This is a genomic window from Dactylosporangium sp. CA-139066 (genome assembly GCF_050936175.1).
Lineage (GTDB): Bacteria > Actinomycetota > Actinomycetes > Mycobacteriales > Micromonosporaceae > Dactylosporangium.
This window is the reverse complement of the sequence record NZ_JBNJNH010000001.1, coordinates 4,605,321-4,720,663: the sequence shown is the minus strand read 5'-3', so window position 1 is coordinate 4,720,663 and position 115,343 is coordinate 4,605,321. Positions and strand designations below refer to the sequence as shown.

91 protein-coding genes and 2 pseudogenes (1 of these 93 only partly in view) are annotated in these 115,343 nt (G+C 72.3%); 52 read left to right on the top strand and 41 right to left on the bottom strand.

Features of this window, described 5'->3' with window-relative positions:
• Positions 1–145, bottom strand: the beginning of a protein-coding gene (metX, locus tag ACQEVU_RS21475) for a homoserine O-acetyltransferase MetX (RefSeq protein ID WP_433326173.1). 1,037 nt of this gene lie to the left of the window's left edge; the window shows 145 of its 1,182 coding nt (coding positions 1–145); its start codon is at positions 143–145; the stop codon falls past the left edge of the window.
• Between the two features lie 89 nt (positions 146–234).
• Here metX and ACQEVU_RS21470 point away from each other — a divergent pair, with 89 nt between their 5' ends.
• Both ACQEVU_RS21470 and ACQEVU_RS21465 read left to right on the top strand, forming a co-directional pair.
• Entirely contained in the window at positions 235–795 is a 561-nt protein-coding gene (locus tag ACQEVU_RS21470; protein ID WP_433326171.1) for an OsmC family protein, read from the top strand.
• Entirely contained in the window at positions 783–2,009 is a 1,227-nt protein-coding gene (locus ACQEVU_RS21465; RefSeq protein ID WP_433335022.1) for an NAD(P)-binding domain-containing protein, read from the top strand. The genes ACQEVU_RS21470 and ACQEVU_RS21465 overlap by 13 nt, the downstream gene beginning before the upstream one ends.
• Before the next feature lie 103 nt (positions 2,010–2,112).
• Here ACQEVU_RS21465 and ACQEVU_RS21460 read toward each other — a convergent pair whose 3' ends face one another.
• The gene (locus ACQEVU_RS21460) at positions 2,113–3,030 is read right to left on the bottom strand and encodes an NADP-dependent oxidoreductase (protein WP_433326169.1); all 918 of its coding nucleotides are present in this window, start codon (positions 3,028–3,030) and stop codon (positions 2,113–2,115) included.
• A gap of 126 nt (positions 3,031–3,156) precedes the next feature.
• On the opposite strand from ACQEVU_RS21460, the gene ACQEVU_RS21455 reads away from it, so the two are divergent.
• The 3 genes from ACQEVU_RS21455 to ACQEVU_RS21445 are packed head-to-tail and all read left to right on the top strand — an operon-like array spanning position 3,157 to position 6,168.
• Positions 3,157–3,957: a helix-turn-helix transcriptional regulator gene (locus ACQEVU_RS21455; protein ID WP_433326167.1), complete on the top strand. Its 801-nt coding sequence runs from the start codon at positions 3,157–3,159 to the stop codon at positions 3,955–3,957.
• 34 nt (positions 3,958–3,991) lie between these two features.
• A complete protein-coding gene (locus ACQEVU_RS21450) occupies positions 3,992–4,864 on the top strand; it encodes an LLM class flavin-dependent oxidoreductase (RefSeq protein WP_433326165.1) in 873 nt (290 codons plus the stop codon).
• Positions 4,865–4,878: 14 nt separating this feature from the next.
• Positions 4,879–6,168, top strand: a complete 1,290-nt coding sequence (locus tag ACQEVU_RS21445) for an LLM class flavin-dependent oxidoreductase (protein ID WP_433326163.1) — start codon at positions 4,879–4,881, stop codon at positions 6,166–6,168.
• An 83-nt stretch (positions 6,169–6,251) separates the two neighbouring features.
• Here ACQEVU_RS21445 and ACQEVU_RS21440 read toward each other — a convergent pair whose 3' ends face one another.
• From ACQEVU_RS21440 to ACQEVU_RS21420, 5 genes are all read right to left on the bottom strand, one after another.
• Positions 6,252–7,055, bottom strand: coding sequence for an SGNH/GDSL hydrolase family protein (locus tag ACQEVU_RS21440; RefSeq protein ID WP_433326161.1), 804 nt, complete (start codon positions 7,053–7,055; stop codon positions 6,252–6,254).
• Positions 7,056–7,151: 96 nt separating this feature from the next.
• The gene (locus ACQEVU_RS21435; protein ID WP_433326159.1) at positions 7,152–8,873 is read right to left on the bottom strand and encodes an Hsp70 family protein; all 1,722 of its coding nucleotides are present in this window, start codon (positions 8,871–8,873) and stop codon (positions 7,152–7,154) included.
• A gap of 118 nt (positions 8,874–8,991) precedes the next feature.
• Positions 8,992–9,990: an ABC transporter substrate-binding protein gene (locus ACQEVU_RS21430; RefSeq protein WP_433326157.1), complete on the bottom strand. Its 999-nt coding sequence runs from the start codon at positions 9,988–9,990 to the stop codon at positions 8,992–8,994.
• A 15-nt stretch (positions 9,991–10,005) separates the two neighbouring features.
• A complete protein-coding gene (locus tag ACQEVU_RS21425) occupies positions 10,006–10,797 on the bottom strand; it encodes an amino acid ABC transporter ATP-binding protein (RefSeq protein WP_433326155.1) in 792 nt (263 codons plus the stop codon).
• Positions 10,794–11,807, bottom strand: a complete 1,014-nt coding sequence (locus ACQEVU_RS21420; RefSeq protein WP_433326153.1) for an amino acid ABC transporter permease — start codon at positions 11,805–11,807, stop codon at positions 10,794–10,796. Before ACQEVU_RS21420 ends, ACQEVU_RS21425 begins: the two co-directional genes overlap by 4 nt.
• 118 nt (positions 11,808–11,925) lie before the next feature.
• Between ACQEVU_RS21420 and ACQEVU_RS21415 the strand changes: the two genes are divergently transcribed.
• The 5 genes from ACQEVU_RS21415 to ACQEVU_RS21395 all read left to right on the top strand — a co-directional run bounded on the left by ACQEVU_RS21415 (position 11,926) and on the right by ACQEVU_RS21395 (position 19,434).
• Positions 11,926–12,615, top strand: a complete 690-nt coding sequence (locus ACQEVU_RS21415; RefSeq protein WP_433326151.1) for a GNAT family N-acetyltransferase — start codon at positions 11,926–11,928, stop codon at positions 12,613–12,615.
• Complete coding sequence (locus ACQEVU_RS21410) at positions 12,612–14,852, top strand: tetratricopeptide repeat protein (RefSeq protein ID WP_433326149.1); 2,241 nt, start codon at positions 12,612–12,614, stop codon at positions 14,850–14,852. The genes ACQEVU_RS21415 and ACQEVU_RS21410 overlap by 4 nt, the downstream gene beginning before the upstream one ends.
• Positions 14,853–14,924: 72 nt before the next feature.
• Positions 14,925–15,680 carry a class I SAM-dependent methyltransferase gene (locus tag ACQEVU_RS21405; RefSeq protein ID WP_433326147.1) on the top strand — a complete coding sequence of 252 codons (756 nt, stop codon included), beginning with the start codon at positions 14,925–14,927 and terminating at the stop codon, positions 15,678–15,680.
• Positions 15,681–15,690: 10 nt separating this feature from the next.
• Complete coding sequence (locus ACQEVU_RS21400) at positions 15,691–17,841, top strand: hypothetical protein (RefSeq protein ID WP_433326145.1); 2,151 nt, start codon at positions 15,691–15,693, stop codon at positions 17,839–17,841.
• 114 nt (positions 17,842–17,955) lie between these two features.
• Positions 17,956–19,434 carry an NF041680 family putative transposase gene (locus ACQEVU_RS21395; RefSeq protein WP_433335020.1) on the top strand — a complete coding sequence of 493 codons (1,479 nt, stop codon included), beginning with the start codon at positions 17,956–17,958 and terminating at the stop codon, positions 19,432–19,434.
• 122 nt (positions 19,435–19,556) lie between these two features.
• Here the strand turns inward: ACQEVU_RS21395 and ACQEVU_RS21390 are convergent, their stop codons facing one another.
• Together ACQEVU_RS21390 and ACQEVU_RS21385 are read right to left on the bottom strand one after the other, a co-directional pair.
• Positions 19,557–20,036: an SRPBCC family protein gene (locus ACQEVU_RS21390; RefSeq protein WP_433326143.1), complete on the bottom strand. Its 480-nt coding sequence runs from the start codon at positions 20,034–20,036 to the stop codon at positions 19,557–19,559.
• Positions 20,033–20,392, bottom strand: coding sequence for a metalloregulator ArsR/SmtB family transcription factor (locus tag ACQEVU_RS21385; protein WP_433326141.1), 360 nt, complete (start codon positions 20,390–20,392; stop codon positions 20,033–20,035). Before ACQEVU_RS21385 ends, ACQEVU_RS21390 begins: the two co-directional genes overlap by 4 nt.
• A 56-nt stretch (positions 20,393–20,448) precedes the next feature.
• Here ACQEVU_RS21385 and ACQEVU_RS21380 point away from each other — a divergent pair, with 56 nt between their 5' ends.
• On the top strand, positions 20,449–20,766 hold the full coding sequence (locus tag ACQEVU_RS21380) for an NIPSNAP family protein (protein ID WP_433326139.1): 318 nt from the start codon (positions 20,449–20,451) through the stop codon (positions 20,764–20,766).
• A 231-nt stretch (positions 20,767–20,997) separates the two neighbouring features.
• Here the strand turns inward: ACQEVU_RS21380 and ACQEVU_RS21375 are convergent, their stop codons facing one another.
• From ACQEVU_RS21375 to ACQEVU_RS21345, 7 genes are read right to left on the bottom strand one after another with little or no spacing between them, the layout of a single operon-like run.
• Positions 20,998–23,409, bottom strand: coding sequence for a beta-L-arabinofuranosidase domain-containing protein (locus ACQEVU_RS21375; RefSeq protein WP_433326137.1), 2,412 nt, complete (start codon positions 23,407–23,409; stop codon positions 20,998–21,000).
• Positions 23,410–23,424: 15 nt separating this feature from the next.
• Complete coding sequence (locus ACQEVU_RS21370; RefSeq protein WP_433326135.1) at positions 23,425–24,204, bottom strand: carbohydrate ABC transporter permease; 780 nt, start codon at positions 24,202–24,204, stop codon at positions 23,425–23,427.
• Between the two features lies 1 nt (position 24,205).
• On the bottom strand, positions 24,206–25,132 hold the full coding sequence (locus ACQEVU_RS21365) for a carbohydrate ABC transporter permease (RefSeq protein WP_433326133.1): 927 nt from the start codon (positions 25,130–25,132) through the stop codon (positions 24,206–24,208).
• 6 nt (positions 25,133–25,138) lie between these two features.
• On the bottom strand, positions 25,139–26,425 hold the full coding sequence (locus ACQEVU_RS21360) for an ABC transporter substrate-binding protein (protein WP_433326131.1): 1,287 nt from the start codon (positions 26,423–26,425) through the stop codon (positions 25,139–25,141).
• 23 nt (positions 26,426–26,448) lie between these two features.
• Positions 26,449–27,468 carry a LacI family DNA-binding transcriptional regulator gene (locus ACQEVU_RS21355; RefSeq protein WP_433326129.1) on the bottom strand — a complete coding sequence of 340 codons (1,020 nt, stop codon included), beginning with the start codon at positions 27,466–27,468 and terminating at the stop codon, positions 26,449–26,451.
• 19 nt (positions 27,469–27,487) lie between these two features.
• The gene (locus ACQEVU_RS21350; RefSeq protein ID WP_433326127.1) at positions 27,488–30,787 is read right to left on the bottom strand and encodes a discoidin domain-containing protein; all 3,300 of its coding nucleotides are present in this window, start codon (positions 30,785–30,787) and stop codon (positions 27,488–27,490) included.
• Between the two features lie 15 nt (positions 30,788–30,802).
• Positions 30,803–32,632 (bottom strand): glycoside hydrolase family 127 protein, encoded by a 1,830-nt coding sequence (locus tag ACQEVU_RS21345; protein WP_433326125.1) that lies wholly within the window; start codon positions 32,630–32,632, stop codon positions 30,803–30,805.
• A gap of 244 nt (positions 32,633–32,876) precedes the next feature.
• Here ACQEVU_RS21345 and ACQEVU_RS21340 point away from each other — a divergent pair, with 244 nt between their 5' ends.
• The 3 genes from ACQEVU_RS21340 (at position 32,877) to ACQEVU_RS21330 (ending at position 36,169) form a co-directional block, all read left to right on the top strand.
• Positions 32,877–33,899, top strand: coding sequence for a LacI family DNA-binding transcriptional regulator (locus tag ACQEVU_RS21340; protein WP_433326123.1), 1,023 nt, complete (start codon positions 32,877–32,879; stop codon positions 33,897–33,899).
• Between the two features lie 155 nt (positions 33,900–34,054).
• Positions 34,055–34,840, top strand: a complete 786-nt coding sequence (locus ACQEVU_RS21335; RefSeq protein WP_433326121.1) for a hypothetical protein — start codon at positions 34,055–34,057, stop codon at positions 34,838–34,840.
• Between the two features lie 87 nt (positions 34,841–34,927).
• A complete protein-coding gene (locus ACQEVU_RS21330; RefSeq protein WP_433326119.1) occupies positions 34,928–36,169 on the top strand; it encodes a delta-60 repeat domain-containing protein in 1,242 nt (413 codons plus the stop codon).
• A gap of 16 nt (positions 36,170–36,185) precedes the next feature.
• Here the strand turns inward: ACQEVU_RS21330 and ACQEVU_RS21325 are convergent, their stop codons facing one another.
• Positions 36,186–37,022: a chitosanase gene (locus tag ACQEVU_RS21325; protein ID WP_433326117.1), complete on the bottom strand. Its 837-nt coding sequence runs from the start codon at positions 37,020–37,022 to the stop codon at positions 36,186–36,188.
• 68 nt (positions 37,023–37,090) lie between these two features.
• Here ACQEVU_RS21325 and ACQEVU_RS21320 point away from each other — a divergent pair, with 68 nt between their 5' ends.
• The 3 genes from ACQEVU_RS21320 to ACQEVU_RS21310 are packed head-to-tail and all read left to right on the top strand — an operon-like array spanning position 37,091 to position 40,907.
• Positions 37,091–37,360 (top strand): hypothetical protein, encoded by a 270-nt coding sequence (locus ACQEVU_RS21320; RefSeq protein WP_433326115.1) that lies wholly within the window; start codon positions 37,091–37,093, stop codon positions 37,358–37,360.
• Positions 37,357–39,531 (top strand): bifunctional polysaccharide deacetylase/glycosyltransferase family 2 protein, encoded by a 2,175-nt coding sequence (locus tag ACQEVU_RS21315; RefSeq protein ID WP_433326113.1) that lies wholly within the window; start codon positions 37,357–37,359, stop codon positions 39,529–39,531. The genes ACQEVU_RS21320 and ACQEVU_RS21315 overlap by 4 nt, the downstream gene beginning before the upstream one ends.
• A gap of 29 nt (positions 39,532–39,560) precedes the next feature.
• The gene (locus tag ACQEVU_RS21310; protein WP_433326111.1) at positions 39,561–40,907 is read left to right on the top strand and encodes a protein kinase domain-containing protein; all 1,347 of its coding nucleotides are present in this window, start codon (positions 39,561–39,563) and stop codon (positions 40,905–40,907) included.
• Positions 40,908–40,915: 8 nt separating this feature from the next.
• On the opposite strand, the gene ACQEVU_RS21305 is transcribed toward ACQEVU_RS21310, so the two are convergent.
• Both ACQEVU_RS21305 and ACQEVU_RS21300 read right to left on the bottom strand, forming a co-directional pair.
• On the bottom strand, positions 40,916–42,379 hold the full coding sequence (locus tag ACQEVU_RS21305) for a class II fumarate hydratase (protein WP_433326109.1): 1,464 nt from the start codon (positions 42,377–42,379) through the stop codon (positions 40,916–40,918).
• A 4-nt stretch (positions 42,380–42,383) separates the two neighbouring features.
• Positions 42,384–44,039, bottom strand: coding sequence for an NAD-dependent malic enzyme (locus ACQEVU_RS21300; protein ID WP_433326107.1), 1,656 nt, complete (start codon positions 44,037–44,039; stop codon positions 42,384–42,386).
• A gap of 156 nt (positions 44,040–44,195) precedes the next feature.
• On the opposite strand from ACQEVU_RS21300, the gene ACQEVU_RS21295 reads away from it, so the two are divergent.
• On the top strand, positions 44,196–46,469 hold the full coding sequence (locus tag ACQEVU_RS21295) for an Hsp70 family protein (RefSeq protein WP_433326105.1): 2,274 nt from the start codon (positions 44,196–44,198) through the stop codon (positions 46,467–46,469).
• Positions 46,470–46,474: 5 nt separating this feature from the next.
• Here the strand turns inward: ACQEVU_RS21295 and ACQEVU_RS21290 are convergent, their stop codons facing one another.
• The 3 genes and pseudogenes from ACQEVU_RS21290 to ACQEVU_RS21280 form a co-directional block, all read right to left on the bottom strand.
• The gene (locus ACQEVU_RS21290) at positions 46,475–46,894 is read right to left on the bottom strand and encodes a hypothetical protein (protein WP_433335392.1); all 420 of its coding nucleotides are present in this window, start codon (positions 46,892–46,894) and stop codon (positions 46,475–46,477) included.
• Positions 46,895–46,941: 47 nt separating this feature from the next.
• Positions 46,942–47,496 carry a hypothetical protein gene (locus ACQEVU_RS21285; protein WP_433335390.1) on the bottom strand — a complete coding sequence of 185 codons (555 nt, stop codon included), beginning with the start codon at positions 47,494–47,496 and terminating at the stop codon, positions 46,942–46,944.
• Between the two features lie 34 nt (positions 47,497–47,530).
• A pseudogene (locus ACQEVU_RS21280) lies at positions 47,531–47,863 on the bottom strand (glycosyltransferase family 39 protein); the annotation flags it as partial.
• Between the two features lie 360 nt (positions 47,864–48,223).
• On the opposite strand from ACQEVU_RS21280, the gene ACQEVU_RS21275 reads away from it, so the two are divergent.
• The gene (locus ACQEVU_RS21275) at positions 48,224–50,449 is read left to right on the top strand and encodes a putative bifunctional diguanylate cyclase/phosphodiesterase (RefSeq protein ID WP_433326103.1); all 2,226 of its coding nucleotides are present in this window, start codon (positions 48,224–48,226) and stop codon (positions 50,447–50,449) included.
• A gap of 13 nt (positions 50,450–50,462) precedes the next feature.
• Here the strand turns inward: ACQEVU_RS21275 and ACQEVU_RS21270 are convergent, their stop codons facing one another.
• Positions 50,463–51,797, bottom strand: a complete 1,335-nt coding sequence (locus tag ACQEVU_RS21270) for a chitosanase (RefSeq protein WP_433326101.1) — start codon at positions 51,795–51,797, stop codon at positions 50,463–50,465.
• An 89-nt stretch (positions 51,798–51,886) separates the two neighbouring features.
• Positions 51,887–52,576, bottom strand: coding sequence for a CHASE domain-containing protein (locus tag ACQEVU_RS21265; protein ID WP_433326099.1), 690 nt, complete (start codon positions 52,574–52,576; stop codon positions 51,887–51,889).
• Between the two features lie 64 nt (positions 52,577–52,640).
• Between ACQEVU_RS21265 and ACQEVU_RS21260 the strand changes: the two genes are divergently transcribed.
• From ACQEVU_RS21260 to ACQEVU_RS21245, 4 genes are all read left to right on the top strand, one after another.
• The gene (locus tag ACQEVU_RS21260; protein WP_433326097.1) at positions 52,641–53,036 is read left to right on the top strand and encodes a response regulator transcription factor; all 396 of its coding nucleotides are present in this window, start codon (positions 52,641–52,643) and stop codon (positions 53,034–53,036) included.
• 5 nt (positions 53,037–53,041) lie between these two features.
• Positions 53,042–53,908: a hypothetical protein gene (locus tag ACQEVU_RS21255; protein WP_433326095.1), complete on the top strand. Its 867-nt coding sequence runs from the start codon at positions 53,042–53,044 to the stop codon at positions 53,906–53,908.
• Between the two features lie 20 nt (positions 53,909–53,928).
• Positions 53,929–55,584 (top strand): lysine--tRNA ligase, encoded by a 1,656-nt coding sequence (gene lysS, locus ACQEVU_RS21250; RefSeq protein WP_433326093.1) that lies wholly within the window; start codon positions 53,929–53,931, stop codon positions 55,582–55,584.
• Between the two features lie 86 nt (positions 55,585–55,670).
• Complete coding sequence (locus ACQEVU_RS21245) at positions 55,671–56,696, top strand: hypothetical protein (RefSeq protein WP_433326091.1); 1,026 nt, start codon at positions 55,671–55,673, stop codon at positions 56,694–56,696.
• Between the two features lie 9 nt (positions 56,697–56,705).
• Here the strand turns inward: ACQEVU_RS21245 and ACQEVU_RS21240 are convergent.
• Positions 56,706–57,155, bottom strand: a pseudogene (locus ACQEVU_RS21240) (HAD family hydrolase); the annotation flags it as partial.
• A 100-nt stretch (positions 57,156–57,255) separates the two neighbouring features.
• Between ACQEVU_RS21240 and ACQEVU_RS21235 the strand changes: the two are divergent.
• Positions 57,256–58,416 carry an ROK family protein gene (locus ACQEVU_RS21235; protein WP_433335018.1) on the top strand — a complete coding sequence of 387 codons (1,161 nt, stop codon included), beginning with the start codon at positions 57,256–57,258 and terminating at the stop codon, positions 58,414–58,416.
• On the opposite strand, the gene ACQEVU_RS21230 is transcribed toward ACQEVU_RS21235, so the two are convergent.
• Positions 58,403–59,005 carry an NlpC/P60 family protein gene (locus tag ACQEVU_RS21230; RefSeq protein WP_433326089.1) on the bottom strand — a complete coding sequence of 201 codons (603 nt, stop codon included), beginning with the start codon at positions 59,003–59,005 and terminating at the stop codon, positions 58,403–58,405. The two genes, ACQEVU_RS21235 and ACQEVU_RS21230, sit on opposite strands and share 14 nt — an antisense overlap.
• Positions 59,006–59,067: 62 nt before the next feature.
• Here ACQEVU_RS21230 and ACQEVU_RS21225 point away from each other — a divergent pair, with 62 nt between their 5' ends.
• The gene (locus tag ACQEVU_RS21225; RefSeq protein WP_433326087.1) at positions 59,068–60,201 is read left to right on the top strand and encodes a trans-sulfuration enzyme family protein; all 1,134 of its coding nucleotides are present in this window, start codon (positions 59,068–59,070) and stop codon (positions 60,199–60,201) included.
• Positions 60,202–60,281: 80 nt separating this feature from the next.
• On the opposite strand, the gene ACQEVU_RS21220 is transcribed toward ACQEVU_RS21225, so the two are convergent.
• Entirely contained in the window at positions 60,282–61,547 is a 1,266-nt protein-coding gene (locus tag ACQEVU_RS21220) for an MFS transporter (protein ID WP_433326085.1), read from the bottom strand.
• 22 nt (positions 61,548–61,569) lie between these two features.
• Between ACQEVU_RS21220 and ACQEVU_RS21215 the strand changes: the two genes are divergently transcribed.
• Positions 61,570–62,400 (top strand): winged helix-turn-helix transcriptional regulator, encoded by an 831-nt coding sequence (locus ACQEVU_RS21215; protein ID WP_433326083.1) that lies wholly within the window; start codon positions 61,570–61,572, stop codon positions 62,398–62,400.
• Between the two features lie 33 nt (positions 62,401–62,433).
• Here the strand turns inward: ACQEVU_RS21215 and ACQEVU_RS21210 are convergent, their stop codons facing one another.
• On the bottom strand, positions 62,434–63,345 hold the full coding sequence (locus tag ACQEVU_RS21210; RefSeq protein WP_433326081.1) for an LLM class flavin-dependent oxidoreductase: 912 nt from the start codon (positions 63,343–63,345) through the stop codon (positions 62,434–62,436).
• A gap of 39 nt (positions 63,346–63,384) precedes the next feature.
• Between ACQEVU_RS21210 and ACQEVU_RS21205 the strand changes: the two genes are divergently transcribed.
• Entirely contained in the window at positions 63,385–63,804 is a 420-nt protein-coding gene (locus tag ACQEVU_RS21205) for a MarR family winged helix-turn-helix transcriptional regulator (protein WP_433326079.1), read from the top strand.
• 122 nt (positions 63,805–63,926) lie between these two features.
• On the opposite strand, the gene ACQEVU_RS21200 is transcribed toward ACQEVU_RS21205, so the two are convergent.
• A complete protein-coding gene (locus ACQEVU_RS21200) occupies positions 63,927–64,844 on the bottom strand; it encodes an NADP-dependent oxidoreductase (RefSeq protein ID WP_433326077.1) in 918 nt (305 codons plus the stop codon).
• A gap of 299 nt (positions 64,845–65,143) precedes the next feature.
• Between ACQEVU_RS21200 and ACQEVU_RS21195 the strand changes: the two genes are divergently transcribed.
• Complete coding sequence (locus ACQEVU_RS21195) at positions 65,144–66,457, top strand: condensation domain-containing protein (protein ID WP_433326075.1); 1,314 nt, start codon at positions 65,144–65,146, stop codon at positions 66,455–66,457.
• Positions 66,458–66,724: 267 nt separating this feature from the next.
• Positions 66,725–69,661: a BTAD domain-containing putative transcriptional regulator gene (locus ACQEVU_RS21190; protein ID WP_433326073.1), complete on the top strand. Its 2,937-nt coding sequence runs from the start codon at positions 66,725–66,727 to the stop codon at positions 69,659–69,661.
• Here the strand turns inward: ACQEVU_RS21190 and ACQEVU_RS21185 are convergent.
• From ACQEVU_RS21185 to ACQEVU_RS21175, 3 genes are all read right to left on the bottom strand, one after another.
• Positions 69,615–70,409 carry an SDR family NAD(P)-dependent oxidoreductase gene (locus tag ACQEVU_RS21185; protein WP_433326071.1) on the bottom strand — a complete coding sequence of 265 codons (795 nt, stop codon included), beginning with the start codon at positions 70,407–70,409 and terminating at the stop codon, positions 69,615–69,617. The genes ACQEVU_RS21190 and ACQEVU_RS21185 overlap by 47 nt on opposite strands.
• Before the next feature lie 92 nt (positions 70,410–70,501).
• Positions 70,502–75,364 carry an NAD-glutamate dehydrogenase gene (locus tag ACQEVU_RS21180; protein WP_433326069.1) on the bottom strand — a complete coding sequence of 1,621 codons (4,863 nt, stop codon included), beginning with the start codon at positions 75,362–75,364 and terminating at the stop codon, positions 70,502–70,504.
• Between the two features lie 159 nt (positions 75,365–75,523).
• The gene (locus ACQEVU_RS21175; protein WP_433326067.1) at positions 75,524–76,270 is read right to left on the bottom strand and encodes a class I SAM-dependent DNA methyltransferase; all 747 of its coding nucleotides are present in this window, start codon (positions 76,268–76,270) and stop codon (positions 75,524–75,526) included.
• 221 nt (positions 76,271–76,491) lie between these two features.
• On the opposite strand from ACQEVU_RS21175, the gene ACQEVU_RS21170 reads away from it, so the two are divergent.
• The 17 genes from ACQEVU_RS21170 (at position 76,492) to ACQEVU_RS21090 (ending at position 95,536) form a co-directional block, all read left to right on the top strand.
• Positions 76,492–77,271: a hypothetical protein gene (locus ACQEVU_RS21170; RefSeq protein ID WP_433326065.1), complete on the top strand. Its 780-nt coding sequence runs from the start codon at positions 76,492–76,494 to the stop codon at positions 77,269–77,271.
• Positions 77,268–78,068, top strand: coding sequence for a GNAT family N-acetyltransferase (locus ACQEVU_RS21165; RefSeq protein WP_433326063.1), 801 nt, complete (start codon positions 77,268–77,270; stop codon positions 78,066–78,068). The genes ACQEVU_RS21170 and ACQEVU_RS21165 overlap by 4 nt, the downstream gene beginning before the upstream one ends.
• 162 nt (positions 78,069–78,230) lie before the next feature.
• Entirely contained in the window at positions 78,231–78,539 is a 309-nt protein-coding gene (locus tag ACQEVU_RS21160; RefSeq protein WP_433326061.1) for a DUF1330 domain-containing protein, read from the top strand.
• A gap of 157 nt (positions 78,540–78,696) precedes the next feature.
• Entirely contained in the window at positions 78,697–78,858 is a 162-nt protein-coding gene (locus tag ACQEVU_RS21155) for a hypothetical protein (RefSeq protein ID WP_433326059.1), read from the top strand.
• Between the two features lie 192 nt (positions 78,859–79,050).
• Positions 79,051–80,796, top strand: coding sequence for a ricin-type beta-trefoil lectin domain protein (locus tag ACQEVU_RS21150; protein WP_433326057.1), 1,746 nt, complete (start codon positions 79,051–79,053; stop codon positions 80,794–80,796).
• A gap of 209 nt (positions 80,797–81,005) precedes the next feature.
• Complete coding sequence (locus ACQEVU_RS21145) at positions 81,006–84,188, top strand: AfsR/SARP family transcriptional regulator (protein ID WP_433326055.1); 3,183 nt, start codon at positions 81,006–81,008, stop codon at positions 84,186–84,188.
• A 192-nt stretch (positions 84,189–84,380) separates the two neighbouring features.
• Positions 84,381–84,938, top strand: coding sequence for a hypothetical protein (locus ACQEVU_RS21140; protein WP_433326053.1), 558 nt, complete (start codon positions 84,381–84,383; stop codon positions 84,936–84,938).
• A gap of 161 nt (positions 84,939–85,099) precedes the next feature.
• Entirely contained in the window at positions 85,100–86,419 is a 1,320-nt protein-coding gene (locus tag ACQEVU_RS21135; protein ID WP_433335015.1) for an aspartate aminotransferase family protein, read from the top strand.
• Complete coding sequence (locus tag ACQEVU_RS21130; RefSeq protein WP_433326051.1) at positions 86,416–87,447, top strand: NAD-dependent epimerase/dehydratase family protein; 1,032 nt, start codon at positions 86,416–86,418, stop codon at positions 87,445–87,447. Before ACQEVU_RS21135 ends, ACQEVU_RS21130 begins: the two co-directional genes overlap by 4 nt.
• 13 nt (positions 87,448–87,460) lie before the next feature.
• Complete coding sequence (locus ACQEVU_RS21125) at positions 87,461–88,411, top strand: UbiA prenyltransferase family protein (RefSeq protein WP_433326049.1); 951 nt, start codon at positions 87,461–87,463, stop codon at positions 88,409–88,411.
• A 30-nt stretch (positions 88,412–88,441) separates the two neighbouring features.
• Positions 88,442–89,470, top strand: coding sequence for a glycosyltransferase family 2 protein (locus ACQEVU_RS21120; RefSeq protein ID WP_433326047.1), 1,029 nt, complete (start codon positions 88,442–88,444; stop codon positions 89,468–89,470).
• The gene (locus ACQEVU_RS21115; RefSeq protein ID WP_433326045.1) at positions 89,467–90,531 is read left to right on the top strand and encodes an endonuclease/exonuclease/phosphatase family protein; all 1,065 of its coding nucleotides are present in this window, start codon (positions 89,467–89,469) and stop codon (positions 90,529–90,531) included. The genes ACQEVU_RS21120 and ACQEVU_RS21115 overlap by 4 nt, the downstream gene beginning before the upstream one ends.
• Positions 90,531–91,526: a glycosyltransferase family 2 protein gene (locus tag ACQEVU_RS21110; RefSeq protein ID WP_433326043.1), complete on the top strand. Its 996-nt coding sequence runs from the start codon at positions 90,531–90,533 to the stop codon at positions 91,524–91,526. Before ACQEVU_RS21115 ends, ACQEVU_RS21110 begins: the two co-directional genes overlap by 1 nt.
• The gene (locus ACQEVU_RS21105; protein WP_433326041.1) at positions 91,523–92,527 is read left to right on the top strand and encodes a glycosyltransferase family 2 protein; all 1,005 of its coding nucleotides are present in this window, start codon (positions 91,523–91,525) and stop codon (positions 92,525–92,527) included. The genes ACQEVU_RS21110 and ACQEVU_RS21105 overlap by 4 nt, the downstream gene beginning before the upstream one ends.
• Complete coding sequence (locus ACQEVU_RS21100; RefSeq protein ID WP_433326039.1) at positions 92,524–93,591, top strand: endonuclease/exonuclease/phosphatase family protein; 1,068 nt, start codon at positions 92,524–92,526, stop codon at positions 93,589–93,591. The genes ACQEVU_RS21105 and ACQEVU_RS21100 overlap by 4 nt, the downstream gene beginning before the upstream one ends.
• Entirely contained in the window at positions 93,588–94,538 is a 951-nt protein-coding gene (locus ACQEVU_RS21095; protein ID WP_433326037.1) for a hypothetical protein, read from the top strand. The genes ACQEVU_RS21100 and ACQEVU_RS21095 overlap by 4 nt, the downstream gene beginning before the upstream one ends.
• A complete protein-coding gene (locus ACQEVU_RS21090) occupies positions 94,535–95,536 on the top strand; it encodes a class I SAM-dependent methyltransferase (RefSeq protein ID WP_433326035.1) in 1,002 nt (333 codons plus the stop codon). Before ACQEVU_RS21095 ends, ACQEVU_RS21090 begins: the two co-directional genes overlap by 4 nt.
• A 77-nt stretch (positions 95,537–95,613) precedes the next feature.
• Here the strand turns inward: ACQEVU_RS21090 and ACQEVU_RS21085 are convergent, their stop codons facing one another.
• From ACQEVU_RS21085 to eda, 5 genes are all read right to left on the bottom strand, one after another.
• Entirely contained in the window at positions 95,614–96,183 is a 570-nt protein-coding gene (locus ACQEVU_RS21085; RefSeq protein ID WP_433326033.1) for an OsmC family protein, read from the bottom strand.
• A 33-nt stretch (positions 96,184–96,216) separates the two neighbouring features.
• A complete protein-coding gene (locus ACQEVU_RS21080) occupies positions 96,217–97,365 on the bottom strand; it encodes an NAD(P)/FAD-dependent oxidoreductase (protein WP_433326031.1) in 1,149 nt (382 codons plus the stop codon).
• Between the two features lie 69 nt (positions 97,366–97,434).
• Entirely contained in the window at positions 97,435–99,060 is a 1,626-nt protein-coding gene (locus tag ACQEVU_RS21075; protein WP_433326029.1) for an alpha/beta fold hydrolase, read from the bottom strand.
• Between the two features lie 59 nt (positions 99,061–99,119).
• Positions 99,120–100,223: a sugar kinase gene (locus ACQEVU_RS21070; protein WP_433326027.1), complete on the bottom strand. Its 1,104-nt coding sequence runs from the start codon at positions 100,221–100,223 to the stop codon at positions 99,120–99,122.
• Positions 100,220–100,843: a bifunctional 4-hydroxy-2-oxoglutarate aldolase/2-dehydro-3-deoxy-phosphogluconate aldolase gene (gene eda / locus ACQEVU_RS21065; protein ID WP_433326025.1), complete on the bottom strand. Its 624-nt coding sequence runs from the start codon at positions 100,841–100,843 to the stop codon at positions 100,220–100,222. The genes ACQEVU_RS21070 and eda overlap by 4 nt, the downstream gene beginning before the upstream one ends.
• A gap of 61 nt (positions 100,844–100,904) precedes the next feature.
• Between eda and ACQEVU_RS21060 the strand changes: the two genes are divergently transcribed.
• The 3 genes from ACQEVU_RS21060 to ACQEVU_RS21050 all read left to right on the top strand — a co-directional run bounded on the left by ACQEVU_RS21060 (position 100,905) and on the right by ACQEVU_RS21050 (position 107,495).
• Positions 100,905–101,681: an IclR family transcriptional regulator gene (locus tag ACQEVU_RS21060; RefSeq protein ID WP_433326023.1), complete on the top strand. Its 777-nt coding sequence runs from the start codon at positions 100,905–100,907 to the stop codon at positions 101,679–101,681.
• A gap of 179 nt (positions 101,682–101,860) precedes the next feature.
• Positions 101,861–103,117, top strand: a complete 1,257-nt coding sequence (locus tag ACQEVU_RS21055; RefSeq protein WP_433326021.1) for a D-alanyl-D-alanine carboxypeptidase family protein — start codon at positions 101,861–101,863, stop codon at positions 103,115–103,117.
• A gap of 490 nt (positions 103,118–103,607) precedes the next feature.
• Positions 103,608–107,495, top strand: a complete 3,888-nt coding sequence (locus tag ACQEVU_RS21050; protein WP_433326019.1) for a ThuA domain-containing protein — start codon at positions 103,608–103,610, stop codon at positions 107,493–107,495.
• Between the two features lie 100 nt (positions 107,496–107,595).
• Here ACQEVU_RS21050 and ACQEVU_RS21045 read toward each other — a convergent pair whose 3' ends face one another.
• On the bottom strand, positions 107,596–107,904 hold the full coding sequence (locus tag ACQEVU_RS21045) for a hypothetical protein (protein ID WP_433326017.1): 309 nt from the start codon (positions 107,902–107,904) through the stop codon (positions 107,596–107,598).
• 20 nt (positions 107,905–107,924) lie between these two features.
• Between ACQEVU_RS21045 and ACQEVU_RS21040 the strand changes: the two genes are divergently transcribed.
• Positions 107,925–108,371 (top strand): carbohydrate-binding protein, encoded by a 447-nt coding sequence (locus ACQEVU_RS21040; protein ID WP_433326015.1) that lies wholly within the window; start codon positions 107,925–107,927, stop codon positions 108,369–108,371.
• A gap of 361 nt (positions 108,372–108,732) precedes the next feature.
• A complete protein-coding gene (locus tag ACQEVU_RS21035; protein WP_433326013.1) occupies positions 108,733–109,179 on the top strand; it encodes a hypothetical protein in 447 nt (148 codons plus the stop codon).
• Between the two features lie 248 nt (positions 109,180–109,427).
• On the opposite strand, the gene ACQEVU_RS21030 is transcribed toward ACQEVU_RS21035, so the two are convergent.
• Positions 109,428–110,042 carry a hypothetical protein gene (locus ACQEVU_RS21030; RefSeq protein WP_433326011.1) on the bottom strand — a complete coding sequence of 205 codons (615 nt, stop codon included), beginning with the start codon at positions 110,040–110,042 and terminating at the stop codon, positions 109,428–109,430.
• A gap of 395 nt (positions 110,043–110,437) precedes the next feature.
• On the opposite strand from ACQEVU_RS21030, the gene ACQEVU_RS21025 reads away from it, so the two are divergent.
• Positions 110,438–112,117, top strand: a complete 1,680-nt coding sequence (locus ACQEVU_RS21025; RefSeq protein WP_433326009.1) for a transposase — start codon at positions 110,438–110,440, stop codon at positions 112,115–112,117.
• A gap of 110 nt (positions 112,118–112,227) precedes the next feature.
• Here the strand turns inward: ACQEVU_RS21025 and ACQEVU_RS21020 are convergent, their stop codons facing one another.
• Complete coding sequence (locus ACQEVU_RS21020) at positions 112,228–112,707, bottom strand: RDD family protein (RefSeq protein WP_433326007.1); 480 nt, start codon at positions 112,705–112,707, stop codon at positions 112,228–112,230.
• 832 nt (positions 112,708–113,539) lie between these two features.
• Positions 113,540–115,321: a reverse transcriptase domain-containing protein gene (locus ACQEVU_RS21015; RefSeq protein WP_433322733.1), complete on the bottom strand. Its 1,782-nt coding sequence runs from the start codon at positions 115,319–115,321 to the stop codon at positions 113,540–113,542.
• Positions 115,322–115,343: the final 22 nt, after the last annotated feature.

Sequence of the window (115,343 nt, the reverse complement as noted above, 5' to 3'; positions counted from 1 at the left end):
CGAGGATGACGTTGTCACCGCCGGGCGCGAGGGTGCCGTACGTCTCGTAGGCCACCCGGACGGGGGAAAGCTTGCGGCCGCAGTCGAGCGCGACCGGCGCGTTAAGGTCCAGGTACTGCGTCTCGACCCGACCGACCGACTTCATGATCATCTCTGGCGCGGCGCTCCCGGTCGGTGTATTGTCTGGCAACTTACTAGGCATTATATGGTACTCGGAAAGGTGACCCGATCATCATGACGACCATCGACAACGGGGTGAACGTACAGGCCCTGCTGGAGGCGCGCCAGGCACTGGCCAACGCGCCGGAGGCGGCCAACTTCGTCTGGCAGGCGACCTCGAAGTGGGACCGCGGCGTGCACAGCACCACGCGCATCCAGGGCTTCCACGGGCTCGGCCAGGAGCAGAGCCACAAGGCCGAGTCGGTCTTCGAGGCCGACCACCCCGCCGTCTTCGCCGCCGAGGACAACGGCATCACCCCGATCGAGTACCTGCTCGTCGGCCTGGCCGGCTGCCTGACCGCCGGCGTCGCCTCGGTCGCGCAGAACCGCGGCATCCAGCTGCGCTCGGTCGAGGCCACGGTCTCCGGCAACCACGACATCCGCGGCATCCTGGGCGCCGACCCCGACGTGCGCAACGGCTTCAACGACATCAAGGTGACCTTCACCATCGACGCCGACGCCTCCCAGCAGGAGATCGAGGCGCTGGTCGCCCAGTCGCAGAAGCGCTCCGCGGTGTTCGACGCGCTCACCAACCCGACCGACGTCACGGTTGAGGTCGCGCCATCGAACGGCTGACCGCGGCCGTCATCGGCGCCGGGCCGGCCGGCCTCGCCGCGAGCCACTTCCTCGCCGCCCGCTCGATCGACCACGTCGTGCTGGAGCGGGGCGCGGTCGCCAACTCGTGGCGGCGGGAGCGGTGGGACTCGCTGCGGCTGCTCACCCCGAACTGGCTGACCCGGCTGCCGGGCGGGCACTACGACGGCGCTGACCCCGACGGCTACATGACGGCGGCCGAGGTCACCGCGTTCGTCGAGCGCTACGCCGCGGCGAGCCGGGCGCCGGTGCGCGACCACACCGCCGTCACGCGGGTCGCCGGCGGCGACGGGGAGTACCACATCGAAACGGACGGCGGCGAGCTGCGCTGCCGGGCGGTGGTCATCGCCAGCGGCGCCGCCAACCGCCCGGTGGTGCCGCCGCTGAGCGCCGCCGTGCCGGCCGGGGTCGAGCAGCGCACGCCGCTGCAGTACCGGGGGCCCGGCGACCTGCCCGACGGGGGCGTGCTCGTCGTCGGGGCCTCCGCCACCGGCGTGCAGCTGGCCGCGGAGCTGCGCCGGTCGGGCCGGCCGGTGACCCTCGCCGTCGGCGAGCACGTCCGGCTGCCGCGCACGTACCGCGGCCGCGACGTGCTGTGGTGGATGCACGCCGCCGGGGTGTGGGACCAGCGCTACGACGAGATCGACGACCTTGACCGGGCCCGGCGGCTGGCCTCGCCGCAGCTGGCCGGCACCCCGGGCCGCGCGACCCTCGACCTCAACGCCCTCACCGCCGAGGGCGTCGAGCTGGTCGGGCGGCTCGCCGCCGTCCGCGACGGCCGGGCTCTGTTCTCCGGCGGGCTGCGCGCGCTGTTCTCGCTGGCCGACCTCAAGCTGGCCCGCCTGCTCGACACGTTCGACGCCTGGGCCGCCGACAACGGCGTCGAGGACGTCGGGCCGCCGCAGCGGTTCGAGCCGACGCGCGCCCCCGCCGCCCCCCGTCTGCAGATCGACCTGCGCGGCGGCGAGATTCGCACGATCGTGTGGGCGACCGGGTTCCGGCCCGAGTACCACTGGCTCGACGTGCCCGTGCTCGACGCGAAGGGCCGCCTGCGCCACGACGGCGGCGTCCTGGAGGCGCCGGGGCTGTACGCGCTCGGGCTGCCGGTGCTGCGGCGGCGCAAGTCGACGTACATCCACGGCCTCGAGGACGACGCCCGCGACGTGGCGACCCATCTCGCCGGGTATCTGGGCTAGGCCCCGTCCTGCCGATCATGCCGTGGTTGTAACCGACTTTCGCGGGGTGCGCGCAGGCGAGATCTGCGCCCGGCGCAGGCCGGCATGATCGGCAGGACAGGGCCTACGGGACGATGACGAGCTTGCCGAGGGTGTGGCGGCGCTCCAGCTCCGCGAAGGCCTCGGCGACGCGGTCGAGGGGGTAGGGCCGCACCGGCACCTCGAGGCGGCCCTCGGCGACGAGCCCGGCGAGCTCGGCCAGCACCTCGGGGCGCGACGCGTCCTTACTGCCGGCCGTCTTCACCCCGTGCCGGGCCGCGGCCGCGAAGTCGATGACGGTGCTGATCCGGTCCGGCTGGACGCCGAGGTCCAGGGCCAGCTCGACGTAGCCGGAGCCGAAGGCGTCGACGAACGCGTCGGCCTTCTCGCCGGCGGCGGCGCGGACGCGGTCGAGGACTGCATCGCCGTACGGCACCGGGAGCACGCCGCGGTCGCGCAGCCAGTCGTGGTGGGCCTCGCCGGCCAGGCCGATGACGCTCGCGCCGGCATGGCGGGCGAGCTGGACGGCGATGGAGCCGACCCCGCCGGCCGCGTTCGCCACGACCAGGGTGTCGCCGGCGCCGGCCGCGACCGCCCGCAGCGCCGCCCACGCCGTGGCGCCGGCGGTGTAGAGGGCGCCGGCCACCTCCCACGGCACGCCGGCCGGGCGGTACGCCAGATTGCCGGCCGGGACGACCGCGTAGTCGGCGTGGGTGCCGCGCTCGTCGGTCCAGCCGAGCACCTCGTCGCCGGGGGCGAAGCCGGCCGCGCCCGGGCCCGCCGCCTCGACGACGCCGGCGACGTCGCGGCCCTGCTTCGAGGGGAACGTGGTCGGGTACGGGCCCTCCAGGAACCCGCCGCGGATACCGGACTCGACCGGGTTGAGACCGGCGGCGCGGACCCGGACGAGCACCGCGCCCTCCCCCGGCTCCGGCCGGTCCTCCTCGACGACCCGCAGGACCTCCGGGCCGCCGAACCGCTCGAAACGTACGACGCGTGGCATGTGCACTCCCTGTTCGTGGACGACCAGGCGACCGTCGCACCGCGCACGGCCGGTGAGAATCGGACGGGACTGCCTAGGACCGGCGATCCTTGGCTACCGCGCGGCGGGGCGGGTCATCATGGCCGCATGAACCGACGCGAGCTCGCCGACTTCCTGCGCCGCCGCCGCGAAGGGCTCCGGCCGGCCGACGCCGGGCTGCCGGCCGGGCCGCGGCGGCGCACGCCGGGGCTGCGCCGGGAGGAGGTCGCCCAGCTCGCCGGCATGTCGGCCGACTACTACATGCGGCTGGAGCAGGCGCGCAGCCCGCAGCCGTCGACGCAGCTGCTGGCGCCGCTGGCCCGGGCCCTGCGGCTCAGCGACGACGAGCGCGACCACCTGTACCTGCTGGCCGGGCACCGGCCGCCGGCCGGGCGCCCGGCCGGCGAGGAGATCCGGCCGGGGCTGCTGGTGCTGCTGGAGCGGCTGAGCGACGTACCGGCGCAGATCCTCAACGACCTCGGCGACGTGCTGGCCCAGAACGCGCTCGCCGAGGAGCTGTTCGGTGGGGTGTGCCCGACGCGGCCAGTGGAGGAGCGCAACATCGTGTGGCGGTGGTTCACCGATCCGGGCGTGCGGGCGCCCTACGACGACGAGGAGCGCGAGCGGTACAGCCGCCGGCACGTGGCGGACCTGCGCGCCGCCGTGGCCCGCCGCGGCGACGAGCCGCGCGCGCTGGCCCTGGTGCGCCGGCTGCGCGCGGCGAGCCCGGAGTTCGCCGCGCTGTGGGAGCGCCACGAGGTCGGCGTGCGGCACATCGGCAACATCCGGGTCGTCCACCCGGTCCTCGGGCTCCTCGACCTCACCTGCGAGCGGCTGCTGTCCCCGGCCGAGGACCAGCACCTCGTGCTGTTCACATCCCCGGTTAACCAAGCTATCCTATCTGATTAATAGGGATAGCCGCCGGGCGAAGGGGACCTCACGCGTGAGCACGCCGCTGCACCTCGCGCTGGCCGTCGACACACCGTCGACCGCCGCCGACATCGACGCGCTGGAGCGCACCGTCACCGCCGCCGAGCGGGCCGGCGTCGCGTTCGTCACCATCGCCGACTCCCCCGGCGCCCCGCGCGTCGAGGCCGGCGTGCTGGCGTCGTTCCTGGCCCGGCGGACCACCCGCATCGGGCTCGCGCCGACGCTGCACGTCAGCACCACCGAGCCGTTCCACCTGGCGACCCAGCTCGCCAGCCTCGACCACGCCACCCTCGGCCGCGCCGCCTGGGTGGTCGGCGCCACCCGCGACGCCGCCGCCCTCGCCACGGTCGGGCGCGGCCCGCTCGGGCCGGAGGAGCTGCGCCGCGAGACCGCCGACGTCATCGACGTCGCGCGCCGGCTGTGGGACTCGTGGGAGGACGACGCCGTCATCCGCGACGTCGCCACCGGCCGCTTCCTGGACCGCGACCGCGTGCACCACGTCGACTTCGAGGGTGCCGGCTTCTCCGTCGCCGGCCCGCTCATCACGCCCCGCCCGCCGCAGGGCCAGGTGGTCGTCGTCGGCTCCGACACGCTCGGCGTCACCGGCCGCCTCGACATCGCCCTCGTCGGCGGCGAGGACGTCGAGGAGATCCGCCGCCGGGCCGCGCGGGCCCGCCAGCACGGCGCCCGCCTCGCCTTCGCCGATCTCGCCGGCCCCGCGGACCTGGCGCGACTGGCCGGCGTGGTCGACGGTGTCCGCCTGCGCATCGACGACCTCGACGCGGGCCTGCCGCCCGTCGAGCTCGCGCCGATCGGCCCGACCCTGCGCGAGACGCTCGGCCTGCCGCGGCCGGCGAACCGTTACGCCATCGCCCGTACCGCCTGAACCGGGAGCCCATCGTGCCGCGACTGCACCTCGGCCTGTTCTTCACCGGCGTCGGCCCCAACCTGTTGTGGACCCGGCCGGACTTCGCCCCGCACACCCACATCGACACGTTCGTGCACGTCGCCCGGACCCTCGAGCGCGGGCTGTTCGACGCGTTCTTCCTCGGCGACGGCCTGCGCGTGCGGGAGAACCGCGGCGCCGTCCACGACCTCGACGTGGCCGGCCGGCCCGACGGCATCACCCAGCTGGCCGCGCTCGCCGGGGCGACCGGGCGCATCGGGCTCGTCGCCACCCAGAACACCACCTACAACTACCCGGCCGACCTGGCCCGCCGCCTCGCCGGCCTCGACCGGATCTCCGGCGGCCGCGCCGGGTGGAACATCGTGACCACCGACAACGCGTGGACGGGCGCGAACTTCCGCCACGGCGGCTGGCTGCCCCACGAGCGCCGCTACGAACGGGCCGGGCAGTTCGTCGAGGCGGCGAAGGCGCTGTGGTCGGGCGCGCCCGGCGCGACCGTCGAGTGGGACACCGATCTGGTACGCCTGCGCGCCCCCGCCTTCGGCCCCTCCAGCCCGCAGGGCCGCCCGGTGCTGTTCCAGGCCGGCGACTCCCCCGGCGGCCGCGAGCTCGCCGCCCGCCACGCCGACGTCGTCTTCTCGGCCAACACCGACTTCGACAAGGCCGTCGCCTACGCCGCCGACCTCCGCTCGCGCCTGGCCGCCCACGGCCGCCCGGCCGGCGCGGTGCGCATCCTGCCCGGCGCCTCCGTCGTGCTCGGCGACACGCCGGCCGAGGCCCAGGAGCGGGCCCGCTGGATCCGCGACGAGCAGACCACCGGCCCGCGGGCGATCGCCTACCTCGAGCAGTTCTGGGGCAAGGACCTGTCCGGCTACGACCCGGACGGCCCGCTGCCCGACATCGAGCCCACCGACGCCGAGCTCGACCCGTCCCGCGGAACGATCCCGATCGAGCTGCGCACCGGCAAGCTCGAGCGGGTCCGGCAGTGGCGAGCCCTGGCCGCCGAGCGCAACCTGTCCATCCGGCAGCTCGTCATCGAGATCACCCCGCTGCACCCGAGCTTCGTCGGCACGCCGGGCCAGGTCGCCGACGAGTGGGCCCGCTACGCCGAGGCCGGCGCGGTCGACGGCTTCAACATCCTGCCGCAGCTGCTGCCCGGCACCGTCGAGGACATCGTGGACCGGCTGGTGCCGCAGCTGCAGGAGCGCGGCCTGTACCGCACCGAGTACGAGGGCACCACCCTGCGCGAGCACCTCGGCCTGCCCGCGCCCGCCGCGTCGTAGGCGCCCGCCCGCGCGGGCGGGCGCCTACGGCCTCAGAGGCCGCCGGACCGTCTCGGGTCATGACGCCTCGCGGTCGCCGGACGTCAGCCGGCGACGGCGCGGAAGACCGGGTAGAAGCCGCCGGCCTGACCGGCCGCGGTCGGGTGGTAGGAGACGCCGAGGCTGGCGTAGTTCAGGGCGTGCAGCCACTTCTCGCCGTAGCTGCACAGCTGGTGGCCGACGAAGATGTCGCGCACGTCGGCGAACCCGTTGCCGGCCCGGGTCGCGGCGGCCTTCGTGACGTCGTCGAGGAGGTTGATGCCCTCGTCGATCTTCGCGCGGGAGTTGGCGCTCAGCCCGATGCAGACCGTGCCGAGCTGGTAGAACACCGGGTAGCCGACGACCACGACCCGGGCCGACGGCGCGCGCGAGCGGATGCCGCTGTAGACGGACGCGAGCTTGGCCGGCAGCTCGTTGCGGACCTTGGTCTCGGCGGCGTTGACCGCGGCGATGCAGTCGGCCTCGCCGCTGAGCACGCAGGTGGTCATGATGCTGGTGAACCCGACGTCGTTGCCGCCGACGGTGACGCTCACCAGCGTGACGGAGCTCGACAGGGCGGACAGCTGGTTGTTGATGACGTCGGCGGTCGTCGCGCCGGAGCAGGCGACCGAGCGGTAGGAGGCCGGCTTGTCGCGGGCGTTGTACAGGGCGGGGTAGGCGTTGACGCTGCGCTGGCACGAGCCGCTCTCGGAGGTGTAGCCGTCGGCGCCGACGCCGGAGGCGTACGAGTCACCGAGGGCCACGTAGCGGTCGGCCGCGGCGGCGCTGGCCGGTGCGGCCGCGGCGAGCACGGCGGTGAGGGCGGCCGCCATGCTCAGGGTCAGGGTCACGAGTCGGGATCTCCGCACGTCGCACTCCTTGTTGTGCAGGGGTGTGTCGCGGAGATTGATATCAAGCTATACGTTGGCCCGGAAGATCCACTTGCGCCAACCGATCATTCGGACTTATCGGTACAGCCACGCCCGCGCCGAGCGCCGGGTGACCGCGACCGAGGCGACGATCATGAAGATCATGGTGATCCCGGTCAGCGGCACCACGACGGAGGCGGCGATGGTGAGCGCGGTCAGGACGTACACCACCACCCCGGCGTCGCGCCTGCCGCGCCGCAGCCGCACGGCGCACAGCGCGTCGAGGCCGCCCAGGGCGACGAGGGCGAGAAGCGAGATCACCACGCTCGCGACGATGCTCCCACCCGCGACGAGCACGATCACGGCGATCAGGGCCAGCAGCCAGAGCAGGCCGGCGACGACCCACAGCAGCACGGACGCGGTCCTGATCGAGCCGGGCGGCCCGAGCGCGGGCGCGGGCACCGGCTCCGGCCACAGCGGGGTCAGCGGCACCGGCGGCGAGACCGCGGCGAGCGGCACGGGCGGCGAGACCGGCGCGTCCGGAACCGCCGACACCGGCATCGCCGTGGTGAGCGGTGCCGCGGAGACCGCGGCGGTCGAGGGCGCGGGGAATGCCGGGCCGGTCGGAAACGGAGCCGGAGCCGGCTGCACCGGTGGTGGCGGCGGAAGCATCGGGGCGGTGGAGGGCGCGGGGAATGCCGGGCCGGCCGGGGCCGGAGCCGGCGGTGATGGCGGCGGGAGCGTCGGGCCGGCGGCGGTGGGCGAGGAGAGGCTGCCCCACGCGACCACGAGCTCGGGTGTGTCGATCGCGGTCGGGGCGATCCGCAGCGTGCGGTGCAGCAGGCTCGCCGCGAGCGGGATCCGGCTCGAGCCGCCGACCAGGAACACGCCCGCGATCCGCTCCGCGGGGACCGCCGCGGCACGCAGCGTCGCCACCGTCAGGGCCACGGTGGGCTCCAGGTGCGGGCGGGCGGCCGCCTCGAACTCCTCCCGGGTGACGTGCAGGAGGGTGTCGATGAGCGGCACGTGCAGGTCGGCGGTGCTGTGCCGGGACAGCTGCTCCTTCGCCGCCCGGGCGCCGAGCCACAGCGTGCGGCGGTCGCGCTGGTCGGACGGGGTCTGCGGCCAGTCGAGGCGGCCCCACTCGTCGGCGGCGGCCGCGGTCAGGGTGCGGGCGTGGGCGACGACGGCGGCGTCCAGGTCGAGGCCGCCGATGTCGGGCAGGCCGTCGCCGGCGACGACGTCGAAGCCGGCCTCGGTACGCCGCACCACGCTCACGTCGAACGTCCCCGCGCCGAGGTCGTAGACGACGACGTGCTCGCCGATGGGCAGGCGGTGGTTGAGGACGCCGGCGAAGTACGCCGCGGCGGCCACCGGCTCGGGCACGAACCGCACGGCGCCGAGCCCGGCCGCGTCCGCCGCGTCGGCCAGCATCGCGAGGCGGGTCCGGCTCCACGCCACCGGGTGGGTCAGCACGACCGAGGCCGGATCGGTGCCGGTCGTCCGCCGCGCCTCCCCGGCCACCCGGTCCAGCACGGCGGCGACCACGTCGCGGACCGGCAGCTCCCGTTCGCCGAGCCAGACGGTGCCGTCGTCGATGCGACGCTTCGGGTTGCCCTCGAAGCCGCCGGGGTGCGCCGCGGCCGCCCGCTCGGCGTCGGCGCCGGTGAGCAGACCGCCCTCGGCGCCGGCGAAGACACCGGAGGCGAGCAGCGGCGAGGAATCGAACAGCAGCGGCGCCACGACGCCGTCCGCCCGCCGCAGCACCGCGACGGTGTTGGAGGTGCCGAAGTCGATCCCCAGCTCGTGCTCGGCCATGCCGGCCACGCTAGAGGGGCGGCGCAGTCGGGGCCATCCGCCGGACCGGCGGAACACGGTGCGACGCCCGCGGGCGCGGGACGATCCGCCGGCGTCGCGGATCGCCCCGGTCGCCGGGTCAGACGTTGGACTTGGGCAGGCCGGGCGGGTTCACCTGGGAGGTGTCCACGGCCTCGGTGCCGAGGTTGTAGGCGGCCAGCCACTGCTGGTAGACCCCCTGCTGGATCAGGTAGTTGATCGCGTCGGCGACGGCCTTGACGAGGCCGTTGTCCTTCTTGGTGGTGGCGGCGATCAGGCCCTGCAGGGACTCGCCGGCGCCGGAGTACACGCCGGCGTTGCGCACCGCGTCCGGGGTGCCCTGGGTCTTGCTGATCTGGAACGCGATGCCGGGGTTGGGGCCGAAGTACGCGTCGATCTGGCCCGAGACGATGGCCTTGAAGGTGCTGGGCGTGTCGGCGAAGTACTTGATCTCCAGGGTCTTGCCCTCCGCCTTGAGCTTGTCCTGCCAGGCGACCAGTATCTTCTCCTGGTTGGTGCCGGCGCCGACGGCGACCTTGAGACCGGCGAGGTTCTCGTACTGCTTGGCGAAGTTCCAGGCGTTGCCCTCCTTGACCGCGAAGCCGAGGTTGTCCTGGCGGTAGGAGGCGAAGTCGTACTTCTCCTTGCGCTGCTCGGTGTCGGTGATGTTGGAGAACCCGACCTCGTTCTTGCCGGAGTCGATGCCGACGAACAGGTTGTCCCACGTGTCGTTGTTGAACTCGGGCTTGAGGCCGAGCACCGCGGCGACGAGGCGGCCGAGGTCGGGCTCGGCGCCGGTGACGGTCTTGTCGTCGTCGCCGACGAAGGCCAGCGGCGGGAAGCCGGTGGGCAGGGCGCCGATGCCGACGGTGAGCTTGCCGTCGGCCTTGACCGCCGCCGGTACCTCGTCGGCGATGCTCTGCTGCTTGTCGACCTTGAGCTGGGTCTGCTTGCCGATGCCCTTGGCCTGCGCGCCGATGGTGACCGTGCCGCCGGAGCCGGCGGCGGTGTCGGCCTGGGCCTCGTCGTCGCTGCCGCAGGCGGCGAGGCCGCCGAGCAGCGCGAGGGCCAGGGCCGCGGCCGCAACGGGTCGTCTCATGATTCTCCTTGGGATCTACAGCACCCGGGCGAGGAACTCGCGGGTGCGGGGCTGTTGCGGGTTGTCGAGCACCCGGGACGGCGGGCCCTGTTCGACGATCACGCCGCCGTCGATGAACACGACGACATCGGCGACCTCGCGGGCGAAGCCGATCTCGTGCGTGACGATCACGAGCGTCGTGCCGCCTTCGGCGAGCCGCCGGATGACCGACAGCACCTCGCCGACCAGTTCGGGGTCGAGCGCGGAGGTCGGCTCGTCGAAGAGCACGAGGTCGGGCTCCAGGGCGAGGGCGCGGGCGATGGCGACGCGCTGCTGCTGGCCGCCGGAGAGGTGGCGCGGGTACGCGTCGCCGCGCTCGCCCAGGCCGACCTTCGCCAGCAGTTCGACCGCCCGCTCGCGGGCGGCGGGCCGGGCGAGGCGCCGGTGCGCGACCAGCGGCTCGGCGACGTTGTCCCGAGCGGTGAGGTTGGGGAAGAGGTTGAAGCTCTGCGCCACGAAGCCGATGCGGGTGCGCTGGCGGCGCACCGCCCGCTGGGGCAGCTCGTGCAGCCGGTCGCCGCGCACCTCGACGCCGATGAGCTCGCCGTGCAGGGCGACGTAGCCGAGGTCGGGCCGCTCGAGGTGGTTGACGGCGCGCAGCAGCGTCGACTTGCCGGAGCCGGACGGGCCGAGGACGGCCACGACGTCGCCGGGCCGCACGGTCAGGTCGACGCCCTTGAGGACCTCGCGCGGGCCGAACGACTTGTGCACGTTGCGGATCTCCAGCGCCGCGGTGCCGGCCGGCGCGGCGTCGAGCGTCGCGGTCATCGCAATCCCCTCCGGGTCAGGCGCACGCCGGCGAGGCGGCCCCACGAGTCGACGGTGAGGCGCCGCAGCCGCTGCACCGGCGTGGGCGGCAGCGCGCGGGCGCTGCCGCGGGCGAAGTACCGCTCGACGTAGAACTGCACGATCGACAGCGCCGCGGTGAGCAGCAGGTACCAGGCGGCGCCGACGATGAGGATCGGCACCAGCGACTCGGGGTGGCGCGACTCGAGCACGAACACGGCGCCGAACAGGTCGAGCAGCGAGACGTAGTACACCAGCGAGCTGGCCTTGATCAGGCCGATGAGCTGGTTGCCGTACGCCGGGACGATCGAGCGCAGCGCCTGCGGCAGGATCACCCGGCGCAGCTGCCGGGCCCGCGACAGCCCGAGCGCGTTGGCCGCCTCGATCTGCCCGGCCTCGACCGACAGGATGCCGCCGCGGATCACCTCGGCCGCGTACGCCGCCTCGTTGAGGCTCAGCGCGATGACGCCGATGGCCAGCGGCGTGAGGCTGGCCGTCTGTACCTCGGCGAAGACCGGTCCCCACGGGACGCCGACGCCGAGGCGGGGGTAGAAGTACGAGAAGTTGAAGGTGATGATCAGCAGCAGCGGCAGCGGCAGCGCGCGGAAGAACCACACGTAGGCCCACGCCAGGCCGCCGATCAGCGGGTTGGACGACAGCCGGCCGAGCGCGACGAGCACGCCCAGGAGCAGCCCGAAGACGGCGCTGAGGCCGACCACCTTCAGCGTCACGACGACGCCGTCGAGGATCGACTCGCGCGTGAAGTACGGCCAGAACTTCGGCCACTCGTAGTGGCTGTTGGTGAAGATCCCCCAGATGAACTGGGCGAGCACCACCAGCACCACCGCGCTGACGAGCCAGCGCAGCGGCCGGGGCCGCGGCGTGACCCGCCGCCGCGCGATCTGCGGGTCGAGCGCCGGCCCGCGGCCGGCGACCGGCGGCACGGCGGGCGGGGATTCCGGTTTTGCCTGCAGGGCTACGGGCTCGCTCATGCGAGTGGCTCCATCGTGGACGGCGCGGCCGCTCCGCTCGGCAACCGCTATTGGCAAGATAGGAACCCTCGCGATAAGTTGTCAATCCCGATCGGTTAGATAGTAATTAGAGGCCGTCATGATCCTGGACAACCCCGCCTGGCACTCCCTCAACGGTCCGCACGCGCACTTCGCTCAGGCGCACGGCTCGGCCCGCCGGTACCACCCCGACGTGTCGGTGTTCGTCGGCCTCCCCGACCGCCGCGACGACGGCGTCTGGCGCGACCTCGCCTCCCTCGTCGGCGCGGGCGTCGAGGTGCCGATCACCGGCGCCACCGTCGCCCCGCCCGCCGGCTGGGAGCCGGTCACGCGGGGCAAGGGCGTGCAGATGGTCGACGACGGCGTCGACGCCCACCCGGACGAGGAGGCCGTCGTCCTCGCCGCCGACGACGCGCAGGAGATGAGCGCCCTCGTGGCCCGCACCAACCCCGGCCCGTGGCGCGCGCGGACCTTCGAGCTCGGCACGTACCTGGGCATCCGCCGCGACGGCCGGCTGATCGCGATGGCCGGCGAGCGCCTGCACCCGCCGGGCTGGACCGAGATCAGCGCCGTGTGCACCGACGCGGCGCACCGGGGCCAGGGCCTGGCGGGGCGGCTCGTGCGCGCGGTGGCGTACAACATCCGCTCCCGCGGCGACCAGGTCCTGCTGCACGCGGCGGCGAGCAACACCAACGCCATCCGCCTGTACCACGCGCTGGGCTTCCGGCTGCGCCGCGAGACGACGTTCGCCGTGTACCGCACGCCGCCGGTCCGTCAGAAAGGGGCATGAAACGCCGCTCTGCACGCAAGCGGTCGGCGCCGGCCGGGCCGGCGCCGACGGGGAGCGATCGGGGCGAGCCGGTCGGCGAGGACCACGCGGCCGATACGATGCGGCCGGAGGCGGTCGGCTCGATCGCGGTCAGCAGAGACCTGCACGGGATCGCGTCGACCGGTGACCGGGCCACCATCGTGCAGATCCGAGCCAGGCATGCCACGGCGCTGCCGCCCGAGGCATTCTCGGCGCCCGCCGCGCCACCGGCTGGTCTGGTGCGCCTGCCGGTCCGACCGGCGATGTTCGTCGGCCGGGAGCCGGAACTGTCCCGGCTGGACGCGGCGGTCGCGGCGCGTCCGGTCGTGGTGCAGGCGGTCCATGGACTGGGCGGCATCGGCAAGAGCACCCTGGCCGCGCGCTGGGCCCAGCAGCACATCGACGACTTCGCCCTGATCTGGTGGATCACCGCAGACAGCATGGCCGCGCTCGACGCCGGCCTGGTCGAGCTGGCCGCCGCGTTGGAGCCGGGATTGCAGCAGGTGCTGTCCTCCGAGGTGCTGCGGGAGCGGGTGGTGCAGTGGCTGGCTTCGCACGACCGGTGGCTGCTGATCCTGGACAACGTCACCGATCCCGCCGACATCGCCGGTCTTCTGGCCCGGCTGCCGCAGGGACGGATCGTGGTGACCAGCCGGCGGACCACCGGATGGCCCGATCTGGTCGACCTGGTCCGCCTCGACGTGCTCACCGACGTCCAGGCCGTCGATCTGCTGGCGGCCATCCTCGCCCGGACGGGCGCCACCGCCGACCGCGACGAACTCGGCGCCGTCTGCGCCGAACTGGGCTGTCTGCCCCTGGCGGTGGAGCAGGCGGGCGCCTATCTCACCCAGACGGGTGTCACGCCTCGCGACTACCTTCGGCTGCTGGCCGAATATCCCGCCGCCATGTACGCCGACGGCGAGGAGGGCCGCGACGCGCAGCGAACCATCGCCCGGGTGTGGAACGTGACCCTTGACCGCTTCGCGCCCGACCCGTTGCCCGGGCAGATGCTGAGGGTCCTGGCCTGGTACGCCTCCGAAGCCGTCCCCCGGACGCTGCTGTCCGCGCTGGCCGACCCGGCCACGACGGCCCGCGCCGTCGGCCGGCTCGCCGCCTACAGCATGATCACGCTCAATCCGGCCACCGACACCATCAGCGTTCACCGGCTGGTCCAGGCCGTCACCCGCACGTCCGTCGCCGACCTGAGGACGGCCGGCGACCTCATCGATTCCTGGCGGACTGCCGTCCAGGGCCTGACGGACGCGGTCCCGGCAGGTTGGCAGGATCCCGGCTCGTGGCCGGCCTGGCGTACGTTGCTGCCGCACATCGACGTCCTGGCGGCCGCCCCGGCGCCGGGAGAGTCCGACCTCGATGCGCGCGGCCTGGCCCTCTTGCTGCACCGCACCGGGCTCTTCCTGCGCAGCCAGGGAAACGTCAACCATTCCGCGAGCTACCTCGAGCTGGCCTACCGCACATACCGCCGGGCTCTCGGCGACGATCATCCGGACACGTTGACGTCGGCCAACGACCTCGCCAGCGGTCTGCGGCTGGCCGGAGCGTTGCGTCAGGCGATCCCGCTGCACCGGCGGGCCCTCGCCGACCTCCGACGGGTCGCCGGCGACGATCATCCGAGAACACTGTTCGCGGTCAACAACCTTGCCACCAGTCTCCGGCTGGCCGGACAGCACCGTCAGGCGATCCCCCTGCATCAGCAGGCTCTCGCCGATCGCCGGCGAGTCCTCGGCGACGACCATCCCGACACGCTGAGCTCCGTCCACAACCTTGCCGCCGCCTACTGCTCGGCCGGCGATCTGGATCGGGCCATCCCGCTGTTCGAACAGGCACTGGCCGACCGCCGGCGAGTGCTGGGCGACACGTTCCCGGACACGCTGACCTCCGCCAACGACCTCGCCACCGCCTACCGGTCCGCCGGTGACCTGGCTCGAGCCGTCCCGCTGCTCGAGGCAGCGCTCGCCGACCGCCGGCGAGTCCTGGGCGACGACCATCCCGACACGCTGACGTCGGTCCACGGCCTGGCTGCCGCCCTGCAGTCCACGGGCGACCTCGGCCGCGCGATCGCGCTCTACGAGGAGGCCCTCGCCGGGCGCCGGCGAGTCCTCGGCGACGACCATCCCGACACGCTGGAATCGGCCGGCCGCCTCGAGCGATCGGTTCAAGACCGGGCGGGCGCCCAGCGGCCAGAGTGCGGGTATGAGTGAGCATGCGTTCACGCCCGCGCTCGGGCGGCTGGCGTTCTCCTCGCGCAGGTCGCGCGGGGGGAGAATGCCGGGATGACATCGCTCGACGCCGCATATTTCGACCAGTGGTACGCCGACATGGACACCTCGCCCGCCCGTGACGCCGTCATCGCCCGCGCCATGGGGCTGCCGCCGCAGCTTCGCGACGCCGGCACGCTCACGTGGGGCGGCGTCGGCGAGGTGGCCGAGGCGCTGCGGCTGGGGCCCGGCGCCGCCCTGCTCGACATCGCCTGCGGGCGCGGCGGCTACGGCATCGAGGTCGCCCTGCGCACCGGCGCCCGGCTGACCGGCGTGGACTTCTCCGCCGTGGCGCTCGAGCGGGCCCGGCTCACCGCCGCCGAGCGGCTGCCCGCCGGGCAGGCCGAGTTCCGCGTCGGCACCCTGACCGGCACCGGCCTGCCCGGCGGCGCCGCCGACGGGCTGATGTGCATCGACGCGGTGCAGTTCGCCGAGCCGCCGCTGGCGGCGCTGCACGAGTTCCGGCGCCTGCTCGCGCCCGGCGGCCGGCTCGCCCTGACCTGCTGGGAGCCCGCCGACCGGGCCGACAAGAGCGTGCTGCCCCGCATCCGCGGCGTGGACCTGCGCCGCGACCTGCCGGCGGCCGGGTTCCTCGACGTCGAGGTGCACGACCGGCCCGACTGGCGCGCGGCCGAGCGGGGCCTGTGGGAGGCGGCCCTGGCCGCGCCGGACGACGACCCGGCGGTACGGTCCATGCAGGCCGAGGGGCGGCGCACCCTCGAGACGTTCGACACCCTGCGCCGCGTCTACGCCACGGCGACCGCACCGTAGATTGTGGACGGTGAAGCCCGAGAAGGTGTTCGCCGGCCTGGACGCGCGCATCGACACATACCTCACACGCGGCGATCCCCGGCCGGTGCTGGCGCCCGGCGCCGTGGCGGAGGCCGAGTGGCTGTGGGACGCGACGACCCGCGACGAGGCGGTGCCGATCGAGGTCGTACATCTGGTGGCGTGGCTGCACTGGTGCCGGCACCTGGCCGGCTCCGCCGACGACGACCGGTCCGCCGCGCTGGAGCTGTTCGCCATGATGGTGCCGCAGCACTCGGAGCTGCTGCCCGAGCCGCTGGCCCGCGCCGTCTACGGCGAGCCCACCGACGCATCCCCGGACGACCTGGCCGACCTGGGCAGCCTCGTCCTCGACCAGCCGTACGGGCGGGGCGTCTACGAGGCCGTGGCCCTGCTGCGCCGCGCGATCGAGGGGTCGGGCCCCGGCGACCCGCGCTGGGCCGCGTTCCACGCCGAGCTCTGCCGCGGGCTCGGCACGTACTTCGACGAGTTCGGCGACCCGGACGACATCGACGCCGCGGTCGAGGCGGCCCGTGTGGCGGTCGCGGCCGACCCCTGCCCGGCGTACCTGTTCAACCTGGGCCGGGCGCTCGCGGCCCGGTTCGCCGATCGCGACGGGCTCGACGACCTCGACGAGTCGGTCGCCGCGTTCCGCGCCGGGGCCGGCGCGGCGGACCACGGCGACCCGGACCGCGCCGAACTGCTCGGCAGCCTGGCCATCGAGCTGGCCAGGCGGTTCGAGCGGCTGGACCGGCCCGCCGACCTCGACGAGGCGATCGGGATCGCCCGCGCGATGGGCGGCGCCGACTGGCTGTCCCAGCTCGGCGCGTGGCTGCAGCTGCGGTTCGAACGGTTCAACCGCATGGCCGACCTCGACGAGGCGGTGGAGGTAGGGCGGGCGGCCGCCGGCGCTACCCCCGCCGGCGACCCCGAACTCCCCGGCCGGCTGGCCAACGTCGCCATCGCGCTGCGGCTGCGCTTCGAGCGGCTCGGCGACCGCGCCGACCTCGACGAGGCGGTGCGCGTGTCCCGCGCCGCCGTGACGGCGTCGCCGGGCTGGCGCGACGTCGCGCGGGGCGTGATGACGGTCATCGGCACCGCGCCCGAGGCCGCCATGACCTCGCTGAGCGGCCTGTGCAACGCGCTGCGCCGGCGCTACGAGCGCTTCGGCGAGCCGGCCGACCTCGACGAGGCGATCGACACCGGCCGCGGCCTGCTCGACGCCACCCCGCACACCGATCCCGGCCGGGCGACGCACAGCGCGAACCTCGCACTGAGCCTCGGCCTGCGGTTCTCCGCGTCGCGGGACCCGGCCGACGCCGACGCCGCGGCCACGGCGCTGCGCGACGCGCTCGCCGCGACGCCGCCCGACCACACGGCCCGGCTGACGATCGAGATGAACCTGGTCGAGGTACTGCGCCTGCGCTTCGAGACGGTCGCCGACCCCGCCGACCTCGACGAGGCGATCGCCACCGGCCGCGCCCGCGCCGCGACCATCGACGGCGACCACCCCGTGCGGCCGCGGCTGCTGGTGAACCTGGGCGGGGCGCTGCTGCGCCGGCACGAGCACAGCGGCGACGACGCCGACCTCGACGCCGCGGTCGCCGCCCTGCGCACCGCGGCCGCGCTGCTGCCGCACGACGACCCGTCCCGGGCCGCCGCCCTCGGCAACCTCGGCGACGCGCTGCGGACGGTTTACGACACGCACGGCGACCCTGCGGCGCTGCGCGAGGCCAGGGCGCTGTGGCAGGCCGCCGGGCACACCGCGACGGCGCCGAGCGCGGCCCGGCTGAGCGCGATGCGTGCCTGCGCGACCGCCGCCGCCGAGACCGGCGACTGGCCCGGCGCGGTCGAGGCCAGTGCCAGCGCGGTCGTGCTGCTGTGCCTGGGCGCGTGGCGCGGCCTGAGCCGGGCCAGCCGCGAGCACCACCTCACCGCGGGCGCCGGCACGGGCGCCGACGCCGCCGCGAGCGCCGTGGCCACCGGCGACCCGCGGCGCGGCGTCGCGCTGCTGGAGCAGGGCCGGGGTGTGCTGTGGACGGCCACGCTGGACGCGCGCGCGGACCTGGCCGCGCTCGCCGCGCGGGCGCCCGAGCTGGCCGCACGGCTCACGGCGGTGCGCGGCGCCCTGGACGACGCCGCCTAGCTTGATCTTTAACCTCGGGTCGGGTGATATCGACCCCGGCTGATCATGGGTGCAGCCCTTGATCGATCATTCCTCTTGTCTAGGGAAGAAAGATCCGATCAAAGGCTGCGGAGGATCAGTGTGCCTGATCGTGGGCGTGGTGGTGTGGGTGGGGATCTGGGCTGGTTTCGCGGAGAGTTGTACCGCTGTCTGACGGCTCGTGCTGATGCGTTGTTCGAGCTGGCGGACGCGGTGTTGTGCGCGGACGGGCCGGTGCGGTCGCTGCCGGGGTTGTCGCTGATCGCGGAGCACCGTCGTGGTCATGGCGCACTGTATGACGCCCTCGGTGCTGGTCGGGTGGACGTGGATCGGCTGCGCACGGCGGTTGTGTCGGTGCCGTTGCCGCGGGCCGGCGACGGCCGGATCGTGCTCGCGGTGGATGTCACCTGCTGGCTGCGGCCGGAGGCGAACACCGTGCCGGAGCGGATCCTGTGCCACACATACGGCCGGGCCAAGGATCAGCACATCGGGGTGCCGGGCTGGTCGTACTCGTTCGTGGTCGCGCTGGAGACCGGCCGCAGTTCCTGGACCGCGCCGTTAGACGTGGTGCGCCTGACGCCGGGCGCTGATCTCGCCGCGGTCACCGCGGGGCAGGTCCGTGACGTGCTCGCCCGGCTGATCGCCGCGGGGCACTGGCGACCTGGGGACCCGCACATGTGGGTTGTGATGGACGCCGGGTATGACGCCGCCCGCCTGGCCTGGTTGTTGCGGGATCTGCCAGTGCGGGTCGTGGCCCGGCTGCGCTCGGACCGGGTGCTGCGCCGGCCGACCCCGCCCCGGCAGCCGGGCGTGCTGGGCCGGCCCCGCCGCCACGGCGGCGAGTTCATCTTCGGTGACCCGGCCAGCTGGGGCGACCCCGACGTGACCACCGTGACCGAGACCCGCCTCTACGGCACGGCGAGGGCCCGGGCCTGGCACCGGCTGCACCCGCGGCTGACCCGCCGCGCCGCCTGGGCCGACTGCCCGGACCTGCCGATCCTGGAAGGCACCCTGATCCGCCTCGACGTGACCCGGCTGCCGTCCGGCGCCACCGCGAAACCGGTCTGGCTGTGGTGCTCCACCAGTATCGGCCCCGACCCTGCAGCCGCCCCGGACGCGGCGATGGTCGATCTGTTGTGGCAGGTGTTCCTGCGCCGGTTCGACATCGAGCACACGTTCCGGTTGTTCAAGCAGACCCTCGGCTGGACCGTGCCGAAACTGCGCGACCCTGCCGCCGCCGACCGGTGGACCTGGCTGCTGATCGCCGCTCACACCCAGCTGCGCCTGGCCCGTCCGATCGCTGCGGACCTGCGCCGCCCATGGGAACGACCAGCGGCGCCGGAGCGACTCACCCCGGCCCGCGTCCGACGCGACTTTCGGCACCTGCGCGCAACAAGCACCTGCCCCGCCCGAGCACCGAAACCCACCCGGGCAGGACCCGGACGGCCGCCAGGCCAACCAAACCGCCACCCCACCCGCCGCCACGACGTCCACACCGTCACCAGCAACGAGCCCGGAAAACCGAAACCCAGAAAGAAGAAATCGACCGATCCCCGACCGCGCCGCACAGGTTAAAGATCAAGCTAGTGGTCCTGGCGACCGTTCTGGGTGAAGACCTTGAGGACCGAGCGCAGATCAAGGCCCGGTGGACGTTGACCGACCGACGCACACCGGACCGGCCGGCGCGCGCGGCACTCCTACTGCTGCGCCTCGAAGTACTCCTTCAGCGCCGGGTAGTAGTCGTTGAAGTCCGGCATCGGCGCGCCGTCGCGCGAGGCGACGAGGGCGTCCAGGTAGAACTCCCAGCCCGGGCCGACCTCGCCGACGCCGTACGGCCCGGTCAGGCGGTTGGCGAACCGCAGCTCGGTCACGCCGTCGCGCTCGCTCAGCGTCAGGTCCATGTGCCAGCCGCCGGGCTCCTGCGCCGAGGACAGCGTCAGCCGGTGCGGCGCCTCGCACGCCTCGATGGTCAGGTCCATCCAGGGCTTGCCCTCCTCCTGGATCATCTGGACCTTGATCGTGTTGCCCGGCGCCCCGTCGCCCTCCCACGGCCCGAACCAGCGCGCCGTGCGCTGCGGATCGGTGATGCTCGCCCAGACGTCCTCGATGGACGCCCGGAACGTGCGGGTCACCACGAGCTCGTCGCCGAACAGCCGGCCGGTCGGTGTCGGACTCATGCGGTCTCCTTCTTGAATGTCTGCGGTTGCTGCGACTGCCGCTCGCGGCGGGCGCGGTAGACCTCGGTTTCGAGCGCGTCGAAGTGGTGCTGCCAGCCGGACGGCCGTGTCAGCTGCCCGAGCCACCCGGCGAGCTCGTCGAGCGGCCCCGCGACGAGCGAGTAGACGCGCCGCCGCCCGTCCGACGCGTCGCGCACGAGCCCGGCCTCGCGCAGCACGCGCAGGTGCCGGCTGACCGCCGGGCGGCTGATCTCGAACCGCTCGGCGATCTCCCCCGCCGACCGCGACGCGTCGCGCAGCATCAGCAGGATCTCCCGCCGAACCGGATCGGCGATCGCGCCGGCCACCTCGTCCACGCCGGGAAGCGTAACCAACAGGTTACACGTCTGGCAATGCCGCGTAGGGTGAACGGATGATCACCTGCGTGGTGCACTACACGATCGATCCGGCGCAGATCGAGGCGTTCGAGCGCTTCGCGCGGGAGTGGATGCGGCTGGTGGGCGAGCACGGCGGGGTCCACCACGGCTACTTCCTTCCCGCCGAGGGGGCCAGCGACCGGGCCGAGGCGCTGTTCAGCTTCGACAGCCTCGCGGCCTACGAGCGCTACCGGGCGCGCTTCGGCGTCGACCCCGAGTTCGTCGCGGCCGACAAGATCCGGGACGACTCCCGGTGCGTGGTGCGCTACGAGCGCACGTTCATGCGGCCCCTGCTGCCCGGCGCGCAGGCATAAGCGCCACAACGGCGGCCGCGCGCGGCGGATTCGGCCGCGATCCGCGGCGTTGATGGCAACGCGACTGGAACCGCCCCAGGCTCGGCGCGACCGCGGGCGTCACGGGGCTGGGCGGGCTGTACCTCCGCGCGCCGCACGACGCCGTGCCGCGCTCGCTGTGGGTCGCCGTCGCGCTGCTGGGCGCGACCGTGGCGGCGGTTCGGCCGATGGACCGCCGCCGCGGGGCGCCGGTCAGTTGCCGGCGGAGAAGAAGCCGGAGACCTCCGAGGCGGTCAGCGCCCGGCTGTAAAGGCGGACGCTGTCGATGGCGCCGGTGAGGTACGGGTCGGCGTACTGCGAACGGCCGAGCCAGTTCTGCGTGGTGTTGCCGAGGCTCGCCGGGCTCAGGGTCATGGCGCTGTTGCGGGCGACCTCGGCGCCGTTGACGTACAGGATGCCGACGTTGCCCGTCTTCGTGACCGCCACGTGGGTCCAGGCGCCGGCCGGCAGCGCCGCCGGGGCGTCGATGCGCTGCTCGCCGCCCGAGCCGCCGGTGGTGATGGCGAAGCGGGCGGTGCCGGTGCTCGAGCGCGGGGTCAGGAACATGTTGACGCCCGTGCCGGTGCCGAAGTCGAACACCCGCGACCACGAGGCCAGCGTCGTGATGCGCACCCACAGCGCGATCGAGAAGCTGCTCGCGCCGGCCAGGATGCCGGCCGGCAGCGACACGTAGCCGTTGGTGCCGTTGAGGCTGACGGCGCTGCCGGTGCGGCCGGTCGTGTAGGCGGCGTTGACAAGCGTCGCGGTCTTGCCGTTGCCCGTGGCGTCGGCGGCGCTGTTGTCGAACGGGTAGTAGGCGACGAACGCGGGCAGCGTCTGGCCGCCGGTGACGGACCAGTAGACCGAGTACCGCTGGCCGTGGACCTTGTAGAAGGGCTGGAGGGTGACGCCGTTCGCGGTGTACTGCAGCGGCGTGCTCGTCGCCGTGAGCGTGGCCGGGTCGAGCACCGGCAGGGCGGAGAGGTTGCTGGTGCCGAACAGGCCGCCGAGCACGATCGGGCCGACCTTGACCGCCTGCACGGTGCTGTTGTCGTTGGTGGCCTCGCGGGTCAGCGCCATCGGCAGGGTCAGGTCGACGACGTCGCCGGAGGCCCAGGTGCGGCTGATGGTCGCGTAGGTGCCGGGCTGCGGTGCGGCCTGCGCGGCGCCGTTGACCTTCAGGGCCGCGCCGGTCGCCCACGCCGGGATGCGCACCTTCACCGTGAACGTGCCCGATCCGGTCACCGTCAGCTTCGTCGAGCCGGCGTCCGGGAACGTGGTGTCCTGGCGGACCGTCACGCCGCGGGCCGGCCAGGTGAGCACCGACGGGATGAACAGGTTGACGTACAGCGTGCTGCCGCCGTCGTGGAAGTAGATCGAGTCGCCGTACTTCGTGTTGCTCTCCATGCCGGTGCCGTGGCAGCACACGAAGCTGTTGTAGTCGTTGCTGTACGTCTTGATACCCCCGGCCCGCAGCGGCACGTAGTAGCACTGGAACCCGTGCGCCGAGTTCGGGTCCTGCGAGGCCAGGGTCTGGTTGTAGACCGCCTTCTCGTAGTAGTCCATGTAGTCGGCGCGCGCCGGGTTGGTCAGGAACAGCTGCCGCGTCAGCTTGAGCATGTTGTAGACGTTGCAGCACTCGGCGGTGGTGTCCGACAGCTCGCTGGCGATGCGGTCCGGCGCCTTGAAGTACTCGCCGTTGGAGTTGCCGCCGATCGCGTACGTGTGATGGTTGGTGACGATGTCCCAGAAGTTCACGGCGATGTCGCGGTAGCGGGCCGTGCCCGTGGCGTGGTACTCCCGGATCGCCCCGATGATCTTCGGGATCTGCGTGTTGGCGTGGTAGTTGTTCAGGTTGTCCACTCCTGACGCCAGGGGGTCGAAGATCTCGGCGTGGTCGAAGTACTGCGCCGTGGTCAGGTGGTTGGCGTCGCCGGTGACCTGGTAGAGGTTGGTCAGCACCTCGTTCATGCCGCCGAACTCGGTGTCCAGCATGTTCTGGCGCTGGGTCAGCGTGAGCCGGTCGTTGCGGGCCTTGACCCAGGCGGCCTTCCTGGTGAGCACGGTCAGCGCCTGCGCGTTGCCGGCGAGCAGATACATGTCGAGCAGGCCGGCCATGATCTTGTGCAGGGTGTAGTACGGCGCCCACACCGACTGCCGCGCCTCGACCCGGTCGATGAAGCTCTCCGGGAAGGCGCTCAGATAGCCGGATGCAGCCTGGCACTGGGCCAGCACGGCGACGATCTGGTCGCCCTTGGCCTTGAACGCGGTGTTGCCGGAGCTCGCGTAGGCCTGCGCGAGCGCGCTGAGCAGGTGGCCGGTGGAGTGCCCGCGCAGCTCGGTCGTCGGCGACTCCCAGCCGCCGCACGGCGTGGCCGACGACGGCAGCCCCGCGTTGAGCCGGAAGGTGTGCAGGAGCCGGTCGATGTCGAGGAACAGCAGGTACGACTGCGTGCGGCCCGTGTTGGCGGTGAACGGGCTGGTGAGCAGCTGCACGGCGGTGAGGGGGAAGGCGTAGGCGGATACGCCGATGTCGGTCCGGGCGGCCGCGGCTTCTTGAACAGCCACGAACGCAGCGACGGCGCCGGCGGCGGAGGCCGCGAGCACGGTGCGGCGGGTGGGCATGGATCCTCCTGAGAGCTAGCCGCGCAGCGCGCCGGACATGAAGCCGCGGACGTAGCTGCGCTGCAGGACGAGGAACAGCACCAGACAAGGCACCGCCATGAACGTCACGCCGGCCTCCAGCGCGGCGTAGTCGATGGCGCCGAACGTGGCGGTGCGCATGTTCACCACGGCGAGCATCATGGTGAACTTGTCGGTCGAGTTGAGCAGGATCAGCGGGGCGAAGAACTCGCTCCACGAGGTGAGGAACGCGAAGAGGCCGACGGTGATGAGCCCGGGCCGCACGGCGGGCAGCATGACCCGCACGAGCGCGCCGAAGGAGGTGCAGCCGTCGATGAGCGCGGACTCCTCCAGCTCCTTGGGCACCGCCTCGAACGAGTTGCGCATCATGAAGATCGAGAACGGCAGCTGGAACATGATGAGCACCAGGCTCAGGCCGATGAGGGAGTCCTGCAGGCCGATCCAGCCGAGCAGCACGTAGAGGGCGATGAGGATGGTCGCGTACGGCACCATGAGGATCGCCAGCGTCAGCAGGAACAGCGCGTCCTTGCCGGGGAAGGAGAACCGGCCGAACGCGTAGCCGCCCAGCGTGCTCACCAGCAGGGTGCCCCCGACGGTGAGGACGCTGACCGCGACGGAGTTGAACACGTGCTCGAAGCGGATGCCGTTGTCGGCGGTGAACAGCCGGGAGTAGTTCTCCAGGCCGAAGCCCGCCGGGGTGCGCACCGAGGCGAAGGCGCTCCAGGCGAGCGGGAACAGGAACAGGATGGCGAGCGCCGCGCCGGTCAGCCGTCGCATGTCAGCCCCTTCTGCGCAGCATGCCGAGCTGCACGACGTTGAACACGACGAGGACGCCGAGCAGCACCACCGAGATCGCCGCGGCCGAGCCGAGGTCGAGCTCGATGAAGGCCTTGCGGTAGATGACCATCACCAGCGAGGTGGTGCTGTTGTCCGGGCCGCCGCGGGTGAGGATCCAGAACTGGTCGAAGGCCAGCAGCGAGCCGGTGACCATGAGCGTCAGGACGAGGGCGATCGTGGGGCGCATCAGCGGTACCGTGATCCGCCGGAAGACCTGCCAGCGCGTGGCGCCGTCGAGGCGGGCGGCCTCGTACACGTCGACCGGGATCGCCTGCAGGCCGGTGAGCAGGATCAGCATGTTGAAGCCGGCGAAGCGCCAGAGCACCAGCCCGACGGCGGAGCTCAGCGCGCCGGCCGAGCTGCCGCTGGTCCATGAGACGTAGCCGTGCAGCAGGCCCAGCGACTCGAGGATCCGGTTGACCGGGCCGATCTCGTCGCTGAGCATCCCGAGGAACAGCAGCGAGGCGCTGGCGAAGCCGACCGCGGCCGGGATGAAGTACGCGGTGCGCAGCAGCCCGATGCCTCGGCCGGCGTGCTGGACCAGCAGGGCCAGGCCGAACGAGAGCACGAACAGCAGGACGGTGACGATGACGGTGTACTTCAGCGTGAACCACACCGCCGTGCTCAGCAGCTCGTCGTCGGCCATGCCGGCGTAGTTCTCCGGCGCGTTGAGCTCGGGCGGGCCGAGCAGCGGCCAGTGGTGCAGCGACATCCACGCCACGAGCCCGAGCGGTACGAGGAAGAACAGCCCGACCATGAACGCGGTGGGTGCGGCGTAGAGGGCGCCGACCCATCGGCGTCCGGGGCGGCGCCGGGGCCGGGCGGCCGGCGGGGACTCCGCCGGCCGCGCAGGGACGAGCAGTGTCATGGGTGCCTATTTCTTCAAGGAGGCGGTCAGCGCGGTGGCGCCGTCGTCCAGGGACTTCTGGGCGTCGCCGAACAGGGCGCCGCGGAAGGCGGTCACCCACGGGCTCTGCGGGTCGTTGTAGGTGGCGTTGAAGTTCTTCGCGTAGGGCGTCCTGCCCTTGCCCATCAGGTTGTTGATGGTGACGACGCGGGGGTCGGCCGAGGAGTACTTGTTGCTGGCCAGGTCCGTGCGCACCGGCACGCCCTTGCCCTTGGCCACGACCTCGACCTGGGCCTCGTCGCCGAGCGTCCAGGCCAGGAAGTCCCACGCCTCGGTGGCGTGCTTGGTCGTGGCGCCGATGCCGATCGAGTCGCCGCCGACGAACGTCGACTCGCCCCCGTTGAGCCCGCTGATCGGCGCGACGCCGAGCTTGAACGTGGCCTTCTCCTCGATCAGGCCGAGCCAGGCGGCCGGGCCGGGCGCGATACCGATCTTGCCGCTCTGCAGGGCGCCGAGCCACGTCGGGCCGGCCTCGTCCTTCGACGCGGGCGCGGCGACGCCGTCGGTGTAGAGCTTGCGGTACAGCGCGAAGACGTCGGCCATCTCCTTGCTGTTGATGGTGCTGCCGGTGCCCTCGGCGTTCATCACGTCGCCGCCGGCCGCCCACACCGACGGCCACAGCGTGAAGACGTTGCAGCCGCCGCAGTTGCCGCCGAAGTACGTGCCGTGCACGTCGCCGCCGAGCTTGTTGACGGCGCGGGCGTCGTCGGCGAACTGCTGCAGCGTGGTCGGCGGCTTCTCCGGGTCGAGGCCGGCCTTGGTGAACAGGTCCTTGTTGTACAGCATGACCGACATGTCGATGGTGTGCGGCACCGCGTAGTTCTTCTTGTTCCACATGCCGTTGCGCACGTGGGCCGGCGCGACCTTGTCCTTGATCGCGAGGGAGTTGAACTTGTCGGTGATGTCCAGCCACAGGCCCTGGGAGGCGTACTGCGGCGCGAACACGACGTCGGAGGCGAACAGGTCGGGCAGCGCCTTCGCGCCGGCCGCCGAGGCGAGCTTCGCCGGGTACTCCTCGTTCGGGTACGCGGTGACCTGGACCTGGTTCTTGTGGGTGGCGTTGTAGGCGGCCGCGTACGCCTTCGACACGGACTCGGTCGCGGCCCGGGTCCACAGGGTGAGCGTTGCCCCGCTGTCGGCGTTCGCCTGGGCCCCATCATTGGATACACCTGGTGCCTTGCCGTCGCCGCAGGCGGCGGCTCCGAGCAGTAACGCGGCAGCGACGGTGCTGCACAACAGACGTCTCACGGTCATTCCTCTCATGGTTGTGAGCGCTCTCAATCTGAAACGGGGCTGGTGGAACTTCGTACGACGAGACGCGGCGCGGTGCGGTGCTCCCCGCCCCGGCGTGCGCCCGTCGAGATCTGGTCGACGAGCAGGTCCAGGCTGCGCCGGCCCAGCTCGGCGAAGTCCTGCCGGACCGTGGTGAGCGGCGGCAGCAGGTAGGGCGCCTCGGGTACGTCGTCGAAGCCGACGACGCTCACGTCGGCGGGCACGCGGCGGCCGGCCTCGTGCAGGGCCCGCAGCGCGCCCATCGCCATCTGGTCGTTGGCGCAGAACACGGCGGTCACCTCGGGCCGGCCGGCGAAGTCGCGGCCGGCGTCGTAGCCGGACGCGGCGCTCCAGTCGCCCGCCAGCGGTGCGGGCGCGACCCGCCCGGCCTCCTCGAGCGCGGCCCGCCAGCCGGCGAGCCGTTCGCGGGCCTCGGGCCAGTTCGACGGGCCGGTGACGTGGTGCACGGTGCGGTGGCCGAGCTCGAGCAGGTGGCGGGTCGCCAGGGCCGCGCCGGCGGCGTTGTCGACGGAGACCATCGGCACGTCGGTGCCCTCCCCCGCACCGATGCCGAGCACCACGATCGGCACGTCGAGCGGCTCCTGGCGCAGCGCCGTCCAGGCCGCCGCGACCGGGGCGAGCGTGACGATGCCCTCGACGGCCTGCTCGCGCAGGCGCCGGACGGCGTCGCGGACCTGTGGCACATCGGGCTCCCGGGCGCTGGCGATGCTGACGAAGTAGCCGGCCTCCCGGGCCGCCCGCTCGATGGCGTGGACCATGAACGAGGGCCCGAAGAGCGTCGTGTCGAAGGTGACGAGGCCGACCGTTTGCGACCGGTTGGTGGCCAGGGTCCGGGCGGCGACGTTGGGCTGGTAGTCCAGCGCCCGCATCGCCGCCAGCACCCTGGCTCGCGTCTCCGACCGGACGTTCGGATGGTCGTTGACCACCCGCGAGACGGTCTGGTGGGAGACCCCGGCGAGGTGGGCGACGTCCCGCATCGCCGGCGGTCTCCGCACGTGGTGCATGATCAGCACCGCACCTTGATCAACTCAGCGCCTTGACCTCGAGCAGCCCCACCGACGCGGTGCCGGTGCTGGTGAGCTGCACCCGCAGGCGGGTCGTCGAGGTCGCGGTGAAGGTGACGGTGTTGTACGCGTTCTTCGTGAGCGTGTACGGGCCGGCGCCGGGCACGTCGACGTACGCGGAGCCGTTCCAGTACTGCAGCTTCCACGCCGAGGGCATGTCGATGCCCTGCTCGTCGTCGAAGAAGTACACCTGCGCCTGGCTCAGCGTCTGGGCCGATGCCCACTGCAGCTCGGCCCACTGGGTGCCGCTGTTGGGCCAGGTCCCCCAGCGGCTGCCGTCGTTCGACGCGCCGCTGTTGGAGCTGGTCGGCTCGTCGCCGTTGTTGATCGCCGCGCAGCTCTCCCACGCCGACGTGTAGGAGCAGCTCGGCGTCGCCGACAGCGCCAGGTTGGTCACCGGCGGGGGCTGGGTGCCGCCGCGGTTGTACACCTTGATCTCCGTCAGGCCGGTCTTGGCGCCCGAGGCGTTGGTCGCCAGCACCCGCACCCGCTGGGCGCTGATCGCCGGGAAGGTGACCAGGTTGTAGTTGGCCCTCGGCGAGCCGGGGCTCTTGGCCTGGCTCGGCACGCTGACCCAGGCGCTGCCGTTGTAGTACTGGATGTCGTACGCCGACGGCGCCCGGTACGTGCTCGAGGCCGGCCGGCTGTCCTTGAAGTACAACCGGATCTCGTTGAGCGTCCGGGCCTGGCCGAAGTTCACCTCGAACCAGTCCTGGCTGTTCGGGGAGCCGCCGGCGCCCCAGAACGGCTCGTTGGTCGGGAAGCCGTCGATGGCGCCGCCGGTGGAGGTGCCGGCGCCGGTGTAGGAGGCGGACACGGCCGCGCCGGCGGCGAGGTTCGTCGGCGCCGCGGTGCTGTCGTCGATGCCGGCCTTCGCCATCTCGTCGACGACCCGGGCGTCGGTCTGCACGACCTGCGTGGGCGCCTGCAGCCCGGCGTAGGCCTGGCTGTAGGACACGGTGCCGGTCGTGGTGACCGTGCCGGTGGCCGGGTCCCAGGTGAACGGCACGAGCGAGTTCACGGTGGCGACCCGGGTGCCGTTGATGAAGATGGAGTACCCCTGCGGCACGCCCGGGTAGCGGGTCACGCCGTCGGCCGGGTCGTCCCACACGATCGTGAGGTCGGCGTTGCGATAGCGCAGGTTGTTGACGGTGAAGTGGTCCCACCCGATGTTGATGGGCGAGAGCTCCACCTTGGCGTCGTTGCGCGGCCGCAGCCCGGCGACGTCCTCGATCAGGGTCCAGTTGCTGCTGCCGAGGATGTTGTGGTGGATCCACGACCGGTAGGTGATCGAGGAGCCGTTCCAGTCGGCCCAGAACTCGTTCGCGTCGGGCCAGGCGGTGTTGCCGCCCACGTACTGCGCCCAGGCGTTCCAGTACAGCAGCTTCTTGTACCAGTCCGCGGTGAGGTACGACGTCGGGTAGTTGCGCAGCACCGAGCTCAGCAGCCGGAACTGCACCGTGGAGTTGATGGTGGAGAAGTTGTTGCTGCCGGTGCCCGACGCCGCCTTGTCCGCCTGGTCGGCGGTGTAGAACGGGAAGATCGGGTACTGCGCCGGGTCGTCGAACAGCCGCAGCGCCTGCTTGTACTGCGTGGTGTTCGGGACGGCACCCACCGCGAACGGGTAGTAGATGTTGATCTCTTTCCAGGGGTTGAACGCCCCGTCGGAGACCATCCGGTTCTCGAACAGGTTGTGCGACGGGTTCCACAGCACGCTGACGATCGCCGCGCCGATCTGGTCGGCCAGCGCGTTCATCTCATTGGCCTTGGCGGTGTTGCCGATCGCCGCGTAGGCCTGGGCCGCCGCGCGGGCGCCGCTGTACTGGTAGGCGGCCTCGCCGCGGTCCATGTTGCCGGAGCGCCAGTGGAACGACACCGCGTCGGCGTCGTTGCCGGTCATGGCGCCCCAGTTGTACTCGATGAGCTTGTTGTTGTTCGTGTCGTACGTGGCGAGCTGGCCCTTGACGTCGCCCTCGGCGTACTTGGCGAGGTTCGCCGCGAGCGCCGGCTGGCCGCCGTGGATCTGGTAGCTGCGCCAGGCCGCCTCGGCGATGTACTGCGTGTAGCTGTTCGACCAGTTCTCCGGGTCGCCGGGGTTGTCGACGAACCGGCCTCCCTTGGAGACCTGCCCGACGGAGAGCCAGTCGCCGTACGCGTACAGCGGCGTGCGCAGGTACTTCAGGTCGTCGATATGCATGGGCTGGGTGAGCGCGATGGCGTTGTTGTAGCCCAGCGCGCCCTCGACGGACGTCGGGAACTGGTAGGTCTGCCCGGGGATGTTCGCGTCGAGGTTGTTGAACCGCATCAGCCACCAGCGGTAGTAGTAGTTCTTCGTCAGCGCCGGCTCGGGCGAGTCGAAGAACGGGATGTTGTCCGCCCACCACCTGTTGTAGGCACGCACGTGGGTGGCGAACGCGGTGGCGTTGGAGTAGCCGGCGTAGGCGGAGTACTCGGTCGCCGACTCCGGGATCTCGTTGGCGATGAAGCCCATCACGACCTTCGCCGTGGCGGTGGCGCCGGCCCCGATGGTGATGGAGCGGTTCAGCCCGCCGGAGGAGACCGCGAAGCCGTCGCCGGTGAGCTTCGTCGTGAGCGTGGTGAGGCTGTTCTTCGTGCCGGTCGAGCCGGTCAGCTCGGCGCCGCTGCCGCCGGTCGCGTACGGCGAGGTGGCCCGCAGTGTCAGCGTGGTCGAGGACGAGCCGTTGTTGGTGATCGACAGGTTCGTCACCGCGACGTTGTTGTTGGTGATGAACTTCTGCTGGGTGATGGAGACGGAGCCGCTGGTGAAGACGCTCTTGGCGTAGCTGGGCGCCTGCCAGCGCTGGGCGGTCTGCTCGGTGAAGGTGCCCGGGCTGACCGCGATCGAGTAGGCGTTGGCGTCGCTGATGCTCTCCCAGTAGGCGACGTGGCCGGCGAAGCCGAGCACCGACGGGTTGTACGTCTTCATGAACAGGGCGCGGCCGCGGGTCATGAGGATCGGCCCGTCGGCGTCGGCCGGGTCGCTGCCGCCGGAGCGGGCGAGCATGCGGTCGACCCAGAAGTCGGTGCCGCCGCTCTCCGCGTTGTAGATGGTCTGCATCATGTTGCCGGTGGTGTAGCCGACCGGCGCGGCCGGGATCGCCGGCCCGGTGAACGTTGGGTAGCCGATGGTCTGGGCCGCGGCGGCAGGGCTGGCGGGCACTGCGACGGCGGCGAGGGAGGCGGTCAGGGCGGTCGTCAACGCGATTGCCAGCCTGGATTTCCAGCGGGGGTGCGGCATCGCGTCACCTCCATTTCAGGACGGGACGGTGGGCAGCCAGACGCGCATGGTGGACGGGCCACGGCGGGCCCAGCGGTGGTACGGCACGAGCGGCACCACGATCGGTTCGGGCTCGTCGCCCGTTGTCGAGATGCGGTTGGTCGTGTGGCGGTCACGGTACGGCCAGGGGTCGTCGACCGGTGAGATCGAACGGCCCTTCACCGCGTTGGCCTCCGGGGCGACGGCGGTGTCGACCTGGAGCTCGTCGAGGCGCACGCCGTCCTCCTGATCGATGGACTCGGCGCACATCACGACCGGGCCCACCTCGACGGCGGCGCAGCCGCGCACCGCGTCGACGCGGGGGTCGGGGAAGGTCCAGCGGGGACGCACGGCCAGGTCGAGGCGGACCTCGTCGCCGGCGGCGAAGACGCGCCGCTCGACGCGGGTGCCGCCTCCGGCCCACGCCGGCACGCGCAGCGTCAGCGCCCGCTCCTCGGCGGGCGCCTCGAGCACGGTGACGGTGACCTCGCCGGCCTCGGGGTAGCCGGTGCTGATCTGCAGGCGCAGCCCGGACGCCGCCACGAGCATCGGGGCGTACTGGTGGATCTGCACCCCGGCGTCGTCCTCGGTGACCAGGTAGGTGCCGAGGGAGGCGAGCAGCCGCGAGACGTTGGTCAGGCAGCAGGACACCTCGAACCAGGGCGCGCGCTGGCCGCCGCCGAAGCGCAGCTGCTCGTGCTCGGCCGGCGGCACCTCGGCCGGGGTGCGCTGGTGCAGGGTGTGCGCGTAGAAGAAGGAGCGGCCGTCGTCGGCGACCGCGGCGGCGATGACGTTGTGCAGCACGCGGTCGACGACGTCGCCGTAGCGGGTCTCGCCGGTGGCCAGCAGCAGCCGGTGGGCGAGCATGACCGTGGCCACGCCGGCGCAGGTCTCGGAGTAGGCGCGGTCGGGCGGGAGCGCGAAATCGTCCCCGAAGGCCTCGTCGAGGTGGCGGGAGCCGACGCCGCCGGTGATGTACGTGCGCCGGGCCAGGGTGCGGTCGAACTGGCGGGCGACGGACGCGAGCAGGTCGTCGTCGCCGGTCTCCACGGCCACGTCGACGGCGCCGATGGCGAGGTAGAGGGCGCGCACGGCGTGGCCGCCGAACACCTCGGCGTCGCGCAGCGGGGTGTCGTCCTGGAAGTACCGCCACCCGAACTCGTGCTCGGGGAGGCTGCGGCGCCCGCGCCGCTCGATGAACGCGGCCGCCTGGGCGAGGTATCGCTCCTCCCCCGTGACCCGGTAGAGCTCGACCAGGGCCGGCTCGATCTCCGGGTGGCCGCAGAAGCCCTCGGCGGCGAACCGCCGGCAGGCGTGGTCGGCGGCGCGGCGGGCGACGTCGAGCAGCCCGGGGGCGGCGCCCGTGCGGGCCGCGGCGACCGCCGCCTGCAGCAGGTGGCCGGCGCAGTAGAGCTCGTGGCCGAAGTTGGCGTCGCTGTAGCGCGCGGGCTGCCCCGGCCGGCCGTAGCCGGTGTGCAGGTAGCCGTCGTCGGCCTGGGCCCCGGCCGCGAGGGCGGTGAACTCGGCGAGCAGCTCGCCGTGCGGGTGCCCGCCCGGCCGGGCGGTCTCCCAGCAGGCGGCCTCGGTCAGCTTGTACACCTCGGAGTCGGAGAACTCGCGCCCGCGGCGGCGCAGCGCGGCGTCGGGGTCGCGGAAGTTGCCGGTCCAGCCGAGCCGGTCCAGCCACTCGCGGCAGTGCTCGATGGTGGCGGTGCCGTTGACCGCCTGGCGCTGGCCCCAGAACCCGCCGGTGAGCCGCACCTGGTGCAGTCCGACGGGCCGCAGCACCCCGCGCGAGGGCGCGACAGGTCCCGGGTTGGCGGTCACGGCCACCACCTTTCTCACAAGCGTTGTCGGCGCACGCCTCCGGCGCGGGCGCGCCGGGGGTTCCCACCCCGGACCCCCAATGCCCGCTTCGCGTGCACCTCGCCGAAATCCTTTTCGGGAATGGTGGCAGCAGGTTACAGCGGTGTCAACGGTCTATTTCCGCAACTCCCAGCCGTGTGACAGTTGTGACGATCAGTGCCGGTCGGCTATGCTCGCCGAAAAGTTTTCGAGAGGACCGTCTGACGTGGGAAGAAAGCGCGCACAGGTCACCCTGACCGACGTCGCGAAGCGGGCCGGGGTCTCGATCGCGACGGCGTCGAAGGCGCTGAACTCGCGTGACGAGGTGGCCCCGGCGACCCGCCGGCGCGTGCAGCAGGCCGCGGAGGAGCTGTCGTTCCAGCCCAACGTGCTGGCCCGCGGCCTGATCTCCGGCAATACTCGCACGATCGGCCTGCTCACCGACGAGCTGTCCGCGGCCCGTTTCGCCATCCCGGTGCTGCTGGGCGCCGAGAACGCGCTGGGCAACGAGCAGATGAGCGTGCTGCTGTGCGACGCCCGCGGCGACGCGATCCGCCGCCGCCACTACATCCGCACCCTGCTGGCCCGCCAGGTCGACGGCTTCATCATCCTGGGCGACGCCAACGACCTGCGCCCGTCGCTGACCCGCGACATCCCGGTCCCGGTCGTCTACGCCTACTGCGAGTCCGACGACCCGTCGGACCTGTCGGTGATCGCCGACGACGCCGGCGGCGCCCGCCTGGCCGCCGAGCACCTGGTGTCGCTGGGCCGCCGCCGCATCGCGCACATCACCGGCGACCCCGGCTACCGCGCCGCCCACGACCGCGTCGCCGCGCTGCGCGAGGTCCTCGACGCCGCCGGCCTCCCCCTCGTGGGTGACCCGCTGTTCGGCCAGTGGTCGCAGCGCTGGGGCCGCCACGCCACGGCCCGCCTGCTGGCCGCCCACCCGGACGTGGACGCCATCTTCTGCGGCAACGACCAGATCGCCTCGGGCGCCGCCGAGGCCCTGCGTGAGCTGGGCCGCGCGGTCCCCGACGACGTGGCACTGGTCGGCTACGACAACTGGGAGGTCTTCGCCACGGAGTGCCGCCCGCCGCTGACCACGGTCGACCTCAACCTGGAACAGCTGGGCGCGACCGCGGTGCAGCACCTGTTCGCGGTGCTCGACGGCGAACAGCACTCCGGCGTCGTGCGCCAGCCCGGCCGCCTGGTCGTGCGCGAGTCCACGGGGGTAGCCCCCACGCGTTAGCCCGGGTCGTGGTCTCGGGCCGGGCCCGGCCGACGGTTCAGGCCGGATTCTGATACGTGCGGCTCGCCACAGCGCGGGCGGTGAATCGGCGACAGTTTCTGCGGTGACCCGCCAGTAGCCTCCGAAAAGCTTCGCATTCGGAGGGCATACACATCATGAAACACATAACCGCATTGCTCACGCTCGTCGTCGCGGCCGGTGCGCTCGCCGGGTGTGAGGCCGAGTTCACCACCGACACCGGCGGCCAGGGCCGGGTCATTGCCGCGTCCGCCAGCCCGCTGCCGCCGGCCGAGGCGCTCAAGGCGGCCGTCAAGAACCTGGACGAGACCGCGTACACGTTCGGCATCAAGCAGGGCGACATGACCGGCGGCGGGCGCATCGACAGCCGCGCCAAGGTCGCCACGATGCAGATCGGCGGCGATGTCGGGACGACCCACATCTCGGTGGCGTACACCATCGTCACCCCGGAGCTGTGGATCAAGGCCGACTTCGGGGACGACCTCAACAAGCAGTGGGGGCTGGACCCGGTCCACTGGCTGCTCGTCGACCGATCGAAGGTCAGCTCCACCGCCACCCTGCCCGTCGACAGCTCCGGCGCGCCGGAGCTCGGGGTCACCGAGCTGTTCAAGGACGGGCTCGGCGAGGTCACCCGGACCGACGCCACCCACTTCGCGGGCACCGTCGACATGACCGTCGCCAACAGCGTGCTCGCGCCCTCCGCCGACACGCTCAAGAGCGCCGGGGCCAAGGCCAAGGCGGTGCCGTTCACCGCGACGACCGACGACAAGGGGCGCCTGACCTCGTTCGTCATCGACGGCGCCTCGATCTCATCCGATCTGGCGATGTCGCTGACGTTCGCCGGGTTCGGCGAGATCCAGCCCGTCACCAAGCCGACCGGCGCGATCCCGGCGCCCGACTCGGTGTACCAGCTGTTCGACTGAAGCCTGTGACCCGTCCCGGGGGCTCGTCGTTGAACGCCTTGCGGGCGCACGACGGCGCACCGGGGACGGGAAGGGCGTGGTGCGCGGATGCGTCGCCTGCTGGCCGCTGCGGCGGTGCTGGTCATGATCGCGGTCGCGTGGCCGGCCCGGGCGGGAACGGTGCTCGGGCTGGTCAGCGCCCGGCCGGTGGCGTGGACGCCCAACGTGCTCGACGGGGCCGTGGCGGCGATCGCCGTGGTCGGCGACACGGTGGTGGTCGGCGGGGACTTCACCACGGTCGCCGACGCGGCCACCGGCCAGCGGTACCGCCGGCCGAACCTGTTCGCGTTCCAGCTCGGCACCGGGCGGGTCCTCGACCCGGCGCCGGCCGTCGACGGGCCGGTGACCGCGCTGGCCGCCGGGCCTGGCGGCGGGGTGTTCGTGGCGGGGCGGTTCGCGCACGTCAACGGGCGGGCGCGCACCGGGCTGGCCGAGCTGGACGCCGTCACCGGGCAGACCGTGGACGGGTTCACCGCCACCGCCGGCAAGGGGCAGATCCGGGCGCTGGCGGCGGCCGGGCCGTGGCTGTACGCCGGCGGCAGTTTCACCACCATCGGCGGGCAGCCGCGGGCCGGGCTGGCCCGCCTCGACGCGGCCACCGGCGCCGTCGATCCCGGCTTCGACCTGCGGCTGGCCCGGGCCGACCGGGGCACGGTGAAGGTCGAGGCCATCGCGGTCACCGCCGACGCGACGCGCCTGGCCGCGGTGGGCGCGTTCGACGCGGCCGCCGGGCAGCGCCGCGCGCAGCTCGTCGTCGCCGGCCTGGGCGGCCCGGCGCCGGGGGTGGCCGCCTGGTCGACCGACGCCTACGCCGCCAAGTGCAAGACGCTGTACGACAGCTACCTGCGCGGCGTCGACTTCGCCCCCGACGGGACCTGGCTCGCCGTCGCCGCGACCGGCGGGATGTCGGGCGCCCAGCGGATGTGCGACAGCGTCGCCCGGTTCGACCTGGCCGGCGGGGGCAACCACCGGCCGGCGTGGGTCAACCGCACCGGCGGCAACACCCTGTGGTCGGTCGCGGTCACCCCGGCCGCCGTCTACGTCGGCGGGCACCAGCAGTGGATGGACAACCCGAACGGGCACAAGAGCGCCGGGCCCGGCGCCGTCGCCCGGCCCGGGATCGCCGCGCTCGACCCGGCCACGGGCGCCGCGCTGCCGTGGAACCCCACGCACAGCCGCGGCATCGGCGTCGGCGTCCTGGTGACCTGCCCGGCCGGGCTGCTCGTCGGCTCCGACACCGACCGGCTCGGCCGCGAGTACCACGGCCGGATCGGGCTGCTGCCGGCCTGACGGCCGTCGCCGGACCCTACCGCAGGTCGTAGTCGTCGCCGTCGACGGTGATGCGCACCGGCGGGTCCAGGCGCCACCGGCTGTCGTCGACGAGCTCGCGCAGCGCGTCGACGCGGCCGGTCGACTCCGACCAGGCGGCGCGGGTGTCCTGGTCGTGCGCGTGGCGCAGCGTCTGCTCCCGCTCGTCGAGGAACGCCTGCAGCCAGTCCTGCTCGTCGACGCCGCCGGCCGGTTCGCCGCCGGCCCTGCGCATGGCCCGGGCGATCAGCGCGGGCATCCCGTCCGGGTCGTCGCCGGTGCCGTGCTGGACCGCGGTGTCGTACAGCACCGCGACCCCCAACGGCGTGCGGATCCCCAGCTTCCGGGCGGCCTGCAGCGCCGGGTCCAGCGTGAGCCGGCCGGCCAGGGCGTCCTGCTGGGCCCGGAACCTCGGGTCGGCGGCCGCCGCCTTCCAGTCCGCGGCGAAGCCGTCGAGGCCGCCGGTGTCGGCGCTGCCCCCGTCGGCCAGCTCACGCAGCCGCGGCAGGTAGCGGGCCAGCGGGCTGCCCGGGACGTCCGCGGTGTAGGCCGCCACGACGTCGCGGACCTCGGTGCCGCTGGTCGTGAAGCCGATGGTGCCGCAGGTGTACCCCCGGCCGTCCCCGAGCGTCTCGACCGCCTCGTAGTGCGGCGCCGGGTCGCCGTGCTCGAACACGCCGATGAGCTCGTCGGCGACGCGCCGCTGCGGCTCGCTCAGCGCAACGGCCGACGGCCCGTGCCCCGCCTCCGGCCACGGTTCCCCCGCGGCCCTGCTGCACGCGGCCGGCAGGACCGCGAGCAGCAGGGCCACGATTGCGGTGCCCCCACATCGCATTGAACCCCTCCTACCCACCGCCCTCGTGGATCATGCAGGATCCCGGCGGCTCTTCTATGTTCGAGGACATGACCGAGCACCCGGGGACAAGCCGTCCGATGGGGCGCGCCCGGATCGACCGGGCCGTCGGCAAGGCGCCGCTGCCCGAGCGGGCGGCCACCGCCGTCATCCGCAACGGCCGGCAGGAGCCGCGGCCGGTATTCGTCGACCCTAGCGGCGCCCGGCGCCGGCGGGTGCGGCGGGCCGCGTACGCGGTCGGGGTACTGCTGCTGCTGGTGCTCCTGGCGCTGTGGCTGTCGCAGTTCCTCGGGGCCGCGCACCCGCCGGTCTCCGGATGACGCTGTACCGCGCCGCCCCGGTGGGCGACGCGGCCTCCTCCGGCACGCTGCCCGCGGTGCGCCGCCGCCGCATCGCCCTGCGGCTGCTGCTCGCCCTCCTGGCCCTGGCGCTGCTGGCCAACCTGCTGCTGGTCGAGGCGTACACCAACAGCGGCTTCGCCCCCGACCACCAGGCCGACGCTCAGCAGCCCGCCGGTTCGGTGCCCGCCGCCGTCAGCGGCGGCGGCCCGGTCATCGACGCCACCGGCGGCCAGGTGCGCACGCTGCGGATGCCCGAGCGCACCATCGCGCTGACCTTCGACGACGGGCCCGACCCGACCTGGACCCCGAAGGTGCTCGACGTCCTGCGCCGCCACAACGTCCACGCGACGTTCTTCGTCATCGGCTCGGAGGTGGCGCGGCACCCGGACCTGACCCGCCGGCTGATCACCGAGGGCCACCAGGTCGGCACCCACACCTTCAGCCACCCGCAGCTGCCGGAGCTGCCCGCGTGGCGGCGCACGCTGGAGTACTCGCAGACGCAGATGCTCATCGCGTACGCCACCGGCCGCTCGACGCCGCTGCTGCGCCCGCCGTACTCGTCGTTCCCCGACGCGCTGCGCGACCCCGACTGGGCCACGGTGCAAGAGGCGGCCGGGCAGGGGTACATCACCGTCCTCAACGACCTCGACAGCCGGGACTGGGCCCGGCCCGGCGTCGACACCATCGTGCGCAACGCCACCCCGGAGGGCCGCAACGGCGCGATCGTGCTCTTCCACGACGCCGGCGGCGACCGCGCCCAGAGCGTCGCCGCGCTGGACCGGCTCATCCCGCAACTGCAGCAGCGCGGGTACCGCTTCAGCACCGTCGCCGACGCGCTCGGCGGCGCCCTCGGCCCGGCCAACCCGCCCGCCCGCGCCGCCGACGTGTGGCGCGGCCGCGGGCTGGCCTGGGCGATCCGCACCGCCGACGTCAGCTGGTGGGTGCTGTGGGGCCTGCTGCTGCTCGTCGGCGCGCTGACCCTGGCCCGCGCGCTGCTGCTGTTCCTCTTCGCGGTGCGCCACTCCCGGCGCCGCCGCTCGGTCACCTGGTCGTGGGGCCCGCCGGTCACCGACCCGGTCACGATCGTCGTGCCCGCCTACAACGAGCGCACCACGATCGAGCCGGCGGTGCGGTCACTGGCGCTGTCGGCGCACCCCGGCGTCGAGGTCATCGTCGTCGACGACGCCTCCACCGACGGCACCGCCGAGGCGGTCGAGGCGCTCGCCCTCGACAACGTCCGCGTGGTCCGGGTCCCGCCCGGCGGCAAGGCGACCGCCCTCAACACCGGCGTCGCCCTGGCCCGCCACGACCTCGTCGTCATGGTCGACGCCGACACCGTCATGGAGCCGGATTCGGTACATCAGCTCGTCCAGCCGTTCGCCGACCCGGCCGTCGGCGCCGTGGCCGGCAACGTCAAGGTCGGCAACCGGCGCGGGCTGCTCGGCAAATGGCAGCACATCGAGTACGTCATAGGCTTCAACCTCGACCGCCGCCTCTACGACACCTTCGGCTGCATCCCGACCATCCCCGGCGCGCTGGGCGGCTTCCGGCGGCCGGCCCTCGCCGACGCCGGCGGGCTGACCGTCGACACGATCGCCGAGGACACCGACCTGACGATGGCGATCCACCGCGCCGGCTGGAAGGTCGTCTACCAGGAGACCGCCCGCGCGTTCACGGAGGCGCCGGCGACCCTCGGGCAGCTGTGGATGCAGCGGTACCGCTGGAGCTACGGCACCATGCAGGCCATCTGGAAGCACCGCTCCGCCGTGCGCGACTCCGGGCCGTCCGGCCGCTTCGGCCGCCGCGCCCTGTCCTTCATCGCCGCGTTCAGCGTGCTGCTGCCGCTGCTGGCCCCGCTGCTGGACATTCTCGCCGTGTACGGCACGTTCTTCCTGAACCGCACCGAGACCGCGGTCGGCTGGGCGGCCGTGGTCGTCGTCAACATCGTAACGGCCGTCCTCGCCTTCCGCCTCGACCGCGAGCCCCTGCGTCCCTTGTGGACATTGCCGCTGCAGCAGCTGGTGTACCGCCAGGTGATGTACCTCGTGCTGCTGCACTCGGCGATCACCGCGATCACCGGCCGGCGCCTGCGCTGGCAGAAGCTGCGCCGCACGGGTGACGTCGACGCCGTCGCGACACCCGGCGCATAGCGACGCGCCTTGATGGGTATCGGATCGGAGTGGCCAGCGAAGGTGACCTGATCAACGACCGCTACCGGCTCGACGGCCCCATCGCCGCCGGCGGGATGGGTGCGGTCTGGCGCGCGACCGACACCCTGCTGGGCCGGCCCGTCGCGGTGAAGCTGCTGCACGACGGCCGCTCCGGCGAGCGCGAGTTCCAGGCCCGCTTCCACCACGAGGCCCGCGCGATGGCGGCGCTGCACCACCCCGGCATCGCGGCCGTCTACGACTACGGGGCGACCGGGGACGCCGGGGCGTACATCGTCATGGCGTACATCGACGGCCGGCCGCTCGACCGCCGCATCGCCGAGGAGGGCCGCCTCGACCCGGCCACGGCGATGTCGGTCGTCGCCCAGGCGGCGCGCGCCCTCGAGGCGGCGCACGAGGCCGGCATCGTCCACCGGGACGTGAAGCCCGGCAACCTCATCGTCCAGCCCGACGGCACCGTGGTGCTGGTCGACTTCGGCGTGGCCCGCTCCAGCGCCTCGGCCGCCGTCACCGCCACGAACGACGTCGTCGGCACGGCCCTGTACATCGCCCCGGAGCAGGTGTCGAAGCAGGCGACCGGCCCGGCGACGGACATCTACGCCCTCGGCGCCGTGGCGTACCACTGCGTCGCCGGCCACCCGCCGTTCATGGGCGACAACGCGGTCGCGATCGCCGTGCACCATCTCAACGACGAGCCGCCGCCGCTGCCGGCCGACGTGCCCGCGCCGGTACGCCACCTCATCACCACGGCCATGGACAAGGCGCCGTCGGCGCGCTACCCGTCGGCCGCGGCGCTGGCCGCCGCCGCGGACGCGGCCGCCGCGGCACCGTCCACAAGCGACACCCTCGTCTCGGTACCCCTGGTCATCCCGGATCCCCCGGGCGAGACCCCGCCCCCGCGCCGCCGGGTGCCCTGGTGGGCGCTCGCGCTCGCCGGGGTGGCCGTCCTCGCCGTCGCGCTGACCCTCGCCCTGTCCGGCATGTTCTCGTCCGGCCCGGCGGCCGGCCCGACGCCCACGGCGAGCGCTCCCGGCGGCGACGGCGGCGTCGGCACGGCCCCGGCCGGCGGTGGCGGAGGCGGGGACGGCGGGGGCGGAGGCTCGAAGGCCTCGGGCGCGCCCGGGCAGCCGAGCACCCCGGCGGCTACCGGCCCGCAGCAGACGCCCGCGACGGGCGGCGGGACCACCGGGGGCGGCGGCGCGACGCCGACGGCGGGCGGGGCCGAGACCACCGGGCCGGCCCCGGAAACGACCGCCCCGGCGCCCGAGAAGACCACCGCGCCGCAGGCGACCACCCAGCCGCAGGCCACCACTGCGCCGCAGGCCACCACCCAGCCGAAGGCGACCACCGCCGGCTGACACGATCGTCAGTCGGAGCCCGGTTTCGACGCGGGGGTGCGCTGAGCGGTGCCGGGGCGGGTGAGGGCGGCCGGGACGACGACCCGGTCGAAGAGGTCCTCGGCCACGCCCTGGTCCAGTGCCGCCTGCCGCAGTGTCAGGTCGGCGTCGATCGCGTGGTGGGCGATCTGCGACGCGCGGTCGTAGCCGATGACCGGCGACAGCGCGGTGACCATCATGACGGAGCGGTCCACGTACCGGCGCAGCTGCTCCTCGTTCACCGCCGCGCCCTCGACCAGGAACTCGCGGAAGTGCTCGGCGGCGTCGGCGAGGATGCGCACCGCGTGCAGCACGTTGCTGATGACGACCGGGCGGAACGCGTTGAGCTCGAAGTTGCCCTCGCTGCCGGCGATCGACACCGCCGTGTCGAAGCCCTGGACCTGGACGCAGACCATGAGCATCGCCTCGGCCTGGGTGGGGTTCACCTTGCCCGGCATGATCGACGAGCCGGGCTCGTTGGCCGGCAGGTCGAGCTCGTGCAGGCCGGCGCGCGGGCCCGAGCCCAGCCAGCGCATGTCGTTGGCGAACTTGAACAGCGCCACGGCCACGCCGCGCAGCGCGGCCGAGGTGCGCACCAGCGCGTCGAGCGAGCCCTGGGCCGCGAACTTGTTCGGGGCGGTGACGAACGGGCGGCCGGTCAGCTCGGCGATCGCCGCGGCGGCGTCCTCGGCGAAGCCGGCCGGGGCGTTGAGGCCGGTGCCGACCGCGGTGCCGCCCATCGCCAGCCGGAACAGGCCGCCCATCGTCGTGCGCAGGTGCTCGGCGGCGTCGGTGAGCTGGGCGGCGTACCCCGACCACTCCTGGCCGACCGTGAGCGGCGTCGCGTCCTCCAGGTGCGTCCGGCCGATCTTCACGACGGCGTCCCACTGCCGGCTCTTGGCCTCGGCCGCCGCCTGCAGGCGGCCCAGCGCCGGCAGCAGCCGCTCCTCGATCGCCGTCACGGCGGCGATGTGCATCGCGGTGGGGAAGGTGTCGTTGGAGGACTGGCCCATGTTGACGTCGTCGTTGGGGTGCACCGGGTCCTTGCTGCCCAGCCGGCCGCCGACGAGCTGGATGGCCCGGTTGGAGATGACCTCGTTGACGTTCATGTTGGACTGCGTGCCGGACCCGGTCTGCCAGACGTACAGCGGGAACTCCTCGTCGAGGCGGCCGGTGACGACCTCGTCGGCGACGCGGGCGATGAGGTCGGCCTTCCAGCCCGGCAGCCGCCCGGCCCGCGCGTTGACGACCGCGGCGGCCTTCTTCACCCAGCCGTAGGCGTGGTACACCGGCTTGGGCATCCGGTCGTCGCCGATGTCGAAGTGCACCAGCGAGCGCTGCGTCTGCGCGCCCCAGTAGTGCCCGGCCGGCACCTCGACAGCGCCGAGCGAGTCGGTCTCGATCCGGGTCCCCCCGGCGTGCAGCCCGATCGGCACGTCCCGCACCACGACCACGGGGTCACCCGGCCTTGATCGGGCGGTAGACCGGCTGCCACATCGCGTCCTGCACCTGCTGTACCGCGGAGGAGACCTCGGCGCGGGCCAGCCCCTCGGCCGCCGCCTGCTGGGCGACCGCGACGGCGACCGTCGCCGACACCGTGCGCAGGTCCTCGACCAGCGGCAGCAGCGACGCGCCCCGGGCGCTCACGTCGACGAGCCCGGCCACCGCGTCGGCCGCCGCGGCCAGCATGCCGTCGCTGACCCTGCGCGCGCGGGCGACGATCGCGCCGAGCCCGAGGCCCGGGTAGAGCAGCGCGTTGTTGGCCTGCCCGATGGCGTACGTGACACCCCGGTAGGTGACCGGCGAGACCGGGATGCCGGTGGCGATCAGGGCGCGCCCCTCCGTCCACGCGATGAGCTGGTCGGGCATCGCCTCGATGCGCTCGGTCGGGTTGGACAGCGGCAGGATGATCGGCCGGTCGGCGTGGCGGGCCATTTCCCGGATGATGTCCTCGGTGAACGCCCGGTGCACGGTCGACGTGCCCACCAGCATGGTCGGGCGCGCCTCGGCGACGGTCGCGGCCAGGTCGATCCCGCCCTCGCGGCGCCGCCCGGCGACCTCGGCCGCCGGCCGGGCGTACGGCCGCTGGAAGTCGCGCAGGTCCGCCATGTCGTCGACGAGCAGCCCCGCCCGGTCGACGCACCAGATGCGCCGGGTCGCCGCGTCGCGGTCCAGGCCGTCGCGGACCATGGCGTCGCGCAGCTGGTCGGCGATGCCGACGCCGGCCGTGCCGGCGCCGAAGACGACGATGCGCTGCTCGCGCATGCGGGTGCCGGCGACCCGGGTGCCGCTGAGCGCCGCCGCGAGGGTGATCGCGCCGGTGCCCTGCATGTCATCGTTGAAGGTGCAGACCTGGTCGCGGTACCGCTGCAGGATCCGCCGCCCGTTGCCCGGCCCGAAGTCCTCCCAGTGCAGCAGCGCGTTGGGGAACAGCCGGGTGGCGGCGCGCACGTAGGCGTCGATGAAATCGTCGTAGCGCTGGCCGCGGACCCGGGCGAAGCGGTTGCCGACGTACTGCGGGTCGTTGAGCAGCCGCTCGTTGTCGGTGCCGACGTCGAGCGACACCGGGATGACGCGCGCCGGGTCGATCCCGGCCGCCGCGGTGTACACGGCGAGCTTGCCGACCGCGATGTCGATCCCGCCGACGCCCCAGTCGCCGATGCCGAGGATCTCCTCGGCGTCGGAGGCGACGATGAGGTCCACGTCGTCCTTGCCCAGCCCGGCGTCGGCGAGCGCCGCCTCGACCCCGCCCGGGTCGTCGATCGACAGGTAGACGCCGCGCGGGCGGCGGTACTCGTGGCTGTAGCGCCGGATCGCCTCGCCCACCGTCGGGTCGTACACGACCGGCAGCATCTCGCGCAGGTGCTCGCTCAGCAGCCGGTAGAACAGCACCTCGTCGGTGTCCTGCAGCATCGTCAGGAAGACGTTCTTCTGCAGGTCGCTGGGCTGCTCGTGGTACTGCTCGTAGGCCCGCGCCACCTGTTCCTCGATGCTCTGCACCGCCGGTGGCAGCAGCCCTGAGAGCCCCAGTGTCCGCCGCTCCTCGGAGCTGTACGCGGTCCCCTTGTTCAGCAGCGGGATCTCCAGCAGCTCCGGACCGCGCGCGGACGTCACGTACGCCCCGTCCTCGACCCGGAACCTTCGACCTTTGGCTAGTGTCGCCCCGGCGGTCATGGCATCGCCCTCCCGTTGCGTTGGCCTTCACACCACCGTCCGCGGCCGCCCCGCTCGCGCCATCACCAGCACCGCGTGATCCGGTAAGGTTTGGCGGTGGTCGATGGGTTACGGCTGGGCGTTGACTTCGGCACCTCGAACACCGCGGCGGTGCTGCACACCCCCGGCGGGCGGGTCCAGTCGCTGCTCTTCGACGGCGAGCGGCTGCTGCCCTCGGCCGTGTTCGCGCCCGAGTCCGGCGAGCTGCTCGTCGGGCGCGACGCCGTGCACGCGGCCCGGCTGCAGCCGGAGCGCTTCGAGCCCAACCCGAAGCGGCGCATCGACGAGGGCACCGTGCTGCTCGGCGACCGCGACGTGGCGGTCGAGGACCTGATCGCCGCGGTGCTGCGCCGGGTGCACGCCACCGCCCGGGAAGCGACCGGCGGTGCGCCGTTCGGCGTCGTGCTCACCCACCCGGCGGCCTGGGCCGGCTCCCGGCGGGCCCGGCTGCTCGACGCCGCCGCGCGGGCCGGGATGGCGCCGGTCGAGCTCGTCGCCGAGCCGGTCGCGGCCGGCACGCACCTGAGCCGGCGGCCGTCGGCGCGGTTCGGGCCCGGGATGTCGGCGCTGGTGTACGACTTCGGCGCCGGGACGTTCGACGCGTCGGTGATCCGCCACGGCGACACCATCGAGGTCGTCGCCGAGGCCGGGCGGCCGCACGTCGGCGGCCTCGACATCGACCAGGCCGTCTTCGAGCACCTCGGCGAGGTGTTCGGCGACCGGCCCGGCTGGTCCCGGCTGCGCCATCCGCAGGACACCGACGCGCGCCGGGAGAGCCGCCGGTTCCGCGACGAGATCCGCGTGGCGAAGGAGTTCCTGGCCCGCAACAGCTCGACGCGGGTGCACGTGCCGCTGGTCGACGCGGAGGCGCCGCTCGGCCGGGAGGTCCTCGACCGGCTCGCCCGGCCCTTCGTGCAGGCCACGATCCAGGCCTGCGAGGAGGCGGTCCGCCGGGCCGGGCTCGCCCCCGGCGGCCTGGACGCGATCTACCTCGTCGGCGGGTCGAGCCGGCTGCCGCTGGTGCACACGATGCTGCTCGACGCCTTCCGCCTCAACCCGACCATGCACGACCAGCCCGAGGTCGCCGTCGCCGAGGGCGGCGTCCTGGTCGAGCCGCGGCCCGCCGCACACCGCCCCGGGCCGGCCGGCACGGGCCCGGCGGCCGACGCCGACGAGCTGTCCGGGCGGCACCACACGGCCGCCCATCTGGTCCGGCAGGGGCGGCTCAACGACGCCGAGCGGGAGGCCGCCGCCGTCGTCGAGGAGCGGGCCCGGCTCCTCGGGCCCGGCCATCCGGACACCGCGCAGAGCCGGCTGCTGCTCGGCGGGATCCTGCTGCTGCGCGACGACCCCGACGGCGCCGGCCGCGAGTTCCAGCAGGCGCGCGACGCCCTGCGCGAGTCGCTCGGCGCCCGGCACCGCGAGACGCTGCGGGCGCGATACCGCATCCTGCTGTGCCGGCTGGCGCTGTCCGCCGACGACCTGGCGCCGCTGGTCGGCGACGTCAACGCCCTGCTGGAGGCCCAGCGCGGCGCGTCGGGCGCCGGCGACCCCGACATCCTGGCCACCCGCGGCCTGGCCGCGTTCGTGGAGGCCCGGCAGGGCGAGCCGCGCGGCGCGCGGGAGGCGGCGCTGCGCGAGGTGCTCGCCGCCCAGCTGTCCACCGTGGACCCCGACGACCCGGCCGCGTACCGCACCTGGCTGCTGCTCGTCGCCGCCCTCACACACTGGGGCGACCACGAGGCGGCGCTGCGCGAGGCGGCCCGGCTGCGGGCGTCGATCGGCGACGAGCTCGGCGAGGCCCACCCGTTCACCGGCGACGCCGCCGACGTGCTCTGCGGCGCCTACGTCGACGTCGCGGCCACCCTGGACGCGCAGCCGGGGCGGGCCGCGGACGCGTCCAGGGCCCGGGCGAAGGCGCTCGACCTGTCGAAGCGCAACCTGCGCCGGCAGCGCGAGCTGCTCACCGACGAGCACCACCGGACCGTACGGGCGCGGCTGCGGTACGGCGAATGCCTGTTCCTGGCCGGCCAGCGCGCCGACGGCCTGGCGCAGCTGCGGGCCGCGCTCGAGGGATACCGGCGGCAGCAGGGCCCGGGCCACGTCACGACCCTCGCCGTCCAGGTGCTGCTCGCGACGCGGCTGGCCGAGCACGGCGACACGGACGCCGCGGAGCCGCTCTTCCGCGACGCCGTCGCCGCCTACGAGCGCGAGTTCGGGCCCGGCTGCCCGCAGGCCGAGGCCGCCCGGAGGGGCCTGAGCGCCGCCGCCCGCCGCAACGCCTCGGTCTCGCACCGCTTCCGCCGCTGGATCAACGACCTGGCCGAGTGAGCCCGTCACGCGCCTTCCCGTGAGCGGCCGCGGTCCAGGCGCCAGTACAGCACCAGCAGCGCGAGGGTGAGCGCCGCCTCGATGCCGAGCCCGGTGCCGAGGCCGAGCGCCTCACGCGCCGAGAAGTGCTCGAAGTGGCGCAGATGGAACAGCAGGTGGGTGAGCGCGTACACGGCGAACCCGGTCAGCGCGGCCAGCACCAGCCGGCGCTCCATGGTGGCGGCCGCGAAGACCAGCACCGTGACGAGCGCGAGGCCGAGGCCGCCGACGTCGGACATGAGGTGTTCGTTGAACGGCGGATCGAGCCGCACGGTCGGGACGTCTTCGAAGAACGAGCGAGGAAAGAGGTACTGCCACAGGCTCACGACGGCGTCCACCCCGATGAGCAGGATGAGGCCCGCCCGCAGCCACGCGTTGCGCATCATGCCGTCGGGACGGGGCGGGGGCCGCGTTCGTGACAGTGACCTGCGCCTCACGCGCAGCGGTAGACCGCCTCGGCGCCCCCGCCGACGTCGGCGGTGACGTCGGTGCAGGAGGCGCGCACCCAGGCGGTGACGGCCGTCGTCGTGGTGGCGCCCTCGCGCTCGCGGCGGCCGAAGCCGCGCTCCGGGCCGGCCGCGGGCAGCAGGAAGTAGTGCAGCTCGCCCCGGGCGACCATGGCCTGCACGGCGGCGAGCGTCGGCTGGGGCACGGTACCGCTGAAGCCGCCCATCGGCAGGTAGGGCCGGGCGGTGGCCATGATGTAGGGCGCGGCGGTGTTCCACGACGTCGTCGCGGCCACGAACCGGGCGCCGCCGCGGTGCGACTCGAGGTAGTCGTGGACGCGGCGGCGCTCGGCGGTGAGCGTGGTGGTCGCCTCGGCGAACGGGCCGCCGGGGCTGGCGAAGCGCTGCGCCATCAGCACCGGCGCGCCGTCGCGGCCGCCCGGCGGCGCGAACGGACGGCGCGGGGCGCCCATCCGGAAGCGGTCGGGCACCGGGCCGGCCGAGGCGTCGAAGGCGCTGCCGCCGTAGCGCGGGTCGAGCACCGAGGCGGCCCAGCCCGCCGGACAGCAGCGCCGTCTGGAACGCGTCGGCGGCCAGGACGAGGCACATCGTGAGCAGGCCGTCCTCCATCGGGTGGCCGAACATCGAGGCGACGACCGGGGTGAGGCCGAACAGGGCGGCCGCGAGCAGGCCGGCGGCGGGACCGGCGAGGCGGCGGCCGATGCGGTACATCACGAGCACCGCCACGACGCCCTCGACGACCTGCGGCAGGGTCAGCGACCAGGCGTGGTAGCCGAACACGCGGGCGGCGATCGCCTGCGGCGCGAACGAGCCGGCCAGCTTGTCGATGGTGATCGTCGCGCCCGGGTCCAGGGCGCCGTAGAAGAACGCCTTCCAGCTCGTCGACATGCTGCGGGCCGCGACCGAGTAGAACAGCGCGTAGCCGCTGTCGCGGATGCGCCAGGCGTAGAGCACCCCGGCGACCGCGGTCACCGCCAGCAGCGCGGGGCGTGCCCACGCGGGCTGCCCCTCGGGCGAACGCCAGAACGCGAGCCGGACCGGGACGCGAATAGTACGCACAACCACCACTCCATGCGATTCGCCCGATTTATCCCTCGCGCGTACTCTGCCCGCAAAACCTCCGGCGAGGCTCCCATGGACCTCAAAGACACCTCGTAACTCGGGTGCAGACGGTGGGCCGGGCGCAACTACCGGGACTGCACCGCAACCGCACTCAGAAACCCCGGCGGGGCTCCGATCGGGGTGACCATGTCGGAGAGCGCGCGGGAACAGCACGAGAGCGACTACCGGGCCCGCCAGATCAGGCTGGGGACCTGGATCGCCGTCGGGGTCATCCTGATCGGCGCCGTCCGCGTGCAGCTCGACTGGCACGGCGGGCCCTGGCTGGTCTCGCTCATGGCGCTGGCCGGCGCGGGACAGGCGGGACTGGCGATGCTGCCCTGGCAGCGGTACGCCGGCTCGCCCTGGATGCCGCGCGTCATGTTCGTCTGGTGGCTGGCCAACCTGGCGCTGCTGCTGGCGTTCACCGCCTACGACGTCGCGGCGCTGGCGATCTTCCCGGCCGGCGTGACGCTCGTCCTCGCCTCGACCGCGGCCCTGGCCACCGAGCGGGAAGTGGTGGGGTTCGGGGCGGTGAGCGTGCTCGGGTACCTCGGGCTCGTCGTCACCCGCGACCGGCCGGTCACCGGCACGCTCGCCGCGCTCACCATCGCGCTCATGCTCGGCGTGACCTGGTTCTGCGCGCGGACCGCGAGCAACCGGCGGCGGCTCGACGCGGCCCGGCGCACCGCCGAGCGCAAGGTCGAGGCGCTGCTGGAGAACTCCTCCGACGCCGTCCTGGCGATCCAGCCGGCCGGCGGCGTGACGTACGCGAGCCCGTCCGTGCGCACCGTGCTCGGCTACGAACCGACGTTCATGACCAACGAGCTGCTCATGGACATCACCCACCCCGACTACCTCGCCACCGCCGTGGAGTGGTGGCAGGCCGTGGCCAACGGCGGGCCCGGGCACACCGCGCGGGCCGAGTCGCGCGTCCGGCGGGCCGACGGCGCCTGGATCTGGGTCGAGGTCATCGGCACCAACCGCACCGGCGAGGAGCCGCTCAACGCCGCCGTCATCAGCATCCGCGACATCACCGAGCGCAAGGAGCTCGAGGAGGAGCTCACCCGGCAGGCGTTCGCCGACTCGCTGACCGGGATGCCCAACCGGGCGCTGTTCCGCGACCGGCTCGAGCACGCCATCGCCCGCAACCGGCGCGGCGGCGGGCGCATCACGCTGCTGCTCGTGGACCTCGACGACTTCAAGCTCGTCAACGACAGCCTCGGGCACACCGCCGGCGACCAGCTCATCGCCACCACCGCGCTGCGCCTGCACCAGCAGCTGCGGGCCGCGGACACCCTCGCCCGCCTCGGCGGCGACGAGTTCGCGATCCTCGTCGAGGACATCAACGAGATCGAGGCGATGGACCTCGCCGAGCGGCTCCTGACCGCGATCCGCCGGCCGCTGCGGCTGGGCAACCGCGACGTCGTGTGCTCGGCCTCGATCGGCGTGGCGACCGCCAAGGCCGGCGAGGGCGACGACGGGCCCGACCCGGGCGAGCTGCTGCGCAACGTCGACCTGGCGATGTACTCGGCCAAGGGCGCCGGCCGCGACCGCTACGCGCTGTTCGACCCGGCGATGTACGCCGACATCATGCGCGAGGCCGAGGAGCGCGCGGAGATCGAACGGGCGCTGGCCCGCGACGAGTTCGTCGTGCACTACCAGCCGATCGTGGACCTGCCGACCAGCCGGCTCATCGGCGTCGAGGCGCTCGTGCGCTGGCAGCACCCGGTGCGCGGGCTGCTCGGGCCGAACACCTTCATCCCCCTCGCGGAGTCGACCGGGCTCATCGTCCCGCTCGGCCGCTACGTGCTGCGCCAGGCCTGCGAGCAGCTGGCCCGCTGGCGCGACGAGTTCCCGTCCGCGGCCGCCATCCGCGTCAACGTCAACCTCTCCGCCCGGCAGTTCCAGCACGAGGGGCTGGTCGAGGAGGTCTCGGGCATCCTCGCCGAGACCGGCGCGGACCCGCACCAGATCGTCCTGGAGATCACCGAGTCGCTGCTCATGCAGGACACCGACTCGACGATCGAGACCCTCGGCCGGCTCAAGGCGCTGGGGGTACGCCTGGCGATCGACGACTTCGGGACCGGTTACTCGTCGCTGTCGTACCTCAAGCGCTTCCCCGTCGACATCCTGAAGATCGACCGCTCGTTCGTCGACGGCATCACGACCGAGCAGGGCGACGCCACGCTCGCCGAGGCGGTCGTGCAGCTGGGCCGGGCGCTGCGGCTGCAGACGGTCGCGGAGGGCATCGAGACCGCCGAGCAGTGGTCGACGCTGCAGGACCTCGGCTGCGAGTTCGGGCAGGGGTACCTGTTCGCGAGGCCGGGCGCCGCCTCGGAGATCTCGACGATCCTCGGCGACGCCCGGGTCTAGCTGGTTCGCTCGGTCAGGCCGGAATGTTGTACGGGTCGCCGTACACCTTCCAGCTCAGCGGCGGGTTGAGGTCGAAGTTGCGGTTGTTGAGGAACACCCGCTGCTCGGTGTCGACCCGGCTGGTGTCGCTGTGCGCCTCCTCGGTCTTCATCGCCGCGACGCGCGCGTCGAGGAAGGCGTTGAGGTACGTCGCCTCGTCGCCGCCCTGCGCCGGCGTCTTCGCCTTGGCCATGGCGGCCTTGCGGATGCCGCCGAAGCTGACCGGGTCGGTGCCGGGGCCGTGCATGACGATCGCGTCGTAGTAGATGAACTGGCCCAGGGCGCGCAGGCCGTCGGCCTTGGCCTGGCTGACGGCGGGGTTGAAGTACACCCGGTCCCGCTCGTCGTCCTGCGCCTTCTGGAACTGCGCGTCCGCCGCCGCGGTCTTCCAGTCCCTGGTGAAGTTCGGGTCGAGGCCCGAGTGCGAGGAGGTGCCGTTGACGCTGCGCAGCGCCGGCAGGTACTTCGCCAGCACGTTGCCCGGCACCCGCTGGGTGTAGAGCTCGACCAGGTCGAGCATGTCGCCGGTGCCGGAGCAGAAGCCGATGATGCCGGCCGTGTAGCCGCGGCCGTCGCCGATGTCCTCGATGTACTTGTACTGCGCCTTCCAGTCCAGCGAGGAGTTCTCGGCCGAGGACACCAGCTGCATCGCGATGTCCTTCTTGTGCGGGTCGGTCAGGTCCTTGCCCGAGGGCGAGGAGGTCGGGCTCTTCGTCGGCGAGGCGCTGGCGGACGCGCTGCGCGACGGGGACGCCGAGGCCGAGGGGGTGGCGCTGCGCGACGCCGACGGCGAGGCGCTCGGGGTGGACTCGGTGCCGTTGCCGTACACCTGGAACTCATACAGCGAGTAACCCCACTGCGTGCCGCGGGCCGTGCCGTACAGCCGCACGTAGCGGCCCGAGCCGGACAGGCCGGTCAGGTCGTCCGTGCCGCCGTCGCCGGCGGTGGTGCTGTAGATCGTGCTCCACGCGGAGCCGTCGGCCGAGGTCTCGATCCGGTACGCCTTGCCGTACGCCGCCTCCCACTTGAGGTTGACGTGCGTGATACTGCGGGTCGCGCCGAGGTCGACCCGGATCCACTGCGGGTCCGACCCTTCCGCGCTGGCCCACCGCGTGCCGGTGTTGCCGTCGAACGCCAGGGCGGGGCCCAGCGACGACGACTCCACGGACGACGAGGTGGCCGGCTTGCCCTGCGACAGCAGGGTCTCCGTGGCCGCGTCGGCACCGTGCATTACCAGGACGGTCGTGGCGGTGCCGGCGACGAGCAGGGCCGCGGCGCCCAGGCCGGCCAGCCTGAGGGGGTGGTTCACGAGGCGCCTCCAAACCTTATCTGTTAGGCAACTTGCCTGACAGATATTGGGATCGGATGCGCTCGATGTCAAGGGCCCTAAACCTGACTTCATTTCGCGTTATGGTTGGCGGCCCGCCGCACGGCCGGTGCCGGGGTCGACGGGCGCTGCAGCCGCCACCACGCGTCCGGCCCGTCGACGTCGTGGGCGCGCGCGGGCGGGGCGTGCGGCAGGAGCACGCTGAAGCGGGTACCGCCGCCGGGGTTGTGCAGCACCTCGCCGATGGCGGCGCCGAAGAAGTCGGGCCCGCGCAGGCCGAGCAGCACGAGGCCGCGCAGGCGGCCGCCCGGGCCGAGCACCGGGGTGGCGACGTTGAGCGCGCGGCGGCGCTCGGCCTCGGGCAGCCCGGTCTCGCGCTGCAGCAGCGAGGCGTTGGACATCGCCGCGCCGCCGGCGCTGCGGGCCTGGCGCAGCACGTCGGCGATCGCCGGTACCGCCGCGACGTCCGCGCCGCCGATGGCCGGCGCCCGGCCGTCGAGCTGGCGGCCGTAGACGGCGAAGTAGTGCTCGGCGACGCCGGCGGCCGGGCGCAGGGTGAGCCCGGCGGCGCCGGCCGCGCGCCAGGCGTCCTGCACGGCCGGGACCTCGGCGGTGGCGGCGGGGGCGACGAAGAGCACGGCGGTCGCCGAGCGGCGCTCCTTCGAGGCCAGCGCCAGGCTCACGCCCGCCGTCACCGCCGCGCCGAGCAGCAGCACGAGCACCGCGAGCGCGCTCGAGACGTACCGCCTGCCGGACTGCACCTCCACACCGTATTTGACCCGATTTGTTGGCATACTGGGTTCGGGGTATTGGGGGTGAGAGCGAATGTCGACCGTCCTGATCGCCGAGGACGACCTCGCGATTCGCGACCTGCTCACGTTCCTGCTCGACACGTCCGGCCACCACGTGCTGGCCTGCGGCGACGGCGGCAGCGCGCTGGACACCGCGCACCGGGAGCATCCCGACCTCGCGATCCTGGACGTGAGCATGCCGGGCATCAACGGGTTCGAGGTCTGCCGGCGGCTGCGCGAGACGGCCGACACCGAGCTGATGCCGGTGCTCATGCTGACCTCGCGCGGCCAGTGGCTGGACGTGAGCACCGGCTTCGACGCCGGCGCCGACGACTACCTGGTCAAGCCGTTCGAGCCGAGCGAGCTCATGGCGCGCATCGAGACGCTGCTGGAGCAGTCGGGAACCGGCGGGCCACCGGTCACGTCCTAGCGGGCATGAGACGCCTGCTGCTCGTCGCCGCGGTACTGCCCCTGGCCGCCTGCGCCGCCGCTCCCGCGCCGCTGCCCGCGGCACCCCGCGCGTCCGGCGGCGCCCCCGGCCTGGTGGTGCACGACGGGGACACCGTCGAGGCGACCGGCCAGGTCCAGGTCCTGCCGGGCCGGAAGCCCCGGTTCTGCGCGCCCGCGCCGGTCACCGCCGAGGGCACGGCCGGCGGCGCGCCGAAGCGCTGCGACCAGGGCGTCGACCTCGACGGCTTCGACGCCACGAAGGTCGGCCCCGATGGCCGGACCCTGCTGCGCGGCACCCTGCGCGGCGGCGTACTGCACGTGAGCATTCAGGCCGCGGGCCGGCCCGAACCGGCGGAGACCTTCGACTGGCAGGTGCCCTGCCCGGCCCCGGCCGGCGGGTGGCAGCACGGCGACCGGCCCGACGGCAACGGCCTGCACGAGCTGATCTACGACGAGCACCCGGACTGGTTCCGCGACCTGCGGGTCACCTACCCCGACGGCGAGCCGAGCGGCAGCACCGAAGGCCCCACCCCGCGGACCGTGTTCGTCGTCGAGATCGTCACCGCGGACCGCGGCGCGGCCGAGCGGGCGGTCCGCGCGCGCTACACCGGCAACGTCTGCATCGTCGTCAACCCCGGCGCCAAGAGCCTCGCCGACCAGCAGCGCGACCTCGAGAAGGTGCAGGCCGTCGCCGGCCCGCTGATGCAGGACCCGGCCAGCGGCGTCTACATGCTCATCGGCGGCGACAAGGTGGAGCTGCAGATGGTGATGCTCACCCCGGAGCTCGACGAACGGCTCGCTGCGGTGCGCGACCTCATCACGGCCAACCCCTGGCTGCGGCCTGCGGCGTAGCGTTCGGCAGAATGGATCCGGTGACGCAGAGCATTGACGACGACTGGGTAGCCCGCTTCGCCGACGAGGTCATCGCATCCGCGCAGGACCGCGCGCCGGGCCGGCCGATCGTCTGCGCGTCCGGGCTGAGCCCCTCCGGGCCGATCCACCTGGGCAACCTGCGCGAGATAATGACCCCGCACCTGGTCGCCGACGAGATCCGCCGCCGCGGCGAGGACGTCGTGCACATCCTGTCGTGGGACGACTACGACCGCTTCCGCAAGGTGCCGGCGAGCGTCCCGGGCGTCGACGAGTCGTGGAGCGAGCACATCGGCCGCCCGCTGAGCGCCGTGCCCGCGCCGCCCGGCAGCCCCTACGGCAGCTGGGCCGAGCACTTCAAGGCGGCCATGGCGTCGTCGCTGGCGCAGCTCGGGGTGCAGTACCGCGGGATCAGCCAGACCGAGATGTACACGTCCGGGGCGTACACGTCTCAGATCCTGCACGCCATGCGGGAACGCCGGCACATCGACGCGGTGCTCGGCAAGTACCGCACGAAAATCGCCCCCGAGCAGAACGACGAGGACGGCGAGAGCGTCACCGGCTACTATCCGTACCGCCCGTACTGCTCGGTCTGCGGCCGCGACACCACGACCGTCACCGCCTACGACGACGACACCACCGAGCTGACCTACACCTGCTCGTACGGCCACGGCGCGACGGTGCTGCTGTCCGAGCACCGCCACGGCAAGCTGGTGTGGAAGGTCGACTGGCCGATGCGCTGGGCCTTCGAGGGCGTGCACTTCGAGCCCTCCGGCGTCGACCACTCCTCCCCCGGCTCGTCCTACGTCGTCGGCAGCCAGCTCGTCGCCGAGGTCTTCGGGGCCAAGCCCCCGATCGGCCCGATGTACGCGTTCGTCGGCATCGCCGGCATGGCCAAGATGAGCAGCTCCAAGGGCGGCGTGCCGACCCCGGCCGACGCGCTGCAGATCATGGAGGCGCCGCTGCTGCGCTGGCTGTACAGCCGCCGCCGCCCGAACCAGTCGTTCAACATCGCGTTCGGCGACGAGAACCAGCGCCTCTACGACGAGTGGGACACGCTGGGCCGCAAGGTCGCCGAGGGCACCGCGCCGCCGGCCGACGCCGCCGCCTACCACCGCGCGATCGGCACCGCCGCCGGGCCGCTGCCGGTGACGCCGCGCCCGCTGTCGTACCGCATGCTGGCCTCGGTGGCCGACATCACCGTCGGCGACCCGGCGCAGATGCTGCGCATCCTCGCCGACGTCGACCCCGACGACCCGATCCTCACCCTGGACGACGTCCGCCCGCGGCTGGACTGCGCCGTGCGCTGGGTCACCACGTACGTCCCCGACGAGTCGCGCACCCACGTGCGCACCGAGCCGGACACGGAGCTGCTGGCCTCCCTCGACGACGACCAGCGCGCGTCGCTGTCGCTGCTCGCGGAGGGCCTGGAGCGGCAGTGGTCGCTGGAGGGCCTGACGACGCTGGTGTACGGCGTGCCGAAGATCCGCCTGGGCCTGCCCCTGGACACGCCGCCGACCCCGGAGCTGAAGGTCGCCCAGCGGGAGTTCTTCGCGCTGCTGTACCGCCTGCTGGTCGGCCGCGACCGGGGCCCCCGCCTGCCCACGCTGCTGCTGTCGCTCGGCCCGGAGAAGGTCCGCACCCTGGTCGGAAGCTGATCCGCCGGCCCCCAGCCGCGCACATCGGCAGCGGGTGAAGCCGCGGCGACACTGTGGTGAAAGCGGGGGCGCGCAGATTGCCGGGCATGACGATTCGGACCTGGCACAAGCCGCTGCTCGTCAACGCGGCCCTCATGTTCCTGCTCGCGCTCGTCGCCGCCGGCGGGGTGCTGCTCGACCACCGCACGCTGCTCGGGGCGCCGGTGTGGCTCAAGCCCTTGAAGTTCGGTGTCGCGTTCGGGGCATACGCACTGACCCTCGCGTGGGTGATCTCGCGGCTCACGCGGGGGCGGCGGGTCGGGTGGTGGGTCGGCACCGTGTTTGCGGTCTGTGGCGTGCTCGACGTCGGGGTCATCGCCTACGCGGCCGCGCGCGGCACGTTCAGCCACTTCAATGTCGGGACCGATCCGGTCGCGCGGCTCGTGCAGGCGGTGTTCACCTACGCGGTGCCGCCGATCCTGGTCGCGATCCTCGTCCTCGCCGTGCTGGTGCTCATGCAGCGCACCGGCGACCGGGCGCTCACCGCGGCCCTGCGCGCCGGGCTCGGGCTGGCGGTGCTCGGCATCATCGCGGCCGTCGCGCTCGGCGGGCGCTCCGGGGCCGTTCCGCGCACGGTGCCGGACGCCCAGAACCAGCCCACGACGCTGCTCGGCGCGCACGGCGGGGCCGGCTCGCCCGACGGGCGGGGCATGCCGCTGACCGACTGGAGCACCACCGGCGGCGACCTGCGCGTGCCGCACTTCGCCGGGCTGCACGGCATCCACGCGCTGCTGCTGCTCACGTGGGGCCTCGCGCTGCTCGTGCGCTCCGAGCGGGTCCGGGCGCGGCTGGTGCGGGTGGGCGCGGCCGGGTACGCCGGCATCTTCACCGTGCTGTTCTGGCAGGCGTGGCGCAACCAGCCGCTCACCGCCCCGGACGCGAAGACGCTGACCGGGCTCGCGGTCGTGGCCGGCGCGACCGCGCTCGGCGCCGTGCTGGTGGTGCTAACGGCCCGCGCTGAGGAGCAGGTCGGCGAGGTCGCCCAGGTCGCCGAGGCGCACGTCGCCGTCGAGGCCGCGCAGGGCGGCGACGGCGGCCCCGGCTGCCCGGCCGGCGTCAATGCCGGGCTGTGAGTCCTCGACCACCAGGCAGTCGCCCGGCTTGACCCCGAGCCGGGCGGCCGCCTCCAGGTACGGGTCGGGGAAGGGCTTGCCGCGCGGCGTGTCCTCGACGGTGACGAGCACCGGCGGGGCGATGCCGGCCGCGCCCAGGCGGGCCGCGGCGAGGCGCCGGTCGGCGCTGGTCACCACCGCCCACGGCAGGTCCAGCTCCTTGAGCGCGACGAGCAGGCGGCCGGCGCCGGCGGTGGCCACGACGTCGTCGAGGTCGGCGTACTGCAGCTCGAGCTGGCGGGCCGCGGCCCGGTCCACGCCCGGCGCGTCGAGGTCCGGCAGGACGACGCGGATCGTGGTCGGCGCCGGGTTGCCGTGCATGATCGGGATGATGTGCTCGGCCGGCACCGCGGCCTCGGCCGCCCACGCGAGCCAGGCGCGCTCCACGGCGGCGTCGGAGTCCACGAGGGTGCCGTCCATGTCCAGCAGTACCGCACCGAAGCGCCGCATTGCCCCGTACCTCCCCACGCTAATAAACTCGTCTGACGAGCATAATCGGGGAGGTCGCGCGGTGGCAACGATGCGAGCGGAGGCGCTGCGGGTGCAGGGCGCGCTGGCGCTGCTGCGCCACGCGCACGCCCACCCCGGCGTGACCCGCGCGGAGGCGGCCGCCAGCCTGGGGCTCAGCAGCGGCTCGGCGACCGAGATCATGGGCCGGCTGCGGGCCGCCCGGCTGCTCGCGGAGCGGCCCGTGACCGCGCCGAGCGGCGGCCGGGGGCGGCCGAGCACCGAGCTGGTCGCGCACCCCGAGGGGCCCCTCGTCGCCGTCGTCGAGCTCACCCACGCCACCTGGAGCGTGACCACCGCGGCGATCGGCGGCGAGCTCGCCCCCGCGGCCGTGCACCGCCACCGCGGCGGGCCGCCCGCCGAGGTCCTGGCCGAGGTCCGCGCCGCCCTCGACGCGGTGCGCCGCGACGCCGGCGACCGGCTGGCCGCCGTCGGGGTCGCGGTGCCGGGCACGGTGCGCGGCACCACCGTGGTGCAGGCGGCGACGCTGCGCTGGCGCGACGTCGACCTCGCGCCGCTCGGCGGCGGCCTGCCGCTCACCGTCGGCAACGACGCGTCCCTGGCCGGCGTGGCCGAGGCGCTGCGGGGTGCGGCCCGTGGGGTACCGGTGGCGCTGCACCTGACCGTCGAGGTCGGCGTCGGCGGGGTGCTGCTCGTCGAGGGCCGGCCCGTGCTCGGCGCGACCGGGGCCGGCGGCGAGTTCGGGCACGTGCCGTTCGGAGAGCCGGGCCTGGCCTGCCCGTGCGGGGCGACCGGCTGCTGGGACGTGACCGTCGACGGCCGGGCCATGGCCCGCCGCCTCGGCCGGCCCGCCCCGGACGACCCGCGGGGCTTCGCCGCCGAGGTCCTCGCCGCCGCCCGGCGCGGCGACGGTGACGCCGGGGCCGCCGTGACCGAGGCCGCCGCCGCGCTCGGCCGGGGCGTCGGGGCGCTGCTCAACGCGCTCGACCCGGCGGTGGTGACCCTCGGCGGCCTCGGCGCCGACCTGCTCGATGCGGCCGGCGACGCACTGCTGGCCGCGGCGCGCCCGGCGGCGATGGCCTGGCGCCGCGCCGCGCTCCCGCCGATCGTCCCGGCCGCCCTGGGCTCCCGCGGCCCGTCCATCGGCGCCGCCGAGTCCGCGCTCGGCGCCGTCCTCGCCGGCCTGGCTCAGGACCTGCTCACACGTCGGTGAGGTGCACGTAGGCGACGACCTGCTCGTCGCGCGGCAGGTCCTGCAGGTGGACGGAGACGCCGGTGTGTCCGGCATTGATCACCTGGTCGTCGCCGATGTACAGCACAACGTGGCCGCCGTTGTTCGTGAACACCAGGTCGCCGGCGACGAGCTGGTCGCGGGTGACCCGCTCGCCGACGTTGATCTGGTCGTAGGTGACCCGGGGCAGGTCGACCCCGGCCGCCTCCCAGGCCCGCATGACCAGGCCCGAGCAGTCGTACGTGTCCGGGCCCGCGGTCGCGAACCTGTACGGCTTGCCGAGCTGCTCGCGCGCGTACGCGATCGCCGCCGCCGTCTTCCGCGCCCGGCGCGCCGCGGCCTCGTCGCGGATGATGAGGGTCTGACCGATCCGGATCAGCGTCGAGGTGCCCAGGCCGTTGAGCTGCTGGAGCTGCTCGACCGTGGTCCCGTTGCGGTGCGCCAGCCCCCACAGGGTGTCGCCGCGCTGCACCACCACTGCCAGTGGCGGCGGCGCCTCGGCCCGGGCCTGCGTCTGCGGTACCACCACAAGCGCCACGCCGACGAGGGCGCCCAACCATCTATGTCGCATGCAGGCACCCTAACGAACAAATCTCCTGTTTGTGGCAAATCGGACGCGTTGATACTGGTGCGATGAACATGACCCGCTTGCTGCACCCCGACGTCCCCGAGCGGCCCGCCGGCGTACCGGTGACGACGCCCGTCTACCAGACGAGCACCTACGAGCTGCCCCGCACGCCGGAGGCGGCGCAGATCGCGTCGGCGGTGGCGCCGGTGGGGTACTACACGCGGTACGGCTCCCCGAACGCCGCCGAGGCGGAGGCGATGCTCGCCGGCCTGGACGGCGCCGAGCGCGCCCTGCTGCTGGGCAGCGGCATGGCCGCGGTGAGCGCCGCGCTGCTGTCCAACGTCCGGGCCGGCTCCCGCGTCGTCGCCCAGACCAACCACTACACGGCCGCGCTCACGCTGCTGCGCGACGTGCTGCCCACGTTCGGCGTCTCCGTCCGTCTGGTACCGCAGGAGTCGCTGCCCTCCAGCATCGACGACTCGGTCGACGTGGTGTACACCGAGACCCCCGTCAACCCGGCCATGGTCCTCACCGACCTCGAGGCCGTGCGCGCCGCCGCCCCGAAGGCGCTGCTCGTCGTCGACAACACGTTCGCGACCCCGTACAATACCCGCCCGCTGGAGCTCGGGGCGGACCTGGTGGTGCAGTCGGCGACGAAGTACCTCAACGGCCACAGCGACGTGACCGCGGGCGTCGTCACGGGCCGCGCCGAGCTCATCGACCGCGCCTGGGAGACGGCTCGGGTGCTGGGCCCCGTGTGCCACCCGTTCGAGGCCTGGCTGCTGGCCCGCGGCCTGCGCACGTTCCCGCTGCGCATGGCCCGCCACAACGCCAACGGCCTGGCCGTCGCCGCGGCGTTGCAGGCCCACCCGCGCGTGGCCGCGGTCCACTATCCCGGACTGCCGACCCACCCGCAGTACGCGCTGGCCCAGCGCCAGATGACGGGCTTCGGCGGCATGCTCGCGTTCACCGTGGCGTCGCCGGAGGCCGCGCAGTCGGTCCTGCGGCACACGGGCCTGGCCCGCAACGCGGTCAGCCTCGGCGGCACCGAGACCCTGATCACCCACCCCGCGTCGCTGATCTTCGCCCACGGCGGCACGTCGGACACGGTCGACGCTTCGTTGCTGCGCGTCTCGGTCGGCCTGGAGGAGCCCGAGGACATCATCGCGGACCTGACCGGCGCCCTGGACCGCCTGTGATGCAACGGCCGGTCACGGCCCCCGGCCGTGCAGCAGGCCTGGCCGTGGTGGTGCCGGCGTCGACCTCGCCGCCGGCGCCATCACGGGACCGTGGCGGGGCGGGTATCGGTAACGGCCTGCGGCGCCCGGTAGTCGTCGAGGTCGCGCAGGCGGCGGATCGGCGAGGCCAGCACCGCCAGGGGGGCCAGGACGGTCGCGGCGGCGAAGGCGAACAGCGCCGCGCGGGCGCCGAACGCGCCGGCGGCGAGCCCGGCCAGGACGCCGCCGACCGCGATCGCGCCCCACGACACGAACCGGACGGTGGCCACGACCCGCGGCAGCAGCCCCGGCGGGCTGGCGAGCTGCCGGTAGGTGCGCATGGTCACGCTCAGCACGACCACGCCGGCGGCGAAGACGACGTTGCCCAGCGTGAAGGCGGCGTAGGCGGCCCATGACGTACCGACGGGAATGATCATCGCTCCGAGCACGGCGACGAGGGACGCCACGACCAGGGCGCGGGCGGTGCCGGCCCGGGCGGTGAACCGAGGGGTCAGCGCGGCGCCGGCCAGGGTGCCGAGGCCCTCGGCGGCCAGCAGCGCGCCGACCCAGCCGGCCGGGGTGTGCAGCTCCCGGACGAGGTACAGCGGGTACAGCGCCAGCTGCGCCCCGCACACGAAGTTCACCGCGGTCGCCAGCCACAGGCCCGGCCCCATGATCGGGTGGCGGACGACGAACCGCCAGCCCTCGCCGATCATCGCCCGCATCGGTGCCGCGGCCGCCCCGGTCCCGCCGGCGCGGCGCGGCGGGAGGGTGCGCAGCAGCACCGCGGAGGCGAGGTAGCTCACCGCGTCGACCAGCAGCGTCGCGACCGGGCCGAGCGCCTGCACGAGCAGCCCGGCCGCGGACGGCCCGCCGAGCTGGGTGGTGGCCTCGGTGGCCGAGTTGAGGCTGTTGCGCGACTGCAGCTGCTCCGGCGGCACGACCGCGGGCAGGAACGTCTGGTTGGCCACGCCGAAGACCACGTTGGCCAGGCTCACGCACAGGGCGACGGCGATGAGCTGGGCGACGGTGAGCACGCCGAGGTACCAGCACAGCGGGACGGAGGCGACCGCGGCCGCCCGCACGACGTCGGCGGCGACCTGGGCGCCGCGCAGCGGCAGCCGCTGGACCAGGACCCCGGCCGGCATGCCGATGAGCAGCCATGCCACGTAGCCGGCGGCGGCGATGAAGCCCATCTCGACCGGGCTGGCGTCGAGCGCGGTCAGGGCGGTGAGCGGCAGCGCCACCGCCCCGACCGCGGAACCCGCCGAGCTGACGGCCCCCGCTGTCCACCACCGCCAGAAGACTTGGTTCGGTGAGTTCCACATTGGAACTCACTATAATGCATGGGTGCGGCGCGAAGAACTGGCCGACGCCGACTGCGGGATCGCGCAGGCGTTCGGGGTCATGGGCGACTGGTGGACGTTCCTCATCGTGCGGGACGTCGCCGGCGGCACGACGCGGTTCGACGCGCTGCAGCGGGAGCTGGGCGTGAGCCGCCGCGCCCTGACCGAGCGCCTGGCGAGCCTGGTCGAGCACGGCGTGCTGCAGCGGCGGCAGTACTGCGCCCGCCCGCCCCGCTACGACTACGTCCTCACCGCCAAGGGCGAGGGCCTGCTCCCGGCCCTGATCGCGCTGCAGGACTGGGGATCGCGGCACGTGATGGGCGACGGCGGGCTCGACGCGGTCGGCACGGACGCGGAGGCGCGGCGGGTGCACGCCCTCGTCGGGCACCCGGTGCCGGGGATGGCCGGGCCGGAGTGGACGGTGCTGTACTGCTTCCCCGGCGCCTTCGCGCCCGGCTCCAACGGCCACCCGCCCGGCTGGGGCGACATCCCGGGCGCGGCGGGCTGCACGCTGGAGTCGATGACGTACGCGAGCCGCGAGGCCGCCTTCCGCGAGCTCGGCGCCCGCGTCCGCGGGGTCAGCATGCAGCGCCCCGACCAGCTCAAGGCCTTCGCCGAGCACGCGCGGCTGCCGTTCCCGCTGCTGTCGGACGCCGACGGCCGGCTCGCGGCGGCGCTGCGGCTGCCGACGTTCCGGGTCGCGGGCGCGGACCGGTTCAAGCGGCTGAGCCTGCTCATCGACCCGGGCGGGATCGTGCGGGCCGTGCAGTTCCCGATCACCGACCCGGCCGGCTCGGTCGACGAGATGCTCGCCCTGCTGCGCGAGCAGGCCTGACCCGCGGCGGTTGCCGGCCGGCACGCGACCGCGTCATGCGGCCGGCGCACCGGCTTCGGCTCGCACCGGCTCCACGATCTCGTCGACCAGCCAGGCAAGTGGACGCCCGTCCAGCACCGCGGCCAGGACGATGTGCCGGACACCGGCGTCGATCATGTCCAGCAGGGCGGCTCGGGTGGCCGCCGCCGCGTCGGGCTGGGCGGCCCGCACGACGATCTGCATTGACCGGGTGATCGTCGCCGGGTCGCGGCCGATGGCGTCGCAGTGGGAGGTGAGGATGGCATCGCGGCGGCGGAACTCGGCGTCCGGCGGGCCGGGGTAGTTCCAGATGTCCGCATACTGCGCGACGACGCGCAGCATGCGCGGACCGGACCCGCCGATCATGATCGGCGGGTATGGCTTCTGCACCGGTTTCGGCTCGCAGACCGCGCCGCGCAGGTTCAGCGTGGGCCCCGAGAAGTCGAACGGTTCCGGCTCGGTCCACAAGCGGCGGATCACCGTGAGCGACTCGGTCAGGTCGCGTACGGCCTCGCCCGGCGACACCAGGGGCATGCCGTACGCCTCGAACTCCCGTATGGCGGGGTTCGGGCCGGCAACCCGGCTGCCCCCGGCGCCGATGCCGAAGACGAGCCGGCCGCCCGCAATCGCATCCACCGTCGCGGCCATCTTGGCCAGCAGCGGTGCCGAGCGCAGCCGGTTGCTGGTCACGATCACACCCAGCCGCAGACGGGACGTCTGCGCCGCCAATGCGGCGAGCAGCGTCCACGCCTCCAGCGCCGCGCCCTCGACCGGCCCGCGCAGCGGCACCATGTGGTCCCACAGCCAGGCGTGCGAGAACGCCGGCACGGCGTCTGCGGCCCGCCAGGTGTCGAGGATCTCCGCATACGTGAGTCCCATCTGGCTGGTCTTGATGCCGAACGACAACAAATCAGTCCCCCAAATCATCAGCACAGCTGATGTTCAGCGTAGCGGTACCCTGAACCGATGGCCATCCCGACGGTGCACAACCGGCTCGGCTACCTGCTCAAGCACGCCCAGCTACGCCTCCACGGGCTGACCGGGAGGGCGCTCGAGCCATACGGCATCGACGGCCGCCAGCTCGCCGTGCTGCTCGCGATCGACGACCGGGTACCACAGTCCCAGCAGGAGGTCGCCCGCCGCCTTGACGTCGACCGGACCTCGATGGTCGCCCTGGTCGACGAGCTGGAGCGCAAGGGCCTGGCCGAGCGCCGGCCCGTGCAGGGCGACCGGCGCAAGAACGTCGTCGCGTTGACCGCAGCCGGTAGGGACACGGTTCGGAAAGCCACCGAGGCGAGCGACGCGGCCGAGCGCGACTTCCTCGCCGGGTTGAGCGAGGCCGAAGCCGCGACCTTCCGCCGGCTGCTGCAGACCGTCGTGTCGTAGAGCGCCGGTCACGCGGGCTGTCGCACCGCCGTGCCGAGACGATTGTCGATCAGGTACCGCCGGAGCGCGTCCACATCGGACACTGGAACACCGAACTCCGAGCCGATCGCGTCCCCGAGGCCTCACGGACGAACGCGGATGACCGTCTTTCCCTTGATCCGCCCGGTCGGGTTGAGGGCGGCGACGGCCTCGTCGAGGGATGCGATACTGCCGATGTTCGTCCGCAGCCGGCCGTCTCGCACCCGGTGGACGATCTCACCCAGTTGGGTGCGATCGGACTCGACGACGAAGTCGATCGCCAGGCCGTCCGCGGGCCGCGCCTCGGGCGGCCCGACGACGGTCACCAGCGTTCCTCCGGCGCGGATCAGGCCGGCGGACCGCCTCTGGATGTCGCCGCCGATGACATCGAACACCAGATCGACGCCGCCGACGTCCTCCAGCGCGTCGTTCTCAAGGTCGACGAACTCCATCGCGCCGAAGTCGAGCGCCTTCTGACGGTCGGCCGCGCGCCCGGTGCCGATGACGTGGGCCCCGAACTCACGTGCGAGTTGGGTCACCATCGTCCCGACCGCGCCGGCCGCGCCGTGCGCGAGGACGCTCTGCCCCGCCTGCAGGCGGCCGTGCTCGAACAGCCCCTGCCACGCGGTCAGGCCCGAGATCGGCAGGCTCGCGCCCACCGTGAAATCGACGTCGCCCGGCAGCGGCGCGAGGTTGCGCGCCTCGACGGCCACATACTCCGCCAGGGTGCCGTCGCGATACCAGTCCGTGAGCCCGAACACCCGCTGTCCCACAGACAGACCGGTCGTGCCGGACCCGAGAGCGGTGACCACTCCGGCGAACTCGTGCCCGGGGATCGACGGTGTCCGGTCACGGCCGGGGCGATCGGTCCAGGTCGAGGGCCATTCCATCTCAGTCGGGACGAATCCCGACGCATGAACCCGGACCACGACGTCGTTGATCGCCGCCGGCGGCTCGGGCCGCTCCACCAGCGTCATCCCGGCCTTTCCCGCCGCCTGGTCCGTCACCACGATCGCCCTCATCGGGCACCTCCCCTGGCGTACGTCTGCCGCATCCGCTCCGTGCGTGGCGTTGCGAGAACTGTCCGGACACGTAGATCGTGTCACCGTGCCGCACGGCCCGTGCCGACTGGCCGTAGTTACGCCCGGTGTTCACCCAGCGCCGCCGGACAAGCGTGGGGCTTATTTCGGGATTTGATACAAGCGGCATTTGAAGGCGGCGGTCGCCGCCCGAATGGCGGATCCCAGCGGCACCGGCATGTGCAAGCATCCACCGGAGCTAATGCCGGTCCGGGTTCGTGAGGCGGGAGCAGGGTTTGCAGTTGGGGCAGCGGATCATCGTCCCGTTCGTGGGTCCGGGCGCCGGCACCGGCGAGCTTACCTGGGGGCAGCAGCAGGTCTGGGCGGCCATGGTGGAAACGAACTCGTCGATGAGCATGGGCGGGGTCGTCCCCGTCGACGACGGGCGCACCGTCGAGGACTTCGCTGCCGAGCTGCGCTTCATCATGAGCCGGTACGCGGCGATGCGCACCCGGCTGCGGTTCGCCGCCGACGGCACCGTGACCCAGGAGGTGGCCGGCGCCGGGGAGGCCGCGCTCGAGGTGCACGACGCCGACGACGGCGCGGACCCGGCCGCTGTCGCCGAGGAGCTCGCCGCGCGGTGGCGCGAGCGCACGTTCGACTACGAGCACGAGTGGCCGCTGCGCATGGGCGTGGTGTGCCGCGCCGGCGCCGTCACCCACGTCGTCGTGATCATCTGCCACATCGCAGCCGACCTCGGCGGGATCGCGGTGATGATGCGCGAGCTGACGCAGCGCGACCCCGTCACCGGCGAGCCGGGCGGGCCGTACGAGGCCCCGCAGCCGCTCGACCTGGCCCGGATGCAGCGGGAACCGGCGCTGCGGCGGCAGACGGCGGCGGCGATGCGTCACTGGGAGTCGCACCTGCGCGCCATCCCGGCGAGCATGTTCCGCGGGCCGGTCGATCGCGGCGACCCGGTGTACTGCCGGATCCGCTGGCAGTCGCGGGCGATGCACCTGGCCTCCGCGGCGGTGTCGGCCCGGCTCGGCGCCGACCCGGCGTGGGTGCTGCTCGCCGCCCTCGCGGCCGGTCTGGAGCGGGTGCAGCCCGGCACCGGCCCGTTCGTCGGCATCGGCATCATCGGCAACCGCTTCCGGCCGGGCCTGCGCGATGTGGTGAGCCCCGTGACCCAGGATGGCCTGTGCGTGCTCGACGTGGCCGGGGTCGAGCCGGCGGAGGCGATCGCCCGCGCCCGCGCGGCGTCGATGAGCGCGTCCAAGCACGCCTACTACGACCCGCAGGCGCGGGCCGAGCTCACCGCGCGGGTCGGCCGCGAGCGTGGCGTTCACCTCGACCTCACCTGTATCTACAACGACCGGCGCACGCCCCGCCCGGCGGCGTCCGGCGGCGAGCCCGCGGAGGCGCTCGGCGAGACCCGCGTCCTGGCCGAGGAGCCGCTCAAGTTCCTGGGCCCGAAGCTCATGGTGGTGGTGGAGGACGTGCCGGATGTCGTACGCCTGACCGTCGACGCCGACACGCGGTACCTGTCCCGGCCCGACCTGCGCGCGCTGCTCGCCGAAATGGAGTCGTTCGCCCTGCGGGCCGCGCGGGCCTGAGCCGCGGGAGCCGGACCCCCGTTTTCAGGCTCCCCGGCGGCCCGTTACTGCCCTTCCGGGCCGCGGTGGTCGAGGCACGCAACGCGCACAGGACACGCTCGAGGCCGTCCCGTTCGTCGCCCGGACCGCTCGGCCGGTCGCCGTCCAGGCGCGCCGGCCACGGCATCGCCGACGAGGTCGCGCCCGCAGCTGTCAGACATGCGGCTGACAGTCGAATGGTGCATTGGGGAACCTTTGGTGCCCCAGACCGTCCGCGCGCGAGGTGTCATGAACATTGCCGACGAACCCGATGCCCGGGTGAACCTGACGATCGGAGTGCTCGGCCCGACCGTCGTGCGGCACGACGATCGAGCCGTCACCGTCGGCGGCCCGGCGCCGCGTACGTTGCTGTGCCGCCTGGTCATCGCCAACGGCCGGTTCGTGTCGATCGACGCGCTGGTGGACTGCCTGTGGCCGCACGACCCACCACCGAGTGCACGGATCACCGCGCAGGGCTACCTGTCGGTCCTGCGTCGGGCACTCGAGCCCGACCGTCTGCCACGGCAACCCGGACGGGTACTGACCCGAGACGGCGCCGGGTACGCGTTGCGGATGGGGTTGACCACGCTCGACGCCGACCGGTTCGGCACGGCGGTGGCCCAGGCAGGGGGCCTGCTGGTCGACGGCGACGCCAGGTCCGCGCTGGTCCGGTTCGACGAGGCGCTCGCCCTCTGGCGGGGACCGGCGTACGCGGACTGCGCGGACCACGAGTTCGCGATCGCGGAGTCACAACGGCTCCAGGAGCTGCGGACCAGTGCCGTGGAACACCGCCTGGCCGCACTGATTGAGCTGGGCGCACACGAAACGGCCGCCGCCGAGCTCCAGGCGTTCCTTGCCGAACACCCGCTGCGGGAGCGGGGCTGGGCGCTGTTGGTGCGGGCGCTGTACCGGGCAGGCCGCCAGGGCGACGCACTGGCGGCGCTGCGAAACGCGCGGAACCGCCTGATGGACGAGCTCGGCGTCGAGCCCGGACCAGAGCTGGCCGGGTTGCACCACGACATCCTGGGCCAGGCGCTCACGCCGGCGCCGGCACCGTCCGTGGACCGCGGCGGTCCCGCCGGGAGTTCGAGCAACCTGCCGCATTCGATCTCGACAATGGTGGGGCGGGCCGGCGAACGGCAGGCGGTGTCCGACCTGCTGAGCCGGCACCGCCTGGTGACACTCACCGGCGCGGGCGGCATGGGCAAGACTCGGCTCGCACTGGCGGTCGCCGGAGCGCGCAAGGACGCCGACGGCCCGTGGTTCGTCGAGCTGGCCGGCCTGCACGAGCCCGCCGTCCTGGCCGGGCGGCTCTGCGCGGCGCTGCAGATCACCGGCTCGGGTGGCATCGACACCCTGATCGCGGCGCTGCGCTCTCGCACGATGCTGGTCGTTCTGGACAACTGCGAACACCTGGCCGGCGCCGTCGGTGCGCTCGTCACGGCGCTGCTCACCGCCTGCCCGAACGTCCGCGTCCTGACCACCAGCCGCCAGGCGTTGCGCGTCGACGGGGAGCATCTGTTCGAGGTCCCGCCGTTGTCGAGCGGCGTCGAGGGCGAGGCGGTCACGCTGTTCATCGCGCGGGCCGCCGCCGTACTGAGCGGATGGTCACCGGGCGCGCACGAGCGGCGCCTGATCGCCCGCCTCTGCGCCGCCCTCGACGGCATGCCACTGGCCATCGAATTCGCCGCCGCGCAGTGCCGCGCCCTGTCACCGCGACAGATCCTGGATCGTCTCGACGACCGGTTTGCGCTGCTGGGCGGGGAGCGAACCAGCTCGCGGCACACGACGCTGCTGGGTCTGATGGACTCGTGGTACGAGCTGCTGAGCGATGCGGAACGGGAGTCGTTGCAGGCGTTGGCGGTGTTCGAGGGTGGTTTCGCGCTGTCCGCAGCCACGGCGGTGACCGGGCGCAGCGACACCCTGGTCGACCTGACCAGCCTGGTGGAAAAGTCGTTGGTGACCGTGGCGGCCGTGGTGAACGGCGACGACCGGCGTTTCGTGATGCTGGAGACCATCCGCCAGTACGCGTTGCGGCGCACCCCCGTCAGCCGTCGTGATGCGCTGGGCGGTCGGCACACCGCCTGGGTCCGCGAGCTGGCGGACACCGCCGGCGACGAGCTGCGCGGGCCCGACAGCGCCACGTGGATGCGGTTGCTGCACCTCGAGAGCGACAACGTGCGTGCGGCGATGCGCAGGGCGAGCGCGGCCGGGGACACCGCGGCTGTGCTGCAGATCGCCGGTGGACTGTACTGGTTCTGGTACCGCCAGGGCGGCGTCGATGACGGTCTGCACTATCTGGAGCCCGCGCTGCGGCAGGCTGATACGCGGATTCACGAGCACGCGCTGGTCGCCCGTGCCGCCATCGGGCTCGCGCTGCTGCGATATGTCAGCGGAGCGCGTGGCCAGGTCGCGGAGGCGTTGGCGGTGGCCGGGCGGCACGGCGCCGCCACCGAGGACCTGGGGGTGCGGGCGCAGGTCCTCGCGACGATCGCGTACTTCGAGGCGGCCGACGGCGGCGCGCAGGCGGCGGTGCAGCACGCGGCCGAGGCCCTCGCACTCGCCCGGTCGGTGGGGCAGCATGCCACGGCCGCGGAGGCACTGATGTGTCTCGGCGAGGCACAGCGCCGCTCCGGCCTGGCGGTCCAGGCGCAGGCGACGCTCGCCGCCGCCCTGCACGACGCCGACCGGTGCGGTCACGGCTGGGCCACGGTGTCCGTGCTGTGGTTGATGAGCAAGATCGAGCTGTCGCTGGACCGGCCCGGCCCGGCAACGGTGCTGATCCGGCGGATGCTCGAGGAGGCCCACCGCCACGCGGACACGACCGGGTGGCTGGTGAGCGTAGCGATGTACGCGCATCTCATAGCGCGCGCGGGCCGAGCCGAAGACGCCGCAGAGCTGCTCGGTACGGTGCGGTCGCTGGGTGATCGCGTGGGATTCCAGGCCGAGGCGATGGACGCCGAACTGGCGGGCTACCTCGCGGAGATACCGTCGGGCAGCCCGCCGGACCGGCTCGCGGCGGCCGAGGCGCGCGGACGCGACCGTTCGGTGGAGCAGACGATGGCCTGGCTGCGCTCAGCGCCGCCGTTCGGGGATCAACGGCTCGAAGGTGTGCTGTTCGCCGCGGGCGCGTCCAACGTCACGGTGCCGGAGCGGACGCCTCCTCGGGCAGCTGGACACCGGTGAGGTCGCCGCAGCATGCGAGCAGGCCGTCCAGCCGCGCCGGGTCCAGGCTGTCCTCGGACGGCCGCCAGTCGCGTTCGCTGAAGTAGTGCCCGCTGACCAGGACGTCGGGATCGGTGCCGGCGGCGAGGCGCACCTGGACCCGCGCGGCGTCGTCGGGGCTCGTCGGCGCGGCGTTGCCGCCCATCTTGGTCCGCACCCACCCGGGGTCGACCGCGTTGCTCAGCGTCCCGGGCCAGCGACGGGCGATGGCGACGGCGAGCATCAAGTCCAGCAACTTGGAGGTGCAGTACACCTCGGTCCCGTTCCAAGCCCGGCTGTCGTACTGCAGGTCGGCGAGGTCGACGACACCGTCCGCGGCCATTGCCGACGACACGAACACGAGGCGCTCCGGCTGGGCAAGCAGTGCCGTCAGCAGGTACGGCGCGAGAACGTTGACCTGGAAGGTCGACTCCAGCCCGTCGCCGGTCAGCTCCCGCTGCGAGCTGTCCAGCCGGGCGATCCCGGCGTTGTGCACGATGGTGTCGAAGCGCCCGAAGGCGGCCAGCGACCCGGCGAGCGCGGTGGTTTCGTCGAGCGAGCGCAGGTCGCCCACCGCGACCCCGGCCGCTGCCGGGAGCGCCGCCTTGGCGACCGCCGCCCGTTCCTCGTTGCGGGCGTGCAGGACCACCCGATGCCCCCCGGCGAGGAGTTGGGCCGCGGTTCGCAGGCCGATGCCGTCAACCGAGCCGGTGACCAGAATGTTGCGCATGAAGTCCCTTTCATCGTGTGCCGCTCCACGATGACTGCGACGTTGGGAATCGACTGGAACTTCGTTGGAGATCGTCTCGACCGCCTTGACATTCAGGCGGCGGAGGTGCGGACCAGGGTGCGGATCTGGCGGAGCAGCACCGAGATGGCGGCCAGGTCGCCCGGGGACTCGCCGAACTCGCCGATCGCGTTGCGGGTGCGGGCAATCGACGTGGCGTTGCTCTGCTCCCACTCGTGGACCCGGCTCACGGCGTCGTCGTCCGGCGCCGTCGCGTTGAGCACCTCTCCCGTCAGGGCGGCCAGCGCGGCGTAGAGGTCGTAGCGCAGCGCCATGCGGGCCAGCGTCTGCCAGCGGTCCTCGCGCGGCAGGTTGGAGATCCGCGACAGCAGGTCGGCGACGCGGAAGCGCTCCGACAGCACGTAGTAGACCGTGGCGACCTCGCCGACCTCCCGGCCCGTCCGCGACGAGACCTCGACGATGTCGAGCAGACCGAAGCCGTACATGATCCGGGTCGTGGCGTCCGCGAGTTGCGTCGGCAGGCCCAGCCCGCGCAGCGTTGCGGCGTTGGCGTGCAGCGCCTCGCGCTCCTGCCCGCGGAACAGCGTCTCCAGCTGCGGCAGCAGGCGTGAGATGCCGGGGCGCAGCCGGGCGGTCTCACCCGGGACGTCGATCGGCAGCCGCCGGTTGGAGACCAGCCAGCGGACCGCCCGGTCGAGCAGGCGCCGGGTCTCCAGATAGGCCGCCGTCTGCGCCTGCGCCGGGACCTGGTTGTCGAGGGACTCGACGGCGCGGCGCAGCTCGCCCAGGCCGTACACCTCCTGGATCACCACGGATGCCCGGAGGATGTCCGCGGCGCCGGTCCCGGTCTCCTCGGCGGCGCGGTGGAAGAACGACGTGCCGCCGTGGTTGACCGCCTCGTTGACCACCTGCGTGGTGACGATCTCGCGGCGCAGCGGGTGCTCGGCCATCGCCTCCACGAAGCGCTCCCGCAGCGGGGTCGGGAAGTAGCCGACCAGCACCTCGTTGGTCCAGTCCTCGTCGGGCAGGCCGGAGTCGAGGATCTCGCGCTCGAGCACGATCTTCACGTAGGACAGCAGGACCGCGAACTCGGGTGAGGTCAGGCCGACCCCCGCCTCGGCGCGCGCGTCGAGCTCCTCATCGGTGGGCAGGCCCTCCAGCGCGCGGTCGAGCTGGCCGCGGCGCTCCAGGTCGGCGATGAGCCGCCGGTGGACCGGCAGCAGCGAGCGGGACTGCGCGCGGGAGTTGCCCAGGGCCGTGGCCTGGTCGTAGTTGTCGCGCAGGACCAGCCCGCCGACCTCGTCGACCGTCTCGGCGAGCAGCGGGTTGCGGTCCTCGGGGTCGAGCGCGCCGTCGAGGACCGCGCGGTCGAGCAGGATCTTGATGTTGACCTCGTGGTCGGAGCAGTCGACGCCGGCCGAGTTGTCGATGAAGTCGGTGGCGATGCGGCCGCCGTTCAGCGCGTACTCGATGCGGCCGGCCTGGGTCAGGCCCAGGTTGCCGCCCTCGCCGACGACCTTGGCGCGCAGCTCGCGGCCGTTGACCCGGGTGTAGTCGTTGGCCTTGTCGCCCACGTCGGCGTGCGACTCGCCGGTCGACTTGACGTAGGTGCCGATGCCGCCGTTCCACAACAGGTCGACGGGGGCCGACAGGATCGCGCGGATCAGCTCGTTGGGCGTGAGTGCAGTGACCGACGCCGGGATCCCCAGCGCGTCCCTCGCCTCCGCCGGGATCGGGATCAGCTTCGCCGCCCGCGGGTGGACACCGCCGCCGGCCGAGATCAGCCGCTTGTCGTAGTCGTCCCAGGAGGACCGGGGCAGCGCGAAGAGCCGGGCCCGTTCCTCGAACGACGTCGCGGCGTCCGGACGCGGGTCGATGAAGATGTGCCGGTGGTCGAACGCCGCGACCAGGCGGATGTGCGGCGAGAGCAGCATGCCGTTGCCGAACACGTCGCCGGACATGTCCCCGACGCCGACCACGGTGAACTCGGTCGTCTGGGTGTCGACGCCGAGCTCACGGAAGTGCCGCTTGACCGACTCCCACGCGCCCTTCGCGGTGATGCCCATCTTCTTGTGGTCGTACCCCGCCGAGCCACCCGAAGCGAACGCGTCGCCGAGCCAGAACCCGTACCGCACCGAGATCTCGTTGGCGATGTCGGAGAACGTCGCCGTGCCCTTGTCCGCCGCGACCACCAGATACGGGTCGTCGGGGTCGTGACGCACCACGTCCGGCGGGGCGACAACCTTGCCGCCGTCGAGGTTGTCGGTCACGTCGAGCAGGGCGGAAATGAACAACTGGTAGCACTCGACGGCCTCATTGCGGTCGCCCGGCTTCTCCTTGAGCACGAACCCGCCCTTGGCGCCGGTCGGCACGATGACGGCGTTCTTCACCATCTGCGCCTTGACCAGCCCCAGGATCTCGGTGCGGAAGTCCTCGCGCCGGTCGGACCAGCGCAGGCCGCCGCGGGCGACGGCGCCGAAGCGCAGGTGCACACCCTCGAACCTCGGCGAGTACACGAAAATCTCGAACCGCGGACGCGGCGCCGGCAGATCCGGGATGGACTGCGGGTCGAGCTTGAAGGCGGTGTACGACTTGGGCCGCCCACCGTCACCGCGCTGGAAGAACGACGTGCGCAGCGTCGCCTGGATCAGGTGCAGGAACGAACGCAGGATCCGGTCCTGGTCGAGGCTCGTGACCTGGTCGAGGTCCTCGTTGATCGCCGCGACCATCATCTTCGACCACTCCGACCGTGCCGCCTCGGACAGGTGCAGCCGCGGGTCGAAGCGGGCCGTGAAGAGATCCACGAGTTTCGCGGCGATCGAGGGGTAGGTCAGCAGCGTCGTTTCCATGTAGTCCTGCGAGAACACCGTGCTGGCCTGGCGCAGGTATTTCGCGTAGGCCCGCAGGATGACAACCTCGCGCCAGGTGAACCTGGCCTTCAGCACGAGGGCGTTGAAGTCGTCGACCTCGGCCTCTCCGTGCCAGGCGGCGGAGAAGGCGTTCTCCAGATGGGGGCGGGCCTCGACGATCGCCCGCGAGTCGGGCGGCAGTTGCAGGCCGAAGTCGTACAGGTAGACGATGCCGTCGGAGCGGACGATCTCGTAGGGCCGCTCGTCGGTGACCCGCACGCCGAGGGAGTGCAGCACCGGCAGGACGGCGGAGAGGATCATCGGCTCGCGGTAGCGGAACACCTTGAACCGGATGTCGCTCTCGGCCTGGCGGCGGCGGTAGACGTGCATCACGAGCTGGCCCGGCTCGTCCAGCAGCTCCAGCTTGGCGACGTCGTTCACCGCTTCGCTCGGCGCGTGCTCGTCCTTGTACGTGTCCGAGAACGCGCCGCCGTAGCGCTGGTGGAGTTGCTTGGCCTGGTGCTCGTCGTTGAGCTTGCGCTCCAGCTCCAGGCGGAAGTCGTCGTCCCACAGCCGGGTGGCGTCGGCGAGGCGCTCGGTCAGACGGTCGACGTTGATGTCGCCGGGCGGGTTGCCGGGATCGGTGCGGACGATGAGGTGCACGCTGGCGAACTTCGACTCGCTCACCCGGGTGGTGTAGTCGACCCCGATGCCGTTGAGCTCGGCGAGCAGGATCTGCTGGATGCGCAGCCGGTTGGCCGTGGTGAACCGGTCCCGGGGCAGGTAGACCAGGCAGGAGATGAACCGGCCGTAACCGTCCCGGCGCAGGAACAGCCGCAGCTGGCGGCGGCCGGCAAGGCGCAGGACGCCCATGACGGTCCGGTAGAGCTGGTCGGTGCCGATCTGGAACAGCTCGTCGCGCGGGTAGGTCTCCAGCGTCTCCAGCAGCTCCCGGCCGGAGTGGCTGCGCGGCGACAGCCCGGAGCGCTCGACGACCTCGGCGACCTTGCGCTTGACGACCGGCAGGTCACGAACGCTGATCCGGTAGGCCGCCGACGAGAACAGCCCGAGGAACCGCTTCTCCCCCACCACGTCGCCGTTGACGTCGAACTGCTTGAAGCCGATGTAGTCCAGGTAGGCCGAGCGGTGCACGGTGGCCCGCGAGTTGGCCTTGGTGATGATGAGCAGACGCTTCTCGCGCGCCTTGGCGTAGGCCTCGGCGGTCATCGTGCCCAGCACGCGCGGGCGGGCCTGGTCGGACCGCAGGACGCCCAGGCCCGAGCCGGGCACCGCCTGCAGCAGCTCCTCCCCCTCGCCGCCTTTCGCCAACCGGTACTCCCGGTAGCCCAGGAACGTGAAGTGGTCGTCCACCAGCCAGCGCAGCAGCTCGACGGAGTCGGTGATGTCCTTGTCCGGCACCGGCAGCTGCGCGCTGCCAAGCTCGTCGGCCAGCGCGAGGGCCCGCGTGCGCATCTTCGGCCAGTCCTCGACCGCCTCGCGCACGTCGGTCAGCACCCGGGCCAGGTCGTTGCGCAGCCGCTCGAGCTCGGCCTCGTCCCGGATCCGGTCCACCTCGATGCGGATCCAGCTCTCGACGATGTCACCCGGCGCGGCGTCCTCCGGCTCCAGCCCGGCGCGGACCTCTTCCAGCGCGCCCAGCCGTGTCCGCCGTACGACGACGAGCGGGTGTACCAGCATGCTCACGTCGAGATTGCGCACCGACAGCGCACTCGTGACCGAGTCGACCAGGAACGGCATCTCGTCGGTGACGATCTCCAGCGACGTGCCGCCGGCGACCCCCATGCCCAGGCGCAGCTTCAGCTCGCCGGGCATCCGCTGCCGGGCCAGCTCCACATGCGACCGCGTGGCGGCCACGATCTTCGCCACCTCGCAGCCGGCGAGCTCCTCGTCCGGCACCAGGCGCCAGTAGTGCGCGACCAGCTCGGGGTCGACGTCCCGAACGGGCGCCAGCGCCACCGCCTCCGTGACCAGACGCTCCGCATCGGCCACGTGCGGCTCTCGCTCGTCGTCCTCGACCGCAGGCTCGGCGGTGCTGTCGCTCAGCCGGGTCGCCGTAGGCCGGTTCATCGGTTGCTCTCCCCTCACCCACGACGCTGTGGGTGTTCCGTGGACAGCCTCCCCAACACCCCGATTACCCGGCCAAGGCCGGGTAATCGGGGTCGCGGATGTTTGCGTTCAGGGCGACGATCCTGGCGGATCGGCATATGCCTCGATGCCGGTGGGCCGTCAGTCCGGCAGGACGGCCTTCTCCCAGACGGACACGTGCTGGGCACTCTCGCTCGTGAACGGCTCGCGGTGCCAGTTCGCCCACCGGTCGCTCAGGCGCAGGCCGGCCATCTGGGCCATCAGGTCCAGCTCGGCGGGCCAGACGTAGCGAAACGGGATCGAGCGGAAGCCGCCGCGGCCGTTGACGACCTCGACGTAGTTCGAGCTCATGGACTGGGTCGCGACGTCGTACAGGTCGTAGGCCCACCGCGTCTCGCTCACGTGGAACGGCACGACATCCTGCCCGGGCGGGAGCCTTCGCAGGTCCGGCATCATGACCTCGACGACGAACCGCCCGCCGGGCTGCAGGTGTGCCGCGACATTGCGAAAGCAGGCCACCTGCGCCGCCTGCGTCGTCAGGTTCATGATCGTGTTGAAGACCAGGTACGCCACGGAGAAGTGCCCCTCCACCCGCGTCGTGGCGAAGTCCCCGATCGTCACGCCGATAGCGTCGCCGCCGGGTTTCTCGCGCAGCCGGGCGACCATGGCCCGCGACAGGTCGATCCCCTGCACGGCGACGCCGCGGGCCGCCAGCGGCAGCGCGATCCGACCTGTGCCGATGCCGAGCTCCAGCGCCCGGCCCCCGTCGGCGAGCTCGACGAGCGTGTCGACGACCGGTTCGACCACCGCCGGGTCGGCCATGTCCGCCGACGACTCGTCGTACCTGGCCGCGACCCGTTCCCCGAAGTACCCATCTTGATCGATCACCGCAGGACCCTATCGCGGCCCCGCCCGCACTGCGCGGGCCGCCGTTGCGTTGTGGCGCGTGGGAACCGCTCTGCTTCGGGTCCGCGGTCAGTTCAGGCCGTGCTCGTCATGGACCGCGGCACCGCCGAACTGCAGCTGGAGCCCAACCCCGGACCGGCACCGACTGGAGCGAGCGATCCCTGTGACCCGCGCCGCGATCAAGGTGTGCTATCAACATCGCCGTGTCGACCATTCACGGGGACGAGGACGAGGACCGGCCCGAGCCGGTCCGCTCGTCCAACTGGATCCTCATCGTCGCGTGCGCCGTCGCGGTGCTGATCCTGGCCGCCGGTGCCGTCGTCATCGGCCTCAAGTACCGCTCCGCCGGCATCGCCGCCGCCGACGCGAGCGCCGCGCCACCGCCGCGGCGGCCCACCCCGAGCGCCTCGGCCGCGGACGTCCCCGTCTGCGTGCAGCCGATGACCGGCGGCACCGTCTGCCAGCTGCCCTCGGGCGGCGCGACGGTCTGCGTGCAGACCGCGCTCAGCCAGCCCGGCTGCCCGTTCGGCGGGGTCCTCGTCGGCAAACCGCTGCCGGTGACCCTGCCCGACTGGCTCGCCCGGCTGCCCGTACCGGTCACGCTGAGCGACACGGACACCACCCGGCACGGCGAGGTGCGCCTCGAGGGCACGCTCGCCGTGGTGGATGTGGGCACCGAACTCGGCGACCTGGTGGAGAAGGTGGAGTGCCAGGTCCGCGCGGACAACGGCAAGCTGTCCAGGGCGGCGCTGGACTTCGTGCGGGCCTGCGGGCTCGCCGCCGTCCCACCCGGCGACCAGTCCACCAAGGCCACCACCGACTGGTTCGCCGCCCACGTGCGCGCGGTCGACGACCGACAGCCGCACCTGGGCTGGTACTGCGGGCCGCTGCACGCCCAGCTCATCCTGGACCGCGGCAACGCCGATCTGGAGCTGTTCGCCAACGAGTTCCCGCCCGACGCCTGCCGCGAAGGCGACCTGTGACCCAGCTGCCGGCCACGTCCGAGGACCTGGCGTCCATTGCCCGGATCAGCCGGGCGGTTGGCCAGCTGGGGGCCGGTTCTGGCGCCGACCCGGTGTACGTGTCGCATCTGCTGCGCAACGGTACCGTCCGGGTGGCCCGCGACGGGGACGGCAACGTCCTCGGCTGGGGCGCCACCGCGACCGGTCCGCTGGGCTGGATGCTCACCGACCTGTTCGTCGACCCGCACCATCACGGCCGCGGCATGGGCGGAGCGCTGCTGCGCGACCTGTGGCCGGACCAGCGCGTCGGCGGGCGTTTCACGTTCAGCTCCCGGCACCCGCATGCACTGCCGCTCTACGTGCGCGCCGGGCTGCGGCCGGCGTGGCCGTTGCTGTATCTCACCGGGCCCGCGCCCGCCCGCGGCGACGGGTCGTATGTCGCGACGGCCGTCGAGGCCACGGCCGTGGCCGCCGCCGACCGGCAGCTGACCGGCGGCGTCCGTAACGCCGCCTACGACTACTGGTCCGGCGTCGGCGTGCTCGTGCACCGGGGGTCGCAGCTGGTGGCCGCGGGCGTCGCGCAAGACGGTACGCTCACCCACCTGACCTGCCCGGGCGAACCGGACGCGACGCAGGCCCTCACCGCCGCGCTGCGATGCCTCGGCACCGCCGAGGTTGCCCTCTGCCTGCCCGGCCCCCATCCCGCCGTGAACACGCTGCTGCGCGCCGGGTTCCGTATCGAGGACTACGACCTGGCGATGCATACTCCCGACGTGCAGCTGCCGGTCAGCTGGGTCTACTCACCCGCCCTCGGCTGAGTTCGCCGGGCAGGTCAGCGTGTGGCCGCCGTGCCCCCCGCAGGCCGTTGATCGGCACCGCCTGTCGGGTTCCAGACCCCTGAACACCGGTGTACGGAACTGACGCCGACCGTGGGTCGGCGTGCCGTTGATCGACAAGCTACTCATGAGTAACCTGGGCGGGTGACCGTGTTTGCTCTCGCCCAGATTGCGATACATGATCGACAGCGCTACCAACGGTACGTTGCGGCATTCATGCCGGTCCTGACCCAGTACCGAGGACGGCTGCTCGCCGCGGACGAGTCGCCCCGGGTGGTGGAGGGCGATTGGCCGTACCAGAAGGTCATCCTCATGGCCTTCGACAGCCGTGAGCACTTCGAGCAGTGGTCCACGTCGCCGGAGTACCGGGAGATTTCCCGCGATCGGGAGGCGGCCACCGACGGTGTCGTTCTGCTGGTCGACGGCGTCCCCGCAAGCCGCTCGACTGGTTGACGAGATTCCGCCGGCCGGCACCCTCAACCGTGGGGCGCCGCGACGGGCGGCGAGGACCTCCGCCGCGGCTGCGACGCCATCCGCGGTCAGTGCGACGAGATCCTCGTCCGTGCCTGGCTCGCGGGTGACGAGGCCGCGCAGCTCCAGGCGTTCGAGGATGCTGGGCACCGCGGCCGCCCGGCAGCCGATCGCCGATCAGGTGCACCGGGTCCTTGTCTTCGGCGTACGCGGCCAGCGCCGCCCTGATCGCTTCCGTCAGGCGGATCTGCTCACGACGGTCAGCGCGGTGCACCAGGTTGTCCTCCAGCCGAGCGGCTGAGCCGGTCGCCAAGTCCGTCCCATCCGCGGCAAGGCAACATGTTCGAACATTGATGTTCCGTCAGTGGTTCACTATTGACAACTTTCTTTGCAGTCAGCGACCATGCTGAGAGCGCTCTCACGTCCGCCACGTGGGGGTTGAACAGGCATGTCCCACCTCCCCCGCCCACGCTTGAGAAGGGGCACAAACGCTGTGGAAAAAGAACACAAACCCACATGGCTGCGAGGCCGGGCGCGGACCGCGCTGCTGGCCGCGGCCGGCGGTGTCGTCGTCATCGCCGCCTCCGTTGCCGTACTGCCCGACGCCGGAGCCTCCGTGCCGGCCACGCCCGCCGGATGGACCCAGATCTTCGCCGACGACTTCAACGGCGCCGCCGGCACCGGCGTCAACACCGGCAACTGGCTCTACGACCTCGGCCACGGCTACCCCGGCGGCGCCGGCAACTGGGGCACCGGCGAAATCGAAAACATGACCAACAGCACCGCCAACGTCTACCAGGACGGCGCCGGCAACCTCGCCATCAAACCCATCCGCGACGGCGCCGGCAACTGGACCAGCGGCCGCATCGAAACCCAGCGCACCGACCTCACCGCCCCCGCCGGCGGCAAACTGCGCCTGGAAGCCCGCCTGCAACAACCCAACGTCAACACCGGAAACGGCGCCGGATACTGGCCCGCGTTCTGGGCCCTCGGCGCCGCCGCCCGCGGCACCGGCGCCTCCGGCTGGCCCGGCATCGGCGAGATCGACATCATGGAAGACATCAACGGCCGCAGCTCCGAATTCGGCACCCTGCACTGCGGCACCTCACCCGGCGGACCCTGCAACGAAACCACCGGCATCGGCAGCGGCGAACGCGCCTGCAGCGGCTGCCAGACCGGCTTCCACACCTACGCCGTCGAACAGGACCGCAGCACCTCACCCGAGCAGATCCGCTGGTACCTCGACGGCAACAACTTCTTCACCGTCAACGCCAACCAGGTCGACGCCACCACCTGGAACAACGCCACCCACCACGGGTTCTTCATCATCCTGAACGTGGCCATCGGCGGCGGCTTCCCCGACGCGTTCGGCGGCGGACCCAACGGCTCCACCATCTCCGGCCAGCCGATGCTCGTCGACTACGTCACGGCCTACACGTCGGGCGGAGGTACCACGAGCGCCCCACCGACCGCGGGCACGATCACGGGCCCGGGTGGTAAGTGTGTCGACGTCGCGGGTGACGACACGGGCGGCAACGGTACCGCGGTCCAGCTGTGGGACTGCCAGTCCTACGCCGTGGACCAGCACTGGACCCACAACGCCGACAACTCCCTGAGCACCCTGGGCCGATGCCTCGACATCAACGGCAACGGCACCGCCAACGGCACCCAGGTCGAACTCTGGGACTGCAACGGCGTCGGCGGCCAAAAGTGGGTGCAGCAGGCCGACGGGTCGCTGCGCAACCCGCAGTCCGGCCGCTGCCTCGACTCACCCAGCGGCGCCACCGCCAACGGCACCCGACTGCAAATCTGGGACTGCAACGGCACCGCAGCACAGAAATTCGCCGCAAACGGCGGCGGCACCATCCTCGGACCCGCCGGCAAATGCGTCGACGTCGCCGGCGACGACAACGGCAGCAACGGCACCGCAGTCCAACTCTGGGACTGCCAGTCCTACGCCGTCGACCAGCACTGGTACCACAACGCGAACGGTTCGTTGCGCACGTTGGGCCGGTGTCTGGACATCATCGGCAACGGCACCGCACAGGGCACTCAAGTCGAACTCTGGGACTGCAACGGCGTCGGCGGCCAAAACTGGGTCCAACAAGCCGACGGCTCCCTGAAAAATCCCCAGTCCGGCCGCTGCCTCGACTCACCCAGCGGCGCAACCGGCAACGGCACCCGGCTACAGATCTGGGACTGCAACGGCACCGCAGCACAGAAATTCGCACTGAGCTGACGAACCGGGCGGCGGCCTACGGGCCGCCGCCCGCCCCGGAAGCTGCTCGCGCCCGTTGGTCTGCGTGTTGACCGGTTCCGCCCGACTGGGGCGACAGTGGCCGATTACTCCGCATGGCCAGGGGATCATGTCCGCTGCTACGCTATATTCACCGTCGTGGATCTTTGTCCTCGGCTGCGGCCGGAGAGGGCGGCGGAGAGCGGAGCGGCATGGACATCGGCATCCTTGGGCCGGTCGAAGTCTCCGTGGACGGCCGATCGATCCAGCTCGGCGGGCCCCGGACCCACGCGGCGCTGGCCGTATTATGCCTCGAAGCGGGCCGGATCGTCCCGACGGACCGGTTGATCGAGGCGCTCTGGGGCGAGAACCCGCCCGCCACCGCGCGCTCGCAGGTCCAGATCTGCGTCTCCACCCTCCGGCGGGTGTTCGCCGCCGAGGCGTCGGCCGGCCCCCAGGTGGTCATCGAAACCCGCCCGCCCGGCTACGCGCTGATGCTCACCGGTGCGCGGCTCGATGCGCGGCAGTTCGAGGAGCGGGCGGCGCAGGCGACCAGGCTGGCCGCCGACGGTGCGCTGCACGAGGCCGCCGGTCTGTTCCGCTCCGCGCTGGAGCTGTGGCGCGGCCCGCCGCTCGCCGGGCTGACCGGCCCGATCCTGGAGGCCAGCGCCCTGCACCTCGAAGAGCGGCGCCTCGCCGTGCTGGAGCGGCGCATCGACGTCGAGTTGCAGATCGGCCGGCATGCCGAGCTGGTCGGGGAGCTGGGCGAGCTCATCCTCCAGCACCCACTGCACGAGTGGTTCTACGGCGCGCTGATGACCGCGCTGCACCGCTGCGGCCGACGAGCCAAAGCCCTGGACGTGTACCGGCAGGCCCGTACCGTCCTGGTCGACGAGCTCGGCCTCGAACCGGGGGCGGAGTTACGCCGCATCGAACAGCTGGTGCTCGCCGGGGCCCCGGAGGGACCGGCCGCATCGGAGCCACCTCGTGAACGGGCCGAGGTGCCCGTGCCGTCGGCCGAGCATCCGGCAAGGCCGGCACGGCCGCGTCCGGGAGCGCCGAGCCGGTCGCCGGAGCCGGCCGCCGACGATGCGCCACGGGCGGCACGGTCCCGTCCGGTACCGCCCAACCTGCTGCCGCTGGACACCGCGGATTTCACCGGGCGCGGCGCCGAGGTGGCCCGGGTCACCTCGGCGGTCACCGGCGCAACCGGCCGCAGCGCGACCCGGCAACCGGCGATCGTGGCCATCTCCGGCCCCGGCGGGGTCGGCAAGTCCGCCCTTGCGCTGCACGTCGCGCACAGCCTCCGCGACGCGTTCGCCGACGGCACGCTGTACGCGAACCTGTCCGACGGCACCGGGCCCGTCCAGCCGGTGGAGATCCTCGGGCGGTTCCTGCGCGCGTTCGGCGTCAACGGGCTGGCCATACCGGGCGGCGTCGACGCCCTCGGCGAGGTCTACCGCGACCTGATCTCGGACCGGCGGATGCTCATCCTGCTCGACAGCGCCGTCGACGAGACGCAGGTACTGCCGCTGTTACCCGGCAACGAACCGGCCGCCGTCATCGTGACCAGCCGGCACCGGCTGACCGCACTGCCCGGCGCCGCGCACGTGTCGCTCGACGTGCTGCCGCCCGAGCCGTCGGTCGACCTGCTCGCGGCGGTGGTCGGGGCGGCCCGGGCCAGCCGCGACGACCCGGCCCTGACCGAGCTGGCCTCGCTCTGCGGCGGGCTGCCGCTCGCGCTGCGGATCGCCGGGGCCAGGCTCGCCTCCCGCCCGCACTGGAAGCCCAGCCGGCTGATCGGCCGGATGCGCGACGAGACCCGCCGCCTCGACGAGCTGGAGCACGGCGCGCTCGGCGTACGGGCCAGCATCGCGGTGAGCTACTCGGGCCTCGGCCCCGACGCCAAGCGACTGCTGCGGCTGCTGGCCTGCCTCGACGCGCCCGAGTTCAGCTCGTGGGCCGCCGCCGCGCTGCTCGACGTGGCCTTGGACGACGCCGAGGACCTGATCGACGACCTGGTCGGGGCGCACCTGCTCTCGGTGCTCGCCGAGACGGCCGACGGGCCGGTCCGGTTCCGGCTGCTGGACCTGGTGCGGGTGTTCGCGCGGGAGCGGGCCCAGGCCGAGGAGCCGGAGGGCCAGCGGGCCGCCGCGGTCCGGCGGGCCCTCGCCGGCTGGCTGTACCTGGCCGAGGAGGCGCACCGCCTCGAGTACGGCGGGCAGTACACCATCCTGCACGGGACCGAACCCCGCTGGGCTCTGCCGAAGAGCGCGACCGCCGGCCTGCTGGAACAGCCGCTCAGCTGGCTGGAGGCCGAGCGGCAGGCCCTCACGGCCGCGCTGCGCCAGGCGGTGCGCAACCGCTGGGACGAGCTGGCCTGGGACCTCGCGCTGACGCTGGTCACGCTGTTCGAGGCGCGCAGTTACCTGGTGGACTGGCGGGAGTCGGCCGAGCTGGCGCTCGCGCTGGTCAGGCAGGTGGACAACCGGCGGGGCATCGCCGCCATGCAGTACTCGCTGGGTGCGCTGCACATCGTCGAGCAGTGCCACGCCGACGCGCGCGACCGGCTGCGCCAGGCCCTCGACGGCTTCACCGCCTGCGGCGATCAGCACGGGCGTGGGCTGGTCCTGCGCAACCTCGCGTTCCTCGACCGGATCGCCGGACGGCCGGATCTGGCCCGTCTCGGGTACGAGCAGGCGCTGCCGATCCTGCGTGAGGCCGGCGACCAGATCGCGGTGGCGCATGTGCTGTCCAGCCTGGCCGCGCTCCGGCTGGACGCGGGCGACGTGAACCAGGCGCAGAAGATGCTCGACGACGCGCTGGTGATCACCCAGATCGCCGGCAGCCGCCGGGTCGAGGGGCAGATCCTGTTCCGGCTCGGCGAGGTGTACCTGCGGCGGGACGAGCTGGATCGTGGTGCGGAGGCGTTCCATCAGGTCCTGCGGCTGGCCCGGGACCACGGCGACCGGCTCGGTGAGGCGTACGCGCTGCTGGGCCTCGGCCGGGTCCGGCACCGCGAGGGGCGGCCCGGGGCGGCGGAGACCGCCTTGTCGCAGGTGTTGCAGCTGGCCGAGGAGCTCGGGGACCGGCTGGTGGAGGCGCACGCCCGCCAGGCGTTCGGCATGCTGGACATCGATCGGGATGAACCGGCGCGGGCGGACGAGTGGCTCGGTGGCGCGGCGCGCACGTTCGGCGCGATCGGGGCGACCGTGCAGCAGGCCAAGGCGCTGGTCGTGCTGGGAGAGTTGCGGTTGCGCCTCGGCGACACGCACGGCGCCATGCGTGCCGCGCTGGGCGCGGGAGCCCTGCTGGGCGATGCCGATCGTGACGACGACACCGCGGAGGTTCGCGGGCTCCGGCAACGCATCAGCGAGCTGACCCTGCCGGCATGAAGGGGCTGCCCCAGTTGCTGTCGAGCTTGCGCGTCATCGTGGTGTCCCTTCCGATTGCCCGATACCCGTGTGGTACCGGCTGGGACCACGACAACAGCGCCGCATTTCGATGAACTATTCGTCCGCCAATTCGGGCCGGTGCATGCCGCGCGGATAGCGGGCCGATAGCGTGTCGCGGCACGGTCTGCGTTTGTGGTTCACCGGGACGCACCCACGCACCGCACCGCGCGCCTGGGGCTGACGGTCGCCGGCGCGCTGGTCAACCGCGGGGTGCTCACCGTCGGCCTGCTGGGCGCCGGCGCGCTCGCCGGCGAATACCTGGCGCTGCTGCCCGAGCTGCTGCCCACGGTCAGCCAGGTCGCGCTCTTCGACCCCGACGACCGGGCCGCCGACGAGTTGTGGGACCGGCTGGTCGAGCCGGTGGGCCGCCACGGCGTCCAGCTGTGTATCGACCGGCACGCCCGTGATGCGGTACGCGGCGCCGATCTCGTGCTCCCGGTCGACGCCGCGCACGCGGCACCGCTACGGGCCGGCTGGCTTGCCGCGGGCGCGGTTGTGCTGAACCTCGGCGAACGGTGCCTGCCCGAACCGCTGCGGACCGCCGCCGACGTGCTGCTCACCGCCGCCGAGCCGCGGGCCGTGCTGCTCGCCGCCCTGGTCCGCCGGCTGCACGGGCCCCGCCTCATCGTCGTGGACCTGGCGACCGGCTGCGCCCGGCCCCCGCATAGCCGCCGGATGCCCGCCGGATAGGTCACCACGTTGCACTGCGGCCAGCCTTTTCCGATCGGTACTTCGAACAGGGGCGGCACATGGACCAAGAAATGATCAGCCTCGACCGCGCGGAGCAGCTGTCCGCCAAAGAGGTGCACGAGCTGTACCGCCGCTACGTCAGCCGCAGTCAGGTCTCGCTGATGACCACGTTCGGCTTCGGCCGGGAGCTGGTCGAGCGGGCCGAGGGCGCGTCGATCTGGCTGCGTGACGGCCGGCGCGTGCTCGACTTCACCGGCGGCGTCGGCGTGCTCAACCACGGCCACAACCACCCCCGCATCCTGCGGGCCCGGCAGCGCTACGGCGAGCAGGGCCGGATGGAGGTCCACAAGGCGTTCTTCTCGCCCTACCTGGCCGCGTTGAGCCACAACGTGGCCGCGCTGCTGCCCGGCGACCTGAACATCTCGTACTTCCCCAACTCCGGCGCCGAGGCGAACGAGGGCGCCATCAAGATGGCGTACAAGTACCACGGCGGCAGCCGCGGCACGATCCTGCGGGCCGACATCAGCTTCCACGGCAAGACCCTGGGCGCGGGCAGCCTGACCGGCTCGACCGAGAACGCGTTCGCCTTCCCGGGCCTGCCGAACATCGGCGTCTACCCGTACGCCGATCTGGCCGGCCTCACCGCGGCGGTCGAGGCGGCCCGGCGCCCGGACGGCGGCTGCGACGTCTACGCCATCATGCTGGAGCCGTTCAGCGCCTCCAGCCTGCGTCACTGGTCCGAGGCCGACCTGCGGGCCGTGCGGGCACTCTGCGACCGCAACGACATCATCCTGATCTTCGACGAGATCTACACCGGCTGGGGCAAGACCGGCAGCCTGTTCTACTTCATGCGGCACGCCGGCCTGGTACCGGACATTCTCACGTACTCGAAGTCGCTCGGCGGCGGCAAGGCGTCGATCTCCGGCTACACCGCCCGGGAGCCGGTGTTCCGCAAGGCGTACGACCGGCTGGCCGACGTGATCCTGCACAGCACCACGTACTACGGCTTCGGTGAGGAGACCGTCACCGCGATCGAGGCGGTCAACGTCGTGGTCGAGGACGACTACCCGGCCCGCGCCCGGCGGCTGGAAGCGATGCTCGGCCCCGAGCTGCAGCGCATCGCCAAGGCCCACCCGGACGTCGTCCGCGAGGTCAAGGGCGCCGGGGCGCTGTGGGGCGTCTTCCTCGACGGCGGCCCGAAAGTCCTGGCCCTGGCCGGCAAGCTGGTGCCCGGGTTCGCGCACGACCCGCGGTTCAAGACCAAGCTCATCACGCTGTCGGTGATCTCCCACCTGTTCCGCGAGCACGGGATCGTCACCTACTACAGCCCGAACGTCGAGAACCCGCTCATGGTCGCGCCCAGCCTGGTCGTCTCCGACGACGAGGTGGAGCACTTCCTGGACAGCCTCGACGCCACGCTCAGCCGCGGCCTGCCCCGCCTGCTCACCTCGTTCGTCCGGGAGAAGGTGACCGGGCGATGACCGTCGTGGTGACCGGCGCGGCCGGCATGCTCGGCACGCACCTGGTCGAGCGGCTGCTCGCGACGGGCCGGCGGGTCCGCGGAATCGACCGGCGCGGCAGCGCCGTGCCGGCGCACCCCCGCCTGGAGCACGTCAAGGCCGACATCCGCGACCCCGCCGCCATGCGCCAGGCGTTCACCGGCGCGGCCGCGGTCGTGCACTGCGCCTCGGCGCTGCCCAGCTACCCGGCCGACGTGATCCGATCGGTCATCGTCGACGGTACCCGCAGCGTGCTCGACGCCGCGGGCGAGTGCGACGTGCCGCGCGTGGTGCAGATCAGTTCGACCGCGGTCTACGGCCTGCCGAAGGTCGTGCCGACCACCGAGGAGTACCCGCGCGAGCCGGTCGACGCCTACAGCGAGGCCAAGGCCGACGCCGAGGTCGTGGCGGACAAGGCCCGCGCCGACGGGATGTGCCTCACCACGCTGCGGCCCAAGACGTTCCTCGGGCCGGGCCGGATGGGGCTGTTCGCGATGCTGTTCGAGTGGGCCGAGGAGGGCCGGAACTTCCCGGTCCTCGGCCGCGGCGACGTGCGGGTGCAGATGCTGGCCGTCGAAGACCTGGTCACCGCGATCGAGACCGCCCTCGCCGCACCGCCGGACGTCGCGATCGACACCTATAACATCGCCGCCGCCGATTTCGGCACGATCCGCGAGGACTTCCAGGCGGTGCTCGACGCCGCCGGACACGGCAGGCACGTCGTCGCGGTGCCGGCTCGCCCGGCCGTGGCGGTCCTGTCGCTGCTGCAGCGCGTCCGGCTGTCCCCGGTGTACGGGCGGCTGCTGCACAAGCTCCTCGCCGACTCCTACGTGAGCATTGCCAAGGCCCAGGACCGGCTCGGCTACGCGCCCACGCGGTCCAACCGGGACACGATTCTGGCCACGTTCGACTGGTGGCGCGAGCAGCGCGGCTCGCCGTCCGGGAACGGGGTCACCAGCCGGGAGCCCTGGAAGCAGGGGGCTCTCGCCGCCGCCAAGGTGTTCTTCTGAGACGGGAACCGCGATGACGACTCTGGAACGGCCCCCAACAACCGCCGCCCTGCCCACCCCGCTGCTGCTCGACCTCATCCGGGTCGCCCGCCCGGCCCACTGGGCCAAGAACGTCCTGGTGGTCCCGGCGGCCCTGCTCGCCGTGCCCGCGGTCTCGGCGGCCACCACCAGCCACATCCTCCTGGCCACGGTGGCGTTCACCCTCGCCTCGATCGCCGTGTACTTCGGCAACGACCTCGCCGACCGCGGCCGCGACCGGCTGCACGCGGTGAAGCGGCTGCGGCCCATCGCGTCCGGCCGGGTCTCCGGCCCCGTCGCCGTGATGGTCGCGGCCGGCGTCCTGGGGCTGCTCGCCCTGCTGCTCATCGCCGTCCCGGCCGTGCCGCCCGGCCCGATCCTGGCCTATCTGCTGCTCAACGTCCTGTACTGCCGGGTCCTTAAGCACATACCGCTGGTGGACGCGGGCTGCGTCGCCGCCGGGTTCGTGCTGCGGGTGCTGGAAGGCCACCTCGCCGTCGGTGCGCGCGTGGCCACCTGGCTGCTCGTGGCGGTCTTCTCGCTGTGCCTGCTGCTGGTCCTCGGCAAGCGGCGTCAGGAGCTGTCGGTCGGCGGCAGCGCGCACCGGCCCGCCCTGCGCGGCTACACCGTCGAGCTCACCGACCACCTGATCCAGCTGACCGCCGTCCTCACCGCCGTGGCGTTCCTGCTGTACCTGCGGGGCGACGCGCAGCTCGGCGCGTTCGCGGAGCCGGCGATGCTGGCCTCGGTGCCGCTGGCGCTCTTCGCGCTCGCCCGGTACATCCAGGCGGTGCTTCTGCGCGGTGTCGGCGACCCCGTCCTCGTCCTGCTCCGCGACCGCGCGATCGTCGGTACCGGCCTGGTATGGGGCCTGCTGTTCGTCACCGCGCTGGTCCTGTCGCGCGACCCGGCGCTCGCCCACCGGCTCCAGTCCCTGCTCAGCTAGCCAGCCGTCATCGACCAAGGAGAAGACACCGTGTCCGTACCCCGGGTCTCGGTCATCATGCCCAACTACAACCACGCCGACTCGCTCGAGCGCACCATCGCGGCCGTCCGTGCGCAGACCGTGCCGCCGCTGGAGATCCTGTTCGTCGACGACTGCAGCACCGACGACTCCGTGGCGATCGCCAGGGCCGCCGGGGTCCGGGTCGTCAGTACCCCCGTCAACAGCGGACCGGCGGCGGCCCGCAACCTCGGCGCGCAGCTCGCGTCCGGCGACGTGCTGCTCTTCCTCGACTCGGACGTCGAACTGGCGGCGACCGTGATCGAGCGGGCCACGGCGCTGCTGGACGCCCGGCCCGAGGTGGGTGCGGTCTGCGGCATGCTCGACGACACCCCGCTCAAGCGCGACAGCCTGCTGCAGGAGTGCCGGTGCCTGCAGGCGCACTACTGGCGGATCAGCTCCGAGGGCGTGGTGTCGTTCCTGTTCAGCGCGATCTGCGCGATGCGCGCCGAGGTCTTCGCCGAGATGGGCCCGTTCGACCCGCGGCTGCGCGAGACCGAAGAGGTCGAGTACGGCCAGCGGCTGTCCACCCGCTACCAGGTGTGGCTCACCTCGGCGCTGTCCGGCCGGCACCGCGACGAACCCCGGCTGTGGCCGTTGCTGCGCAAGCTGTTCCGCCGCGCCCGGCTGCGGGTGCCGCTCTATACCAAGCGGCGCAAGTTCGCCAAGGGCTTCGAGACCTCGGCCCGCATCTTCGGCAGCGTCGCCGCGACCGCCGCGGTCCTGAGCCTCCCGTTGGTCCTGGCCGGTGCGCTCTTCGCGCTGGTGCCGGCCGCGCTGCTCGCCGTGTCGATCGGGTGCGACGCCGCGATGTACCGGTTCGTGTTCCGCCGCCGGGGAATCGGCTTCGGCCTGTTCTTCACCGGCCTGCAGGTGCTGCAGAACGTGGCCATCATGGCCGGCGCGGGCTTCGGGGCGCTGCAGTGGCTCGCGTCGCGGGAGTTCCGCGGGCTGTACGACTTCGCTCCGCAGCCGCGACCGATCCCGGTGGCCGCGGCATGAGCCGGTGGTGCCGGGCCACCTGGGTCCTGGTCGCCGCCACCGGAGCCTGGCTGTCCTTCGTGGGCCTGCAGTGGCTGCTCACCGGCCGCTGGTGGCTCTGGCTGCTGCCCGACCTGATGCCGCCGCTGACGTTCCTGGTCGTGCCGGTCCTGCTGGTCGCCGCGCTGCCGGCCGCGCGCCTGTCCGGCCGCCGGGTGCCGGCCAACGCCACCCGGCTGGTGCTGGCGGGGACCATCGCGGCCGGTGTGCTCGGCTGGCCGTACAACGGCCTCGGTGTCCACGGTGGAGTGCCCGGCGCCGGCCGGGGGCTGCAGGTGTTCGCGTGGAACACGGAGTACTGGGGCCAGAACGTGGGGCGGGACCGGTTCTACGCGTTCCTGCAGGCGCAGCACGCCGACGTCTACCTGCTGCAGGAGTACCTGCACTGGGACGAGGCGGCCGGACTGGACGGCGCCCGGCAGGTGGACGACGAGGCGGCGCTGCGGGCCGCGTTCCCCGGCTACTCGATCGCCAGCCGCGGTGAGCTGTTGACGCTCAGCCGGTTTCCGATCGTGGCCCGGCCGCCGGTCGGCCCGGATCGCGACCTGACCGGCCGCACGGCCGGCTTCGACCAGGTGTTCGTCGCGGCCAAGGTGCTGCGCAGCGACCTCGACGTCGACGGGCACATCGTCTCGGCCTACAACGTGCACCTGCCGGTCCAGATCGACCTCGCGGTGAGCCGGCGGTTCTTCACCCTGATCCAGGAGCGTGACGAGCGGCGGCGCCGCCAGATCGACGGGCTGGAGTCCGACCTCGCCGCCAACACCCGTCCCGCGATCATTGCCGGGGACTTCAACACCAGCCCGGCGATGGGCGACATCGATGCGCTGCGCGCGACCCTCCACGACGCCAACACCGCACTGTACCCCGGGTCGTGGCCGGCCGGCCTGCCGCTGTGGCGGCTCGACTGGACCTTTACCACGGCCGGGCTGGTCGCCGGCGACTACCGGCTGGTGGCTACGGACGGGCTCTCCGATCACCGGGCGCAACAGGTGCGGATCGCCCTGAAAGGACAGTCCTGATGAACGTCTCGGTGGTCATTCCCAATCACAACTACGGCAAGACCCTGGGCGCGTGCCTGCGCTCGATCCAGCGGCAGACCCACCAGCCGCTCGAGGTGATCGTGGTCGACGACTGCAGCACCGATGACTCGGTCCGGATCGCGGAAGCGGCCGGGGTGAGGGTGGTGCGGCACGCGGTCAACCGGGGCGTGTCGGCCGCCCGCAACACCGGGGTGGCGGCCAGCCGCGGCGACGCCGTCTTCTTCGTGGACTCCGATGTCGCCCTGGCCCCGGACGCGATCGAGCAGGCCGTTCGGATCCTGGCCGAGGAGCCGGGCTGCGGCTGCGTCTTCGGTGTGTACGCGCCGGAGCCGCTCATCGACGACGGCCCGGTGGAGCGCCACCGGGTGCTGCACCTCCACTTCGCGCTGACCCGGCAGGTCGGGCGGACCGAGACCGCGGTGTTCGCGCTGGCCGCGATGCCGCGCCGGGTCTTCGACGAGATCGGCGGGTTCGACGAGCGGTTGCGCAGCGCGGAGGACGACGAGTACAGCGAACGGCTGCGCACCCGCTACCAGATCCGGCTCACCGACACGATGGTCGGCTACCACGACGAGGTCGACCGGCTGCCGGACGCGCTGCACGAGCAGTACCGGCGGGCGCAGCTGATGCCCTTCTCGGCCCGCAACCGGATGCGCCGCGGCGGGCTGGCCGTCAACCGCACCACCGGCGTGGCCGTTGCGGCGCTCATGCTGGCGACGTTGCCGCTGGGCCTGCTCGACCCGGCGCTGCTGGCCGTGCCCGGCGCGCTGCTGGCCGCCTTCGCGGTGGCCGACCCGCCGCTGGCCCGATTCGTGGTCCGCCGTAAGGGCCCGGCCTACCTGGCGTACTTCACCGGCGTCAACCTGCTCCTGCACATCGCGCTGCTGGCCGGCTGCGCCCGCGGCCTGCTGCGCATCCTCACCGACCCGACCTTCGGCCCGAGCCGCCGCTTCACGATCGGTGCGACATCATGAGCACTCCCCTGGTCTCCGTGATCATCCCGAACTACAACTACGGCGACACGATCGGCCTGTGCGTTCAGGCCGCGCAACGGCAGACGTACCGGCCGCTGGAGATCCTGGTCGTCGACGACTGCAGTACGGACGACTCGGTCGCGGTCGCGCGGGCCCTCGGTGCGCGGGTGGTGTCCACCGGCGTCAACGGCGGGGTCGCGGTCGCCCGCAACCTCGGCGCGGCCGAGGCGTCGGGCGCGATCCTGGTCTTCGTCGACTCGGACGTGGCCATGCACCCGGACGCGGTGGCCAACGCGGTCGCCGCGCTGCAGGCCGATCCCACCGTCGGCGTGGTCGCCGGCACCTACGAGCCGGAACCGCTCATCGTCAACGGGGTGGTCGAGCGCTACCGCAACTTCCACCAGTACTACTGGCTGGAGGCGGCGGCCGGCGAGCTGCACGACTTCGTGCCGACCGCCATCATGGCCATCCCCGCGATCGTGTACGCCGAGCTGGGCGGGTTCCTGCCGCACCTGCGCGAGACGGAGGGCGCCGACTTCGGCCGGCGGCTCGGTGCGCGGCACCGGATGCTGCTCAGCACGGCGGTGCGCGGCAAGCACGACAACGATCCGACGCTGCGGGTGGTACTGCGCAAGGTCTTCCACCGCACCCGGCTGCACATCCCGTTCTTCCTCGACCGCAGCCGGGTCGCTCAGGTGGCGACCAGCCAGCAGTCCGGCGGCTGCCTCGCCGCGGCGCTCGCCCTGGCCACCGCGCCGGCGCCCGCGCTGCTCGGCCCGATCGGTGCGCTGGTCCCGCTGGCGTGCTTCGCCGCCTGGTACCTCGGCGAGCGCCGGTTCTTCCGCGCCGCCCGGCGCCATCGGGGAGCGGGCTTCGCCGTCGCCGTGGTGGCGCTGCACTACCTGGTCAACCTCACCACCGCGGCCGGGATCGCCGTCGGCCTCACGCAGTGGGCCGGCTCCGCGCGTTTCCGCCGCCTGTACACCCGGCTCGCGGCATGACCGCGACCCTCACCCCGGCGCCCACCGTGGCCGACCGGCCGGTGCGGGTCCGCATCGGGCACATCGCGCGGCGCGCCGGCGTGGCGTCCGGCGTCGCCTGGCTGGTCTTCGCCGGGCTCAACGTGGTGCTGAGCGGTCGCTGGTGGTTGTGGCTCGTGCCGGATCTCCTGCCGCCGCTGGCCTTCGCCGTGGTACCGGCCGTGCTCACCGTCGGCGCCGCCCTGCTCCGCCTCGGCCGCCGGCCGCTGCTGATCGCGCTGGCCGGCCTTGCGGTCGGCGGGGCGCAGGCCGGCTTCAACCCGGCGGCGCTGCTGCCGTCGCCCGGGGACGTGGCCGGCACACACCTCAAGGTCGTGGCGTGGAACACGGAGGTGTGGGACGACTGGGACGACCCGGCGCGGTTCCTCGCCTTCCTGCGCGCCCAGGACGCCGATGTGTACCTGCTGCAGGAGTACGAGGAGAACGGCCTGCACCCCGGCGACTTCCCCGGCTACACCGCGATCGAGCGCGGCGAGCTGCTGACGCTCACCCGGCTGCCGGTCCGGCGCGTCGTCGCGCTGCCCGCCGAGCCGGCTCCCGCCAGCAGCTGGCGGCAGGTGTACGAGCAGGTCAAGTCGCTGCGAGTGGACGTCATGGCGGGCGGCGAGACCCTGTCGGTCTACAACGTGCACATGCCGATCCAGCTGGATCTGGTGAGCCCGCTGTCGCCGGGCTTCTACCGGCAGCTGCGCCTGCGCGATGCGGCGCGGCACCGGCAGTACACCGCCCTGCAGAGCGACGTGCGCGGCAACCGCAACCCGGTCCTCGTCGCCGGGGACTTCAACACCAGCCCGGCGATGGGCGACATCCGGTGGCTGACCGGCTCGCTGCATGACGCGGCGAGCGCCGATCGGTCCCTGTACCCGGCGTCGTGGCGCTCGTACTGGCCGGTCGACCTGTGGCGCCTCGACTGGGCGTTCACGTCCGACCCAATCGCGGTGCAGCGGTACGAGTTCGTCGACCCGCGCGGCATGTCGGACCACAGCCTGCAGCGCATCGAGCTGACCGTGCGGAGGACACGATGAGACGACGGATCTTCACGGTGCTGCGCGTCCTCGCGTACGTGCTGGTCGTACTGTTCCTCGGCAGCCAGCTGTGGCGGGCGCGGCACGGCATGGTCGACAGCGTCCGGACGGTCGGGCTGGGCAACGCGCTGCTCGCGGCGGTCCTCGCCGGCGTCGGCGGGCTGCCCGGCATGTTCGGCTGGCGGGTCCTGCTGGCCGGCCTGGGCACCCGGCTGCCGACCCGTGAGGCATTGCGGGTGTACTTCGTGGGCGGGCTCGCCCGCTACATACCCGGCGGGGTCTGGCCGGCCGTGGCGCACGCGAGCATGGCCGCCTCCCTCGGGGAGCCGCCCGCCCGGCTGGCCGCCGCCTTCCTGGCCAGTCAGGGGCTCGCGGTGGTGGCCGGGCTGCTGGTCGGGCTGCTCGCCCTGCCCGCGCTGGTGGCGGTCAGTCCGCTGTGGTGGCTGCTGCTGCCGGTGCTCGCCGCCGCCGCGGTGCCCGTCCTGGCCCCCGGAACGCTCCGCGCGCCGCTGACCCTCGGCGCCCGGCTGCTGCGCCGCAGCACCACGCTGGAACTGCCGGGACGCGCCGCGCTGAGCAAGGCCACCGCCCTGATGGCGCTGGGGTGGCTCATCAGCGGTACCCACGTGGCCGTCCTGGCCGTCGCGCTCGGCGCGGACCCGATCGCCACGCTCACCGTCGGCATCGGCGGCTTCGCCCTCTCGGTGGTCGCCGGCGTGGTGGCGCTGGTGCTCCCGTCCGGCCTCGGCGTGCGCGAACTGGTGCTCGGGCTCACCCTGGCCACCCTGCTCACCGGCCCGGCACTGGTCACCGTGGTGGCGCTGAGCCGGATCCTCATCACCGTCGTGGACGCGGTTTCCACGTTGGTCGTCCTGGCCGCGCTGGGCGTGTTGCGCCGCCCGGCCCGGGTTCCCGCCCCGCTCGCCCTCGAAAGGATTCCGTCGTGACCTCCCTCTCGGTGCCTTCCACGTCCTCCGCTCGGCCCGGTGTCCGCCGCTGGGGGCGGCGGGTCCGGACCGCCGTCAGCACCGCGTCCGGCCTCGAACTGCTCAGCGCGCTGCCGCTCCTGCGCTGGCCGGTGCGCTACCTCGACCGCCACCCGGTCCTGCACGGCGCGGTGCTGTCCGCGTTCGGGCTGCGCCGCCCGATGTTCGTCGACCACCTCGGCGATCCGCAGCCTCGCTACGGGTACGGGCGGCCGGTCCACCCGCAGCTCGCCGCCCGCTTCGCCGAGGGTAAGGACCGGTACCGCGCGCACCTGTCCGCCTTCCGCGCCCACCTGGACGCCTTCCGGGCGATCCCGTTGCAGGCCGAGCTGACCGACCCCACGCCGTACTGGGGCAACGGCTGGCTGCCGCCGCTCGACGCGCTGGCGCTCACCGGATTCCTGGCGGAGACCAATCCGCGCCGGTACCTGGAGATCGGCTCGGGCAACTCGACGAAGTTCGCCCGCCGAGCCATCGCCGACCACGGCCTGCGCACCACGATCACCTCGATCGACCCGTCGCCGCGAGCCGAGATCGACGCGCTGTGCGACACCGTGATCCGCGAACCGCTGGAGCACACCGATCTGAGCCGCTTCGACGAGCTGGAAGCCGGCGACATCGTCTTCTTCGACGGCTCGCACCGGGCGTTCATGGGCTCCGACGTCACGGTGTTCTTCTTCGAGGTGCTCCCCCGGCTACGGCCGGGCGTGCTGGTGCACATCCACGACATCCTGCTGCCGAGCGACTATCCGCCGGAGTGGCGCTGGCGGGCCTACTCCGAGCAGTACCTGCTGGCGGCGTTCCTGCTGGCCGATCGGGGGCGGTACGTGGTGGAGCTGCCCAACGCGTACATCGCCGACGACCCCGCGCTGGGCGGCCTGTTCGACGACCTGTGGGCGGGCCTCGGCCTGGGCGACCGCCTGCGTCCTTCGTCGTTCTGGCTCTCGGTGCAGCCCTGAACGGCGCTCACGCTCGGCATGACCCGACGCGGCCGTCCGGTCATCGGCCTGGGCCGGTGACCGGACGAAGCGCGACGTCACGCCGTCTCGACCTCGACGTCGACCGGAACGTGGTTGGTGAGCATGTCGAACACGGCGGACCGGGCCCGGGACTGCTCGAGGACCGCCCGGAGCACATCAGCCGGTGCGTCGCCCTTGATGGTGAACCGGACCGAGATCTTCTCGAAGCCGTTGCGGACGGCGGGATCCAGGCCGAGGATTCCGTTGAGGTCGATGTCGCCGGCCACAATGGACCGTACCTCGGTGAGCCGCACGCCCCGTGCCGCCGCGATGTTGACCAGGCCCGCGGTGAGGCAGGCGGCGAGAGCGTGCAGCAGATACTCCACCGGGGTCGGCGCGTTGTCCTGGCCGACCAGCACCGTTGGGTGATCGGCGTCGGCCTCGAATGCGCGCTCGTGGGTGCGCTCCTCGCCGACGCCGAAGTAGCCGTGGATCGTGCTGCGGCTGTGGGTGCCGTTGAGCCACTCGTTGCTGGCCCGGAACTGGAAGGACGCCGCCTGCGGCGCCGCCTTCACCGCGTCGAGGGTGGCAAACAGGGCCGCGGTGTCGACTCCGTTCCGCACGCTGTTGTTGACGGTTGGGGTCATGGTTGTCTCCTTTGGTGGGTGCCGCTGGCCCGGTCAGGCCAGGGTGCGAATCGGCAGGGCGTTCAGGGCGGCTGCCTCCCCATCGATGGCCCGGCCGAGCCGGCCCATCAGGCCGACGAAATCGGCCACGGGCGGGTAGGCGCCGAGGGCGCAGGTGAGGTCGAAGATGTCCGCCAGGGCAGCGTCCCGGTGCTGTTGGTATGCGCCCAGCGCGGCCGCCTCGTCGTCCCGCCCACGCAGGGCGGCGTCCAGGCCGGCGGCGAGCAGCTCGGCGTCGCGGAACGCGTCGCTGATGCCATGCGCGCTGATCGGGTCGCGATGGAACCCGGCGTCGCCGACGAGCGCCCATCCCGGTCCGCCGGCCCGGCGCACGTGGTTCGGCGATCTGCGCATGCCGCTGACCGGCGCGGTACGCCGGCCGCCACGCAGCCGGCTCGCGAGGCTCGGGGCGAACCGCTGCAGATCGGCGTCGAAGTCGCGGCGGCCGGAGAGGGCCGGCGTGCAGATCCAGACGCACGCCTCGCCGTCGTGGGTGGGAAAGATGCCGGCGAGTGCGCCGTGCGTCACGTAGAACTCGATACCGGCCCATGGCAGGCCGGCATAGTAGGTGTAACGGGCCGAACCCCCGTCAGGGCGGCGGTCGACCAGTTCGGCATCGACGCAGCGGGCGACCCGCGAGTGCAGGCCGTCGGCACCCACCACGAACCGGGCGCTCAGCTCGACGTCGCGGCCGGCCCGGTCGTGCCCGAACACCCCGGTGACCCGGCCGATGCGGTCGCGCCGCACCCCGACCACATTCAGGCCGGTGCGCAGCTGTGCTCCGGACCGCACCGCCGCCTCGGCCAAGAGGGTGTCGAGGACGAATCGGCGAGGCGCGAGAAAGTACTCGACCTGCTGCGACGGCCGCACCGGCCGGGTGACCGAACCCTCAGCCCGGTGGAACGTGACTTCGCGCAGCTCGGGAGCGCCGCTCGTCCGCACGTCGTCCAACAGGTCCCACCGACGCAGCGCGACCATCCCGGTACGGGAGATCTGGTGGGTGGACACCGTGTCGCTGGGCAGGTCGGCCCGGTCCACGACCGCCACATCGTGGCCGAGCCGTCCGAGCAGGCCGGCCAGCGCCGAGCCGGCGACGCGGGCGCCGACGACAATCACGTCGTGGGTACTGCGGACAACCTTCATGCCACCACGATCGGGCTGAGCGGGGCGTGAAGCTTGGAGACGAGCTGACGAAGTTCTGGAGATCGGGCGTCAGACAACGACCTCGAACACCGGCAGGCCGGCGATGAGCGGGCCGCCATGCGCGGCGAACGCCAGACCCCAGCCGGCGACGAGCTCGGTAACCGTGCGCGAGACCAGCACCGAACCAGGCTCGGCCGCTCGGGCCAGGCCACTGGCGACGCTGACCGCCATCCCGGACAGCTGGTCGCCGCGACGCTCGACTTCGGCAGTATGCACCCCGATGCGGACCGTGGCGCCGAGCGGCGCGAACGCGCTGCGCAGCTCGCACGCGGCCCGGACCCCGCGGCCGGGGCCGTCGAACGTACACAGCAGGCCGTCCGCGGTGATACTGATCAGCGCGCCCCGGTGCTGTTGAACCCCTTGCCGCACCACGGCAATCTGATCGTCCGGGATCGGGGCGAACGCGCCGGACTCCGCAACCACGATGAACACCACCGTCGCCAGGAAGCGATCCTCCGCCGGCGGCGCCGCCGAGCCGCTGACGAACCGCTCCACCGCGGCCAGGATCGGTCCGGTGTCGCCGCTGAACAGGAAGTGATCGCTACCGGGAAGCTCGACGAGCTCAGCGTCGGGGATCCCGCGGACCACGGCGTGCGCATGCTCGATGCCGTAGATTGCGTCCTCGCTGCGGTGGACCACCAACGCGGGAACGTGGATGCTCGGCAGCAGGGGCGTCACGTCGATCGCGCTCATCAGCTCCACCAGCCGCCGCGCAGTACCGGGCGTCGCACCTTGTCGTTCCAGCCGGCCCAGGAAGCGGCGGCCGGCCGCTGTGGCACCCATCGACGAGGCGAGCCAGGCATAGATCCGGCCGCTGCCCCAGCGCCGCTCCACCGCCGCGAACTCGGGGCGGTCGGGCTGGCCGACCCACTGGTGCCGGGCCCACGTCCCGTGCAGGACGAGGCGCTCGACCCGCTCCGGGCAGGCCGCGGCCAGCAGCACCGACAGCGAACCGCCCTCTGAGGACCCGAAGACGCTGGCCCGGTCCATGCCGACCGCATCCATCACTGCCCGCACATCGTCGGCCCGCTGATCCAGCGGCGGCGCCTCGTCCCGGCCGAGCCGGTCCGACAGCCCCGTACCCCGCTTGTCCAGCAGAGCCACCCGGCAGAACCTCCCCAGGCCGCGCAGGAACCGGGCGATCGCCGGATGTTCCCACTGCACCTCGATGTTGGTGGCGAAGCCCAGAATGAGCACGAGATTCGGGCCGTCGCCGAAGCACTGGTACGCGATCGAGGCACCGTCGTTGACGACATAGTGGGTCGGCGGGACCGGATACACCTCGCCGTCCGGCGCAGGCTCAGGCACCGGTGCCGTCGCCTCGTCCTCCACCGAAACCTCGGCGACGAACCGATAGCCTCGGCCGTGCACGGTCTTGATGAGCCGCTGAGCCTGGCCACTGTCGCCGACCGCCCGACGCGCCTGCTTGATCCGCGTCGTCAGCGCCGACTCGGAGACGAACCGGTCGCCCCAGACCGCAGTGAACAACTCCTCCTTCGACACCACCCGGCTCCGGTGCGCCAGGAGATGGGCAAGAATGTCGAAGACCTGCGGCTCGACCTCCACCGTCCGGCCAGCAGAACGCAGCTCGAACGCATCGGTGTCGAGCTCCAGTCCACCGAAGCGGTAGCGCACGGACAAAGACTAGCCGAGGCCCTGCATCGAGGGCCTCAGCTATCGCCCTGATCTGACCGTCAGCGCTGGACGCGGGCCCCGGCGCCGCGCACCAGCGCCTCCACCTCGGCAAGGCTGGCCATCGAGGTGTCGCCGGGGGTGGTCATCGCCAGCGCGCCGTGCGCGGCGCCGTACTCCACGGCCGTCGCCAGGTCGCCGTCGCGTTCCAGCAGGCCGAAGATCAGGCCCGACGCGAAGCTGTCACCGCCGCCGACCCGGTCGAGGATCTCCAGGGCGGGCCGGTGAGTCGCCTCGGCGAACGCCCCGTCGGCCCACGCCACGGCGCCCCAGTCGTTCACCGTCGCGCTGCGCACGCCCCGCAGGGTGGTCGCGACGACCTTGAAGTTGGGGTACTCCTGGACCACCGCCTCGATCATCGACTTGAAGTTGCCGGCGTCGAGCGATCCGCCGTGGATGTCGGTGTCCGGCACCGCGAAGCCCAGGCACGCGGTGAAGTCCTCCTCGTTGCCGATCATCACGTCGACGAGGCCGGCGAGACGACGGTTCACCTCCCGGGCACGGTCCTGGCCGCCGACGGCCTTCCACAGGCTGGGCCGGTAGTTGAGGTCGTAGGACACGATCGTGCCGTGCCGGCGGGCGGCCGTCATCGCGGCCTCCACCGTCTGCGCCGCCGTCTCCGACAGGGCCGCGTAGATGCCACCGGTGTGCAGCCACCGCACGCCCAGCGTGCCGAAGAGATGGTCCCAGTCGACGTCGCCCGGCTCGAGCCGGCTGGCCGCGGAGTGCCCGCGATCCGAGGTGCCGACGGCGCCGCGCACCCCGAAGCCGCGCTCGGTGAAGTTCAGGCCGTTGCGCACGCTCCGGCCGATTCCGTCGTACGGCATCCAGGTGATGAGGCTCGTGTCGACGCCACCCTGCAGGATGAGGTCCTCGAGCAACCGGCCGACCTCATTGTCGGCGAACGCGGTGACCACCGCGGTCCGCAGCCCGAAGCAGCGGCGCAGGCCACGGGCGACGTTGTATTCGCCGCCACCCTCCCAGACCTTGAACTGCCGGGCGGTGCGGACGCGGCCCTCGCCGGGGTCGAGCCGCAGCATGACCTCGCCGAGCGAGACCAGGTCGAACCGGCAGTCGTCCTTCGACCTCGGGGTCAGGCCGCTCACGCCGCACCCCCCGCCACTGCCAGCGCCTCCGCCGCACGGGTGGTGATCTCGTCCCACTGCTCGCCGGCGATCAGGTCGGCCGGGGCGATCGCGGTCGCGCCGACCGCGAGCACGGCCGGCAGGGCCAGATACTCCGGCATGACGGCGGTGGTGACACCGCCGGTCGGGATGAACCGCACCCCGCGGTACGGCGCGGAGAGCGCCTTGATCGTCTTCGCCCCGCCGAGTTGCTGCGCCGGGAAGAACTTGACGATGTCGAGGCCGGCGTCGACGGCCATCTGGATCTCGGTGGCGGTGGCGACGCCGGGGAACACCGGCACTGCCGCGTCCTGGCAGGCGCGGACCACGGCCGGCGCGAAGCCCGGTGTCACGACGAACCGGGCACCGGCCGCGATCGCCGCATCCGCCTGCGCGGCGGTCAGCACCGTGCCGGCGCCGACGACGAGGTCGTCCCTGACGGCGAGCGACTTGATGGCATCGAGCCCGGCATCGGTCCGCAGCGTCACCTCGGCGACGGCGAGACCGCCGTTGACCAGCGCACTACCGAGCGCGTCGGCGTGCCGGGCGTCTTCGATGACGACGACCGGCAGCACCCTGCCGATCCGAAGTTGTTCATCCACATGAACGGTAATCACATACCTGACCATACTGGAGACGCCAAGCGTTCGCTACAGTTGCGCCGTGCCCACTGCGCAAGAGGACTTCCAGCCCGTCAAGTCGGCTGGACGCACGCTCGACCTGCTCGAGCTGCTCGCCGACCAGCCCCAGGCCTGGACCCTGGTCGACCTCTCCCGCGCGCTCGACATCCCGAAGAGCAGTCTGCACGGCCTTCTGCGCACGCTGACCAGCCGCGGCTGGGTGCGGACCGACGACACCGGCACCCGCTTCCGCCTCGGCATGCGCGCGCTGCGGGTCGGCGCCGCCTTCCTCGACGGGGACGACACGGTCGGCCTGCTCGGCGCCATCCTCGACGAGCTGGCACGACGCTTCGGCGAGGCCGTCCACCTCGGACGGCTCGACGGCGACCAGGTCGTGTACCTCGCCAAGCGCGAGTCGACCCACCGCCTGCGCCTCTACAGCGCGATCGGCCGCCGCCTGCCGGCCCACGCCACCGCGCTGGGCAAGGCACTGCTCGCCGAGCACCCGGACCAGGCGGCCGACCGGATGCTCACCTGGCCCCTGCAGCGGCTCACGCCCCACACGGTCACCGACCGCCGCGCCTTCCACGCCGGCCTGGCCGCCGTACGCGCGGCCGGATACGCCGTGGACCGGGAGGAGAATACCGAGGGCATCCAGTGCATCGCGATGGCCGTACCGCTGGCGACGCCGGCGGTCGACGCGGTGAGCGTCTCGGTGCCGGTGTCCCGCCTCCGGCCGGACCTCGAGACGTCGATCGTCGCGGCGCTGCGGGAAACGGTCGGCGGCCTCGGCCAGGCCCGCAGCATGCTGACCGCCTGACGTCAGGGGTCAGCTTCAAAGCGACCGCGAATCATCGCCCTGGAACTCGGGCGGCCATGACGGATGGGCGCTGAGACGTTAGCCAGCGGTCGGATCGGGTAGGGCGGAGCGCCGCCTTGCGGAGCGCCGCCTTCGTGCCGCGGCTTGACCGTTTGAGCGATCGTCCGTGGGAGTTCGGGTTGACCAGTACCGAAGTGGAGCCGGAGCCGGTAATGGTGCCGCCGCCGGCCCGTCGTCGACGGCTGTGGTTGTGGCTGTCCGTGGCTGTGGTGGTCACGGTGCTGACCGCCGGCGGGTTCGTCGCGTTCATGCTCAACCGTCCGGTGCCGGCGCCGCGGGTCGTGCAGACCGTTCCGCAGATGTACGCGATCCCCGGCGGCGCGCCGGTGCTGCCGTGGCCGCAGGCCGGGCAGGCCGCGCTCGAGGTCGACGGGCTCGGCCGGCTGGGCGGCTCCGGCGGTTCGCGGCCAGTGCCGATCGCCAGCGTCGCCAAGGTGATGACGGCGTACATCATCCTGCGCGACCATCCGCTGCGCTTGAACGAGGACGGCCCCACGCTGACCGTCACGGCCGCGGAGGCCGCCGCCTACCCGGCCCAGCTCGCCGGCGGGGAGTCGCTGATCCCCGTGACGGCCGGCGAGGAGCTCACCGAACGCCAGGCGCTCCAGGCCCTGCTGCTGCCCTCGGCCAACAACATCGCCCACATCCTCGCCCGCTGGGACGCCGGCAGCGACGCCGCGTTCGTGGCCGAGATGAACCAGGCCGCGACCCAGCTCGGGATGGCCAACACGCACTACACCGACCCGGCCGGGCTCGACCCGGCCACCGTCAGCACCGCCGCCGACCAGGTCATCCTCGCCCACGCCGCGATGCAGCTGCCGGTGCTGGCCCAGATCGTGGCGATGCCGCAGGCCACGCTCCCCGGCGTCGGGCCGGTCAAGAACGTCAACTCCCAGCTCGGCAAGGACGGGATGATCGGCATCAAGACCGGCTCCACCGATCAGGCCGGCGGCTGCCTGCTCTTCGCGGCCGAGATCACCGTCGAAGGGCAGCGGCTGAGGATCCTCGGTGCCGTGCTCGCACCCGGCCCGAACATGGCCGACGCCTTCGACGCCAGCCGTCATCTGATTCAGGCCGTGACGGGCCTGCTGCACAAGTACCAGGTCGTGCGGGCCGGCGAGGTCGTGGCGACCGTCCAGGGGCCGAGGAACCGCAGCACCGCCCTCGCCGCAGCGGGCGACGTGAACGTGCTCGGCTGGCCCGGGCTGACCTACCGGGTCGAGACCCCGACGGCCGTGCCGGGCCGCATCGCCGCGGGCGCCGGTGTCGGCGCGCTCACGCTCACCGCCTCGGACACGACCGTGACCGGCGCCCTGCATGCCACCAACGCGCTGCGACCACCCAGCCGGTGGGAGCGCATCGCCTACCGAAGGTGATGAACGCCGGAACGTCGCGCTCGGCGGTGCGTGCGCCGCGGCCTGTGCCGCCGGCCACGTGCCGCCGCGCGTGTATGGCCGCCCCGAGGCGATCACTGTAGAGCGCTCTCTCGCCGCGTCACACTCCCGGCCGTCGATGACAGAGCACGGCAGGCGTGAATATCCAGCCAGTCAGCCCGACTGCGACACGGATAGCGCCGCTCACCACGTGACAACGACGGCAGTCTCTGCTTAACTATCGGCACGCCGGCGAGAGAGCGCTCTCCGGCAGCCGGCGACTCCCCCGACGCAAGAGGAGGAGGCGACCCACCCGACACCCCACCCATCTGCGTGAACACCGTTCGCCGCCGCACACGGCGATCGGCCCGGACGCCGCAACAGCGTCCGCGATGTCCCGCGACCTTCGGCGAGGCGCGGGCGTCACCCGCCCTTACAGACGTGATCGGCGCACGTCGGTTCGTGGTTTTCTCATGGAGAGGTACATCCGATCATGTTTCGCAGAGTGCTGCTCTGCGTCGCCGTCGTGCTCGCCGGGGTAGGCATCAACATCGCCCCCGCGTTCGCCGCCGACTTCTCGGTGCTGATCTTCAGCAAGACCGCGGGGTTCCGGCACGACTCGATCCCGGCGGGCATCGCCGCGATCCAGCAACTCGGCACGCAGAACAACTTCTCGGTCGAGGCGACCGAGGACGCCGCCCAGTTCAACGACGCCAACCTGGCCCGGTTCAAGGCGGTCATCTGGCTGTCCACCACCGCTGACGTGCTCGACGCCAACCAGCAGGCCGCGTTCGAACGCTACATCCGGGCCGGCGGCGGCTACGTCGGCGTGCACGCCGCGGCCGACACCGAGTACGACTGGCCCTGGTACGGCGGCCTCGTGGGCGCCTGGTTCTCGAGCCACCCGGCGATCCAGCCGGTCCGGGTGCGGATCGAGGACACCACCCACCCGTCGACGGCCGGCCTGCCGGCGACCTGGAACCGGACCGACGAGCTCTACAACTACCGCACCAACCCGCGGGCCACGACGCACGTGCTGGCCAACCTCGACGAGACCAGCTACACCGGCGGCACCATGAACGGCGACCACCCGATCTCGTGGTGCCGCGCCTACGACGGCGGCCGCTCGTGGTACACCGGCCTCGGCCACACCATCGAGAGCTTCAGCGAGGCCAACTTCCGCACCCACCTGCTCGGCGGCATCCGCTACGCCGCGCAGGGCACCGGCAACTGCACCGTCGGCACCCAGCCGCCGGCCGCCGGCACCTTCTCGCAGGTGACGCTGGCCAAGGGCGCGGCCGAGACCGGTGAGCCGATGGGGCTCACCGTCCTGCCCAACCGCGGCGTGCTGCACACCTCCCGTGACGGCGTCATCCGGTACACCGACGTCAACGGCAACACCAAGGTGGCGGGGACGCTGTCGGTCTACAGCCACGACGAGGAGGGCCTGCAAAGCATCAAGGCGGACCCGAACTTCGCCAGCAACCACTGGGTGTACGTCTACTACGCGCCACCGCTGAGCACCCCCGCCGGCGACGCACCGGCGACCGGTACGGCGGCGCAGTTCGCCCCGTTCAACGGCTCCAACAAGCTGGCCAGGTTCACCGTCCGGGACGACAACACGATCGACCTGGCCTCGCAGGTGACGATCCTGGACGTGCCGACCAGCCGGGGGCAGTGCTGCCACGTCGGTGGTGACATCGACTTCGACGCGGCCGGCAACCTCTACCTGTCCACCGGTGACGACACCAACCCGTTCGACTCGGCCGGCTCCGCGCCGCTCGACGAGCGGCCCGACCACAACCCCGCGTTCGACGCGCAGCGCACCGCCGCCAACAGCAACGACCTGCGCGGCAAGGTGCTGCGGATCAAGCCGGGCGCCACCGGCGGCTACACCATCCCGGCCGGCAACATGTTCGCCCCGGGTACGGCGAAGACCCGGCCCGAGATCTACGCCATGGGCTTCCGCAACCCGTTCCGGATGAGCGTCGACAAGGCCACCGGGGTCGTCTACCTCGGTGACTACGGCCCCGACGCGGGCACCGCCGACCCGCAGCGCGGGCCGGCCGGCACGGTGGCGTTCGACCGGATCACCGGGCCGGGCTTCTTCGGCTGGCCGTACTGCTCCAACTACAACACCCCCTACCAGGAGTACACGTTCCCCAACGGGCCGTCGGCCGGCCCGTACAACTGTGCCGGTGGGCCGACGAACAACTCGCCGAACAACACGGGCATCACCACGCTCCCGCCGTCGAAGGCGGGCTGGCTGCCGTACGGCGGCCAGGGTCCTTGGCGGCCCGAGCTGGGCGGCGGCGGCCCGATGGGCGGCCCGGTCTACAACTTCAACCCCGCGCTGGTCTCCGATGTGAAGTTCCCGTCCTCGTACAACGGGAAGGTCTTCCTCGGCGAGTTCACCAGCCGGTGGATCAAGACAGTCACCCTGAACGGCGACGGCACGGCCGGCGCGATCGACGCGTTCCCGTGGACCGGAACCGCGATCATGGACATGGAGTTCGGGCCGGACGGCGCCCTGTACGTGCTCGACTACGGCACCGGCTGGTTCGGCGGCGACGCCAACTCGGCCCTCTACCGCATCGAGTACAACAGCGGCGGCAACCGGGCACCGATCGCCCAGGCCAGCGCCACCCCGAGCGCCGGCGCGGCGCCGCTGACCGTGCAGTTCAGCTCGGCCGGCAGCAACGACCCGGACGGTGACGCGATCACCTACGCCTGGGACTTCACCACCGACGGCACGACCGACTCCACGGCGGCGAACCCGACGTTCACCTACCCCGCCAACGGGGAGTACACCGCCACGCTGACGGTGCGGGACACCGGCGGCCGGATATCCACCGCCAGCACGGTCATCGGCGTCGGCCGGCCATCGGTCACGCTGGTCACACCGGTCAACGGATCGCTGTTCAAGTTCGGTGACGCGGTGCCGTTCGAGGTCCGGGTCACCGATCCGAACACCGGGACCGTCGACTGCAACCGGGTCACGGTCAGCTACATCCTGGGCCACGACAGCCACGGCCACCCGATCACCAGCAAGAACGGCTGCACCGGGACGATCCAGACCAGTGTGGACGGTGAGCACGACGCGTCCGCGAACATCTTCGGGGTGATCAACGCGCAGTACACCCCGGTCAGCGGCAGCGCGGTCCAGGACCAGCGGGTGCTGCAGCCGCTGACCCGGCAGGCCGAACACTACGGGTCGATGAGCGGCGTCCAGCTCGCCGCCAAGCCGAGCGCGCACGGCGGCAACGCCGTCGGGTTCATCGAGAACGGCGACTGGATCTCGTTCAACCCGTACAACCTGGCCGGCGCCACCGGATTCTCGGCGCGCGTCGCCTCGGCCGGCATCGGCGGGACGATCACGCTGCGGACCGACTCGCCGACCGGTCCGGCGGTGGGCTCGGTGCAGGTCGCCCCGACCGGCGGCTGGGAGACCTGGGTCGACGTGACGGGGACGGTGACCCCGCCGTCCGGCACGCACCAGCTGTACCTGGTCTTCACCGGCGGTACCACCGGCTCGCTTTTCGACATCGACGACTTCACGTTCACCACCGGCACGACGCCGCCGCCCACGTCGGGCAACCTGGCGCTGAACCGGCCGGCGACCGCGTCGAGCACGGAGAACGCCGGGACCCCGGCATCGGCCGCGGTGGACGGCTTGGCCACGACCCGCTGGTCGAGCGCCTTCTCCGATCCACAGTGGATCCAGGTCGACCTGGGCCAGTCGTACTCGATCGACCGGGTGAAACTGACCTGGGAAGCCGCGTACGGCAAGAACTACCAGATCCAGACCTCGGCCGACGGCACGAACTGGACCACGGTCCGCACCATCACCAACGGCGACGGCGGAGTGGACGACAACACCGCCCTCGGCGCCACCGGCCGCTACGTGCGCATCAACGGCACCGCCCGCGGCACCGCGTACGGCTACTCGCTGTTCGAGTTCGAGGTGTACGGCGGTGGTACCACACCCCCGCCGGCCGGGAACCTGGCGCTGAACCGGCCGGCGACCGCGTCGAGCACGGAGAACGCCGGGACCCCGGCATCGGCCGCGGTGGACGGCTCCGCCACCACCCGCTGGTCGAGCGCCTTCTCCGATCCACAGTGGATCCAGGTCGACCTGGGCCAGTCGTACTCGATCAGCCGGGTGAAACTGACCTGGGAAGCCGCGTACGGCAAGAACTACCAGATCCAGACCTCGGCCGACGGCACGAACTGGACCACGGTCCGCACCATCACCAACGGCGACGGCGGGGTCGACGACAACACCGCCCTCGGCGCCACCGGCCGCTACGTGCGCATCAACGGCACCGCCCGCGGCACCGCGTACGGCTACTCATTGTTCGAGTTCGAAGTGTACGGCTGATCCACCCGAGCGCGGGGGCCCCGAGCGGGTCCCCGCGCTTCCTCAAGGCCGCCAAGAGCAACGGCGTCAACGTCGACGTCATCAACGCGATGACGATGGACTACGGCCACGCGGTCAGCGACATGGCGGCCGCGGCGAAGACGGCGGCGGCGGGCACGCTGAGCGCGGCGAAGAGCGCCGGGTTCACCAACGCCACGTACGCCAACATCGGGATCACCCCGATGATCGGCAACAACGACAGCCCCGGCGAGGTCGTCAGCCAGGCCAACGCGCAGAGCATCGTGTCCTGGGCGAAGTCCAACGGCGTCGGGCGGCTCGCCTTCTGGTCCGTCGGTCGCGACCAGCCGTGCGCGGGCGGCGGGGTCTCCCCCAACTGCTCCGGCCTCGGCGGCGCGTCGCTCGACTTCACGAAGATCTTCTTCGGCGGCGGTGGCGGCCTCCCGCCCACCACGAACCCCCCCGCCGACCACCCCGGGCGGCGGTGGCGGATCCTGCACCGCGCCCGTCTGGAACGCGGCGACCGCCTACGTCGGCGGCTCGGTCGTGTCCTACAACGGCCACAAGTACACGGCGAAGTGGTGGACCCAGGGCGAGCAGCCGAACCTCAACGTCGGCGACGGCAAGCCGTGGACCGACAACGGCGCATGCACCGGCGGCGGTGGCGGCACGACCACACCGCCCGGCGGGGGCGGTGGCACGACCACACCCCCGGGTGGCGGCGGCACGAGCACGGCCGCGCCGTGGGTGACCGGCCACGCGTACCACGTCGGCGACGTCGTGTCCTACAACGGGCGCAGCTACCGGTGCCTGCAGGCCCACACGTCGCAGCCGGACTGGAGCCCGCCGGCCGCGCCGAGCCTCTGGCAAGCGATCTAGCCGTACGAACGGGCAACGAACCGGCCCGCGGGCGGAGCCCCTCCGCCCGCGGGTCTCTGTGAGCCCAGGTCTTTCAGCAGGCGCGGTGATGTGGGTGTGGCGCGGGTATAGGTCCCGATCGCCCGATCAGCCGCTATTTGCGCGACTACCTATCGGTGAGTGCGCGGTCGTGTCAGGCGCGGGCCACGAGGTCTTCGGAGCCTGTGCAGATTTTGGCCCGCTCGTGGGCGCTGCAGGGTGATGTCGTGGCCGCGTCGGCGGCGAGGCCGTCCGTCGGACATGGCACCATCGTCCGTCGGAAGCGGAGGCATCTCTCGACCCGCGGTCGGGCACGCCACCGCAAGGCGACTGGGAGGCGAGAATGTACGAATTCCGAAACGCGACGGCTAGGTACCGGGGCGAGCAACTTGAGACGACCGACGCGGTGGCCGCGGCGCTCGACCGCACCCCACAGGTGTGGCCTGCGTTGTTCGACTGGGACGACGAGGATGAGTTCGGCGCGGTCACGCGGGACAACCTATGCGGACTGCTGTATCTGGACACCCCGGACGAGATGACGTGGGATCTCGGAATCGAGGAAGCCATCACGAGCATCGTCGAGGTTGAACCCGATGGCGAGGACGACCTGATCGAGCAGGCGCTCGCCGCGCAACCAGAAATCGTACGGGCTCGCCACGTCGACGTGGACTGGTTTCAGGTGAGCACAGCTCGTCCGCTGCGGGCCGACGAGGTGCTCGCCCGGTTCATCGACGCGCTTGCTGCCGCGCACCACAGATCGGCTCAGCGCGATGATGACGAGGGCATCTGACAGCAACGTCCTGCCGGACGTAGATCCGGACGCCAGCCGCCCGAGACTTGAGTGGTTCCGATGCGGGCGTGGGGCCGCACCGCTCTGCTTCCTGGACAACACCCGCGAAGCCTTGCCGGGGATGCTGCGCGAAGGCCGGGCCGGCGCGTCGCCGCCCCGCCACCCGTCCACCTCGTTGGCGTTGGCCTGCGGGGCCATAGCCACCCGGATGCGTCGACGACAGCATGGGCAGACGGCGAGTGCACCGGTCAACTGATATGAGGTAGCGCCGCAATCAGCGCGTCGAACACCGCGGGGTCGTATCGGTCCGCCCTCGCCGCAGGCAGTACGGCGGGAAGGCCGTCCGACGGCAGTCCCCAGCGCACCCGGCCGGGTGCGGCCAGCTCCAGCGCCTGGTACCACTCCCGCAACGGTTCCGCCAGCCGAACGTGCAACGCGAAGTTGCGACGTTGACGGGTCGGGTCGCCATCCCGGCGCCGGCGCAGCTCCTCAACGGACGGCAGGGAAACCAGTACCACGTCGGCGAAGCCGAGACGGCCGGCCGCGATGGCAGCCCGGTTCGCGGCCACCTCGAACGTCCACAGTTCTGGACTGGCCGCACCGATACGGACCAGCGACCAGGAATAGTGCAGCTTCAACGGGTCGTCGTCGCAGACGGCCAAGCCAGAGGCCCGCTCCCGCGCTACCGCGGCCTGCCACCGGCGGCAGTTCACCGCCGACCAGAAGGCAGCCTGCGCCGACAAGTCCCCGTCGTCCGGTTCCGCGCCGGTCGGCGCGTACTCGGCGACCAAATTTTCGGGGTGGTGGCGTCGGCACCACGTGGTCTTGCCGGCCGCGCTCGGGCCGGTCACCGCGACGATCACACCCGACAGTCTGCCCAACAACCAGCGCGAATCTCGCAACACCCCTGCCTCGCAACCGATCCGTCAGCAGCAACCCGCGAACGTCATGGGACGGTTGACACTTCCGATCCTTCTCCTAGCTTGAGTTTTATCCTGTGCAGCGCGGCCGGGGATTGTTCGACTTCTTCGGTTTCTTCGTTGGTGCCTGGGGTTTCCAGGCTTCCCCGCTGCTGGCGAGGTGGACCTGGTGGCGGGAGGCGGGTGGGTGTTGCGTCGGCCGGGTGGCCGTCCGGGTCCTGGCCGGCTGGGTTTCGGTGCGTTGGTGGGGCAGACGGGAGGCTGTCGCACAGCTTTCGATCTTCGGCTGTCGAGAGTCGTTGCTGCAATTCGTCCGCGGTTGACGATCATGTCGTGCCGTGGCATACAACTTCATCTCCTGTAGCGCGGACGGCTTGTCACTGCCCGGACATGACCTGCGTGGGTGGCTGCCGTCGCAGCATCTGTGCTGGCAGGTCCTGAAGATCGTCGGTGAGCTCGACCTGTCGGAGTTCCTGCGGGGCTACCGCACCGACGGCCAAGGCGCGGCCGCGTATCCACCGCAGGTGCTGCTGAGCTTGGTGCTGTATTGCTACTGCAAGGGCGTGCGCTCGTCACGCAGAATCGAGGGAGCATGCCTCGGCGATGTGGGCTGCCGGATCATCACCAGCAACCAGCACATCGACCATGCCACCATCGCGCGGTTCCTGCGCCGTCACCGCGACCGTATGAAGGCACTGTTCGTGCAGGTCCTGGCGCTATGCGCCCAGCGTGGGCTGGTGGACCTGTCCGCAGTCGCGGTGGACGGCTCGCCGATGCAGGCGGCCGCCGCCCGCTCCACCAACCGCAGCCTCCACGCTTTGGAAACCGTGATCGCCGATGGCGAGGTCGAGATTGACCAGTTGATGAGTGACATGGACAACCCGGCAGCCGCCGAAGAGGGCAAGCAGACCGCTGCCGGCAGCCGTCTGCGGCGGCTGTCCCGGCTCGGCGACCGCATGGCGCGAGCCCGGGCGGCCCGCGACAAGCTGTATGAGCGCGCGCTGCCCTCAGCCGGCGAGATCCGGATCAAGGTCGAGGCCGCCGAGCGGATGGTGGCCAGAGCCGCCCAGCGCTTGGCCGAGGTTACCGCCGCCCAGCAGCAGCGGCTGGCCGACTACGCCCGCCGGAGCCTGCAGGACCAGGCCGAGGGACGCCGGCGCGCCAACGGGCGCCCACCGGTCGCGGTCGAGGCCAAGACCAAGGTCGTCCGGCAGCACGCCCGGTTGGCAAGGGCGCAGGCCGCGCTGCACCGTGCGCTCAACCCCCGGCCGATCCCGTCGGCAGCGGCCAGGGCCTCACTTACCGATCCAACGTCGCGGCTCATGCTCGGCAAGCACGGCGGCTACGTGCAGGGCTACAACGTGCAGATCGCCTGCTCCCGCAACCAGGTCCTCCTCGCTATCGAACTGCACGACAACCCGTCAGACACCACTGCCCTGATCCCCGTCATCAGACGTGCTCGGCACAACTGCGCGACCGCGGGCCTGACCAGCGATGTCGCGGCATGGCTCGCGGACAGCGGATACGCCAGCACCGCGAACTTCACCGCCCTGGCCGACCTCCCGCTGCTCGTGTCGCTCACCAAGGAATACGACCAGACCAGGGCCACCACACCACCCAGCCACAACGCCCCCGCCGGCCACCGCGACATGGCGACCCGCCTGGCATCCCCCGAAGGCAAGCAGCTCTACGCCCGCCGCGGCGCCCTCGTCGAACCCGGCTTCGCCCAACTGTTCCAACGGTTCGGACGCCACCTGCACCACCGCGGCACCAACGACGTCGACGCCGAGATCAAACTACTCGGCGTCGTCCACAACCTGAACAAGATCTTTCGTCAGACGCCAGACGAAAGACCGCTTGACAGCCGAAGATCGAAAGCTGTGCGACAGCCTCTGCCGGTTCCCGCCAGCGCACCGAAACCCACCCGGCCAGGACCAGGCCGCCCACCCGGCTTGTCCCGCACCGGAACGCCGACAGCGTTCCGATTTCACCAGCCGAACCAGCATCAGGCACACTGATCACCGCAGCCCTTGTCTTCGTGGTCTCTGTCGTAAGAACCATGATCAGACAAGGGCTGTCCGCGTGATCACCGGGTCACATCGATGAACCCGGCAGGTTAAACGACAAGCTAAGCCCGGATCACCAGTGTGTTGGCGACCATGTCACCCACGCGCTGGCGTCGCGAGCTGCTCACTGCTACCAGGAAGCCCACGAGGTAGCTGGCGAACCCGTCCACCAAACGGAACGCGGTGCGAGCGAGAACCGGCAAGAACCCGGGTTTCCCGCCTGTAGCCGTGACCACCCGAATGCCGGTCACCCATTTGCCGATCGTCCGGCCCCATACGCTCTCGAGCACAATGTAGTAGAGGGCGACGATTCCGAAGTAGGCAAGGATCGCGGGGTAGTTGTCCGCGACGCGGGAAGCGAAATCGCCGTCGGTGGCCTCGTTGGTGCCGTCCAGCTGACTGGAGAGGCTCAACGGCAGACCCAGCGACGCGGCCAGAAGACGGTAGCCGACACCGAGCACGAGCAAATCAATCAAGGTGGCCACCACCCGCCGGCCGGTCACGTGGACGTTGCCGGTCAAGGGCTGGGCAAGTGCGGTCATGAGGTGACTCCTCTCAACGCGGTGCGCCAAGTCGATGAACAGAACCATTGGGCCGACCTGGCCGCAAGATAAGAGCGCCGGTCAACGGGAAACGATGTTGCCGATCGAGAAACGTCCTTGGAGTGTCGGCAAACCGGTAGACACCGCCGTCGATATTGCTGACGAGGCAACCTCGCCCACCTGCGTTGGGCCAGTTCTCCATGTTCGGCCAACCCTGGGGATCATGGAGGGGTGCATCACCTGAGCTGGGACAGCACTTGATCACCCCGAGCCAACCCCGTATATGTATGGCGAGTTTTGTGCGCTCTCGCAGTCGCGCACCGGCGGATTGCCGCTGAGCCGAAACACCGGCTGATGGCTCCGACTGACAGATTCCAGACAACTGCCCATCGACGCGCTGCCGGGGAGCTATCGGCGACTCGTACTGTTCCTCAGCGCCGCGATGCTTGAGCACGTGGAGCAAGGACTCTGGAGGTCCAGGATGGCGGACGCACTCGGGTAGAGGGAGCATGCCGCTGCCGCGCTTGGTGAAGCGCCCTGCGCCGAGGCTGGGCGGGCCGAGGTCGCCGCGTTTCGCCAGCCGCTGGGCCTAAGAGGTCCTAACAAAGTCGCACGACGTGTCGGTACGTGATGATGCAGGTGGCGAGGCCAAGGAAGGCTTCGTGGATGTCGTCGCGGCGTTCCCACCGGATGCGGAGTCGTTTCATCCCGTGGTACCAAGCGGATGGGTCGGCCGCGCGGCGAGGTGCCAGCCTTTTGGACTGGTCCTTTTCCGCGCGGCCTCCCGCCGAACCGGATTTGATGGTTTCCCGATCGTCCGGCTCTCCAGTGATTACTGCGTGAGCGGTATGGCTGGTTGCCCGGTGTGGACCTGGCCGTGGCAGGAGGCGCAGACCACGAGGGTTTTGCGTCGCCTGTTGGCCATGGCCTTGGCCCATTGGGGCTGCAGCGGCCCGGGTTGGCCGAGGTCGGCGAGCTTGCGGACGTGGTGGACTTCCACCTTGCCCGGTCGCTGGCAGATCTCGCAGACGTCCGCGAGGAGTCGTGAGACGAGTTCCTTGTGCGGGTGGTCGACCCGGATCGGTTGGCGGTCGGTGACCGTCGCCGTTTTCTGCCGGTGGAGTGGTGTCTCACCGAACCGTGCGACCAGTGGTTTCCTGCCGTCGCGTTCGATGCGTGCTTCGAAGCAGGTGCGTGGCCCGTGCGGTGTCTGGATTTTGGTTTTGTGCTTGGCCGCCATCTTCGACACCGTCGAGCGGTGCTTGCCCGCCAGGGTCTTGAGCATGGAGGTCTCCATGACCCAGCGCAGCCGGTGCAGTCGATAGACGTCCCCGGCCAGCAGGTAATACTGGACGATGCCCCGGTAGACGGCCCCGTAGGTGGCGACGATGGTGTGGTCGCTGCCGTTGGTCAGGGTCTTCTGCTTGGCGGGTTTGCCGCGGTGCAGGTAGGGGGCGGACTTGGCCTTGATCACGTCCCTGGGGACACGCAGGGCGATCTGGCCGTTGACGCGCCGGTAACGGCCGGTCTTCTTCGTGTCGTTGTGCTGGACGGTGATCTCGTAGCCGAGGAAACGGGCCGCGCCTGTGCGGGCGTGGGTGATCAGCGTCTTGTCCCGGGAGAGTTCGAGCTTGAGTTCGTCGCGCAGGAACTCGGCCAGGCGCTGTTTGATGTCTTCGGCTTCGGCTTTCGGGCCGGTGAACCCGAGCAGATGGTCGTCTGCGTACCTGCAGTACCGCAACCGCCGGTATCCCGGATCGTCCGGGTCGGCGCTGGGCAGGCTGACCATCCGCCGCCGCAGTGCCCGCGCCAGTGGGCGGTCACCACGCCGTCGGGCCTTGGCCAGCTGGTTCTGCAGGTCCAGGTAGGCAGGGTTGCGCGCCCTACGGCCCCCTCGGGTGTACTCCGGGATCAGGACTGTCTCGACGAACTGGTCCAGTTTGTGCAGGTAGATCGAGGACAGGACCGGCGAGGCCACGCCGCCCTGGGGAGCCCCGGACAGGGTGGCGCCCCATTTCCAGTCCTCCAGGTATCCGGCTGTGAGCATGTTGCGCACCAGCCGCAGGAACCGGTTGTCGTGGATCTTCTCCGACAGGGTCGTGATCATCAGGCCGTGATCGAGCGATCCGAAACAGTCGGCGATGTCGCCCTCGATGAACCAGGCCGTTCCGGTCCAGGTGTTGGCGATCTCCCGCAACGCGGTATGACAGCCTCGCCGTGGCCGGAACCCGTGGGACCGGTCGGAGAACGTCGGCTCGTAGTACGCCTCCAACAGCAGGCGGACCACCTCGCCGACGAGCTTGTCCGACCAGGTCGGCAGTCCCAACGGGCGGGTCTTCCCGTTCTTCTTCGGGATGTGCACCCGTCGCACCGGGCGGAATCGGTAGCGCTCGTGGCGCATCGCCGCGATGATGCGGCCGATCTTCGCCTGGGACATGCCGTCCACGGTCTCCTGCGTGACCCCGGGCGTCATCGCGCCGTGGTTGGCGTAAATGCGTCCGTAGGCCAGCAGATACAGCTGCGGGTTGAACAGTTGCCGATACAGCTCGTCAAGCGGCAGGCCGCGCCTGCCACGCTCACGCAGGACACCCAGCACCGTTGCGGCGCTCTGCATTACGCATACCTCTCAGTTCTGT

Coding starts and splice junctions, on each gene's coding strand:
- ACQEVU_RS21470 (WP_433326171.1), top strand. CDS start 235: ATGACGACCATCGACAACGGGGTGAACGTACAGGCCCTGCTGGAGGCG.
- ACQEVU_RS21460 (WP_433326169.1), bottom strand. CDS start 3,030: ATGCCACGCGTCGTACGTTTCGAGCGGTTCGGCGGCCCGGAGGTCCTG.
- ACQEVU_RS21455 (WP_433326167.1), top strand. CDS start 3,157: ATGAACCGACGCGAGCTCGCCGACTTCCTGCGCCGCCGCCGCGAAGGG.
- ACQEVU_RS21435 (WP_433326159.1), bottom strand. CDS start 8,873: ATGGCCGAGCACGAGCTGGGGATCGACTTCGGCACCTCCAACACCGTC.
- ACQEVU_RS21430 (WP_433326157.1), bottom strand. CDS start 9,990: ATGAGACGACCCGTTGCGGCCGCGGCCCTGGCCCTCGCGCTGCTCGGC.
- ACQEVU_RS21425 (WP_433326155.1), bottom strand. CDS start 10,797: ATGACCGCGACGCTCGACGCCGCGCCGGCCGGCACCGCGGCGCTGGAG.
- ACQEVU_RS21420 (WP_433326153.1), bottom strand. CDS start 11,807: ATGAGCGAGCCCGTAGCCCTGCAGGCAAAACCGGAATCCCCGCCCGCC.
- ACQEVU_RS21415 (WP_433326151.1), top strand. CDS start 11,926: ATGATCCTGGACAACCCCGCCTGGCACTCCCTCAACGGTCCGCACGCG.
- ACQEVU_RS21410 (WP_433326149.1), top strand. CDS start 12,612: ATGAAACGCCGCTCTGCACGCAAGCGGTCGGCGCCGGCCGGGCCGGCG.
- ACQEVU_RS21405 (WP_433326147.1), top strand. CDS start 14,925: ATGACATCGCTCGACGCCGCATATTTCGACCAGTGGTACGCCGACATG.
- ACQEVU_RS21390 (WP_433326143.1), bottom strand. CDS start 20,036: ATGAGTCCGACACCGACCGGCCGGCTGTTCGGCGACGAGCTCGTGGTG.
- ACQEVU_RS21380 (WP_433326139.1), top strand. CDS start 20,449: ATGATCACCTGCGTGGTGCACTACACGATCGATCCGGCGCAGATCGAG.
- ACQEVU_RS21375 (WP_433326137.1), bottom strand. CDS start 23,409: ATGCCCACCCGCCGCACCGTGCTCGCGGCCTCCGCCGCCGGCGCCGTC.
- ACQEVU_RS21370 (WP_433326135.1), bottom strand. CDS start 24,204: ATGCGACGGCTGACCGGCGCGGCGCTCGCCATCCTGTTCCTGTTCCCG.
- ACQEVU_RS21365 (WP_433326133.1), bottom strand. CDS start 25,132: ATGACACTGCTCGTCCCTGCGCGGCCGGCGGAGTCCCCGCCGGCCGCC.
- ACQEVU_RS21360 (WP_433326131.1), bottom strand. CDS start 26,425: ATGACCGTGAGACGTCTGTTGTGCAGCACCGTCGCTGCCGCGTTACTG.
- ACQEVU_RS21355 (WP_433326129.1), bottom strand. CDS start 27,468: ATGCACCACGTGCGGAGACCGCCGGCGATGCGGGACGTCGCCCACCTC.
- ACQEVU_RS21350 (WP_433326127.1), bottom strand. CDS start 30,787: ATGCCGCACCCCCGCTGGAAATCCAGGCTGGCAATCGCGTTGACGACC.
- ACQEVU_RS21335 (WP_433326121.1), top strand. CDS start 34,055: ATGAAACACATAACCGCATTGCTCACGCTCGTCGTCGCGGCCGGTGCG.
- ACQEVU_RS21330 (WP_433326119.1), top strand. CDS start 34,928: ATGCGTCGCCTGCTGGCCGCTGCGGCGGTGCTGGTCATGATCGCGGTC.
- ACQEVU_RS21325 (WP_433326117.1), bottom strand. CDS start 37,022: ATGCGATGTGGGGGCACCGCAATCGTGGCCCTGCTGCTCGCGGTCCTG.
- ACQEVU_RS21320 (WP_433326115.1), top strand. CDS start 37,091: ATGACCGAGCACCCGGGGACAAGCCGTCCGATGGGGCGCGCCCGGATC.
- ACQEVU_RS21315 (WP_433326113.1), top strand. CDS start 37,357: ATGACGCTGTACCGCGCCGCCCCGGTGGGCGACGCGGCCTCCTCCGGC.
- ACQEVU_RS21290 (WP_433335392.1), bottom strand. CDS start 46,894: ATGATGCGCAACGCGTGGCTGCGGGCGGGCCTCATCCTGCTCATCGGG.
- ACQEVU_RS21275 (WP_433326103.1), top strand. CDS start 48,224: ATGTCGGAGAGCGCGCGGGAACAGCACGAGAGCGACTACCGGGCCCGC.
- ACQEVU_RS21260 (WP_433326097.1), top strand. CDS start 52,641: ATGTCGACCGTCCTGATCGCCGAGGACGACCTCGCGATTCGCGACCTG.
- ACQEVU_RS21255 (WP_433326095.1), top strand. CDS start 53,042: ATGAGACGCCTGCTGCTCGTCGCCGCGGTACTGCCCCTGGCCGCCTGC.
- ACQEVU_RS21245 (WP_433326091.1), top strand. CDS start 55,671: ATGACGATTCGGACCTGGCACAAGCCGCTGCTCGTCAACGCGGCCCTC.
- ACQEVU_RS21235 (WP_433335018.1), top strand. CDS start 57,256: ATGCGAGCGGAGGCGCTGCGGGTGCAGGGCGCGCTGGCGCTGCTGCGC.
- ACQEVU_RS21230 (WP_433326089.1), bottom strand. CDS start 59,005: ATGCGACATAGATGGTTGGGCGCCCTCGTCGGCGTGGCGCTTGTGGTG.
- ACQEVU_RS21225 (WP_433326087.1), top strand. CDS start 59,068: ATGAACATGACCCGCTTGCTGCACCCCGACGTCCCCGAGCGGCCCGCC.
- ACQEVU_RS21220 (WP_433326085.1), bottom strand. CDS start 61,547: ATGTGGAACTCACCGAACCAAGTCTTCTGGCGGTGGTGGACAGCGGGG.
- ACQEVU_RS21210 (WP_433326081.1), bottom strand. CDS start 63,345: ATGATTTGGGGGACTGATTTGTTGTCGTTCGGCATCAAGACCAGCCAG.
- ACQEVU_RS21205 (WP_433326079.1), top strand. CDS start 63,385: ATGGCCATCCCGACGGTGCACAACCGGCTCGGCTACCTGCTCAAGCAC.
- ACQEVU_RS21200 (WP_433326077.1), bottom strand. CDS start 64,844: ATGAGGGCGATCGTGGTGACGGACCAGGCGGCGGGAAAGGCCGGGATG.
- ACQEVU_RS21190 (WP_433326073.1), top strand. CDS start 66,725: ATGAACATTGCCGACGAACCCGATGCCCGGGTGAACCTGACGATCGGA.
- ACQEVU_RS21185 (WP_433326071.1), bottom strand. CDS start 70,409: ATGCGCAACATTCTGGTCACCGGCTCGGTTGACGGCATCGGCCTGCGA.
- ACQEVU_RS21180 (WP_433326069.1), bottom strand. CDS start 75,364: ATGAACCGGCCTACGGCGACCCGGCTGAGCGACAGCACCGCCGAGCCT.
- ACQEVU_RS21155 (WP_433326059.1), top strand. CDS start 78,697: ATGCTGGGCACCGCGGCCGCCCGGCAGCCGATCGCCGATCAGGTGCAC.
- ACQEVU_RS21145 (WP_433326055.1), top strand. CDS start 81,006: ATGGACATCGGCATCCTTGGGCCGGTCGAAGTCTCCGTGGACGGCCGA.
- ACQEVU_RS21135 (WP_433335015.1), top strand. CDS start 85,100: ATGACCACGTTCGGCTTCGGCCGGGAGCTGGTCGAGCGGGCCGAGGGC.
- ACQEVU_RS21130 (WP_433326051.1), top strand. CDS start 86,416: ATGACCGTCGTGGTGACCGGCGCGGCCGGCATGCTCGGCACGCACCTG.
- ACQEVU_RS21125 (WP_433326049.1), top strand. CDS start 87,461: ATGACGACTCTGGAACGGCCCCCAACAACCGCCGCCCTGCCCACCCCG.
- ACQEVU_RS21115 (WP_433326045.1), top strand. CDS start 89,467: ATGAGCCGGTGGTGCCGGGCCACCTGGGTCCTGGTCGCCGCCACCGGA.
- ACQEVU_RS21110 (WP_433326043.1), top strand. CDS start 90,531: ATGAACGTCTCGGTGGTCATTCCCAATCACAACTACGGCAAGACCCTG.
- ACQEVU_RS21105 (WP_433326041.1), top strand. CDS start 91,523: ATGAGCACTCCCCTGGTCTCCGTGATCATCCCGAACTACAACTACGGC.
- ACQEVU_RS21100 (WP_433326039.1), top strand. CDS start 92,524: ATGACCGCGACCCTCACCCCGGCGCCCACCGTGGCCGACCGGCCGGTG.
- ACQEVU_RS21095 (WP_433326037.1), top strand. CDS start 93,588: ATGAGACGACGGATCTTCACGGTGCTGCGCGTCCTCGCGTACGTGCTG.
- ACQEVU_RS21085 (WP_433326033.1), bottom strand. CDS start 96,183: ATGACCCCAACCGTCAACAACAGCGTGCGGAACGGAGTCGACACCGCG.
- ACQEVU_RS21080 (WP_433326031.1), bottom strand. CDS start 97,365: ATGAAGGTTGTCCGCAGTACCCACGACGTGATTGTCGTCGGCGCCCGC.
- ACQEVU_RS21050 (WP_433326019.1), top strand. CDS start 103,608: ATGTTTCGCAGAGTGCTGCTCTGCGTCGCCGTCGTGCTCGCCGGGGTA.
- ACQEVU_RS21035 (WP_433326013.1), top strand. CDS start 108,733: ATGTACGAATTCCGAAACGCGACGGCTAGGTACCGGGGCGAGCAACTT.
- ACQEVU_RS21020 (WP_433326007.1), bottom strand. CDS start 112,707: ATGACCGCACTTGCCCAGCCCTTGACCGGCAACGTCCACGTGACCGGC.
- ACQEVU_RS21015 (WP_433322733.1), bottom strand. CDS start 115,321: ATGCAGAGCGCCGCAACGGTGCTGGGTGTCCTGCGTGAGCGTGGCAGG.